This window comes from Rhodococcus sp. 27YEA6 (assembly GCF_044908235.1).
Taxonomy (GTDB): Bacteria; Actinomycetota; Actinomycetes; order Mycobacteriales; family Mycobacteriaceae; genus Rhodococcus_F; species Rhodococcus_F qingshengii.
The window spans coordinates 1,197,284-1,312,626 of the sequence record NZ_JBIYCY010000001.1 but is presented as its reverse complement, the minus strand read 5'-3'; the positions used below and the strand labels follow the sequence as shown (position 1 = coordinate 1,312,626).

101 protein-coding genes (2 of these 101 running past the window's edge) are annotated in these 115,343 nt (G+C 63.2%); 43 read left to right on the top strand and 58 right to left on the bottom strand.

Annotation, left to right across the window (positions count from 1 at the left end):
• A protein-coding gene (locus tag ABH939_RS06370; protein WP_003945124.1) for a GNAT family N-acetyltransferase crosses the window boundary here: on the bottom strand, window positions 1–35 show its 5' portion. It extends 697 nt beyond the left edge of the window; the window shows 35 of its 732 coding nt (coding positions 1–35); its start codon is at window positions 33–35; its stop codon lies off the left edge, out of view.
• 215 nt (window positions 36–250) lie between these two features.
• Here ABH939_RS06370 and ABH939_RS06365 point away from each other — a divergent pair, with 215 nt between their 5' ends.
• Window positions 251–1,024 carry a hypothetical protein gene (locus tag ABH939_RS06365; protein ID WP_257237616.1) on the top strand — a complete coding sequence of 258 codons (774 nt, stop codon included), beginning with the start codon at window positions 251–253 and terminating at the stop codon, window positions 1,022–1,024.
• A 542-nt stretch (window positions 1,025–1,566) separates the two neighbouring features.
• Window positions 1,567–7,050 (top strand): carboxyl transferase domain-containing protein, encoded by a 5,484-nt coding sequence (locus ABH939_RS06360; RefSeq protein ID WP_030536903.1) that lies wholly within the window; start codon window positions 1,567–1,569, stop codon window positions 7,048–7,050.
• An 86-nt stretch (window positions 7,051–7,136) separates the two neighbouring features.
• Here ABH939_RS06360 and ABH939_RS06355 read toward each other — a convergent pair whose 3' ends face one another.
• The 3 genes from ABH939_RS06355 to ABH939_RS06345 are packed head-to-tail and all read right to left on the bottom strand — an operon-like array spanning window position 7,137 to window position 11,958.
• Entirely contained in the window at window positions 7,137–7,418 is a 282-nt protein-coding gene (locus ABH939_RS06355) for a hypothetical protein (protein ID WP_030536904.1), read from the bottom strand.
• Window positions 7,419–7,429: 11 nt separating this feature from the next.
• A complete protein-coding gene (locus ABH939_RS06350) occupies window positions 7,430–11,533 on the bottom strand; it encodes a cation-translocating P-type ATPase (protein ID WP_404649464.1) in 4,104 nt (1,367 codons plus the stop codon).
• A complete protein-coding gene (locus ABH939_RS06345) occupies window positions 11,533–11,958 on the bottom strand; it encodes a hypothetical protein (protein WP_054825885.1) in 426 nt (141 codons plus the stop codon). Before ABH939_RS06345 ends, ABH939_RS06350 begins: the two co-directional genes overlap by 1 nt.
• A gap of 183 nt (window positions 11,959–12,141) precedes the next feature.
• On the opposite strand from ABH939_RS06345, the gene ABH939_RS06340 reads away from it, so the two are divergent.
• A complete protein-coding gene (locus ABH939_RS06340) occupies window positions 12,142–13,089 on the top strand; it encodes an aldo/keto reductase (protein WP_007732210.1) in 948 nt (315 codons plus the stop codon).
• A gap of 2 nt (window positions 13,090–13,091) precedes the next feature.
• On the opposite strand, the gene ABH939_RS06335 is transcribed toward ABH939_RS06340, so the two are convergent.
• The 10 genes from ABH939_RS06335 to ABH939_RS06290 all read right to left on the bottom strand — a co-directional run bounded on the left by ABH939_RS06335 (window position 13,092) and on the right by ABH939_RS06290 (window position 23,855).
• Window positions 13,092–13,862 carry a hypothetical protein gene (locus tag ABH939_RS06335; protein WP_404649463.1) on the bottom strand — a complete coding sequence of 257 codons (771 nt, stop codon included), beginning with the start codon at window positions 13,860–13,862 and terminating at the stop codon, window positions 13,092–13,094.
• 136 nt (window positions 13,863–13,998) lie between these two features.
• The gene (locus ABH939_RS06330) at window positions 13,999–15,210 is read right to left on the bottom strand and encodes a hypothetical protein (protein ID WP_218747554.1); all 1,212 of its coding nucleotides are present in this window, start codon (window positions 15,208–15,210) and stop codon (window positions 13,999–14,001) included.
• 68 nt (window positions 15,211–15,278) lie between these two features.
• A complete protein-coding gene (locus tag ABH939_RS06325) occupies window positions 15,279–16,628 on the bottom strand; it encodes an aspartate aminotransferase family protein (protein ID WP_054781664.1) in 1,350 nt (449 codons plus the stop codon).
• Between the two features lie 48 nt (window positions 16,629–16,676).
• Entirely contained in the window at window positions 16,677–17,663 is a 987-nt protein-coding gene (locus ABH939_RS06320; protein ID WP_404649462.1) for a phosphotransferase, read from the bottom strand.
• 13 nt (window positions 17,664–17,676) lie between these two features.
• On the bottom strand, window positions 17,677–18,633 hold the full coding sequence (locus tag ABH939_RS06315; protein ID WP_064075508.1) for a phosphotransferase: 957 nt from the start codon (window positions 18,631–18,633) through the stop codon (window positions 17,677–17,679).
• Window positions 18,630–20,039 carry an amidase gene (locus ABH939_RS06310; RefSeq protein WP_404649461.1) on the bottom strand — a complete coding sequence of 470 codons (1,410 nt, stop codon included), beginning with the start codon at window positions 20,037–20,039 and terminating at the stop codon, window positions 18,630–18,632. The genes ABH939_RS06315 and ABH939_RS06310 overlap by 4 nt, the downstream gene beginning before the upstream one ends.
• Window positions 20,036–21,280, bottom strand: a complete 1,245-nt coding sequence (locus ABH939_RS06305; RefSeq protein WP_042450326.1) for a M20 family metallo-hydrolase — start codon at window positions 21,278–21,280, stop codon at window positions 20,036–20,038. The genes ABH939_RS06310 and ABH939_RS06305 overlap by 4 nt, the downstream gene beginning before the upstream one ends.
• Window positions 21,273–22,814, bottom strand: a complete 1,542-nt coding sequence (locus tag ABH939_RS06300; protein ID WP_404649460.1) for a sodium:solute symporter — start codon at window positions 22,812–22,814, stop codon at window positions 21,273–21,275. Before ABH939_RS06300 ends, ABH939_RS06305 begins: the two co-directional genes overlap by 8 nt.
• A 1-nt stretch (window position 22,815) precedes the next feature.
• Window positions 22,816–23,094 (bottom strand): hypothetical protein, encoded by a 279-nt coding sequence (locus ABH939_RS06295; RefSeq protein WP_042450330.1) that lies wholly within the window; start codon window positions 23,092–23,094, stop codon window positions 22,816–22,818.
• An 11-nt stretch (window positions 23,095–23,105) separates the two neighbouring features.
• Complete coding sequence (locus tag ABH939_RS06290) at window positions 23,106–23,855, bottom strand: inositol monophosphatase family protein (protein WP_052416997.1); 750 nt, start codon at window positions 23,853–23,855, stop codon at window positions 23,106–23,108.
• A gap of 211 nt (window positions 23,856–24,066) precedes the next feature.
• On the opposite strand from ABH939_RS06290, the gene ABH939_RS06285 reads away from it, so the two are divergent.
• Together ABH939_RS06285 and ABH939_RS06280 are read left to right on the top strand one after the other, a co-directional pair.
• The gene (locus ABH939_RS06285; protein ID WP_172403418.1) at window positions 24,067–24,828 is read left to right on the top strand and encodes a GntR family transcriptional regulator; all 762 of its coding nucleotides are present in this window, start codon (window positions 24,067–24,069) and stop codon (window positions 24,826–24,828) included.
• Window positions 24,829–24,882: 54 nt separating this feature from the next.
• A complete protein-coding gene (locus ABH939_RS06280; RefSeq protein WP_064075506.1) occupies window positions 24,883–26,229 on the top strand; it encodes a DUF5691 domain-containing protein in 1,347 nt (448 codons plus the stop codon).
• A gap of 58 nt (window positions 26,230–26,287) precedes the next feature.
• Here the strand turns inward: ABH939_RS06280 and ABH939_RS06275 are convergent, their stop codons facing one another.
• The 5 genes from ABH939_RS06275 to ABH939_RS06255 form a co-directional block, all read right to left on the bottom strand.
• Complete coding sequence (locus ABH939_RS06275; protein WP_081558144.1) at window positions 26,288–27,418, bottom strand: acyl-CoA dehydrogenase family protein; 1,131 nt, start codon at window positions 27,416–27,418, stop codon at window positions 26,288–26,290.
• A gap of 8 nt (window positions 27,419–27,426) precedes the next feature.
• Complete coding sequence (locus ABH939_RS06270) at window positions 27,427–28,602, bottom strand: acyl-CoA dehydrogenase family protein (protein WP_404649459.1); 1,176 nt, start codon at window positions 28,600–28,602, stop codon at window positions 27,427–27,429.
• Window positions 28,603–28,709: 107 nt separating this feature from the next.
• Window positions 28,710–29,156 carry a hypothetical protein gene (locus tag ABH939_RS06265; RefSeq protein WP_007736175.1) on the bottom strand — a complete coding sequence of 149 codons (447 nt, stop codon included), beginning with the start codon at window positions 29,154–29,156 and terminating at the stop codon, window positions 28,710–28,712.
• A 67-nt stretch (window positions 29,157–29,223) separates the two neighbouring features.
• Window positions 29,224–31,758, bottom strand: coding sequence for an ABC transporter permease (locus tag ABH939_RS06260; protein WP_404649458.1), 2,535 nt, complete (start codon window positions 31,756–31,758; stop codon window positions 29,224–29,226).
• Window positions 31,759–31,762: 4 nt separating this feature from the next.
• Window positions 31,763–32,536 (bottom strand): ABC transporter ATP-binding protein, encoded by a 774-nt coding sequence (locus tag ABH939_RS06255; protein WP_003945134.1) that lies wholly within the window; start codon window positions 32,534–32,536, stop codon window positions 31,763–31,765.
• A gap of 262 nt (window positions 32,537–32,798) precedes the next feature.
• Between ABH939_RS06255 and ABH939_RS06250 the strand changes: the two genes are divergently transcribed.
• From ABH939_RS06250 to ABH939_RS06235, 4 genes are all read left to right on the top strand, one after another.
• On the top strand, window positions 32,799–34,361 hold the full coding sequence (locus ABH939_RS06250; RefSeq protein WP_030536912.1) for a long-chain-fatty-acid--CoA ligase: 1,563 nt from the start codon (window positions 32,799–32,801) through the stop codon (window positions 34,359–34,361).
• Between the two features lie 22 nt (window positions 34,362–34,383).
• On the top strand, window positions 34,384–34,794 hold the full coding sequence (locus ABH939_RS06245; RefSeq protein ID WP_007736170.1) for a YchJ family protein: 411 nt from the start codon (window positions 34,384–34,386) through the stop codon (window positions 34,792–34,794).
• Between the two features lie 56 nt (window positions 34,795–34,850).
• Entirely contained in the window at window positions 34,851–35,447 is a 597-nt protein-coding gene (locus tag ABH939_RS06240) for a hypothetical protein (RefSeq protein WP_007736169.1), read from the top strand.
• Between the two features lie 92 nt (window positions 35,448–35,539).
• Window positions 35,540–37,438: an ABC transporter ATP-binding protein gene (locus ABH939_RS06235; protein WP_064444252.1), complete on the top strand. Its 1,899-nt coding sequence runs from the start codon at window positions 35,540–35,542 to the stop codon at window positions 37,436–37,438.
• A 123-nt stretch (window positions 37,439–37,561) separates the two neighbouring features.
• Here the strand turns inward: ABH939_RS06235 and ABH939_RS06230 are convergent, their stop codons facing one another.
• Window positions 37,562–39,337: a DEAD/DEAH box helicase gene (locus ABH939_RS06230; RefSeq protein ID WP_003945121.1), complete on the bottom strand. Its 1,776-nt coding sequence runs from the start codon at window positions 39,335–39,337 to the stop codon at window positions 37,562–37,564.
• Between the two features lie 102 nt (window positions 39,338–39,439).
• Here ABH939_RS06230 and ABH939_RS06225 point away from each other — a divergent pair, with 102 nt between their 5' ends.
• From ABH939_RS06225 to ABH939_RS06210, 4 genes are all read left to right on the top strand, one after another.
• Window positions 39,440–40,267 carry a carbon-nitrogen hydrolase family protein gene (locus ABH939_RS06225; RefSeq protein WP_404649457.1) on the top strand — a complete coding sequence of 276 codons (828 nt, stop codon included), beginning with the start codon at window positions 39,440–39,442 and terminating at the stop codon, window positions 40,265–40,267.
• Window positions 40,268–40,322: 55 nt separating this feature from the next.
• A complete protein-coding gene (locus ABH939_RS06220; RefSeq protein WP_007736162.1) occupies window positions 40,323–40,949 on the top strand; it encodes a phosphoribosyltransferase in 627 nt (208 codons plus the stop codon).
• A 126-nt stretch (window positions 40,950–41,075) separates the two neighbouring features.
• On the top strand, window positions 41,076–41,774 hold the full coding sequence (locus tag ABH939_RS06215) for a hypothetical protein (protein ID WP_003945151.1): 699 nt from the start codon (window positions 41,076–41,078) through the stop codon (window positions 41,772–41,774).
• A 139-nt stretch (window positions 41,775–41,913) separates the two neighbouring features.
• Window positions 41,914–43,701, top strand: a complete 1,788-nt coding sequence (locus ABH939_RS06210) for a long-chain fatty acid--CoA ligase (protein WP_042450345.1) — start codon at window positions 41,914–41,916, stop codon at window positions 43,699–43,701.
• A gap of 56 nt (window positions 43,702–43,757) precedes the next feature.
• Here the strand turns inward: ABH939_RS06210 and ABH939_RS06205 are convergent, their stop codons facing one another.
• From ABH939_RS06205 to ABH939_RS06195, 3 genes are all read right to left on the bottom strand, one after another.
• On the bottom strand, window positions 43,758–44,744 hold the full coding sequence (locus tag ABH939_RS06205) for an NAD-dependent epimerase/dehydratase family protein (protein WP_404649456.1): 987 nt from the start codon (window positions 44,742–44,744) through the stop codon (window positions 43,758–43,760).
• Between the two features lie 87 nt (window positions 44,745–44,831).
• Window positions 44,832–46,202, bottom strand: a complete 1,371-nt coding sequence (locus ABH939_RS06200) for an FAD-binding oxidoreductase (protein ID WP_404649454.1) — start codon at window positions 46,200–46,202, stop codon at window positions 44,832–44,834.
• The gene (locus tag ABH939_RS06195) at window positions 46,199–46,900 is read right to left on the bottom strand and encodes a FadR/GntR family transcriptional regulator (RefSeq protein ID WP_073513009.1); all 702 of its coding nucleotides are present in this window, start codon (window positions 46,898–46,900) and stop codon (window positions 46,199–46,201) included. Before ABH939_RS06195 ends, ABH939_RS06200 begins: the two co-directional genes overlap by 4 nt.
• Window positions 46,901–46,992: 92 nt before the next feature.
• Between ABH939_RS06195 and ABH939_RS06190 the strand changes: the two genes are divergently transcribed.
• Complete coding sequence (locus ABH939_RS06190; protein WP_404649453.1) at window positions 46,993–47,610, top strand: cysteine hydrolase family protein; 618 nt, start codon at window positions 46,993–46,995, stop codon at window positions 47,608–47,610.
• A gap of 5 nt (window positions 47,611–47,615) precedes the next feature.
• On the opposite strand, the gene ABH939_RS06185 is transcribed toward ABH939_RS06190, so the two are convergent.
• The gene (locus tag ABH939_RS06185; RefSeq protein WP_404649452.1) at window positions 47,616–48,257 is read right to left on the bottom strand and encodes an alpha/beta hydrolase; all 642 of its coding nucleotides are present in this window, start codon (window positions 48,255–48,257) and stop codon (window positions 47,616–47,618) included.
• An 83-nt stretch (window positions 48,258–48,340) separates the two neighbouring features.
• Between ABH939_RS06185 and ABH939_RS06180 the strand changes: the two genes are divergently transcribed.
• The gene (locus ABH939_RS06180) at window positions 48,341–51,784 is read left to right on the top strand and encodes a TM0106 family RecB-like putative nuclease (RefSeq protein WP_404649451.1); all 3,444 of its coding nucleotides are present in this window, start codon (window positions 48,341–48,343) and stop codon (window positions 51,782–51,784) included.
• Window positions 51,785–51,812: 28 nt separating this feature from the next.
• On the opposite strand, the gene ABH939_RS06175 is transcribed toward ABH939_RS06180, so the two are convergent.
• Window positions 51,813–52,988: an amino acid deaminase/aldolase gene (locus tag ABH939_RS06175; RefSeq protein ID WP_003945107.1), complete on the bottom strand. Its 1,176-nt coding sequence runs from the start codon at window positions 52,986–52,988 to the stop codon at window positions 51,813–51,815.
• Window positions 52,989–53,058: 70 nt separating this feature from the next.
• Window positions 53,059–53,706 (bottom strand): TetR/AcrR family transcriptional regulator, encoded by a 648-nt coding sequence (locus tag ABH939_RS06170; RefSeq protein ID WP_020908434.1) that lies wholly within the window; start codon window positions 53,704–53,706, stop codon window positions 53,059–53,061.
• A gap of 78 nt (window positions 53,707–53,784) precedes the next feature.
• Between ABH939_RS06170 and ABH939_RS06165 the strand changes: the two genes are divergently transcribed.
• A complete protein-coding gene (locus ABH939_RS06165) occupies window positions 53,785–55,098 on the top strand; it encodes a D-arabinono-1,4-lactone oxidase (protein WP_042450351.1) in 1,314 nt (437 codons plus the stop codon).
• 3 nt (window positions 55,099–55,101) lie between these two features.
• Here ABH939_RS06165 and ABH939_RS06160 read toward each other — a convergent pair whose 3' ends face one another.
• The 4 genes from ABH939_RS06160 to ABH939_RS06145 form a co-directional block, all read right to left on the bottom strand.
• The gene (locus ABH939_RS06160; RefSeq protein WP_019749316.1) at window positions 55,102–56,067 is read right to left on the bottom strand and encodes an adenosine deaminase; all 966 of its coding nucleotides are present in this window, start codon (window positions 56,065–56,067) and stop codon (window positions 55,102–55,104) included.
• 7 nt (window positions 56,068–56,074) lie between these two features.
• Window positions 56,075–56,836, bottom strand: a complete 762-nt coding sequence (locus tag ABH939_RS06155) for a crotonase/enoyl-CoA hydratase family protein (protein ID WP_058037437.1) — start codon at window positions 56,834–56,836, stop codon at window positions 56,075–56,077.
• 35 nt (window positions 56,837–56,871) lie between these two features.
• Window positions 56,872–58,065, bottom strand: a complete 1,194-nt coding sequence (locus ABH939_RS06150; protein ID WP_058037452.1) for a class I adenylate-forming enzyme family protein — start codon at window positions 58,063–58,065, stop codon at window positions 56,872–56,874.
• Between the two features lie 93 nt (window positions 58,066–58,158).
• Window positions 58,159–58,959 (bottom strand): enoyl-CoA hydratase/isomerase family protein, encoded by an 801-nt coding sequence (locus tag ABH939_RS06145; protein WP_007736151.1) that lies wholly within the window; start codon window positions 58,957–58,959, stop codon window positions 58,159–58,161.
• Here ABH939_RS06145 and ABH939_RS06140 point away from each other — a divergent pair.
• Window positions 58,958–60,358 (top strand): FAD-binding oxidoreductase, encoded by a 1,401-nt coding sequence (locus tag ABH939_RS06140; protein WP_162114814.1) that lies wholly within the window; start codon window positions 58,958–58,960, stop codon window positions 60,356–60,358. The two genes, ABH939_RS06145 and ABH939_RS06140, sit on opposite strands and share 2 nt — an antisense overlap.
• On the opposite strand, the gene ABH939_RS06135 is transcribed toward ABH939_RS06140, so the two are convergent.
• Entirely contained in the window at window positions 60,318–61,802 is a 1,485-nt protein-coding gene (locus tag ABH939_RS06135) for a DHA2 family efflux MFS transporter permease subunit (protein ID WP_003945132.1), read from the bottom strand. The two genes, ABH939_RS06140 and ABH939_RS06135, sit on opposite strands and share 41 nt — an antisense overlap.
• Before the next feature lie 2 nt (window positions 61,803–61,804).
• Window positions 61,805–62,428 carry a PadR family transcriptional regulator gene (locus ABH939_RS06130; RefSeq protein WP_007736146.1) on the bottom strand — a complete coding sequence of 208 codons (624 nt, stop codon included), beginning with the start codon at window positions 62,426–62,428 and terminating at the stop codon, window positions 61,805–61,807.
• Window positions 62,429–62,554: 126 nt separating this feature from the next.
• Here ABH939_RS06130 and ABH939_RS06125 point away from each other — a divergent pair, with 126 nt between their 5' ends.
• Both ABH939_RS06125 and ABH939_RS06120 read left to right on the top strand, forming a co-directional pair.
• Entirely contained in the window at window positions 62,555–63,244 is a 690-nt protein-coding gene (locus ABH939_RS06125; RefSeq protein WP_007736143.1) for a hypothetical protein, read from the top strand.
• Window positions 63,245–63,267: 23 nt separating this feature from the next.
• The gene (locus ABH939_RS06120) at window positions 63,268–64,302 is read left to right on the top strand and encodes a glutathione S-transferase family protein (RefSeq protein ID WP_042450363.1); all 1,035 of its coding nucleotides are present in this window, start codon (window positions 63,268–63,270) and stop codon (window positions 64,300–64,302) included.
• An 11-nt stretch (window positions 64,303–64,313) separates the two neighbouring features.
• On the opposite strand, the gene ABH939_RS06115 is transcribed toward ABH939_RS06120, so the two are convergent.
• Complete coding sequence (locus tag ABH939_RS06115) at window positions 64,314–64,724, bottom strand: VOC family protein (RefSeq protein WP_003945129.1); 411 nt, start codon at window positions 64,722–64,724, stop codon at window positions 64,314–64,316.
• Between the two features lie 154 nt (window positions 64,725–64,878).
• Between ABH939_RS06115 and ABH939_RS06110 the strand changes: the two genes are divergently transcribed.
• The 5 genes from ABH939_RS06110 to ABH939_RS06090 all read left to right on the top strand — a co-directional run bounded on the left by ABH939_RS06110 (window position 64,879) and on the right by ABH939_RS06090 (window position 75,251).
• Entirely contained in the window at window positions 64,879–65,628 is a 750-nt protein-coding gene (locus tag ABH939_RS06110; protein ID WP_003945111.1) for a hypothetical protein, read from the top strand.
• Between the two features lie 68 nt (window positions 65,629–65,696).
• Window positions 65,697–66,698, top strand: a complete 1,002-nt coding sequence (locus ABH939_RS06105) for an ABC transporter ATP-binding protein (protein ID WP_083059895.1) — start codon at window positions 65,697–65,699, stop codon at window positions 66,696–66,698.
• On the top strand, window positions 66,695–67,468 hold the full coding sequence (locus ABH939_RS06100) for an ABC transporter permease (RefSeq protein ID WP_007736136.1): 774 nt from the start codon (window positions 66,695–66,697) through the stop codon (window positions 67,466–67,468). Before ABH939_RS06105 ends, ABH939_RS06100 begins: the two co-directional genes overlap by 4 nt.
• A 36-nt stretch (window positions 67,469–67,504) precedes the next feature.
• Window positions 67,505–71,314 carry an ABC transporter ATP-binding protein gene (locus tag ABH939_RS06095; protein WP_256519521.1) on the top strand — a complete coding sequence of 1,270 codons (3,810 nt, stop codon included), beginning with the start codon at window positions 67,505–67,507 and terminating at the stop codon, window positions 71,312–71,314.
• A gap of 175 nt (window positions 71,315–71,489) precedes the next feature.
• A complete protein-coding gene (locus ABH939_RS06090; protein ID WP_075833879.1) occupies window positions 71,490–75,251 on the top strand; it encodes a multifunctional oxoglutarate decarboxylase/oxoglutarate dehydrogenase thiamine pyrophosphate-binding subunit/dihydrolipoyllysine-residue succinyltransferase subunit in 3,762 nt (1,253 codons plus the stop codon).
• 72 nt (window positions 75,252–75,323) lie between these two features.
• Here the strand turns inward: ABH939_RS06090 and ABH939_RS06085 are convergent, their stop codons facing one another.
• Window positions 75,324–75,953 (bottom strand): TetR/AcrR family transcriptional regulator, encoded by a 630-nt coding sequence (locus tag ABH939_RS06085; protein WP_007736130.1) that lies wholly within the window; start codon window positions 75,951–75,953, stop codon window positions 75,324–75,326.
• 71 nt (window positions 75,954–76,024) lie between these two features.
• Between ABH939_RS06085 and ABH939_RS06080 the strand changes: the two genes are divergently transcribed.
• The 3 genes from ABH939_RS06080 (at window position 76,025) to ABH939_RS06070 (ending at window position 79,431) form a co-directional block, all read left to right on the top strand.
• Window positions 76,025–77,599: an NAD(P)/FAD-dependent oxidoreductase gene (locus ABH939_RS06080; RefSeq protein ID WP_003945071.1), complete on the top strand. Its 1,575-nt coding sequence runs from the start codon at window positions 76,025–76,027 to the stop codon at window positions 77,597–77,599.
• Window positions 77,596–78,426 (top strand): SDR family oxidoreductase, encoded by an 831-nt coding sequence (locus ABH939_RS06075; protein WP_007736128.1) that lies wholly within the window; start codon window positions 77,596–77,598, stop codon window positions 78,424–78,426. The genes ABH939_RS06080 and ABH939_RS06075 overlap by 4 nt, the downstream gene beginning before the upstream one ends.
• 63 nt (window positions 78,427–78,489) lie before the next feature.
• Entirely contained in the window at window positions 78,490–79,431 is a 942-nt protein-coding gene (locus ABH939_RS06070) for an alpha/beta hydrolase fold domain-containing protein (protein WP_070161761.1), read from the top strand.
• Window positions 79,432–79,452: 21 nt separating this feature from the next.
• Here the strand turns inward: ABH939_RS06070 and ABH939_RS06065 are convergent, their stop codons facing one another.
• On the bottom strand, window positions 79,453–80,337 hold the full coding sequence (locus ABH939_RS06065; RefSeq protein ID WP_099697878.1) for an ABC transporter substrate-binding protein: 885 nt from the start codon (window positions 80,335–80,337) through the stop codon (window positions 79,453–79,455).
• Window positions 80,338–80,540: 203 nt separating this feature from the next.
• Here ABH939_RS06065 and ABH939_RS06060 point away from each other — a divergent pair, with 203 nt between their 5' ends.
• Genes ABH939_RS06060 through ABH939_RS06045 form a run of 4 tightly spaced genes read left to right on the top strand, consistent with a single transcriptional unit; the run spans window position 80,541 to window position 84,003 of the window.
• Window positions 80,541–81,479, top strand: a complete 939-nt coding sequence (locus tag ABH939_RS06060) for an ABC transporter substrate-binding protein (RefSeq protein WP_003945094.1) — start codon at window positions 80,541–80,543, stop codon at window positions 81,477–81,479.
• A 4-nt stretch (window positions 81,480–81,483) separates the two neighbouring features.
• A complete protein-coding gene (locus tag ABH939_RS06055; protein ID WP_030536933.1) occupies window positions 81,484–82,629 on the top strand; it encodes an ABC transporter ATP-binding protein in 1,146 nt (381 codons plus the stop codon).
• A 4-nt stretch (window positions 82,630–82,633) separates the two neighbouring features.
• The gene (locus ABH939_RS06050) at window positions 82,634–83,317 is read left to right on the top strand and encodes an ABC transporter permease (protein WP_007736121.1); all 684 of its coding nucleotides are present in this window, start codon (window positions 82,634–82,636) and stop codon (window positions 83,315–83,317) included.
• Window positions 83,314–84,003, top strand: coding sequence for an ABC transporter permease (locus ABH939_RS06045; RefSeq protein ID WP_003945081.1), 690 nt, complete (start codon window positions 83,314–83,316; stop codon window positions 84,001–84,003). The genes ABH939_RS06050 and ABH939_RS06045 overlap by 4 nt, the downstream gene beginning before the upstream one ends.
• A 73-nt stretch (window positions 84,004–84,076) precedes the next feature.
• Here ABH939_RS06045 and ABH939_RS06040 read toward each other — a convergent pair whose 3' ends face one another.
• From ABH939_RS06040 to ABH939_RS06025, 4 genes are all read right to left on the bottom strand, one after another.
• The gene (locus ABH939_RS06040; protein ID WP_003945072.1) at window positions 84,077–85,270 is read right to left on the bottom strand and encodes an NADP-dependent malic enzyme; all 1,194 of its coding nucleotides are present in this window, start codon (window positions 85,268–85,270) and stop codon (window positions 84,077–84,079) included.
• A 448-nt stretch (window positions 85,271–85,718) separates the two neighbouring features.
• Window positions 85,719–86,111 (bottom strand): hypothetical protein, encoded by a 393-nt coding sequence (locus tag ABH939_RS06035; protein WP_007736120.1) that lies wholly within the window; start codon window positions 86,109–86,111, stop codon window positions 85,719–85,721.
• Between the two features lie 3 nt (window positions 86,112–86,114).
• Complete coding sequence (locus tag ABH939_RS06030) at window positions 86,115–86,729, bottom strand: MarC family protein (RefSeq protein ID WP_164490628.1); 615 nt, start codon at window positions 86,727–86,729, stop codon at window positions 86,115–86,117.
• The gene (locus ABH939_RS06025) at window positions 86,726–87,580 is read right to left on the bottom strand and encodes a PHP domain-containing protein (protein ID WP_042923377.1); all 855 of its coding nucleotides are present in this window, start codon (window positions 87,578–87,580) and stop codon (window positions 86,726–86,728) included. Before ABH939_RS06025 ends, ABH939_RS06030 begins: the two co-directional genes overlap by 4 nt.
• A 169-nt stretch (window positions 87,581–87,749) precedes the next feature.
• Here ABH939_RS06025 and ABH939_RS06020 point away from each other — a divergent pair, with 169 nt between their 5' ends.
• Entirely contained in the window at window positions 87,750–88,820 is a 1,071-nt protein-coding gene (locus ABH939_RS06020) for a magnesium and cobalt transport protein CorA (protein ID WP_007736118.1), read from the top strand.
• A gap of 134 nt (window positions 88,821–88,954) precedes the next feature.
• Window positions 88,955–89,401, top strand: a complete 447-nt coding sequence (locus tag ABH939_RS06015; protein ID WP_007736117.1) for an SRPBCC family protein — start codon at window positions 88,955–88,957, stop codon at window positions 89,399–89,401.
• 25 nt (window positions 89,402–89,426) lie between these two features.
• Here the strand turns inward: ABH939_RS06015 and ABH939_RS06010 are convergent, their stop codons facing one another.
• Complete coding sequence (locus ABH939_RS06010; RefSeq protein WP_007736116.1) at window positions 89,427–90,011, bottom strand: suppressor of fused domain protein; 585 nt, start codon at window positions 90,009–90,011, stop codon at window positions 89,427–89,429.
• A 71-nt stretch (window positions 90,012–90,082) separates the two neighbouring features.
• On the opposite strand from ABH939_RS06010, the gene ABH939_RS06005 reads away from it, so the two are divergent.
• Window positions 90,083–90,781: a metallophosphoesterase gene (locus ABH939_RS06005; protein WP_042450375.1), complete on the top strand. Its 699-nt coding sequence runs from the start codon at window positions 90,083–90,085 to the stop codon at window positions 90,779–90,781.
• Window positions 90,771–91,634: a chromosome partitioning protein ParB gene (locus ABH939_RS06000; RefSeq protein ID WP_404649448.1), complete on the top strand. Its 864-nt coding sequence runs from the start codon at window positions 90,771–90,773 to the stop codon at window positions 91,632–91,634. The genes ABH939_RS06005 and ABH939_RS06000 overlap by 11 nt, the downstream gene beginning before the upstream one ends.
• Here ABH939_RS06000 and ABH939_RS05995 read toward each other — a convergent pair.
• Window positions 91,627–92,730, bottom strand: a complete 1,104-nt coding sequence (locus tag ABH939_RS05995; protein ID WP_030536935.1) for a winged helix DNA-binding domain-containing protein — start codon at window positions 92,728–92,730, stop codon at window positions 91,627–91,629. The genes ABH939_RS06000 and ABH939_RS05995 overlap by 8 nt on opposite strands.
• A gap of 10 nt (window positions 92,731–92,740) precedes the next feature.
• Window positions 92,741–94,006: a sensor histidine kinase gene (locus tag ABH939_RS05990; RefSeq protein ID WP_099697877.1), complete on the bottom strand. Its 1,266-nt coding sequence runs from the start codon at window positions 94,004–94,006 to the stop codon at window positions 92,741–92,743.
• 126 nt (window positions 94,007–94,132) lie between these two features.
• On the opposite strand from ABH939_RS05990, the gene ABH939_RS05985 reads away from it, so the two are divergent.
• The gene (locus ABH939_RS05985) at window positions 94,133–94,369 is read left to right on the top strand and encodes a hypothetical protein (protein ID WP_230691567.1); all 237 of its coding nucleotides are present in this window, start codon (window positions 94,133–94,135) and stop codon (window positions 94,367–94,369) included.
• Between the two features lie 3 nt (window positions 94,370–94,372).
• On the opposite strand, the gene ABH939_RS05980 is transcribed toward ABH939_RS05985, so the two are convergent.
• From ABH939_RS05980 to ABH939_RS05955, 6 genes are all read right to left on the bottom strand, one after another.
• A complete protein-coding gene (locus tag ABH939_RS05980) occupies window positions 94,373–95,542 on the bottom strand; it encodes an ABC transporter ATP-binding protein (protein WP_099697857.1) in 1,170 nt (389 codons plus the stop codon).
• Window positions 95,543–95,546: 4 nt separating this feature from the next.
• Window positions 95,547–96,377 (bottom strand): carbohydrate ABC transporter permease, encoded by an 831-nt coding sequence (locus tag ABH939_RS05975; protein WP_003945075.1) that lies wholly within the window; start codon window positions 96,375–96,377, stop codon window positions 95,547–95,549.
• Window position 96,378: 1 nt separating this feature from the next.
• Window positions 96,379–97,260: a carbohydrate ABC transporter permease gene (locus tag ABH939_RS05970; protein WP_180279607.1), complete on the bottom strand. Its 882-nt coding sequence runs from the start codon at window positions 97,258–97,260 to the stop codon at window positions 96,379–96,381.
• 80 nt (window positions 97,261–97,340) lie between these two features.
• Window positions 97,341–98,678 (bottom strand): ABC transporter substrate-binding protein, encoded by a 1,338-nt coding sequence (locus ABH939_RS05965; RefSeq protein ID WP_099697876.1) that lies wholly within the window; start codon window positions 98,676–98,678, stop codon window positions 97,341–97,343.
• 251 nt (window positions 98,679–98,929) lie between these two features.
• Window positions 98,930–99,424 carry a general stress protein gene (locus ABH939_RS05960; RefSeq protein WP_003945065.1) on the bottom strand — a complete coding sequence of 165 codons (495 nt, stop codon included), beginning with the start codon at window positions 99,422–99,424 and terminating at the stop codon, window positions 98,930–98,932.
• 107 nt (window positions 99,425–99,531) lie between these two features.
• Window positions 99,532–100,494 (bottom strand): CoA ester lyase, encoded by a 963-nt coding sequence (locus tag ABH939_RS05955; RefSeq protein WP_054187358.1) that lies wholly within the window; start codon window positions 100,492–100,494, stop codon window positions 99,532–99,534.
• A 72-nt stretch (window positions 100,495–100,566) separates the two neighbouring features.
• On the opposite strand from ABH939_RS05955, the gene ABH939_RS05950 reads away from it, so the two are divergent.
• From ABH939_RS05950 to ABH939_RS05930, 5 genes are all read left to right on the top strand, one after another.
• On the top strand, window positions 100,567–101,853 hold the full coding sequence (locus tag ABH939_RS05950; protein WP_003945077.1) for a magnesium transporter MgtE N-terminal domain-containing protein: 1,287 nt from the start codon (window positions 100,567–100,569) through the stop codon (window positions 101,851–101,853).
• Entirely contained in the window at window positions 101,850–102,392 is a 543-nt protein-coding gene (locus tag ABH939_RS05945; protein ID WP_003945067.1) for a DUF1003 domain-containing protein, read from the top strand. The genes ABH939_RS05950 and ABH939_RS05945 overlap by 4 nt, the downstream gene beginning before the upstream one ends.
• A gap of 75 nt (window positions 102,393–102,467) precedes the next feature.
• Window positions 102,468–103,937 (top strand): lytic transglycosylase domain-containing protein, encoded by a 1,470-nt coding sequence (locus ABH939_RS05940; protein ID WP_223304678.1) that lies wholly within the window; start codon window positions 102,468–102,470, stop codon window positions 103,935–103,937.
• 145 nt (window positions 103,938–104,082) lie between these two features.
• Window positions 104,083–104,946 (top strand): lytic transglycosylase domain-containing protein, encoded by an 864-nt coding sequence (locus tag ABH939_RS05935; RefSeq protein WP_003945171.1) that lies wholly within the window; start codon window positions 104,083–104,085, stop codon window positions 104,944–104,946.
• A 24-nt stretch (window positions 104,947–104,970) separates the two neighbouring features.
• Window positions 104,971–106,107, top strand: a complete 1,137-nt coding sequence (locus ABH939_RS05930; RefSeq protein ID WP_003945178.1) for an Mrp/NBP35 family ATP-binding protein — start codon at window positions 104,971–104,973, stop codon at window positions 106,105–106,107.
• 64 nt (window positions 106,108–106,171) lie between these two features.
• Here ABH939_RS05930 and tatB read toward each other — a convergent pair whose 3' ends face one another.
• The 4 genes from tatB to sigE form a co-directional block, all read right to left on the bottom strand.
• Window positions 106,172–106,564, bottom strand: a complete 393-nt coding sequence (gene tatB, locus ABH939_RS05925; protein ID WP_003945177.1) for a Sec-independent protein translocase protein TatB — start codon at window positions 106,562–106,564, stop codon at window positions 106,172–106,174.
• Window positions 106,565–106,638: 74 nt separating this feature from the next.
• Complete coding sequence (locus ABH939_RS05920) at window positions 106,639–108,162, bottom strand: trypsin-like peptidase domain-containing protein (RefSeq protein ID WP_370852746.1); 1,524 nt, start codon at window positions 108,160–108,162, stop codon at window positions 106,639–106,641.
• A gap of 30 nt (window positions 108,163–108,192) precedes the next feature.
• Window positions 108,193–108,552: a hypothetical protein gene (locus ABH939_RS05915; RefSeq protein ID WP_003945180.1), complete on the bottom strand. Its 360-nt coding sequence runs from the start codon at window positions 108,550–108,552 to the stop codon at window positions 108,193–108,195.
• Window positions 108,553–108,604: 52 nt separating this feature from the next.
• On the bottom strand, window positions 108,605–109,201 hold the full coding sequence (gene sigE, locus ABH939_RS05910; RefSeq protein WP_029255812.1) for an RNA polymerase sigma factor SigE: 597 nt from the start codon (window positions 109,199–109,201) through the stop codon (window positions 108,605–108,607).
• A gap of 330 nt (window positions 109,202–109,531) precedes the next feature.
• On the opposite strand from sigE, the gene ABH939_RS05905 reads away from it, so the two are divergent.
• Entirely contained in the window at window positions 109,532–110,167 is a 636-nt protein-coding gene (locus ABH939_RS05905) for an O-methyltransferase (RefSeq protein WP_007736091.1), read from the top strand.
• Here the strand turns inward: ABH939_RS05905 and glgC are convergent.
• Entirely contained in the window at window positions 110,164–111,378 is a 1,215-nt protein-coding gene (gene glgC / locus ABH939_RS05900) for a glucose-1-phosphate adenylyltransferase (protein ID WP_003945185.1), read from the bottom strand. The genes ABH939_RS05905 and glgC overlap by 4 nt on opposite strands.
• Window positions 111,379–111,510: 132 nt before the next feature.
• On the opposite strand from glgC, the gene glgA reads away from it, so the two are divergent.
• A complete protein-coding gene (gene glgA, locus ABH939_RS05895) occupies window positions 111,511–112,683 on the top strand; it encodes a glycogen synthase (RefSeq protein WP_003945186.1) in 1,173 nt (390 codons plus the stop codon).
• 6 nt (window positions 112,684–112,689) lie between these two features.
• Here glgA and ABH939_RS05890 read toward each other — a convergent pair whose 3' ends face one another.
• From ABH939_RS05890 to ABH939_RS05870, 5 genes are all read right to left on the bottom strand, one after another.
• Window positions 112,690–113,529 carry a putative RNA methyltransferase gene (locus ABH939_RS05890; RefSeq protein WP_099697875.1) on the bottom strand — a complete coding sequence of 280 codons (840 nt, stop codon included), beginning with the start codon at window positions 113,527–113,529 and terminating at the stop codon, window positions 112,690–112,692.
• Between the two features lie 117 nt (window positions 113,530–113,646).
• The gene (locus ABH939_RS05885) at window positions 113,647–113,814 is read right to left on the bottom strand and encodes a DUF3117 domain-containing protein (protein WP_003945169.1); all 168 of its coding nucleotides are present in this window, start codon (window positions 113,812–113,814) and stop codon (window positions 113,647–113,649) included.
• Window positions 113,815–113,965: 151 nt separating this feature from the next.
• Window positions 113,966–114,535, bottom strand: a complete 570-nt coding sequence (locus tag ABH939_RS05880; protein WP_030536943.1) for a DNA-3-methyladenine glycosylase I — start codon at window positions 114,533–114,535, stop codon at window positions 113,966–113,968.
• Window positions 114,535–114,912: a DivIVA domain-containing protein gene (locus ABH939_RS05875; protein WP_099697855.1), complete on the bottom strand. Its 378-nt coding sequence runs from the start codon at window positions 114,910–114,912 to the stop codon at window positions 114,535–114,537. Before ABH939_RS05875 ends, ABH939_RS05880 begins: the two co-directional genes overlap by 1 nt.
• A gap of 32 nt (window positions 114,913–114,944) precedes the next feature.
• Window positions 114,945–115,343 carry the 3' portion of a glucosyl-3-phosphoglycerate synthase gene (locus ABH939_RS05870; RefSeq protein ID WP_003945188.1) on the bottom strand. It continues 543 nt past the right edge of the window, so only the last 399 of its 942 coding nucleotides appear in the window; its start codon lies off the right edge, out of view — the gene reads right to left on this strand; its stop codon occupies window positions 114,945–114,947.

Sequence of the window (115,343 nt, the reverse complement as noted above, 5' to 3'; positions counted from 1 at the left end):
TCGACAAACGACGCCAGGGTCGCCTCCGTGGTCATCGAACCTCTTCCTGCCCTATTTGCCTGTGATGGAGGCGAACGAACCTCCCCGCCCACCTCTATGACAACGCTAGGAACACTTGCTGTCGTAGTCGCCGGATAGAATCAAGATGATTCTGACCTCGACCTGTATTTCCGGCGTCAATCAGGGCTCGATTGCAGATCTGCACCAGGACATTCGTCGCGACGCCTCACCAACCGGAAGGCTATTTGGCATGAGCAACTCCGACCCGATCAGGTCTGCATTCGACCAGTTGCCCCTGAAGGAGATGGACGCTGCAACGCTGGTCTTCGCCATCGAGAGCGCCGTCGACGAGCTGGCGATCTCGGGTGAAACCCTACGGCTCGCCATGGAGGTCGCGACCCTTGCGCACCTCGATCAGTTCAGAAAGAACGGGATCAAGTCCGACGAGGATCCCTACATCGTTCATCCCCTACGAAATGTATTGCGGCTGCTTCGGTACGGGTGCTCCGATGTCGAGATCCTGAGCGCAACCGCGCTTCACGACACGGTCGAGGACCGACCACACGCCGTCATCGCGCTCCTCGGTGGCCAGACTGCAGACGACATGTCCGCATCCGAAGCGCAGGAACGTGCGTCCACACTCATCGCCTCGCGCTTCGGCCACAGAATCTCCGAACTTGTTGAGGCAGTGACCAATCCAATCGACTACCCACACGACAACACCACCGCCGGATATCAGGATCACGTCATCCGCGCGATAGCGGATCCCGCAGTGTTCCTCGTGAAGTTCAGCGACTTCGTCGACAACGCGGGAAGCGTGAAGTACCTGAACGGGACCGACAGACTGAGACTGGTCACGAAATACGAACCACTCGTGGAGCACTTCAAGCGGACTTCACTTGCTCTCGGCAACGCATTGCACCTCCCTCCCTCAGGACTCGACGCGATCGCAAAGCACATCGCAACCATCGAAGGCGATTTCTCGAATACGGTCCGACCGGACATAAAAAATACTCGCCAGTAGTACCGATCAGTAATAATCGAGCAACCCAGAGAATTCTCCGAATATGCGATTTTGTTACCAGTGAGTATTCACTTTCTTGCCGATTTCATTACCATCGTGATCCGTGTCACAAGTCCGAATTCCATTGCACCGCAATGATTTAACGCCATATGTGTAACCGTGGTTCACGTTGACTAATATTCTTCAATTCGCCCAGGTGACATGAGCGTCGACATACTGCATTCTTAGATAAACCAGGGATTCCCTGGAAGCAGACACAATATGTTGCTGATTCGTGATTGGAGCGGTTCTGAGTCCACGCCTGCAGGGTGGCGCACAAGGCACACAGTGTCTCAGCGCACACAGCGCTTCGGTGCACACAGTGCTTCAGCGCAGGGGACTCGACGAACCGGAAGGGCAATCACTTGCCGACGCGCAACCGGGGGAAACACAGCGCATCGCGGCGTAGTTCACGAACCGGGGAATCCGGGTATGTGGGACACGGTCGGCTCATATCGCAACGTACGTGACGAAGAATCTCATCAAGGACGGTGGCAGTGACAATGTTCAAACGAATCGCAGTGGTCAATCGAGGTGAGGCCGCGGTCCGGCTGATCAGGGCTGTACGCGAACTGAACGCCGAACACGACTACGGCATTCGCGTCATTGCACTGCACACCGAGGCCGAGCGCCGCGCCATGTTCGTCCGCCAGGCCGATGAGGGCGTGACCCTGCGCAGCACCGGCACCGGTAGCCCGTACCTCGACTACGCCGAACTCGAGCGAGCACTGCTCGCAGCCAAGGCCGACGCAGTCTGGGTCGGCTGGGGCTTCGTGGCCGAGGATCCCGCCTTCGCGGAGATCGTCGCGAAACTGGGCATCACGTTCATCGGCCCGAGCGCCGACGCGATGCGCCTGCTCGGCGACAAGGTTGCCGCCAAGATCCTGGCCGAGAAGGTCGGCGTACCGGTCGCCCCGTGGAGCGGCGGACCGGTCGAAACGCGCGCCGACGCTCGTCGTCATGCTCAGTCCATCGGATATCCCCTGATCATCAAGGCCCGAAGCGGCGGCGGCGGACGCGGTATCCGCAAGGTCTGGGCCGAAGACGAACTCGAAGTTGCACTCGAGCGCACGCAGGGCGAAGCAGAGCGGTCCTTCGGCGACCCCGTCGTCTTCCTCGAACGCCTTGTCACCGATGCACGCCACGTCGAGGTACAGGTAATCGCCGACAACCACGGCAATGTCTGGGCTCCGGGCGTTCGCGACTGCTCGATTCAGCGTCGCAACCAGAAGGTCATCGAAGAATCCGCCTCCCCCGTCCTGACCGAAGAACAGTCGGACCACCTCAAGAAGGTGTCCGCCGAACTGGTCAAGGCAGCCGGATACCAGGGCGCAGGCACGGTCGAATACCTCTACCAGCCCGAGAACAAGCTCTTCACGTTCCTCGAGGTCAACACCCGCCTGCAGGTCGAGCACCCGATCACCGAGGTCACCACCGGAATCGACCTCGTCAAACTGCAGATCCTGGTCGCCAGTGGTGACGAATTGGTCGGTGACTGCCCGCCCGCATTCGGCCACGCCGTCGAAGCCCGCCTCAACGCCGAAGACGCCGACAACGATTTCGCGCCGGCACCCGGCACCGTTCAGCTCCTCAAGTTCCCGCTCGGCTCCGGCATCCGGGTCGACACCGGCATCGCTGCCGGGGACGTCATTCCGCCCGACTACGACTCGATGGTCGCGAAGGTCATCGCGTGGGGCCGCAACCGCTCCGAGGCACTTGCGCGTCTGCGCACTGCCCTTCGTGAAACCACTGTCGTACTCGACGGCGGCACTACCACCAAGTCGTTCCTCCTCGATCTACTCGATCGCGACGAGGTCATCTCGGCATCCGCGGATACCGGCTGGCTCGACCGCACGGGCGCCCTCACCGGCACCACTCGCCGCGCGGACGTCGCGCTGATCGCCACCGCCATCGATGCTTACGACGCCGAGGAGTCACTCGAGCGTGCGGCCTTCCTCGCCTCGGCACGTGGCGGCCGCCCACGCGCCAATCACGCGATCGGCCGTACCGTCGAGCTCAACTACCAAGGTCAGGCATACAAACTGACCGTCGGGCGTATCGGCCCGCACCGCTACCGCGTCGACGGAGACGCCGGAGACATCGAGGTCGACGTCGATCGTCTCGGTGACTTCGAGTCACGGCTGGTGATCGGTGATCGCCGCTTCCACGTCGTTTCCGTCGTGAGCCCGGCTCGCTATCTCGTCGAGGTCGACGGCATCAGCCACCAGATCAGCCAGGACGACGCCGGCGTAGTCCGCGCGCCGGCTCCCGCCGTAGTGGTAGCAGTACCGGTCGCGGTCGGCGACGACGTCGAAGCCGGATCCACTCTGGTCGTGCTCGAATCCATGAAGATGGAGACCGCGGTTCGCGCTCCGTATGCGGGCAAAGTGCGTGAGGTTCTCGCTACCGTCAACTCCCAGGTCGATGCCGGCGCACCGCTCCTGCGCGTCGACCAGGTCAGTGAGGAAGCTGTCACGGAGAAGGCTCCGCGAGTCCAATTCGATCTTCCCGCAGCAACTTCCGGGTCCGATACCCGCGCAGATGCATTGGCACAGCTGGAAGCACTGACCGCGATGATCAGTGGCTACGACGTCAGCGGCAAGCACGCAAACGCTGTTCTGGCCGAATACGACGCACTTCGCAGCGCACTCGAATCCGAGGACCGCGAACTGGTCCAGGCAGAACTGGCTGTGCTGACCACCTTCGCCGACATCTGCGAACTCTCGCGCAACAAGCCCACCTCGGGCGAGTCCGCGAAGGACGAATCCGTCCACAGCCCCCGCGAGCACTTCCACACCTTCCTGCACTCACTCGACTCCGAGCGCGAAGGTTTGCCGGCGTCGTTCCGCACGAGACTCGAACGGGCACTTCGCCACTACGACGTCACCGATCTGGAAGATCGCCAGGCCGTCGAGGAAGCGGTGTACCGACTCTTCCTGGCTCTGCAGCGCATGGAAGCCCAGATCCCGGTCATTGCAGCACTTCTCGAAGGCTGGCTCGTCGGCGACAAGGCTCCCGGTTGCTCGGCGCAGGAGCTCAACGAGGTTCTCGATCGACTCATCGTCGCGACGCAGGTCCGCTACCCCGTCATCGGCGACGTCGCCCGCAACCTTCGCTTCCGGTTCTTCGACGAGCCGCGCATCCGCAAAGTTCGCGAAGACGTCTACGACGGAGTACGCGGCAACCTCGCCTACCTCGAAGAGCAGCCGGACGCTGCAGATTTCGACGAGCGAATCGCCAATCTCGTCGCCACTCCCGAACCACTCCTGGACCTGTTGGGTCGAAAGATCGGCCTCGGCAACCGCGATGGCGGCCCTCTGCTCGAGGTCATCACGCGTCGCTACTACAAGATTCACTCGTTCGAAGACGTCCGCGTTTTCGAGCACGTCGACCGCCGTTTCGTAACCGGTAACTTCGACCTCAAGGGCGACGGGCTGCATCTGGTCTCGACGGTGGCCGAATTCGACGCTCTCGGTACGGCTCTCGACGATGTCGCCACGATCGCGCAGGATGCTCCATCCGGTCGCGGGCTGGTAGTCGACATCTACCTCGACTGGCCTGATCAGCCCGCCGACGGCGACGCGCTCGTCGAGACGCTGCGCACCGAACTCTCGCGCAACGAGACGATCACACGGTCTCGCCGCGCGACGGTGATCATCTGCAACCCGAACGGGGATCCGGTCCGGTGGGTCACCTTCCGCCCCGTCGACGGCGAACTGGTCGAGGACCACATCATCCGCGACATGCATCCGCTCACGGGTCAGCGTCTGGACATGTGGCGTCTGAAGAACTTCAACGGCAAGCGTCTGCCGGCTCCGGAGAACACCTACCTGTTCCACCTGTCCGCCAAGGAGAACCCGAAGGACGAGCGCCTGATCGCTCTCGCGGAAATCCGTGACGTGACACCGCAGCTCGACGACGAAGGCCAGATGGTTGCGCTTCCGGCCATCGAGCGCACACTTGCCGCGTGCCTCGACGGCATCCGCCGTGCGCAGTCCCAGCGCGGAGACAAGCGTCGACTGGCAGCCAACCGCGTCGTGCTGTACGTGTGGCCGGTCGCCGACGTTCCCAGCGAACGCTTCTCCGTGATCGCTCAGAACGCAGCCCGACTGACCGTCGGCGCCGGGCTAGAAGAGATCACACTCATCACCCGCCTGAAGGACCGAAAGGGCGGCGCGCCCAAGGAAGTTGCGCTGCGATTCTCCTACCGCGCAGGTGCCGGTGTGGTCATCAACAAGACCACGCCTCCCACTGAACCGCTGCTCCCCCTCGACGCGTACGCCCAGAAGGTCCAGAGTTCGCGGGCACGCGGCACGGTGTACCCGTACGAGCTGATTCCGCTCCTGACCGGCACCAAGGGCACCTTCGTCGAGCACGACTTCGACGAAGCGGGCGTCCTCTCACCTGTCGAGCGTCCGTACGGGCTCAACAAGGCCGGCATCGTCGTCGGCCTCGTGAACACTCCGACGCCGCGCTATCCCGAGGGAATGACCCGTGTCGCGCTCTTCGGTGACCCCACCAAGGCGCTCGGTACCGTGGCCGAGGCCGAATGCTCACGCGTGGTCGCTGCCATCGACCTGGCCGAGAAGTTGAACGCCCCGGTCGAGTGGTTTGCACTGTCCTCGGGTGCCACCATCTCGATGGAGAGCGGCACCGAGAACATGGACTGGGTCTCCCGCGGCCTGCGCCGGATCATCACCTTCACCCAGAACGGCGGCGAGATCAACATCGTCGTCACGGGCATCAACGTCGGCGCTCAGCCCTACTGGAACGCCGAAGCCACCATGTTGATGCACACCAAGGGCATTCTGGTGATGACCCCGGACAGCGCGATGGTGCTGACCGGCAAGCAGTCTCTCGACTACTCCGGTGGTGTGTCGGCCGAGGACAACTTCGGTATCGGTGGTTACGACCGCGTCATGGGCCCCAACGGCCAGGCACAGTATTGGGCCCCCGACCTCACTGCGGCGTGCGAGATCCTGTTCCGTCACTACGCACACTCGTACCTCGCTCCCGGCGAACGGTTCCCGCGCCGCGCAGCGACGACGGACCCTGTCGATCGCGACGTGCGTAGCTTCCCGCACACCCACCCGTCGAGCGACTTCGAGACGGTCGGCGACATCTTCTCCTCGGCGAAGAACCCGGATCGCAAGAAGCCCTTCGACATTCGCACCGTAATGCGTTCGGTGGTCGACCAGGACCACTCTGTTCTCGAGCGTTGGGCCGACATGGCCGGCGCCGACACCTCGGTCGTTCTGGACGCGCACCTCGCCGGACATCCGGTCACAGTGGTGGGCATCGAATCCCGCGCGATCCCACGTAAGGGGCACTTCCCCGCCGACGGTCCCGACACCTGGACGTCGGGAACGCTGTTCCCGAACTCGTCGAAGAAGACTGCCCGCGCGATCAATGCTGCGAGCGGCAACCGTCCGATCGTGGTGCTGGCCAACCTGTCCGGCTTCGACGGTTCCCCGGAGTCGCTGCGCAACATCCAGCTCGAGTACGGCGCCGAGATCGGCCGCGCCATCGTCAACTTCGACGGACCGATCGTGTTCTGCGTCGTCTCCCGCTACCACGGCGGCGCGTTCGTCGTGTTCTCCGGTGCGCTCAACGACAACATGGAAGTTCTTGCTGTCGAAGGCTCGTTCGCGTCGGTACTCGGCGGCGCCCCCGCCGCCGCAGTGGTCTTCACCCGTGAGGTGAACACCCGCACCAACAACGACCCGAAGGTGCAGCAACTGGAGGCAGACTTGGCAGCAGCCAAGGATGACACGGAGAAAGCACATCTGCGCGTAGAACTGAACGCTCAGCGCATCGCCGTCCGCTCCGACAAGCTCGGCGAAGTGGCATCCGAATTCGAAGCGATCCACAACATCCAGCGGGCCCGAGAGGTCGGCTCGGTGGATGAGATCGTCCCTGCCGCAGAACTGCGTCCGCAGATCATCGCAGCAGTCGAACGCGGCATGAAGCGCGCACTCGCGCAGTAAGTTTCTCCGCACGTCGAGCGGTCCCGCGAAATGCGGGGCCGCTCGATTTGTGTCCAGGCCTCGATTTGTGTCCAGGCGCGCCTGCGTCAGACGCCCTCGAGCGCCTCTCCGATCTCTTCGAGGACGTGATTGTGCTGCTCTGTTGCGAGCAGATGCCCCGCTGCAATGGTGACTGCCACCGGCCACTCGATGATCTCGAAGGCGACCATCAGTCCCATCACCGCAAAGTAGGCGATCTGCTCGGGTCTCGGAACAGGGATGGCACCGACGATCGGTAGCTCCAACTCGAAGCTCCGTGCCGAACGGACGGATTCGACTACCGCGCGGTGATCGACGGGGTTCGTGTGGTCGACGGTGTTCTGGGACATGTCACGATTCCTCAGGATTCATCTCGGGTCGCCCGGGAGTTCGGCGACGTGTCACTTCCAGCAGCGACGCTCACAAGCGTGTCCGATTCACCGGTTTCCGCTTCTTTGATTTCCACGTCGCTGATTTCCACGCTGTCGCGGGCGCTGACTCCCCCGGTTCGGGAGGTGTACGCAGTGCTCGTTCGCGTCGGGATCTTGCGAATCGTCGACTGACCGTTCGCGTTCTCCTCAGTTGCGGCAATCCGCTCCAACGCCCGCGGGGCCAGCGCCGCGAGCAGCGTCGCCGCCGACGCGCAGCCCACCGCTTGGCCCCAGGCGATGGGACCGAGCGGCGTGCAACCGAGAAATTGGCTCACCACGGGTGTGCTGACGAGCGTCGCCAGCGCCGCAGCGGATCCGGCAACGGTTGCGACCACCAGCGGACTGCGTGATTCGAGCAGCGTCTGCCCAAGTTGGGTGCCCACCAGGGCAACCAACGCCACCGTCGACGCTCGCCGCCTCCTACCGCTCGCCCGGGCCAGAAGCCACGCTGCCAGCGCACCGATTGCCGTGGCACCGCCGCGGACAGCGATCGTCTGCCACAAGGCATGAGCGTCCATCTGTTCGGACTTCTCGGATCCGTTCTCGGACGGGGTGCTCACCGCAAGCGCGGCAGCGGGCAAGGCGTCCGTCATCAGATTGACCAGTAGCAACTGCCTTGCGTTGAGCGGTGATTCGCCGGACAACGCAGAACCGATCAGCGCGAATGCGACTTCACCCGCGTTGCCTCCGAGCAAAACCCCTACCGCTGATCTGACCCGCCGCCACAATTGACTGCCCTCGTCCAATGCGTCGGTCAGTCCGCCGACACGGCCGTCGAGGAGCACGATGTCTGCGGCGCCGCGCGCCGGATCACTGTCAGTCGACGCCACCCCGATTCCCACGCTGGAAACTCGGATCGCCGCAGCATCGTTCGCGCCGTCACCGACCATGGCGCACACCCGCCCGTCGGTCTCCAACGCTTGCACGATCTCGACCTTCTGCTCGGGTGTCACGCGCGCAAAGACGCTGCTGCCGCGGACCGCATCCCGTCTTTCGGCGCGAGAGAAGTTCTCCCAGTCAGGACCGGTGACAACATCCTCGCGTGCGACGTCCAACCCCAGTTCGGTGGCGACCGCGGCCGCTGTTGTCGGATGATCCCCGGTCAGCACGCGCACTTGCCGTCCGTCGCCTCGAAGTTCTCGAACAAGTTGCGTTGCTTCGGGTCTCAGCGTGTCCGAGAGTCCGAGAAGGCCGACCGCTTCCAACCCCTCGGAGCAACACTGTTCGAGAAATTGCGAGTCTTCGCCTGCGCGTCGCGCGTCGTGTTCCGACAACTCGCGCTGGGCGACGGCAACCACCCGCAGCCCGCGTCCGGCCATGCTTTGAACGTGCTTCGCCGACACAGCATTCGGATCTCGTCCTGCTTCGGTCACGAATTCCGGCGAACCTTTGAGTGCGATCCGCCTGCCGAGCAAAGCTGCCGAGTACGGCCGCCCCGACCTGAACGGAACGAGGTTGTTCGCCTCGACGTCACCGAAAACCGAAGCATCGTCCAGAGCTTGCTGGGCTGCATCGACGACGGCGGCATCCGTCGAATGAAACACGCGATCGTCGCGACTTCCCAAGGCACTGCGCGCCGCAACTTCCAGAATCTCGCTTTCGTCCCAGCCGTCGACGCGTTCGACCGCGGCCACCCGTAGCTTGTTCTCGCTGAGGGTTCCGGTCTTGTCGAAGCAGACCACGTCGACACGACCGAGCGCTTCTATCGATCGTGGCGCACGAACCAACACTCCTGCTGCAGTGAGCCTTCGCGCTGCGGCCTGCTGAGCCAGAGTGGCAACCAGAGGCAGCCCCTCCGGCACGGCAGCCACAGCTACGGCCACACCTCCGGTGACGGCGCGGCGCAGACCGGTACCACGAAGCAGACCCGCGACTGTCACCAACGCCCCACCGCCGATACTGGCCGGCAGAGTCGCCCTCGTGAGTTCGCGAAGTCTGTTGGTCAGGCCCACAGCAGGTCCGGATCGGGACACACCGACATCGGCACGCCTGGTCACCGTTCGGGCTCCGATGGCCGTGACCACGCCACGACCGGATCCGGCAAGCACTGTTGTCCCTGCGTAGGCCATGCACCGTCGCTCGGCCAGTGGCATCCCAGGGGTCGGGTCGGTCTGCTTGTCGACGGGCAGGGACTCTCCCGTCAACGACGACTCGTCGACTTCCAGCGATTCGACGCTCAACAGGCGACAATCTGCGGGCACGATGTCCCCGGACTCGATTGCCACGACGTCACCGAGTTCGAGCGCGTCGGCCGCTGTCTCGACCGTGCCGTCGTTGGTTACTCGCCGAGCTACCGGTTCCTGAGTCCGCAAGAGCCGCTGCACCGCCCGCTCCGAATGAAGCCGTTGAACAGCGGACATCGCGGCATTTCCGACCAAGACCGAGCCGACCAGGACGGCGTCTACCGGTGAACCGAGGACTGCACTGGCAGCGGAGCCGGTCGCCAACACAGGCGTCAGTGGATCCGCCAATTCTGTTCGCAACGCCGACAATCCGTCACGGATCAACCTGAACCGTGCGGGCGCTCGCACACGAGCTTCCGCACGGTGCGGTGTATGTCGGATGGATTCGGATAGTTCGCGAACGACAGCATCACCGTCCATCTCATGCCAGGTATCGCTCGGAGTACCGACAGGGACGGGCGCTTGAATCACAGATCGGGACAGGGTGTATCCGGTCCACAGTCCCGCGGCCGAACCAGCCGTGACCGGCCCCGGCCCTGCCCCTCGAACTCCCGGAAGCATGATCAAGGCACCCAATGCCGAAGAACCTGAGGAGAGTTCGACACCGCGCCTCGTCGCTGTTCGAGCAGCCGGGAGCGCATGGACAACCCGCCACGCCCCGGCCAAGTCGGTGTGGATGTCGACACTCACGTGCTCGCCACTCGGTGGTGAAATCCCGATGCGTAGCACTGCCTGCCCCGCTATCGCCCTACTCGACACGATCGCAACTGTCCGACCCTCGGCCACCAACGCCGAGAGAGCCTCGCGCAGGCCGGCTTCGGCAGTCGATTGCGCCGGATAGAGCTCGTCGAATCCACTTCGCAGTGATCCGAGCCCGTCGTCGTCGATCGTGACGGCTGCGACCCCGGCCGCACGTATTTCGCCTATCAGTTTTTCCGCCAGACCTTTTCGCGCGGGTCGCACGACCACTTCGGCGCCGCCGATGCGGTGCCTTCCCACTCCGACAGTTCCGTCGTTCAGAGCTTTCCTGGCTTGTTCCCACACTGCGACGCGATCCGACTCGGCCACCTCTCGTATGTCGGAAACCCGGAGCGAGTCGTCGAAGAGGACGCTCGGATCGACGAGGACGGTGTCAATACGATCGAGCATGCGTAGAGCCGCAGAGTCCGAAACGGCGGTGTGGTGCGTCCGACACAGACCGTATGACACACCAGCAGCGAATGATTCGCGCGACATCCGAAGCGGCCGCGGCGCCGAAACCTTGATACTCGTCGCGACGGTGTCACCGCCGGCGGACACGGTAGCCAGTGCAGCCCCGGCCGCCAGCTGAACCCCAGCGATCCTGTCGGCATAACGCTCCCCCGGACCACTCGGGTCAGGCCTCGTGGAAGCACCGCGACCGCCAGGTTCGAATGACCACACCCGCCGAGAGTTTCGCGCCGCCAGAGTTTCGCGCAGCAGCATCGTCCGCAGCCCGAAATCCACGCCCAATGACGCAGGCGCATAGGTCAGAACATCCGCGAACGACGTCGCCGACTCCAATGCGAAGTCGGTGAGCGAACGGCCAAGGCGCTGTTCGATTCGCCGACGCACCCGGGGTTGATAATTGATCGCCGACGCGGCCGCCGAGACATAGGCGGAACCTGGGATTCGCGGGGCACCGAATATCGATCCCGCTGCTGCAGGAATCATCCCCACACCCGCCAACGCGAGGGTGCCGGTCCGCAACGCCACGTCACTGACAGCGGTTCGCGGAATCGTCGAACCGCCCACCAACGCGAGTCCCGACAACGCCAGGCGCGGCGGCAAAGTTGCCACCGACACCGCACGCCGGGCCATCGCTGAGAACATCAGTGAGTGGATCGAGTGTGCGAAGAACTGTGAGTTCGATCCTGTGACCGGCCGGCCGCCTTGTGGGAGTTTCCGCTCGATTCCTTCTTTACCTGTTCCGGCTTGCTCGTGCGGCCAACCGCCTTGACCTCGCGATCCGGCCGACCGCTCTTGCGATCCCATTCGTGGAGTACCAGGGCCGTGCCGCCGACTGCCAAGAGCACCGGCCATTCCACCAATCCCGCCGCACCCACGGCCGCCATCGTGAGAACCGCCGTCGGCGTCGAGGAACTACCCGCACGAATTCCGTCTCGGACACCCTCCGCCGATCCGCGTATCCCGCCCGTCACTCCACCGATCACTCCACCACCGACGGCTCCGGCCACCGTCGTCGTTGCGTCTGCCACACCACGAACGACGCGGGTGGCTTCGTCCACAATCATCATCGGACGCTCCTATCAGCAGTCCATCGAAGAATTCAGTATTTGAGGCCATACCCAACACCGACGGCGGCAATCACGATCCGATACATTTTTCGGCGAACCTGGCGAGGGCGCGCCATCGCCAGCGCCGTGAGAGGGTACGGTGCGGGATGCAGCGACCACCTTCATCGACGGGAGTTCCACACAGTGGCGATCATCGGAAATTCGGACCTCGACATCTTCCGACTTAGCTTGGGCGGCAACCCTTTCGGATGGACAGCAGACGAGAAGACGTCCTTCGAGATCCTCGACTCGTTCGCCGAAGCCGGTGCAAACTTCATCGACACCTCCGACTCGTACACGGCGTCGGCTCCCGGCAATTCCGGCGGGGAATCCGAAACGATCATCGGGAAATGGATCACCGATCGGGGACTGCAGAACGACATCGTCGTCGCCACCAAGGTGGGTAGCCATCCCGATTTCAAGGGCCTGAAGGCCGACAACATCGCGGCCGCAGCTGAGGCGTCGCTGCAGCGACTGCAGACGGACTGCATCGATCTGTACTACGCACATTTCGACGACCCGCAGACTCCGCTCGAAGAAACGCTCGAAGCCTTCAACGCGTTGGTCGTCGCCGGCAAGGTTCGCTATCTCGGAATCTCCAACTACAGCCCCGACCGCGTCCGGGAGTGGCTGCGGATCACCGAGGAGAACGGTTACGCCGCGCCCATCGCGCTGCAACCGCACTACAACCTGGTTCACCGCAAGTCGTACGAACCCGAACTTGCCCAGATCGCCACCGACAACAACATCAGCGTCTTCCCGTACTTCGCTCTCGCTTCCGGCTTCCTGACCGGAAAATACAAGACCCGCGCGGACATCGAAGGCAGCTCCCGCGAACGACTGACCGCCGGATACTTCAGCGACGCCGGACTCGACGTCGTCGCGGAACTGGCGACAATCGCGCAGGCACACGACAGCGAGATCTCGACCGTCGCGCTGGCCTGGTTGCTGACTCGACCGGGCATCACCGCACCGATCGCGAGCGTCAGCCGGCCCGAGCAGCTCCCGGCGCTACTGGATGCCCCGAATCTGGTGCTCTCGTCGAATGAACTGGACACTCTCGAACGGGTGTCGGCGGCAGTCGGAGCCTGAGATCAGGCAGCTTTGAGATGAGCGCCGAGGGCCGTGTTGTTGATCGTCCAGAACGACCAACCGTCATGGCTCTCGGTGTCGCCTGAGATGTGACCGGTGACGGCATTTGCGGCCGCGGTCGGATCTGGGAATCGGCGGCCTTCCATCGGTCCGCGCATGATCTCGACGACCTCGGTGGTTTCGTCGAAGCGCCCGACCCAGCGATATCCGTGGCAATCGGCTGTCATCTCGAGGCGATTGTCGACGACTTCGATCTCCTCGATACCGCTGGCGCGACGCTTCTTCGCGGCGACCGGCGACGTCTTACGCTTGGTCGCAACCGGGGTCTCGACGTAAATGCTCGGATCCTTGACCGCGGCCAAGCCCAGCGCATCCCAACGATCGTGACCGTGCACGACGCGCCCACGCGGAATCGCGTGATGGCCGGTGCGATTACGTCCGGGGCTGTCCATGATCCACAGGTCGACCTCGGCACGGATGTCGTCGGCGACCTCGTTGGAGGGCAACATGTAGAACTCGTGCGGATCTGCTGCCAGATCGACGAACACCCAGAACTCGGAGCGGGTGTCGTCACTCTCGAGCGACTCGTCCTGACGCCTGGCCTGCCAGTCACCGTCGAGCTTGGAACGCACGCGGACGATTCGGCTGACACCGTCAGCGCCCGTCACCTCGACGGGATTACGACGTGAGTGCGTGAGACGGACAGCCTTGCCCCCACGCTGCGTAGCTTCGGAAATGAACGCATTGATGCCGCGGCTTGCGGTGTCTTCCATGATCGACCTGTCTCGAGCGGGTACGCCCGCATCACCGGATCGGCATCGGGGTCGAGCATTGAGCGAAATCCCGGCCTTTACTTCGATCGTGTGGCCGGTCAGTACCCCCGACCTTACAGCTCCGGCGACGGCCTGACTACGGCGCCCGACGCTCGTTCCCAGAGGTCAGCAGTGCAATGTCCCCGTAAAGCGCCGCCCGGTGAGCGAACATCAGCTCTTCCACACCGTCGAATTGATCCCCGACGTAGTGCGTGTTTGCAGCCGAAAGTTCACGTGAGCCGGAGCGCGCAAGTAGGTCGTCGATCCGGCTGTCGAGGCTCGCTGCATGCGCAACCGCGCGCTGCGAACTCAACTGATCCTCGGCCCGTGCGACCAGGTCACCGATCCGCGCGAGGGCCGCCACGCGCTCGACCAGCTGGTCCCAGACCGCGCCGAGCGCTTCCCTGCGCGAAGCGATTCCGGCTCGGGTTCCCTCGTCGCGTGCCAGTGCAGCCGCGTCGTCCAACTCCGCAAGAATCGAACGCAGCGCGACGGTGTCGACCGCGATCTGGGTGATCTCGTCGGCCAGGTCGAGTTGGTTGCGTTGAATGACGAAGTGGTCGGAATGCCACGCGCTGGAGCTTTCGATCCGGTCGAACAGATTCCCGGCGAGGTAAAGCAAGGCGTCGTACTCACCGGCGCGTCCCTCGGGTTCTGAATCGACCAGTCCGTCGAGGACTTCCGCGATGCGCCTTCCGGCATCGGCGATGACACCGGTTCCCTGGACCTTCCCGAACTGGGCGGCGAGTTTGTCGAGTGCTGCGTTTCCACTGCTGGCCACGACACCGAGCCCCACCGGCAGCTTGGCTGGAACCGGTGTACGGGTGAGCCCGGCAAAGAGAGCCTCGCGTTGCTCGACGTCGAGATGCAGGCCGTCGCGCCGGTCCTTGCGGATGGCACGGACACTGCTCGCGAAGTGACGATTGGAATGCACGATCGCCGACCGCATCGACTGAACGCGCTTCTCGAGCGCCTGCACCCGTCGTTCGAGGACAACCTGAACAGGGCCGATGCGAGTCGCGAGCAGTCGACGTCTGGTGCGGGCCAGCTCGTCGGTGAGATACCGCAACTCCGAGAAGCCGCCGATCTCCGGGAACGAACGTCCGACACTGCGCCGGTTCGCCAGGATCGACCGCGTCGACTCGTCCGCATAGCCGCCGGCGATCAGCAGCGCGACATCATCGGACAACTCCGGCCGGTTCGACTCGACGGTCCCCGCCTCACACCACTCCCTCACTCGGGTGGAGATGAGCGTTCGCCGTTCGGTCACCGACGCCACGACAAAGACGTCATCAGTTCCGTCTGTCATCTCACGCCTCCTTGTGGTCGCCGGATACCACTGTTCCAGAATCTGCCCGAACGCGCGTCGACCCTCCGTTACGCCACCAACACCATCTCGAACCGCGTGAGGAACTCGTCGACATCCGAGGCCGAAATCGGGAGCGGTGGCCGAATCTTCAGAACATTGCCGTGTCTGCCTGTCGCCGAGATCAACACACCGTGTGCACGCAATCCGTTGACAATGTCGAGCGCACCGGACGGATCTGGCTCGCCCGAATCCGCATCGACCACGTCTACCCCAACGAACAGCCCAGCTCCACGGATCGCACCCACGCGCGGGTCGCGGTGTGCAGACGTCCGCAACCCATCGGTCAAACGAGCCCCCATCACTGCTGCATTCTCGATCAGCTCTTCTCCCCGAATCACGTCGAGCACCGCCTGCGCCGCAGCAATCGACACGGCATTCCCACCGAACGTGTTGAAGTACCGAAGCTCGCCCGCCGTCAGCTCGACCAAATTGTCACCAAGCACCACCCCGGCGAGAGGTACGCCACCGGCCATCGGTTTTCCGAGGGTGGCGATATCTGCGACGACCCCATGCCTCGCGAACCCCCACATACCGGACCCCAGCCGACCGAAGCCCGGCTGCACCTCGTCCGCGATGAACAGACCACCCGCTTGGTGCACCTGATCGACAGCCGTTGTGAGGAACGAGTCGGTCAATACTCCGTCGGAAGCAAATATCGTGTCGACTAGTAGTGCGGCTACACCGATGCCGTCGCGGTTCAGTCCGTCGATGCACTCTCTGACACGGTCAGCGAACCAGGATTCTCGGTCGATGTCCGCTACGACACGAGGATCAGGCAAAGGCACGACACGGACCCATGGTTCATCGCCCGAATCAGCGGAACCCATCGACGGTGAGCACGCGGCAATGTTGATCGTGCCTCCGTGATAAGCATTTTCGGTGACGATGACACCGGTATTCCCGGTGGCTTCCCTCGCGATGCGCAGGGCAAGATCGTTTGCCTCCGATCCCGTACAGGTGAACATCACAGTGGAGAGCTGACTCGGAAACGTGGACACCAGATCTTCGGCGTACCGGACAATTTCCTCGTTCAGATATCTTGTGTGAGTGTTCAATTCAGCGATCTGTCTACGCACGGCGTCGACGACCTTGGGGTGCGAGTGTCCCACGCTCGCGACATTGTTGTACATGTCGAGGTACGACGTACCGTCACGATCGTAGAGCCGAAGTCCCTGTGCTCGAACGATTTCCACCGGATTTCGATACATCAACGGCGATGCCGGGCCGAGAACATCTGCTCTACGCCTGATGAGATCTCGTGTCCGCGCGTCGAGTCCTGCAGCGTTTTCGGGCACGTAACCGTTTGCGTCGAGTGGCGAGACACGTGATGTTCTCGCATCGCGAAAGTGAGCCGTCATCAATTCCTCCGAAGTGGGTATACGAAATAGGCTGGCCAACCGCGCCGTTCACACCGAGTCGAGCCACAAGGCCCATCTCGGATCGGACATCTTCGCGCGAGCACGCATCAGTTTCCACACTCCGTACTTGTGATAGTCGAAATCCCAACCCGAATTGAGTCGATTGTTGATGCATCCCCACAGGCCCCATTTGAAATCTGCCAACGCCCCGAACAAGTGAACACGCGACACGACGGACCACTCGCTGCTTCCGTAAAAGGCGTCTATCAGTTCCAACGTCCGGCGCTCGTCGAAGAACATTTCGGTGACGAAAATCGCCAGCTCATACGCTCTGTCGTTGTTGGCTGCGAATTCGTAGTCGACAAGTTTGAGCGGATGCCCTTCCGAATACAGGAAGTTTCCCGGCATCGGATCGTTATGGCACGGAACCAGATCCAGACCGGAAGCCAACAAGGCAGACTTTGCGGTGTAATACTCACGCTCGATCAGGGCGAAGTCCCCAGGAAGCATCACGCCGTGTTCGCGCGCTTGATCGAGATGCTCGTCGATCATGTCGAAAATCGTCTTCGTCAGGGACATCAGCGGGGCCGAGTGCAGTGTCCGATACAGGTCGACGATCTGCAACGCGATCTCCGGACGCTTGAGATCTCCGTTTGTGCAGCCGCGATACCCTTCCATGTACTCGATCACCTCGATTCCCGTCCGATGATCGAACAGGATCATCTCCGGAGCTATTCCCAGCGAACCCGCCAGCATCGCGGCCTCGTTCGCCGCAACGCGATCGACAAACGACTCGCTCCCGGCACCGGGAATCTTCAAGAAGTACCGGCGGTCGATGCCCTCGACAGTGATTCGCCAATTACTGTTCTGCAGGCCACCGTGCACCGGCGCGTATCGGATCTCTCGTCCGCGCCAGTCTGCGATCGAAGCCAAGGCCTCTTCGACGCCTCTCTCGAAATCCGTTCGAGCAGTACCACACACACGCTCGTCGGCCATGCAGTGCGTCAGGTCAGGTTGCTGAGTGTTCTCGGTCATGGTCATCCTTGCCTCACAGGTTTCGGACTCGGTCGTCGAAATGCTGATCGCGCAAACCGATTCGAGCACGTAGGAATTGCCAGTCTGCGAACTTCGAGTACTCCAATGTTCCCGGTCGAATCACATCGACAAAGGAGCCGATGAGACCCCACTTCAACGAATCCGCAATCCCGTATATGCGGCTACGATCGAACAGGCTTGAATCCCATTCTCCCCAGTACATTTCGAAGACAGGGCGCGCCTCGAGATCGGAAGGAGCCAACTCCGCGAGTAATACGCCGAGATCCTGCAGCGGATCCATCATCGCCGCGCAATCCCAATCGACCAATCTCAACGATGCGCCTTCTTCCACGACCAGCACATTCGACACATTGCCGTCGCCGTGACACGGAACAGCGTCGAATCCACTGCTCGCTATTCGTGTTCGGGCAGGATCCAAGGCCCGAAGCATCCAGTCGAGGTCAACTGGCAGTGACGAACCGGCGTGCTGCGCAATGAGCAAGGCAGCATCGAGATCTTCGAAGACCGTTGATGTTCGCGTGAACGGAGGCAGCGCGTGGACTGCCCGTCGCAGATGCACCAGACGTTCGATCGCCTCGACGTCATCGAAGAGATCAAGAGTCGCCGTCGATGCCATCTGCCCTAGATCGTCCATCACCAGCACTCCTGTTGCGGCATTCGAGTGGCGGACTCGAGGACCGATACCCGCTAGTCCCGCTGCGACCGCAGCGCGGAATGACGCTCCGACGTCGACGTACTCTAGCGAATGCTGCTGCATCACTTTGACGAAGACCCGGTCACTGCCAACCGAATTCGGCGTTGCGTCATCGACGATCCAATGATCGGAGTCGGCGCCCCACCAACTCGGGCTGGCCATGACCGGCGATCCAGCGTCCAGTCTTACTTCGGTATCGAGAAACAGCCCACCTGCCGACAATTCCTGTTGAACAAGCTGTTTGATGTCAGTCATCGGACACCTCCGGATACACGTAGCGTGACGTCAGGCCACGTCATGTCGAAAGGCCGCCTGTCCTCGAGCCATTTGGTCATCGCGAGAACATCAATGTCCGCAAAACGTGATCCGACGATCTGCACCCCGACTGGGCAACCGTCGACCATTCCGAAACACACCGTCGACGCCGGCTGCCCGGTCTGGTTGAACCACGCTGTGAAACTGCAATGCGCCAAGGGCCGTTCGGGGTCGAGACCGACCGTATCTGCGTCAAACCCCACCACCGGAATGACCGGGCTGATCACGAAGTCGTACGGCTCGAGATGCCGTTGGAGTCGTGCCTGTGCCGTGTTCACCGCGTCCAGATCGCGTGAATAGTCGGTAGCGCTCGCGAGCGACGCCGGTTCAGCCCACTCGGACACTGCAGCAATCACTTCCGCTCTCCGTTCCTCAGGTATCGACTCCCACTCCGCCCGGGCGCGAACCTGAAACAATCGATCCAGTGGTGCATAGGGATCGGACTCGAACGGCGGGGTCACCCTCGTCACCTTTGCCCCCGCCGCCGCGAGCACCTGCGCAGCAGCATCCACCACGGCAACGACCGCGGGTTCCGCTTCGTATCCGTAGCCCATTCCTGTCATCACGCCGATTCTCAGACCTCTCACCTCTGTCTCCCAGCGGGATTCGTCGATGGACTGCGCTGGGAGTGACCAGGCGTCACGGCTGTCAGGGCGCGCGATGGCCCGGTACATGTCGACCACCTCGTCCACCGTCCTGGCCATCGGACCCGGTGAGCGCATCATCGAAGACGGTAAGTGCGGAATCCTCCCCTGCGTTGGTTTGAGTGCGACCAACCCACAGTGTCCAGCCGGCAATCGCACCGAGCCGGCGATGTCCGTGCCCACCGCCGCATATCCGATGCCCGCCGCAAGGCTCGCACCTGCTCCGGCACTGGAGCCACCGGTGTTGCGTGAGAGATCCCAGGGATTGCGAACGATGCCGTACAGCGAACTGACGCCGGCGGCCATCATGCCGAAGTCCGGCATCGTCGTTTTGCCCACGATGACGGCGCCTGCCTCCTTCAATCGCGCCGCGGGCGGTGAATCACTCTCGGCATCAGGAACATCCGAGTGCGCTGCGCTCCCGTGACGCCACGGCATACCGACTGCATTGACGCTGTCCTTGATGGTGACCGGGACTCCGTCGAGACTGCTCAACGGGGTGCTGGTCGCCCATCGTGCCGCCGATTTTGCGGCCGCTGATCGGGCGCCGTCCACGTCGACCATCGCCATAGCGTTGATCGACGGATTCACAGCGTCGATCAACGCGAGAGTTGCACTCAATGAATCCACGGGCGTGAACTCACCGGTTCGGTACCCCTCAACGAGCGACGACATGTTCTGCGGAAGTACCTTGTCAATCACGATTGCTCCTGTTCCGACGACAATCCTTCTACTACAAGCCGTTCGAGCACACCCGTCAACATGTTCAGTCCAGCCAACAGATCTTCGGGTTTGGTGTATTCGTTCTCCGCGTGCGAGATGCCGCCGACGCTGGGCACGAATAGCATCACCGTCGGCACCAGGTCTTTGAGATTGATCGAATCGTGTCCTGCTCTGGTGAGCATTCTCCGGGCGCTCAGACCCAATCCGCCGGCAACCGACTCGGACAGCTCGATACCGGCGAGATCGTAGGAGGTGCTGGGGCGCAGCGAACCCGATTCGATGTCGACGGAGACTTCGCCCAGCGCCTCGATATCAGCTTTCGCCTGCAGGAACAGCTCATGAGCCTTGTCGAGAGCCGCTTCCTCACTTGACCGGATATCCACTGACATGACTACGTCGGACGCCACCACAACGGGTGAGTTCGGTTGGACGGTCAATCTTCCGATCGATGTGAGAACAGCCCCCGCAGGGAACGCCGACGCCACTTCACGAACCGCGACGATCATCTGTGCTGCGCCGAGGAGCGCATCCCTACGGTCTTCGATCAACGTCGCACCGGTGTGTGCCTGTTCGCCGCGAACTCGGACGAGATACTTGCGTACTGCCCAGTTGGCGGTGACCACGCCGATCGAGATCCCTTTCTCTTCCAGGACTCGCCCTTGCTCGATGTGGATTTCTGCGTACGCACTGCACTCCGGCGGCTCGTCCGAACCCAGGTAGCCGATATCACTGAGTGCGCCGCGGACCGTCCGACCGTCCGAATCGACGGTGTCGAGGACCTCACCCGCCGCGAACTTCCCGGTGAAAACCCCACTGCCCATCAAGCTGGGGCTGAATCTGCATCCCTCCTCGTTGAACCAGTCGACGACCGTGAGGTTGAAGGACGGTGTGATACTTCCGGCGGCGACTCGTTCGGCGACAGCGGCGGCAGCATGCGCCCCGGCAAGAACGCCGAAGGCTCCGTCGAAGCGACCTGCCTTCGGCTGACTGTCGAGGTGCGAGCCGACCAAGATGTGCGAAGCGCCTTCGATCCACTCGAGGGAGCCGAAAAGGTTGCCCACTGCGTCGACGCGGCAATTGAAACCATTCTCCGTCAACCAGATACGAAACCAGTCTCTGGTCTGCCCGTCCGCCGCGCTTGCGGCTTGACGTTCCACTCCACCTCCCTCGGTGGCGCCGAATCTCGACATCGCGTCGAAGTCTGCGAGGAAATCAGACATTCGTTACCCTCACCGAGGAATCCTCCACCTTGGAGACATGATTCGAAACAACCGAATGAGCGGCGATATCGAACATCTCTTCCACCCGAGTTCGCTCAGCCGCCGAGATGCCGGTCAAAGCGGAGACGACCAGGAACACGATGAGATTGACGGCCATTCCGACTACACCGCCGGTCAGTGAGCCAAGTCCGGCGATGTCATCCGGGTAGATGAAGGTCAACACCAATGCAATCCCGAAACCCGACAGCATGCCCGAAACTGCCCCGTACTTGTTGCCACCCCGCCAGAAGATTCCGAAGAAGAGCGGAACGGCCAACTGGACTACGCCCTGGTAGGAGATTTGTGCAAGGAGCTGCAACCGAGTCATGTCGTACGTTACGTAGGCCACCACTCCGGCCAATGCCATGAACCCCACCATGCTGACTTTTGCGACCACGGTAAGTGCCGAATCCGAAAGTTTGCGCTTGTCGGAGTTGACGAGATCGTTCGCAATTTGCAGACCACACACTTGGACACTTCCGTCGATGTGGCCCATCGACGCCGCGAACACCATTGTCACACCCAGACCGAGTAGCCAGGTTCCCCCGTACGACTCCATGATCGTGAACCATGCAGCCTGCGGGTTTGCGATGACCTCCGGCATCTGAGATGCGGCGATACCCAACAACATCAACAGCGTGTAGAACACACTCGAGATCAACACGGTACGTATAGTCCCCGCTTTTACTGCACGGACTCCCGACGCGGTGTAGATCCGTTGGAAACTCATCGGCCAGCACAACGATCCGACTACGCCGGTGAAGATCAGGCTGAAGAGGTAGAACGGACCGTAAGCGTCGCCGTCGCCGGGCACCCGCAGGAATTCGATCGGGACCTGCGCCAGCGCATTCATGCTGATCGGGCCGCCGGCGACGCCGGACAACAAGACCAGACATACAAGTGCTGCAATCACGTACGCGACGATCCCTTGGAACGCATCGGTCATGATCAACCCACGCATGCCCATCTTCACTGTCCAGTACTGACGGATCAGGATCAGCGCCAACCCGACAAGCAGGCAGGTGGTCACCGACCATCGACCCTCACTCGCGTATTGAAATACCTCCCCCAGTGCCTGCATTCCGAGAACCACCCACGGGAAGACCGAGACGATTCCGATGAGACTGGCGATCATCTTCACCGAACGTGAATTAAACCGCAAGCCAAGAAGATCCGGCTGTGATCGAAGGTTGTATCGGGCACCCCATCGCCACGCTCTTGTAGCCATGAAGTACATCATCGCGACACCGAGACTGGAGTAGGCGAGGCCGTAGAATCCGAAAACTCCTGCACCCGCAGCCATCCCGAAGAAAGCGATGAATACCGCGCCCGGCCACCAGGAGTTCACGTAGCACATGGCCACGTACCACGGGCCGTAGCTACGGCCGCCGACCGAGTACTCCTCGAACGTCGGCTTCGTCTTCTGCTGAGTCGCATAGAGAATGAAGAGCACTCCGGCGTAGAACAACGCCAGCATTCCGAGCATGATTGCCATGTCATTCTCCATTCGGACCGGCCGGCGTCAGCGCCAGCTCTTCGTCGAGTTCACCGCGAAGGTCTTCGACCCTGTACAAGCCCCACAGGCCCAACCCGAGAACCAACGCGTCGAGAATCCAGTACATGATGCTGAACGGGATTCCGAACACCAGCGTCGAAACCCCACTGCCCCAGAGATAAAGGGGCGGGAAAAGTGCAAACAGCAGCGCAATACCGTAAACGGACCCGAAGAACACCATGATCTTTCGGTGACTGAGCCCGCGGATGAAATCCTTCATCGGACCTTCCCTCAGTTGACGAGCTGGCGAATGGAGTCGTGCAGATGAGCGTTCGATGCAATTCCGTTGCCACAGTCGAAGTTCCGACGACCGTCGAGACTCGAGAAGCGACCACCCGCCTCTTCGATGATCACCGGCATCGGCGCGAGGTCGTATGCCTTGGTCGTATAATCGACGATCGCATCGGCGTGCCCGCAGGCGACCATCGCATAGCCGTACGCGTCACCCCACGTGCGGAGAATGACGCCCCGCGAGTTGAGATCGCGGATCGTATCCGGCTTCCAGTCCTCGAGCCACGTGGCCATCAGATACGCGCCGTCGAGATCCGTCCGGTCGGAGACAGCGGCGGGCTCGTCGTTTCTCCAGCATCCACCGCCCTTTTCTGCTGACACGAGCACACCGGCGCTGGGCAGATTGATCGCCCCGAATGTGATTTCACCCGCCTCTTCGTATGCGAGGAGGTTCGCATAGAGCGGCACCGAGTGGACAAACGACTTCGTTCCGTCGATCGGGTCGATGATCCACCGATTTCCGCTCGAACCCACGACGTCGTCGAACTCCTCGCCCATGATGCCGTCATCGGGGAAGTTCTCGGACAAAGCATCGCGAATCATCTGTTCGATCTCTTGATCAGCCTGGGTGACTGGCGATCCATCCGACTTCGTGTCGACCCGAAGCGTCGACTTGTCGAACCAGTGCCTGGCAAGATCTCCTGCTTCTCGAGTAATCGCCAACGCAATCTCGGCACGGGTCGAAAGCATTCGATTCACTGCTGGTGCCCTCCATTCCCTGAATAGGAGTCCGAAACCGACGACTTCGGACTCCCCAGAGATTCGGGCTAGACCATTTCTGGTTCTCTCACCAATTGTTAACGGCGTGTTACAGATCACACTTCGTGTTGTGGTGGATCGGGTGCCTCACTAGTTTTGGGGTTCAACGAACTGCCGTATTGCGAGGTCACGCCATATGTCGATGATGGAGCAGACTCGATCTGCGCTGTTACGGCTCGCTCAGGAACTCGAAGGACGCTCCGTGGGCAAATTCCCGCCCGAGCGCGAACTGGCAGCACGACTGGGGACATCTCGCACGACAGTGCGCAGCGCACTCGACGCGCTGGAACGTGAAGGATTGGTACATCGGGTCAAAGGCCGAGCAGGCGGCGCCTTTCTCACCAGCGTCCACGCAGACGCCCCCACTCCGGAGAACGCACGATCCCTGTGTGCCAGCCGACGACTGTCCCGAAATCTGAATACAGTCATGGGCGTACCGCAAATGCTCCAGGAACAAGGATTCCAGGATGGCACCAGAGTGCTGTCAGCACGTCTGGAGCGACCCAGCCCGCGAGCCGCCCAGATACTCGGAGTTTCCCCGGACCGCGATGTGATTTCCTTGTTGCGCTTACGATTTGCCGACGGTGACACGTTGTCGCTGGAACGGATGTATCTGGGCGACCCCGGATGCCGCGATCTGCTCAGAACGCACATGGATTCCGTCTACGAAGCCCTGCGTTGCAAATTCGGAATCGACATCTCGGCCACCGACGAATCCATCGAACTGGCAGAAGTCAGCTCCTCGGTGTCGACGCTTCTCGGACAACCGATGCCGGCCCCGGTGCTCAAGCTGGAACGAATCGGCTACGACCAGCATGAGCGTCCCGTCGAGTACTCGGTAGACCTCTTCCGTGCGGACCGAACACGACTGAGCGTGAGCACGCGGCCGGGACACCGTGTGTGAGCCCAGGCCGACCCTGCCCCCAAAGTCGACGTACCTCTGCCATACCGTAGGCGGGTGACCTCCCTGCGATCAGACGCGCACGCAGGTCACTCGCGCGCACCGAAGACTGATCCAGCAGTTCAACCGCTGCTTCCCGACCTCGCGATCGAACAACTTCAGTCCTTGTTGCAGGTTCGTTCCTGGACTCTCGCGGAATGGTTCGCGATGGCCGACCAACGCGGATTCCTCGCGCCCGCTGCCAGCGTTCCGCTCTTCATGGAAGCCGCGCTGAAGTATCCCGAGCACCGCGAGGCGCTACTTCGCCTCGCCGGTCGACGCGGGCAGTACCTGGCGGAGCAGAACCCGGATTGGGCCCAGCTACGACGAATCGGATCACGCCGGGACGAGCTGTGGCTTTCGCCCGATCCGGACGACCGTACGGCCTGGTTCGATTACATACGTACGGTCGACCCGGAACTGGCGAGCGAAGAGCTCGAGATCGCTTGGGACGACGAGGCCACGGCAAGCCGGCTGCACTTCCTCGATCATCTCGACGTCGGGCTGGGTGAACACGACTACGCGCTCCTCGAGCGTGCACTCGACGATCCAGCCGTGCGGGTCCGTGAGCGTGCAATTCAACTACTACGGCAACTCCCCCGATCTCCGTTTGCCTCTCGCATGGTCACTCGGGCTCGGTCCTGGGTGCGGCTCGAGACGAAGCCCTTGCGGCCGCGCCTTGCCGTCCGATTGCCCGGCTCGCTCGACGACCTCGCATTTCGTGACGGCATCGAAGACGTCCACTACAAGAACAAGGGCATCCGGCGCTGGTGGTTACGGCAAGTCGTGACCGCCACTCCGCTGACGCTGTGGGAATCGATGGCCGGTTCGCCACGCGAGGCCCTCACCATCCCCATCGAGAAGCAATGGCGCGCGGTGATGATCGAATCATGGACTGCTGCAACCGTTCTCCAGAAGAACACCGCGTGGGCGTCGGCATTTCTGGAGCGGGACGGGCGCACGACGGACCGGAGAATCGTCGCCATCGCGGACCCACGCGAGCGTGTCGAGTACATCGTCGCCGGACACGCAGACGAATACCTTCTGGGCGTCGACGGCAGCGCACTGCTCGACGGCATCGACCGCCCATGGCCCCTGGCCGTCGCCGAAAAGTTGTTGAATGCCTTGGAGAACGAAGCTCTGGATCATGCTGCGACGGGTGAGGACTTGGGCATCCACTCGCGTCACAGTCACTTTTCCACCCTGCGAAGCGTGCAGGCGCGCTTCCCTTTCGACGCCGTACCGCTTCTGCAGGACGCGGCGGCACGAACGAGCGACCCCGGGTGGCAACAAGCGTTCACCGACAGCGCCGTCAACATCGAGCAGCGCCGACTCCGCTTGGACGTCCTGCGCAATCACCGCTGAACGACGAAGGGGCCGCATCCTTGGAACGGAATGCGGCCCCTTCGTCGTTCGTGAAAGATCAGACCACGCTGACCATCTCGTGATCAGCCACACCGGCGGCCAACACCCGAAGGTGATCTTCGGTGCTGCCGAGGGTGTGCTCGATGGCGACGAGACGGCTCACGTAGTGCCCCACCGGGTACTCGGCGGTCATACCGATACCACCATGCATCTGGATCGCCTCCTGGCCGATGAGCCGAGCCGAACGCCCGATTTGCAACTTCACCCGCGAAGCGATCACTGGATCGACGACGCCGTCGGCAAGGGACATCGTTGCGTACAGGCTCATGCTGCGTGCCAACTCGAGCGAGACGTACAGGTCGGCGGCGCGGTGTGTCAGTGTCTGGAACTTTGCGAGGGGAACCCCGAATTGCTTACGCGTCTTGAGGTATTCGGTGGTCAGGCGTAGCGCCTCTTCCATCGCTCCGACAGCCTCGGCGCACAGCGCGGCCTGCTCACGGATCTGCGCGGTCTGGATCAGAGCAGTAGCGTCACCGCCCTCACCGAGTGCTTCGGCCGGCGTATCGGTGAACTCGATCTGCGCCCCGCGCAACCCGTCGTGAGTGGCGTAGGACTTGCGTACCAAACCGGAGGCATCGCTCTTGACGAGGAACAGTCCGACGCCACCGCTGGGGAGCGCAGCGCTCACGACCAAGATGTCCGCCGTCGCGCCGTGGCCGACGGGATTCTTGATACCGGTGATGGTCCAGCCGCCGTCGACCTGGGCCGCCGCGGTGGCCCGTTCGGTTGCCGGCCAACGGATTCCGGGTTCCTGGTCGGCGAACGCGAGGAACGTGGTGCCCTCGGCCACTCCGGGAAGAATCGACGAGCGCTGCTCTGCGCTGCCCCCTTCGGAGATGAGCCCGCCCGGCGTCACGACCGCGTCGAGTAGCGGCTCGGGTGCCAAGCGTCGACCGATCTCGGTCATGACCGCGCCGATTTCCACTGGGCCGGCGTCCATGCCGCCGTCGTCCTCCGAGAATGTCAGGCCGAGCAAGCCGACCTCGGCCAACTGCTTCCAGACCTGCGGGCTCCACCCGGGATCGGAGTCGATGATCGCGTTGCGCTTCTCGGCGTCGTAGCTACGCGCGAGGAGATCCTTGGTGGTGTCGCGGAGAAGTTTTTGTTCGTCGTTGAGTTCGAAGTCCATGCCACGCCTCACAATCCGAGGATCGAGGAGGCGATGATGCTGCGCTGCACTTCGCTCGATCCGCTGTAGATGGATACCTTGCGGTAGTTCAGGTACGTCGGGGCAGTGTGCTGCGCCCAGCTCGCGGAGGCGATGTCGCTGCCCGCGTCGTACGGCAGTGAGTCAGGGCCGGCCACGTCCATCAGCAGTTCGACGCTCGCCTGCTGCAATTCGGAGCCACGAAGCTTGAGCAGCGACGACGCCGGGTTCGGCTGGCCGTCAGCGGAACTGGCTACCACCCGGAGCTGAGTGAGCTCGAGGGCAAGCAATTCGTTTTCGAGTTCGGCGAGGCGAGCAGCGAAGAGCGGATCTTCGAGCAGTGTTCCGTTGCCGACCTTGACCTCGGCAGCGCGGGCCTTGGCCTGGGCCAGACGAACCTTCGAGAAACCGACGCGGGTGACACCGGTTCGCTCGTTGCCGAGCAGGAACTTGGCGTAGCCCCAGCCCTGGTTCTCTTCACCGACCAGGTTCTCTCCCGGAACGCGGACGTCCTCGAAGAACACTTCGTTGACCTCGTGGCCGCCGTCGATCAGCTTGATCGGGCGGACCGTGACGCCAGGCGTCTTCAGATCGACAAGGATGAACGAGATGCCGGCCTGACGCTTGGGCGCATCGGGATTGGTGCGCACCAGGCAGAAGATCCAGTCGGCGTACTGTCCCAGCGTCGTCCAGGTCTTCTGACCATTGATGACCCAGTCGTCGCCGTCGCGGACCGCACGGGTCTTGAGCGAAGCGAGATCGGAACCGGCCTCGGGTTCGGAGAATCCCTGGCACCACCAGATGTCGAGGTTCGCAGTCGCCGGAAGGAACTTCTCCTTCTGCTCCTGCGAGCCGAAGGCCGCGATGACCGGACCGACCATGTTGGCGTTGAACGCCAAAGGTTCGGGAACCGACGCAAGCTGCAGTTCGTCGAGCCAGATGTTGTGCTGGACCGGGGTCCAGTCCTTGCCGCCCCACTCGACCGGCCAGTGCGGTACCGCCAGACCGTGAGCGTTGAGGATCTGCTGCGCCTCGACCATACGGTCGCGCCCCAACTCCTCGCCGTGGGCGTACGCCTCCCTGATGTCCGCGGGGATTTGCGTACGGAAGAACGTCCGCATCTCGTCGCGGAACGCTAGTTCCTCGTCGGTCAATGCCAGGTTCATCGGGATTCCTTCGCACTCGAAACCGGATTCATGTTCGGTTCGACCGTACCTCGACAGCTATGGAGGCGGAACAGGTACCGCAAAAGACGGCACTCAGGGCCGACCCCCTACACGGTTTTCAGGACCAACAGGTAACCCCCGCCCGCGGCGTCGATACTTGTTTCGACATTCAACGCGGGAGCCAGACGCGACAACCGATCGATCAACCAATCCGACGCTTCCTGGGCGTCGTCCTTGCCGGGGCAGCGAGCGACGGCGACGCGGCCACCCTTTCGCTCGAGCTGCTCCACGACCCCGATGATCGGAGCGGGATCCACGACGAACAGCCGATCCGGCCATTCCACAACAGGTTTGACCGCACCCTTCTTGGTGTTGCATGCGCGGTGCGCCAAGCGTTCGACGCCGCCTTTGGTCTTGCCACCCTTTTTTGCGGTGTTGATGCTGTCGATACTCGGGCCGCGCGGATCATTGACGGACATGTCGGGATCGACCGGTTCGTCACACAGCCAGCAGCGCCAGGATTCACGTTCGCCGACTTCTTGAAGGGTGCTCATGTGGCAACGGTACCGTGCGCACTTTCGGCTGTTACCGCTACCAAAAGTGCGCACGGGGCCGAAGGCCCTACATGTCTGCAATCGCCTCGAGCGGCTTTGTCTTGGCCGCTCGGTTGGCCGGCCACAGCGCCGCCAAGACACCCACCACACCCGAGCCGATCAGCATTCCGACCACCTGACCCCACGGGATCGTGATCTTGTCGAGGCCCTGATCCGCGAGAGTGCTCACGAAGGCCCAACCGAACGCGATGCCGAGAACAACTCCGACCGCCGCGCCGTACACCGCGATGAGGACCGACTCGAGGTAGATCGTGCGTCGCATCTGTCCTCGCTGCATGCCGACAGCTCGCAGCATTCCGATTTCTCGTCGCCGCTCGACCACCGAGAGTGCCAGGGTGTTGATGATGCCCAGGATTGCGATCACGACCGCGAGTGCAAGCAGTCCGTAGAGGATCGCCAACAACGTGTTGATCTGCTGGCCCTGAGTTCCCTTGAACTCCTCACGATCCTGCACCTGGACGACGACGTACTTCTCCGTGGCCGTTTCGAGCTCGGATCGCAGCGTTGTCAGATCCGCGCCAGGCTTCGCCTTCACCAGCACCACGAAGTCCGGCAGACTCTCGGCCGGCATCAGCTTCCTGTACGCCTCGTCCGAGACGATCCACGAGCCGATCAGCTGGTTGTCCTCGAACACTCCCGCGACAACGGTCTGGTACTCGACGCCGCCAGGACCGGTCAACGTCTGGGTCGAGCCGACAGTCCAGCCCTTGTCATCCGCAGTCGACTTCGAGACGAGCATGTTGTTGCCGGTCAGATCGACCGTGCCCTCGAGGATCTTGTACTCGAGCACGCCTTCGATCGGGCCGTCGAACGAAGCGCCCTGCTCGTCCTCACCGTCGACCTTCGCACGCACTCCGTGCAACGACGTCGCGCTCTGCACGTCGGGCACCTGTCGGACCGCGTCGGCCGCACCTCGCGGCACGCCGATCGCGTTGGGACCGGTCAGGATGTAGTCGGCCGAAACACCCACGTCGACAAGAGCATTGATGCTCGCCTTGGCCGAAGAACCGAACACTCCGATGACCGTCACCAGCATCAGACCGAGAGTCAACGCGAATGCCGTTGCGGCCGTGCGACGGGGATTGCGCACCGCATTGGTACGAGCCAATCGCCCGATGGCACCGAACGGCTTGGCGAACACGGCACCGAGCGCGCCGACGATCGGCCGCGACAGCGCGGGAGCCCCGAGAAGCACCGCGATGATCAACGAGAACGCACCGAGCCCGACGATCAGCGCCGCGCCACCACCGGTACCGCGAGAGCCGAACACGAGCAGTGCCACACCGATCACGCCGAGAATCGCACCGATCAACGTCCGCACTCGCAGTGAGTCACCCGTAGAGGCGAACTCCTCACGCATGGCCGCCACCGGCGGGATCTTCGACGCACGACGAGCCGGGGCGTAAGCGCTGAGCGTCGTGACGACGACGCCGACTACCAACGCGACGATGATCGTGCGGGCACCCACCTGGAGCGGGCCTTCCGGCAGACCGACGTCGAATGTGTTGAGGAGACTGCGCAATCCGTAGGCGAGACCGATACCGCCGAGCAGACCGATGATGCTGCCGATGAGTCCGACCACGAGCGCCTCGGTGACCACCGAACGGCCGACCTGCGCTCGGCTCGCACCGATCGCACGCAGCAGCGCCAGCTCACGAAGACGCTGCGCCACGATCATCGAGAAGGTGTTGTAGATGATGAACGTTCCGACGAGCAGAGCAATCGCGCCGAACGCCAACAGGAAGTAGTTGATGAAGCTCAGCGCCGAGTCGACCTCGGCCTTGGTCTCCTCACGAACCTGGTCGCCGGTCTGCACCTTGAGATCGGGGAAAACCTGCTCGACGCGTTGCTGCAGTTCCGTCTGCGACGCCCCGTCGCCCGCGACGTCGATGTACTCGACGTGTTGGCCGTCGGTGAAGAGTCCACGGGCCTGCTCGTCGGTGAAGAGCGCGCCGATGAACCCGCCGGTGTCACTGCCCGCCCCCTCGTAGATACCGGACAACGTCACGTCCACGATTCCGCGGGCCGGTGCCAGAACCTTGGCGGAGTCCCCCACCTTCAGTCCGGCTCGCTCGGCGGCGCTGGTGTTCAGCGCGACCTGACCGGTCTGCGTCGGAGGCGCGCCCTCGACGAAGGTGTCGGGTTCGGCAATCGCCTGGCCCGGCGGTAGGTAGGACTGACCGATACTCGGCGCGCCGCCGGTCTGAACAGCGCCGCCGTCTGCGTTGATCAGGACGATCTGTCCACTGACGGCCGGGGCTACCGCTCGGACGCCGTCGACTGCGGCAAGTTTGTCGACATCCTCGACCGGAACGCCACTGGTGTTGCGCTCTTCCATCGATACCCGGACGTCGACGCCCTGGGCGGTGTTCTCGAAGATCGAATCGAAAGTCTTCTGGAGGGTGTCGGTGAAAACGAACGACCCCGCGACAAAAGCCGTGCCAAGCACCACGGAGAGAACCGTCAGCGCAAGTCGCACCTTGTGTGCCGCCAAGTTGCGCAGGGAAACCTTGCGCATCGGCGAGTTGCTTACCGAAGCCATGTGCTCAAGCCCCGGCTTCCACGTTCACGACCGCCTGCGGAGCGTCCAGACGCTTCATCCGGTCGAGGACCGAATCCGCCGTAGGCTCGCGCAATTCGTCGACGATCTTGCCGTCCGCGAGGAACACCACCCGGTCGGCATACGCCGCTGCCCGCGGATCGTGCGTCACGATCACCACGGTCTGGTTGAACTCGTCCACGGCCGCCCGCAGGATCGAGAGCACCTCACCGGAGGACTTCGAATCGAGGTTTCCGGTCGGCTCGTCGCCGAAGATGATCTCCGGCTGACCCGCCAGCGCACGCGCACACGCCACACGCTGCTGCTGACCACCCGAGAGCTCTCCCGGCCGATGATCGAGGCGATCCCCGAGACCCAGCTTGGTCAGGACGCTGTTCAACCAGGTCGGGTCCGCCTTGCGTCCCGCGATGTCGAGCGGCAACGTGATGTTCTCGAGCGCCGTCAGCGTCGGCACCAGGTTGAACGCCTGGAAAACGAAACCGATGCGATCGCGTCGCAATTGGGTCATCTGTTTGTCGGAAAGCGTCGTGAGTTCCGTGTCACCGATGAGAACAGAACCCGAACTGGCGGAATCCAGACCGGCGAGGCAATGCATCAGCGTCGACTTACCGGAACCGGACGGCCCCATGATCGCCGTGAACTCACCGCGGGCGAAATCTGCGGACACCGAACTGAGGGCGTGCACCTGGGTATCTCCGGTGCCGTAGGTCTTGGACAGGCCGACTGCGCGGGCCGCGACATCCTGGGCGTGCGAACTCATGATCGCCTTTCCTGTTCACTTCGGTGCTACTTTGCGGGCGTGACGGGCGCCCGTGAAAACACGGACGCCCGCAATGGTTGGTTCCATCCTGTCGGGTGGCGGGCGCGCCCGCCATCGGGGACCACCCTGATATCTGCGGCCGAGCCGGTCAGGGTCGGGGGAATGCGACCCCTCCTGCTTGTGCGCATTGATTGGAAACAGCGATACGAAGACCGGGCGCACATTAACCTTGTGACACCAATCACACGAGAGAGGCGGCCGAATGTCCGACGCCACCGCTGGAATCATTTTCGATCGGCTAGAGCACTGGGCGACGGTCAAGCCTGATCAAGCAGCGATGACCTTCCAAGGGACCGAATTCACGTGGGCTCAGTGGCGGGACCGCATCTTGCGTATCGCCGCCGCCCTCGCCGAATCAGGCATCGGTGCCGGCGACACTGTCGCGTTCGTCGACAAGAATCATCTGTCTTGTCTCGAAGTCACCTACGCCGCCTCACTACTCGGCGCCGCGAATGTCGTTCCCAACTGGCGACTTTCGAGTGAAGAGCTGGATTACGTTCTCGCGGACTGTGGCGCTCGCATTCTGTTCGTCGGCAGCGAACTACTCCCCCAGGTCGTCGCGATGCGAGACCGCTTGACGGCCGTCGAATCGATCTTCGCCGTCGGCGGTGAACACGACGAATTCGAGCCGTGGATCGACGAGGTCACACCGCTGCACTCCCGCCCCGAGGTGAGCCCCGATGCCACCGCTCTGGTTCTCTACAGTTCCGGGACGACCGGTCGCCCCAAGGGTGTCCAGCTCACGCATCGAAACCTGTTCGCGCACAGCAACAATGTCCTCGAAATCCTGCCGGCCCACGAGGATCACCGATTCTTGATCGCGATGCCGATGTTCCACGTCGGCGGAACGTGCTACGCCATCATGGCAATTCACACCGGTGGCCGCTGTTACTTCACGAGAGAAGCCGACGGACCGTCGATCTTCGCCGGTCTCGCCGCCGGAGCCAACATCGCCTTTCTCGTCCCACCGGTCATTGCCGGAGTCCTGGCCGCAGGCGAGCAGGCGGTCGCCGCCTTCAAAGCATTCAAACGCATCACCTACGGCGCCGCCCCCATGCCGCTCCCACTGTTGCGCGCGGCACTCGCAGCGTGGCCGGACACCGAATTCGTGCAGGTCTACGGCATGACCGAAATGGCAGGCGTCATTACCGCGTTGATGCCGGACGTTCACCGCGACGAGTCGCAGGTCGAGCGCATGGCATCAGCAGGTACGGCGATCCCCGGCGTCGAGATGCGCGTGGTGGACCCCGTCACGCTCGAGGACGTGCCCACCGGAACGACCGGTGAACTGTGGTGGCGATCCGAACAGTGCACACCCGGATACCTGGGCAAGCCTGAGGCGACGGCCGAAACGATTACCGCAGACGGGTGGCTACGTAGCGGCGACATGGGCCGCGCCGACTCCGGCGGCTTCGTCTTCATCGAGGACCGCCTCAAGGACATGATCATCACCGGCGGCGAGAACGTCTACTCCCCCGAGATCGAACGAGTACTGGTGGAGCATCCGGCAATCGCCGAGGTCGCGGTCATCGGCGTTCCCGACGACCGTTGGGGTGAAACCGTCAAGGCTGTCGTGGTTCTCACTGCCGAAGCGCAGATCGACGAAGCCGAACTGATCACCTATACACAGGAACGCCTCGCAAAGTTCAAGTGCCCGACCAGTATCGACGTCGTCGAGATTCTTCCCCGCAATCCCACCGGAAAGATCCTCAAACGCGACCTCCGCAAACCGTACTGGGAGAACCGCGAACACAAACTGGTCTGAGTTCGCGTGCTGTAATGGGGCGGTGACTTCGCGCCGCCCCACCACACCCAATCCGACCGATCCGTGCCCGTGCGGCAGCGGCAACGCGTTGGCCGAATGCTGCGGCAAGTACATCAGCGGAGTAGCGCACGCACCGACCGCCGAAACCCTGATGCGTTCGCGTTACACGGCTTTCGCTGTGATGGACGACGAATATCTCACGCAGACTTGGCATCCCGACCATCGCCCAGCCCAACTCGATCTCGACCCCGACCAGAAATGGCTCCGGTTGGAGATCCTGGACACCGAACGGGGCGGGCTGTTCGATTCCGACGGCGTCGTGGAATTTCGCGCTCACTACACATTCGGACGCGAGCGGGGAATGCTCCACGAACGCAGTCGATTTGCGCGAACAGAGGGTAAGTGGCTCTATGTCGACGGCGATATCGGTTAGGTAACTCCGGGCACCGCCGCCGCGGATCCCGATAACGCGAGCCCTACGATCGAGTCATGACAACGAACCGGACGAGATCATTTGCCGCTGTCGCTGCCATCGCAGTGGGCGTGAGCCTGACTGCCTGTTCGCAGGACGCGGAGACCACTCCCACGGCAGCCACCTCGGCCGTCACCTCGACCTCGACCTCGAGTGCAGCAGCGTCGACCACAGAACCAGTCCCGACGGACAGCTCCGACAAGACGTCGGCTGCGGGCACCGAATCCAAGCTCACCGTCGTCGACATCCGAGTGGGCGAGCACGACGGATTCGATCGTGTCGTCTACGAAATGGGCGGAACCGGCACACCCGGTTGGCGCGTCAAGTACGTCGACGCGGCGACGCAGGAAGGCAGCGGTAAGCCCGTGGACATCAAGGGTGCCGCAGTGATCCAGGTCCTGATCGACGGTTCCGCATATCCCTTCGACAGCGGAGTCGAGCAGTACTCCGGCCCCAACCCGGTCCCCGGCGTCGGCGGAGTCGTGACCGAGGTCAACGGGTCCAACGTCTTCGAGGGAGTCACGCAGTCGTTCATCGGCGTGACCGAGAAGCAGCCGTTCACGGTCACGACGCTCAGCGACCCTCCTCGCGTGGTGGTCGACGTGGCCCGCTGAGGCCGCACTTGACCTGAAGTTTGGTTGAGGTTCTACCTTCGTGTCGTACCGGCCACGTAATCTTCGTGGCCGGCGACCGGAGGGGCGAAGTCATGAGTATGGAAGTCACCGCGTGGAACGCGATGTACAACGCGATGCACGCGCAAGAAGATCGGCGCCCGTTCTCGAAGGCGACACTGAAGCGGATCGCGACGTTCGCAGTTCCACAGAAACGCAACCTCAGCTGGTACCTCGTACTGAGTGTCGTCACTGCTGCGCTTGCCGTGGCAACACCTGTCCTGGCCGGGCGCGTGGTCAACGCGATAGTCGGCGGCGACGCCGTCGACGTGGTCGTCAAACTTGCCGCCCTGATCGCACTGGTTGCACTTCTCGAAGCCGCTCTGGGCCTGTTGACCCGGTGGCTCTCGGCCAGCATCGGCGAAGACCTGATCCTGCATCTGCGCACCACCGTCTTCGATCACGTCCAGAAGATGCCCATCGCGTTCTTCACCAGAACTCGAACCGGAGCACTGGTCAGCCGTCTCAACAACGACGTCATCGGCGCTCAGCGCGCCTTCAGCGACACCTTGTCCGGAGTGGTCAGCAATCTGGTCACCCTGGTGATCACGCTGATCGTCATGCTCGGGATCTCCTGGCAGATCACCGTCCTCGCGCTGCTACTTCTCCCGATCTTCGTCATCCCCGCACGGCGCATGGGCGCAAAACTTGCAGCACTCAATCGTGAAGCAGCCAACCATAATTCACTCATGAGCACCCAGATGACGGAGCGGTTCTCCGCTCCCGGCGCGACTCTGGTCAAGCTGTTCGGCCGCCCGTCGCAAGAGTCGGCGGAGTTCGCGGTTCGCGCCCGGCGTGTGCGCAACATCGGAGTCCGGACCGCAATGCTGCAGTCCGTCTTCGTCACAGCGCTGACACTGGTCTCGGCCCTTGCTCTTGCCCTCGTCTACGGACTCGGCGGCTTCTACGCGCTGCGCGGACAATTGGACGCAGGCGCCGTCGTGGCGATGGCACTGTTGTTGACGCGGCTGTACTCACCGTTGACCGCACTGGCCAGCGCCCGGGTCGATGTCATGAGCGCCCTGGTCAGCTTCGAGCGGGTATTCGAGATTCTCGATCTGGCACCGCTCATCACCGAGAAGCCCGATGCACGCACGGTGCCGCAGGGACCGGTGTCCGTCGAGTTCAAGAACGTCACTTTTGCATACCCATCCGCGGACAAGGTGTCTCTCGCGTCCCTGGAGGAAGTCGCGATCCTCGACACCCGCGGCGGCGAGGACGTGTTGCACGACCTGTCGTTCCGCACCGAAGCAGGACAGATGGTCGCCCTGGTCGGCACGTCCGGTGCCGGAAAGTCGACCGTGGCGCAGATGATTCCGCGCCTCTACGACATCGACTCCGGATCGGTCGAACTGGGCGGTGTCGACGTCCGAGACCTCAGTACCGATTCCATCCGGGAGACCGTCGGCATGGTCACGCAGGACGGGCACCTGTTCCACGAGAGCCTTCGATCCAACCTGCTCCTTGCGCGACCGGATGCCACCGAAGAAGATCTGCGTGAGGTTCTGGAGCGAGCACGGCTCACCGACCTGGTTGCGTCGCTACCCGACGGATTGGAGACAGTGGTGGGTGAACGCGGATACCGCCTCTCGGGCGGCGAGCGTCAACGCCTGACCATCGCACGACTGCTCCTGGCCCAGCCTCGCGTCGTCATCTTGGACGAGGCCACCGCGCATCTCGACTCGACGTCGGAAGCTGCGGTTCAGGAAGCACTCGGCGAAGCACTCGCCGGGCGGACTGCGGTGGTGATCGCTCACCGATTGTCGACGATCCGTTCCGCGGACCTGATCCTTGTCGTCGAGGCAGGCCAGATCGTCGAGCGCGGCAACCATGAGGAACTGCTCGCGCGCGGCGGCCGCTACGCCGAGTTGTACCGCACGCAGTTCGACACCAACGCCCGGAAGAACGGCGCCCTCGCACCGACGCCGATCTGATACCGCGCAGCGCCTTCCCCCCCACACAGAAAAGCCTTGCCCCCCACACAGAAAACAGGCGCTGTCCTCCTCGCGGAGGGCAGCGCCTGTTTCAGTCTTCATGACAGTCGTTGAAGCTGTATGTCAGTCGTTGTAGCGATCGCGTCCGCCACCGCGGCGGTCGTCACGTCCACCACGATCGTCCCGGCCACCACGGTCGCCACGGCCACTCGGACGTCCCTGCGGCGGCCCGAAATCAGGCTGCAGCTGGATCAGGACGCCGGAGATGCGTGTGCGACGCAAAGCTTCGAGAGTCTCGTTGGAGAGGTCGGCCGGCAGCTCGACGATGCTGTGATCCGGGCGAATGCTGATGTGCCCGAAGTCGCTTCGACGAAGCCCACCCTCGTTGGCGATGGCACCGACGATGGCACCCGGAACGACGCGGTGACGCTTGCCGACTGCAATGCGGTACGCGGCCAGCTCCTGGCCCTCGGGCCCACGCGAGCGCGGGGCCGGGCCATCGTCGAAACGACGGGGAGGACGTGGTTCACGAGGCTCGCGCTCACGACGCGGCGGTGCCGGCGGCTCGGGAGAAAGCAAGAATGCTTCGCCGTCGCGCGACTGCAACGCCAGAGCGGCAGCGATGTCGATGAGCGGAACGTCGTGTTCCTGGTCGTAGTCCTCGATCATCTTGCGGAACATCGCGAGATTCTCCGAGGCCAGGCTCTCGGTGATGGAGTCACCGAACTTGGCCACGCGCTGGGCGTTGACGTCGTCGACACTGGGAAGCTGCATCTCCGCAAGCGGCTGACGGGTCGCCTTCTCGATGGACTTGAGCAGATGACGCTCACGCGGGGCGACGAACAGCAACGCGTCACCCTGACGACCGGCGCGGCCGGTACGACCGATGCGGTGGACGTACGACTCCGTGTCATGAGGGATGTCGTAGTTGACGACGTGGGAGATTCGATCCACGTCGAGGCCTCGAGCAGCAACGTCGGTCGCGACGAGGATGTCGAGGGCGCCGTTCTTGAGCTGACCGATGGTCCGCTCACGCTGGGCCTGGACGATGTCACCGTTGATCGCGGCAGCCGAGTGCCCGCGGGCGCGCAGCTTCTCCGCCAGGTCTTCGGTGGCCTGCTTGGTACGGACGAAGATGATCATCGCCTCGAATGCCTCGACCTCGAGGACTCGGGTCAGTGCATCGAGCTTGCGCTGATGAGCAACCTGAATGTAGCGCTGCGTGATGTTCGAGGCGGTCGACGTCTTGGACTTGACGGTGATCTCGACCGGATTGTTCAGGTACTGCTTCGAGATCCGGCGAATCGAGCCGGGCATCGTTGCGGAGAACAGGGCGACCTGCTTGTCGCCGGGGGTGTCGCGGAGGATGCGCTCGACGTCCTCCTGGAACCCCATCTTGAGCATCTCGTCGGCCTCGTCGAGAACGAGGTACTTGAGATTGGTCAGATCCAGGGTGCCCTTTTCGAGATGGTCGATGACACGACCCGGGGTACCGACGACGACGTGTGCGCCGCGGCGCAGGCCCGACAGCTGGACGCCGTAGCTCTGGCCACCGTAGATCGGCAGGACGTTGAGTCCGGGGATGTGCGCGGAGTACTTGCCGAAGGCCTCGGCAACCTGAAGCGCCAGCTCACGCGTGGGAGCAAGCACCAGCGCCTGGGTCTGCTTGATCGACGTGTCGATCCGCGACAGAACGGGAACTGCGAAGGCTGCGGTCTTGCCGGTACCGGTCTGTGCGAGACCGACGACGTCCTTGCCTTCGAGCAGTGGCGGAATGGTGGCAGCCTGAATGGGCGAGGGCGACTCGTAGCCCACGTCTGACAGTGCCTTCAATACCCGATCATCGATGTCGAGGTCGGCAAATGTTGGGGGTTCGGGGTCACGCTCAATATCACTCATTTGACCAGCAGTTTAGCGGATAGAGTATAGACACGACGACATACCGGGGGTGCTTTTACGACAGATCCACCCTCCCAGCGGGTTTCGCCTAGCGTAGGAAGCATGACCGAAGCCACCGCAGCCACCCCCTCCCAGACCGTTGTCGCGATTGCCCAATTCGCCCCGGGGACGGACAAGAAAGCCAACCTCGAATCACTGCGATCACTGGCTTCCGATGCAGCAGCACGCGGCGCGAAAGTTGTCGTGGCGCCGGAATACTCGATGTTCACCGCACCGAAGACGGATGAGCGTTTGATCGAGTCCGCGGAGGACCTGGACGGCGAATTCGGTTCGGCGCTGGCGTCGGCCGCCGCGGAGTTCGGAATCTTCCTCGTGGCAGGAATGAACGAGCGGATCGACGACGTGAGCAGAATCTCCAACACCCTCGTCGCGATGGACCCGAACGGCGAACTGGTGGCGACCTACCGGAAACTGCATCTTTACGACGCTTTCGGTTACCAGGAGTCGGCCGTGATCCGCGCGGGCGAGATCACCGAACCGCAGACTTTCGGGTGCGACGGCCTGACCTTCGGCCTCCAGACCTGCTACGACCTGCGCTTCCCGGAAGTCACCCGGCGCATCGTCGACGTCGGCGCAGACATCTTGCTCCTGCCCGCCCAGTGGGTGCCGGGGCCGCTCAAGGAAGACCACTGGACCACTCTCGTGCGCGCCCGGGCCATCGAGAACACGATGTACATCGCAGCGGCAGATCAGAGCGCGCGCGGCGGCGCGGGTGCCAGCATGATCGTCGACCCGATGGGCGTCGTGATGTGTTCACTTGGCGAGCAGGTCGGGGTCGCCACCGCACTCGTTTCGGCTGCTCGCATCGCCGAGGTACGCGAGAAGAATCCCGCTCTCGCGCTGCGGAGGTTCACAGTCTCGTCGCGGTGACCTGCAGCGAGTAGCGTCGAACTGGTCGGGGTTCGAGCTTCTCGAGGACAACGCAGTGACCCAGTATCGGGATCGATCTTCCGCCGGCAAATTTCTGGCCGGGCGGCTCGAGACCTTGCGTATCGACAAGCCCGTCGTTCTCGGACTCCCGCGCGGCGGAGTTCCGGTCGCAGCCGAGGTGGCTGCGGCACTGAACGCTCCGCTCGACATCGTGGTGGTGCGCAAGCTCGGCAGTCCGTACAACCCGGAACTGGCGATGGGCGCTATCGGTGAGGGCGGCGTGCGGGTCCTCAACCACGACGTCATCGCAGCGGTTCGCGTCTCGAAAAGAGAACTCGTCGCCGTCGAACGCGATGAGCGAACCGAATTGGAACGGCGGGCGCATCTCCTGCGCGAGGGGCGGACCCCGGTTTCCCTCCACGGACGCACTGCGGTGATCGTCGACGACGGAATGGCTACGGGCGCGAGTGCCGCGGTTGCCTGCCGATGCGCGCGCACCGCGGGTGCTGCCGCCGTGATCGTCGCGGTCCCAGTAGCCTCCCCCGAAGCCATGAGAGTGATCGCGTGCTCCGCCGATCGGGTCGTCTGCCCCTTCGTTCCTGCCCTGTTAGGCGGCGTCGGTGCTGCATTCGAGGACTTTCATCAACTCAGCGACGACGAAGTGCTGTCCTTCCTCGCCTGAGTGCACACCTCTCCAGCCTGAGCACAGTCCAAGAGATCTCTGAGAATTTGTGATGTGTGCAACATTTCGCTCCTCGGTGCCGATAGCCCAAATGGAACAAAAAGAATTCGGCTTTCTGGAGGAACCGTGACCATCTCGACCGATACCGTCGACGCCGTCGCAGCTGCGTGCCGTGACCGCCTGGGCGACCCTTCCGCCTGGGTTGCGTCAGACGCTTATCGACAGAGCCTCGCCCTGTGCATCATCGAATCCGTTCAGTCCACGTCGGGCCACAGCGAAGTGACCGTCGTCGATCGCTACCTGGCGTACCGGAAAGCCCGCGAGGACAAACCCGTCACGGATGGCGCACGCGAACTACTCCGCACCTTCGAGGAAGCCGGCAGTTCGGACCAGTGGGCAGGCAAGATCGGCTCGTACAAGCGTCGCTACACGGCGACGGGTGTCCCGATCGAGGCACGGCACATCCAACAGGTCGCCGAGAAACTCCATCACTTGCGGATCAACAGCGTCGAGGACCTGCTGTCGGCCGCCGATTCCGACAACGCTCTCGAAGCCGTTCACCATGCCTGGGTGGACGCGTGCGGAGACGGTTCCGAAGTGACCTGGGCCCACCTGTTGATGTTGGCCGGAATTCCGCACACCGATCTGGGGACCGCTGCCGACACCTTCATCAGCGCGACACTCGGCACCACCGAGTTGCCGGGAGACACCTCGGAGATCCTTGCAGCTACTGCAGAGCAACTCGGAGTGGATCCGGACCGATTGGACTACGCAATTCGGCGGTGGCTGTCCGTGCACGGTCGCACGCTCCAACACGTCGCCTGAGTACCTGTAAACAGGCGGTCACACTAAACTGCAGGTCAGCGCCCGACCAGTTCTACCGAATAGTAACGACAGTGCAAAATGACGACTAATGTGATGCAATGCACATCAGAAATGTCAGTAGTCACTGGAGGGGTCAATAGTGCGCGAGTTCTCAGTTCCACAGTCGTTCTCAATTCCGGAGAACGTATCCATGGCCGACTCCGTGTTCCGTCACGCCGAAGAAGACCCCACATTCGTGCCGTTCAAGAGGCCGTCGAACGGTGGATGGGTCGACGTCACTGCAGCTGAATTCGCGAAGCAGGTCTCCGCAGTTGCCAAGGGCCTGATCGCTTCGGGCGTCGAGCTCGGCGACCGCGTCGCTATCCTGTCAGCGACTCGCTACGAGTGGGTCGTTCTCGACTACGCCATCTGGACTGCCGGCGGATGCACCGTCGCGATCTACGAGACCTCCTCCCCTGATCAGGCGCAGTGGATCCTCGAGGATTCAGCGACAACACTTCTGGTCGTCGAAACGGCCAAGCACGCGGAGACTCACAAGGAAGTCACCGACGGCGCAGAAGCCCTCCGCGAGGTTCTTGTCATCGAGTCGGGTGCGATCGACGAGCTGTCCAGTCGCGGTTCGGCAATCACCGACGAAGAACTGCACACTCGTCGTCACCAGGTCACCGCTGCCTCGCCCGCGACCCTGATCTACACCTCCGGAACCACCGGACGCCCCAAGGGTGTCCAGCTGACGCACTCCAACTTCTACGCCGAGTCCAACGCCTGCCGCCTGGCGATGCCGGAGTCCATGGTCCCCGGCAAGAAGACTCTGATGTTCCTGCCGCTTGCCCACGTATTCGCGCGGGCGATCTCCTTCGGCGCTTTCGACGCCAAGGTCACCGTCGCCCACACGTCGGACCTGACGACGCTGCTCGAGCAGTTCGCCGGCTTCAAGCCCAACTTCATCCTCTCGGTGCCCCGCGTGTTCGAGAAGGTGTACAACTCGGCTCGCCAGAAGGCAGTCGACGGCGGTAAGGGCAGCATCTTCGACAAGGCTGCTGCCACCGCCATCGAATACAGCGAATCCCTCGAAAAGGGTGGCCCCGGACTGGCACTCAAACTCAAGCACGCGGTATTCGACAAGCTCGTCTACTCGAAGTTGCGCGCAGCTCTGGGTGGCGAGTGCGAGCGTGCAGTCTCCGGTGGCGCAGCCCTCGGCGCGCGCCTCGGCCACTACTTCCGCGGCGTCGGCATCCCGATCTACGAGGGCTACGGACTCACGGAGACCAGCGCCGCAATCACCGTCAACACCTCGAGCGCGCAGCGCGTCGGCACCGTCGGCAAGCCGATCAACGGCCATGCAGCACGGATCGCCGAGGACGGCGAACTCCTCCTGCAGGGCCCGGTCGTGTTCGCCGGCTACTGGCACAACGAGAAGGCCACCGCCGAATCCATCGTCGACGGCTGGTTCCACACCGGCGACCTCGGCTCGATCGACAACGAGGGCTACGTCTCCATCACCGGACGCAAGAAGGAAATCATCGTCACCGCGGGCGGCAAGAACGTCGCACCGGCAGGCCTCGAAGATTCCCTGCGCGCGCACGCTCTGATCAGCCAGTGCCTCGTCGTCGGCGACGGTCAGCCGTTCATCGGTGCACTGATCACCCTCGATCCGGAGACACTGCCCGGTTGGGTCGAGCGCAACGGTCTGCCCGCCGGCACCCCGATTGCCGATCTGGTGAAGAACGCCGACCTGATCGCCGAGATCGACTCGGCCGTTGCCGACGCGAACAAGAAGGTCTCCAACCCCGAGCAGATCAAGAAGTACACGATCCTCGAGGTCGACTTCACCCAGGAGACCGGTGAATTGACGCCGACGCTCAAGCTCAAGCGCAACATCATTCACGAAGCTCACAAGACCAAGATCAGCGACCTGTACGCCTGATCGATCGTCTTTCACGAGTCTGGCCCGGTTCGAATGCGAACCGGGCCAGACTCGTTTCACTGTCCGGCGGAGAGTAGTTCCTCTTCGATCTCGGATGGAAGGCCGTGCACCGCACGATCCTCCCGCTGAGTCGGCAGAGTTTCTCGCTGCATCCACTCCCAGGTATCGCGCACGGTGTCTTCGACGGGCCGGCACCGCAGCCCTGCTTGCCCCGCCTTGGCGGTGTCGGCTTCGAGGAAGCCCGCGAACTCGCCCTCTTGCGGAACCCAACACGGAAGTTGTGTCCACGGCTGCACTCCCGCAGCGGCCAGCCTGTCCTCGTCGATCCACACGAGTTCAGCGTCCGAACCGGTGGCAACCACGCACGCCTGGAGGAGTCCGGAGGTAGTGGTGTGGCCGGACGGGCTGATGACGTCGTATGCCCCGCTGATCCCGGCGGCCAGTCCGGCCAGGACAAAGGTTGCGATGTCGCGGGCATCGACGTACTGCAACGGTCTGGTCGGCACTCCGGGAGCAACGACACGTCCGCCCGCCGCGATACGCTGCAGCCACCACGGCAACCGCCCGATGTCCTCGCGCGGGCCGAGGATCAACCCTGCCCTCGCGAGTAACGCGTCCGGGAAGGATTCCAGGACAGCGAGTTCGGCCCCGCGTTTGGCGGACGCGTAATCGCTGTAGTCATCGGAGGTTGCAGATGCGGCCACCACTGGTGAGGTCTCGTCTACGTGCAAGCCCCATTGGTAGACGGATCCACTGGAGATGTATGCGTACCGGTCGACGTGACCGAGTAAGACGCGCGCATTTTCCCCGATCACTCGGGGGCTACCCGACCAGGTGTCGACGACAAGATCCCATCGACGATCACCGAGCGCATCAACCATCGCACGCTGATCGGTGCGATCCGCGAACAGGACCTCCGCTGTAGGTGGTGGCGCTCCGGTGAGCCCACGATGGAGCACTGTCACCTCCCAGCCCCGGACCAAAGCGTCATCGACGAGAGCGTGGCCGAGGAACCGTGTTCCTCCGAGCATCAACAGCTTCATGAGGGCCATCGTCACTTGAAAAGCGTCGTGCGGCAACACGTTCGTCTGGTAGCGCAATTTCCGGCGACTGAGGCACGAACGAACCGCTCAGATACCTCGTCCGGGATTGAGAATGTTCTTCGGATCGAATGCGGCCTTGACTGCAAGCATCATTTCGCGTTCGGTCTGGCCGACCATGTCCGCCATGTACGGCGCTTTGAGAACCCCGATACCGTGTTCACCGCTGATCGTTCCGCCCAACGCCAGTGCGCCGGCAACGATGTCGTCGAAAGCTCCGCGCGCACGATCCTGCGCACCCGATTCGGCAGCGTCGAACACGATGGTCGGGTGGAGATTGCCGTCGGCGGCGTGACCGAAGGTTCCGATCGTGACGCCGTGGCGATCGGCCGCTTCACGAATGCATTCCAACATGGACGGCAACGCCGGCACCGGCACCGCGACGTCGTCGAGAAGTACCGTGCCCAACGCCTCGAGAGCCGGCAAGGCCATGCGGCGCGCGGCGGTGAACTCTTCACCTTCCACCGGATCGTCGGTGTGGAAAACCTCTCGGGCCCCGGCACTTTCGCACGCCGCGGCGCAGTCCGCTGCCTCGGCGGCCGCCGACCTACCGTCGCACTGGATGAGCAGCATCGCCCCGGCCGATTCGTCCAGCCCCATCTTGGTCAGCCGATTGACGGCGCCGATGGTGACGTCGTCCATCAACTCCATCTGACACGGTTCGGCCACTGCCGACACGGCGAGGACGGCATCGATCGCGGACTCCGCGGAATCGAAGAAGGCGACCACAGTGGTCGCGGCAGTGGGCGCCGTACGCAACCGCATCGTGGCTTCGACGATGACCGCGAGAGTGCCCTCCGACCCGACGAGCAGATGTGTCAAGTCCAGCCCCGCAACGTTTTTGCGCGTCCGTGCACCGGTACGGATCACACGCCCGTCGGCGAGTACCGCCGTCAGGGCCGCAACGTGATCACCGGTGACGCCGTACTTGGCGCAACAGATGCCGCCTGCATTTGTCGCCAGATTGCCGCCGATACTCGAGATGGACCGGCTTCCCGGATCCGGTACGTACCAAAGACCCTGCTGTGCAGCAGCTTCCGCCAGGTCACCGTTGATCACTCCGGGCTCCACCGTGGCGGTGCGCGCGGCAGGATCGATCTCGAGAATTCGATCCATGCCCGCGACGCTCAAGACGATGCATCCGTCGAGTGCGTTGGCGGCGCCGGCCAACCCGGTACCTGCCCCTCGTGTCACCACCGGAACGGCGAGTTCGTGGGCCACCGTCATGACCGCAACGACGTCGTCGGCCGTCTTCGCCTTGACCAGCGCGGCGGGCCTTCCGGCTGCGGTGAGCAGTGATTGATCCCGGACGTACGCACCCATTCGGTCGGGATCGGTTGTCGCCCTGTCCCCCACCGCTTTCTGCAGACGCTCGCCCAACAGATCGATACTCGTGGTCATTGTGTTCGTCCTTCGTAGAATCCGCGCACATGGCGCTCGACCAAAACGGCAGCCTCGTCAACTGCACCGCGCTCGATCGCGTCGGCGATACCCTCGTGCTCTGCCAGCAGTGCGCCGAGCGTGGCCGCCGAGTTCTCGCGCGAGTCGAGTTCACTCAGCAGGTAGCCGGCGATGCTGTCGCGGAGAACCGTCATGACCAACCCGAACGCCTTGTTCCCGCCGGCTCCGGCCAGCGCAACGTGAAAGTCGACATCGGCGTCGTGGAATGCGACCGAGTCGTCGGCAAGGGTTGCGACGCGCATCCGCTCGATCGCAGCCCGGGCGCCGTTCGGCACCGCGACGACAGTGCGCAGCGCAGCAGCTTCGAGCAGCACGCGCAATTCGACAAGATCGCCCAATGGAACTGCACCCACCTGCAACGCCGTGCTGAGAGCTGTGGCTGCGGAATCGGCCGTATGCTCGTGCGTCACCCGAGGCCTGGCAGTAGAAGTGGTGTCCGCGCCGGTCAACAATCCCTGCGCTTGCAGGACCCGAAGGGCCTCACGGACCGTCGATCGCCCCACCGAGAACGTCTGCGCGAGTTCCTGTTCGGTCGGCAATGCCTCGCCGACGGGAAGCGAGCCGTCGAGTATGGCAGCACGGATTCTTCCCGACACGGCAAGGCTGAGCGGCATGCGCGACAACGGAGTCGTATCCATGCCGCGACGCTACCACCCCTTGCCTGCTTGTCTGACAAACTGTTTAATTGAGGAAATTCGTGACCCGGACCACAACAGAGAAGGTGCCGACCATGACCGACAAGCTCGAATTGGATCCCGCGACCACCGCCGTCGTGCTCATCGAGTACCAGAACGACTTCACCACCGAGGGCGGTGTCCTCCACGAGGCCGTCGCACCAGTCATGGAATCGAACGGACTCCTCGCGAACACCGCCGCGCTGGTCGATGCGGCCCGGGCGGCGGGTGTCACCGTGATGCACGCACCGATCACCTTCGCCGAGGGGTACAACGAAATCACCTCGCATCCGTACGGAATCCTCAAGGGCGTCGTCGACGGAAAGGCTTTCGTGAAAGGTTCGTGGGGCGCCGCTATCGTCGACGACCTCACTCCGAAAGACGGCGACATCGTCATCGAGGGCAAGCGTAGACTCGACACTTTTGCCAGCACCAACCTCGATTTCATTCTGCGCAGCAAAGGAATTCGCACGATCCTTCTCGGCGGCTTCCTGACCAACTGCTGCGTCGAATCGACCATGCGCACCGGATACGAGAACGGTTACCGGGTCATCACACTCACCGATTGCGTGGCAGGCACTTCGGTCGCCGAACACGAGAACGCAATCACCTACGACTACCCGATGTTCTCGCATCCCGTCACGTCGAAAGAGGTGCTCGGCGCGCTCTCCTGAGAGGACTACCTGGAATGCGCGAGAAGGAATTCACGGCTGACGTTGGTGACACTGGCGTGAACCTTCTCGTGCAGCAGGTCGTGACCGGCGTCCTCGAACTCACGCATCTCGACGTTGCGCAGCGTCCGCGCCCAGTCCCGGACGGGATCGACCGGGGCGATCCGGTCGTCGGTACCGTGAACGACCAAAACCGGGATGCCCGCGTCGGAGAGTTCCGCCCACCCGTGTTGCTCGACCGCGCTGCGCGGGATGCCGCACAGCACTGCGGAGGCAAAATCGTGATCGCGATGAGCCAGCATCGTCAGCGCCGTCACGGCACCTAACGAATGACCCATCACCGCCTGCGGAACTTCGGGCAGTTCCGCCAAGGCGATGCCAGCCAGCGCGGCTGCATCGGCAGCAAGATCGGAGAGCGGAGCCCCGACTCCCGGATCACCCTCCGACAAACCGTGCCCGGTGTGATCGATCGCCCACACGTCGATCCCCGACGCCGTCATTGCGCCCGCGAAGCGGTGATACTGGCCGCTGTGCTGGCCGAGACCGTGCAGAAAGACCAGTGACACCGTGGGCACCGCACCCCCTGCCGCCGGCCAATGCCGAAAGTGCACCTGACCGGTTCGTCCGTCGAAGAAAGGCATGATCGTCATTCTGCACGCCGCTACCGGTATCCGCGGCTCGTGAGCGATTACTGGTGGGTTGCCTTGTCGGTGAGCGATGGCACAATCGCCCTGTGTTCCTACTCGATGATCAGATCGTCTACAGCGCCAGCGACCTCTCGGCTGCGGCCTCGTGCGAGTTCGCACTGCTGCGGCAACTCGACGCCCGTACCGGTCTGATCGCGGCCGAGGCCGCCGAGGCGGATCCGATGCTCGAACGGACGTCGAGCCTCGGCGACTCGCACGAGCGCGAACAGCTTCAGAAGTTCATCGATCAGCACGGAGACGGCGTCGTCGTCATGCCGCGACCGGAACACTCACGCGCAGGCCTGACCGCTGCCACGTTGGCCACCGTCGAGGCAGCACGATCGGGCGCGCCGGTCATTTATCAGGGAACCTTTTTCGACGGCCGATTCCTAGGGTTCTGCGATTTCCTCGTCCGCGAAGGCGACACCTACGCGGTCTACGACAGCAAGCTCTCCCGGCACGCCAAGGTGTCGGCACTTCTACAACTCTCCGCATACGCGGATGCGTTGGAGCGCAATGCAATTGCCGCCTCCGATCAAGTTCATCTACTGCTAGGCGACGGCAGCACGTCGTCGCACGACATCGGAGACATCGCGCCGGTATTCGCGGCACGTAGAGCTGAACTCGAACGAGTCCTCGACGAGCACCGCGCCGAGGGGAAACCGACACAGTGGCTCGACGATCGGTACCTGCGTTGTGGTCGATGCGACACCTGCAGCGTCGAGGTCGAAAGCCATCGAGACCTGCTGCTGGTTGCGGGTGTCCGCGGCAATCAGCGTGAACAGCTGATCGTCTCGGGGATCACGACAATCGACGAACTCGCCGCGAGCACCGGCCCTGTCGAGGGAATCCGCCGGGAAACACTCGACAAGCTCCGTGCACAGGCAGCGGTTCAACTACGCCAGGAACTGTCCGGCGACGCCGAATTCGAGGTCTACGAACCCTCGGCGCTCGGCGGACTCCCCATCCCCGACGACGGCGACATCTTCTTCGACTTCGAGGGCGATCCGCTCTGGGCCGAGGACGGGTCCACCGATTGGGGGTTGGAGTATCTGTTCGGTGTGGTCGAAGGGCCTGCGGACGACTACGTGTTCAAGCCGTTCTGGGCACACGATCGCGAGGGTGAGCGCCAGGCGCTCCTCGACTTCCTCGATTACGTCACCGCGCGTCGAGAAGCTCATCCAGGCATGCACATCTACCACTACGCCGCGTACGAGAAATCGGCGCTGTTGCGCTTGGCCGCACGTCACGGTGTCGGCGAGCAGACCGTGGACACCCTGCTCAGCGAGAACGTGCTCGTCGACCTGTACCCGATCGTCCGCGCGTGCCTGCGGATCGGACAACGCTCGTACAGCATCAAGAAACTCGAGCCGCTCTACATGGGTGAGCACGGCCGTGACGGTGACGTGACCAACGCCGCCGCCTCGGTCGTCGCCTATGCCGACTACTGCGAATTGCGCGACGGCGGACAAGCCGACCAGGCCCGGGAACTTCTTCAGGGCATCTCCGACTACAACGAGTACGACTGCGAATCCACTCTCCGCCTGCGCGATTGGCTCGCCGAGCGCGCCGCAGAACATGGTGTCGAACTTCGAGAGCCGACCGGACAGATCAAGATTCCACTCGAAGAACTCACCGAATCGGAAATCGCACTCCGCGACTTCGCCGGCCACAAGGCCGGTTCGACACGCACCCCCGATCAGCAGGCTGCTGCTCTATTGGCCGCAGCAGTCGGTTACCACAATCGCGAGCGGAAGCCGTACTGGTGGGCCCACTTCGACCGATTGGTCACACCGATCGAAGACCTCGTGGACATCCGCGACGTCATGGTGGTCGAGCAGTCCGAAATCGAAACGGACTGGCACAAGAGCACCGCGCGGCAGAAGAAGTTTCGTCGCCACATCCAGTTGACCGGAAGTTTCGGCACCGGAACGTCTTTGAGCCCGGGCAGTGATCTTTTCGCGCTCTACGCAACCCCCTCCCCCGATGCCGTTGCAAGCGAGAACCCCACCCAACGCGGCACCAGCAGCGTCAAGGTCACCGCCGTGGTCAAGTCCGAAGGGCTCGACGTGGTCACCGTGGAAGAACTGCTCGACGGTGACGAATACCTCGATACCCCAGTCGCATTGGCACCTGGTCGTCCGATTCCCACGGGACGTATGGAGAAGTCGATCGCCGCTGCCGCATCCGACGCCAGCGAGAGCCTGCCCGAACTGCCACACATCGCGGCAGTCGACATTCTCAGGCGCAGCACCCCGAGAACCCTCTCGGGTTCACCGCTGCCACCTGTCGGCACCGACAACAACTACGCCGACGCCATCACTGCCGCACTTCTCGACCTCGATGATTCCTACGTGGCAGTACAGGGTCCCCCTGGTACGGGCAAGACCTACACGGGCGCTCGTGTCGTCAAGACACTGATCGAACAACATCAGTGGCGAATCGGCGTGGTGGCACAATCACATTCGGTGGTCGAGAACATGCTCGGCGGCATTCTGAAAGCCGGCGTGGACCCTGCACTGGTCGCGAAGAAGGGCAGCCGGAGCAAGACCGCAGAATGGCAGGACATCGCATCCGAAGAATATGCGGGATTCATCGCCGAGGCCGAAGGCGTCGGCTGTGTCATCGGCGGCACTGCGTGGGACTTCTCGAACACCGATCGTGTTCCAGCGGGCAGCTTGGACTTGCTCGTCGTGGACGAAGCAGGCCAATTCGCGCTGGCGAACACCATTGCCGTCGCGATTTCCGCGCGAAACCTGTTGCTGCTGGGCGATCCGCAGCAGTTGCCGCAGGTGAGCCAAGGTACTCACCCCGAACCTGTCGACGAATCGGCGCTCGGTTGGCTCGCCGAGGGACACGGCGCACTGCCACCCGAACTCGGCTACTTCCTCGAGAAAACGTGGCGGATGCACCCGGATCTGTGTGCGCCCGTGTCCGCACTGTCGTACGAGGGCAAGCTCCATTCTCAGGAAACCGTGAGTGCGGCAAGGAAACTCGACGGACTCGCTGCCGGAGTGCACACAGTGTTCGTCGATCACCGCGGCAATTCCACGTACTCCCCGGAAGAGTCCCAGGAAATCGTTCGCCAGATCCAGGGCCTTCTCGGTACGCCATGGACCGATCCGAGCGAGTTCGAGGGAACCCGGCCCCTGGAGCAGTCGGACATCCTCGTGGTCGCGGCATACAACGCCCAGGTCGGTACCGTCGAGCGCGATCTCACCGAAGCCGGTCTCACGGAGGTCGAGGTCGGGACCGTCGACAAGTTCCAGGGCCGCGAGGCCGCGGTGGCAATCGTGTCGATGGCCGCATCTGCCGTCGAGGACGTCCCGCGAGGAATGTCGTTCCTCCTGTCGCGGAACCGCCTCAATGTTGCTGTCTCCCGCGGCAAGTGGTGCGCGATCATCGTCCGATCACACGCGTTGACGCAGTACATGCCGAGCACGCCCGCAGGATTGGTGGAGCTGGGCGCGTTCATGAGGTTGACGAGCTAGCCAAATATTTTCACACCCAAAGCCTGTCCTACCCGAAACACTGCCCTTCGCCGCGGTAGGTGGGAACCGAGGTTCGGGTGCCGTCGGCTTCGACCACATACACGCGGTCGAAGCGCTCGCACAGCTCGCCGGCCTTGGCGTGACGGAACCATACGCGGTCGCCGATCGCGATGTTTCCGGCTTCCTTCCCGGTGACCGGCGTCTGGACTTCGCCGGCACCTTCGTTGCGGAGCAGTTTGAGACCGGCGGGCCAGACCGGTGACGGAACGCGGGTGGCTCCGGCAGGTCCCGACGCGATGTATCCGCCGCCGAACAGGGTCGTGACGGACGGCGTCGGTTTGCGCACTGCCGACAGTGCGAAGAACAGCGCCGGATCGGGACGGAAGGCACGGTAGCGGTCGAACAGGGTCGGTACGTACAGTCCGGAGCCTGCTGTTACCTCGGTCACCACAGGATCGGCCGAGCTGACCTCCAGCGACCCCGTACCGCCGCTGTTGACGATCTCGAGTGCACCCACGGCATCGGTGACGGCCGCGACCACAGCGCCTCTTCTGGACGCCAGTTCGCGGGCGGAGGCCTTCTTGACCCAACCGATCGGAGCGCTGGTGTCCGGGAGGCCGGCGATCTGGGCTTCGTAGAACATCACTCCGACGACGGAGAATCCGCGCTGACGAGCACGCGCCGCGAGTGCGGCGACCGCGGCAGGTTCGCGCAGCGGCGAGCGTCGTACGCCTAGATGAATCGGACCGATCCGAAGTGACGCATCGACGTCGAGACACACCCGGACAGGCGCATCCCCCGTCGACGCCGAACGAATGAGGTCCAACTGCGCATCGTCGTCGACCATCAAGGTGATCGATGCGAGAGCGGTGTCGTCGGCAGCGAGATCCGCGATGGCGCCACGATCGGCGGTCGGGTACCCCATCAGGATGTCCCGTGCGCCGAGCCCGACCAGCCACAGAGCCTCGCGCAGTGAGTACGCCATGATTCCGCGGAATCCGCCGGACGCGGTCAGTGTGTCGCCGAGAGTTTCAGCCAGAACCGTCCGACAACGAACCGATTTGCTCGCCACTCGCACCGGGGTTCCACCGGCGCGGCGCACCAGGTCGGCTGCATTACTGCGCAGTGTGGTCAGATCCAGAGCAGCCAGAGGCGGGTCGAGTTCTCGCGTGGCAGCAGTGAGTCGATCAAGGGTCCTGGTCACAGATGATCCAATCGTCGCGGCGTGCGACCAGTCAATCACCAATCCTGGACGTATGTCCAGGATGGCGGTTCTACTGAGGCGCGACCACGGCTTTGTTGGCGATTACCTGAACCATTTCTCCGAACTCGGCAATAGTCGCGTCGGAGTCACGATCGACCAGCCATCGCAGAACAAGGCCGTCGATCATCGCAAGACTCAGTCGCGCAATCGAACTCAACGGCTCCGTCCACACCGTGCCCGATATCTTGGCGCACTCTTCGAGAAACGACACCGCGAGCTCATCCATGATTCGGTACTGCTCAAATGCAACCGCCCCAGCACGTTCGGCTCCGAGATTGCGACTACGCAGTGCCTGCGCAGTAATTTCGTAGGTCAACAACTGGCGATCCGGGGTTGCCTCGATGGTCGGCCACATTCCGGTCAGGCCGATGTGCAGCAATTCCCTGAGCCCCTGCACGCCACTGAGATCCGGCGCATGGCGGACCTGCGCGAACGCATACTGCATCGACGCACTGAGCTGCAGAATGAGCGTTTCACCCATTGCCGCGATCAGCGCTTCCTTGCTCTCGAAGCAGTAATGAACGACGCCGAGCGATACCCCGGCCTCCTCTGCCACCGCCCTTACCGTCACAGAACTGACACCGCGCTGTTCCGCAATAGACAAGGCGGACTCGACCAATTGTGTGCGGCGTTCGTCCGCCGGGAGCCTGTTCAGCATCCAATGATCGTAGAACGCAAATGACAAAATCTTCGCGCAATACTTGCCTGGACGACCGTCCAAGTACATTATTGCGTAATGGCTTCGGACACTTGGCAGAACTGGGCGGGCACTCAAAGCGCCGCGCCGCGTCGCTTTGCGACGCCGACAAATACCCGTGAACTTTCGTCGTTGGTCGCCGAGGCCGCCTCGCGTGGCCAACGTGTGAAGGCCGTCGGCGCCGGCCACTCGTTCACCGGTGTCGCGGTCACTGACGGTGTCCTCGTCAGCCTGGACAACTTGAGCGGAATCGACTCGATCACACCGACCGACGACGGTGCGCTGGTCACTGTTTTTGCAGGCACTCGCCTTCATGCTCTCAACGACGCCTTGTGGCAACGCGGATATGCGATGGCAAATCTCGGTGACATAGACGTCCAGTCACTGGCCGGCGCGACGTCCACCGGCACGCACGGCACCGGCGCACGATTCGGCGGTATCGCCACACAGATTCGCGGAATCGAGATCGTTCTCGCCGACGGATCCGTCGTTACCGCAAGCGCCGACGAAAACGTCGAGCTGTTCGAAGCGGGCCGCCTCGGATTGGGCGCAATCGGCATCATTTCGAAGATCACTCTCGCCTGCGTTCCGCGATTCACACTTCGCGCAATCGAGGAACCCGACACGCTGTCTCACATACTGGACACCCTCGAGGGCGATCGCCTGGGCCTGGATCACTTCGAGTTCTACTGGTTCCCGCACACCGATCGTGTCCTGACGAAGAGCAATACGCGACTCCCCGGAGATACCGAACCCGATCCGGTGGGCAAGGTCCGCGCGTTCGTCGACGACGAACTCCTCTCGAACACACTCTTCGAAGGTGTCAACCGCGTTGCCACCCTGGCACCGGCCGCGATCCCGAGAATCAACAACGTGTCGTCCCGATTGCTCGGCGCCCGCGAGTTCACAGATCGCAGCTACCGGGTATTCGCGTCTTCGCGCCGGGTGAAGTTCAAGGAGATGGAATACGCGATTCCCCGCGAACACGTCACCGAGACACTTCACGAAATCGATCGCTGGATGAAGAAGTCCGGAACCAACGTCGCTTTCCCCGTCGAAGTACGTTTCGCTGCCGCCGACGACCTCTGGCTCTCCACTGCTCACGGACGCGACACCGCATACATCGCGGTACACCAGTACCACCGCCGACCCGAAACGGAGTACTTCGCCGCGGTGGAAGCCATCGCGCGCGCCGTCGACGGCCGGCCGCATTGGGGAAAAATGCACAACCGGACCGTCGACGACCTGCGTCCTACGTACGACCGACTCGACGACTTTGTCGCCGTTCGAGACAAGTACGACGCGAATCGTGTGTTCGACAACGAATACTTGCGTCAGGTGCTGGGCGACTGACGGTCAGCGCCGCAGCAGTTCCGCTTTTCGCGCATCGCTCGCAAACGAGGCTTTGATCGAGTTCCGGGCGAGGGTGTCTCGCTCGGCCTCGGTCAGACCCAGGGCTCGGCCCAGTTCGGTGAAATTGTCGTCGACGTATCCCCCGAAGTAGGCCGGGTCGTCGGAGTTGACCGTGACGATCAAACCCATCTCGAGCATCGATCGAAGCGGATGATCCGACAGCGAATCGAACACCCGCAGACGAACGTTCGACAACGGGCAGACCGTCAGTGGAATCTCCTCGTCGACCAGACGCTCGATCAGGGCAGGATCCTCGAGTGCCCGGACTCCGTGGTCGATCCGCTCGGCGCCGAGAATGTCGAGCGCCTGCCAGATGTACTCGGGCGGTCCCTCTTCACCGGCGTGAGCCACAACGTGCAAACCCTCGGCACGCGCGCGGGCGAACACGTCCTCGAACAGTGACGGCGGGTTGCCGACCTCCGCGGAGTCGAGTCCGAGCCCGACGATTGGAGCCTGCAGGCGAATTATCTCGGAGAAGATCTCCTCGGCGTCTTTGACGGGCTGATCTCGGAGGATGGCGGCGATTGCCGCGCTGCTGAGCCCGAACTCGCGCTCACTCGATGCCACCGCATCCATGATCCCGTCCAGGACCTCGGTCAGCGGAACACCACGGACCACGTGCGCCTGTGGATTGAAGAAGAACTCGGCATGCGCGACGCCGGCGGCAGCCGCGCGGCGGAAGTACGCTCGCGTCAGGTCGGCAAAATCCTCCGCGGTGCGCAGGACGGCCATGTTGGCGAAGTAGAGATCGAGGAACGACTGCAGATCGGTGAACTCGTACCTCGACTTCAGATCGTCGATATCCTTGTACGGCAAGTCCATTCGATTGCGCTCGGCAAGTCGGTAAATCTGTTCGGGTTCCAGAGAACCCTCGATGTGCATGTGCAGCTCTGCGACAGGTGTAGCCATGTCGGTGTTACCGCCCCTTCCAGACCGGGGCGCGCTTCTCGGCGAACGCCGTCGCGCCCTCGCGTGCATCTTCGGACGCGAACACCGGCGCCATGACCTGCAACTGCTTCGCGAAAGCTTCGTCGTCGGACCAACCGCCGGCCTTGACGATGATCTCCTTGGTGACCGCAACCGCGAGCGGTCCGTTGCGGGTGATGCGCTCAGCCAGCTCCAGCGCGCCTTCGAGCGCCTTACCTGGCTCGGTCAACGTGTTCACGAAGCCGTAGCGGTAGGCCTCCTCGGCTGTGAAACTGTCACCGGTCAGGGCCAGTTCCAATGCCTTCTGGTACGGAATCCGCTTGGGCAGGCGCAACAATCCGCCTCCACCTGCGACCAGCCCTCGCTTGACCTCCGGGATACCGAACTTCGCTTCGGACGACGCGACCACCAGGTCGGTGGCAAGCACGAGTTCCGTGCCGCCTGCCAACGCGAAGCCCTCGACCGCCGAAATGATCGGCTTACGCGGCGGCCCTTCCGTGAATCCGAGACCGCGTCCCGGCACGAGTACGTTCTCGCCGGCCACGAATGCCTTCAGATCCATACCGGCACAGAAGTTTCCGCCGGCTCCTGTCAGCACCGCCAAGGACAGATCGTCGTCCGCATCGAGCTCTTCGACCGCAGCGGCCAATGCGTGACTGACCGCCGAGTTGATGGCGTTACGCGCCTCGGGCCGGTTGATGGTGATGATCAGTGTCCGCCCGCGCCGCTCGGTGAGAACCTCGTCCGCCATGATGTCCCTCTCGTTTGTCGACCACGCTCGCGTGACTACGCGACGTTGCGTTCGACAATACGGACGAAGCCATCGGGGTCGATCTGCGCGGTGTCGTGAGTGCAGAACCACCCCTGGGTGAACCTCGTCGAGGTCGCTTGCGGCGAGTTCCAATACCGACGCGTGACACTCGGTCCACGGCACAGCAACTCACCGAAACCACCTGGAGCATCCGGGCCGTACAACGCCACTTCCATTCCACCGAAAGCGATTCCGACGCTTCCGAGGTGGGTGGGTGCCGACTCGGTTGGCAGAATGAGACCAGCCCCACAGGTCTCGGTTTTGCCCCACCCGATCACATGCCGAGCAGCCGGGAACAGGGTCAGCAGCTTGGCTTCCTGTTCGGCCGTGATCGGCGACCCGCTGCAATCGATCCACTGCACCGACCTCGAACCGGCACGCGCCGCCGGCCCGAGGGTGAGCAACCGAGGCTCGAGCAGGTCCTCGGGCCGCCCGGTCACGATGTCGACGGTATGCACACTCTCACGCCAGAAGTCGCCGGCGAGGACCACCGTTCCACCGACCACCAACGTCGCGAGCACGTGCACGAATTGCCGTACCGACTTGAAGTCATTGTCCACCAATAGATTGCGCACACCTTCGACGCCGTAATCGCGCGAGTGCAGAATGCCGACGATGGCGGAGAGCACGTTCTCGTTGCTCAACTCGACGCCCAGCATTTCGCCCGAAGAATCGGCGGTGTACGCGAGGATCGCCATCTCCTCCGGGGCGGCACCGTCGTCGATGAACGGAACACCGTGTGGGAGTTCCCCGTCGAGCACCAACACCGAGCCACTGTCCGCGATGACGAAGTCCGCCGCGTCGTCGCTCAGATGAACACCCACGGAGACTGGAACACCGCCGGCGAGAATGACGCCGAGGCACGCCTCCATCCACCTCACCCCGGCGGCGACGCGAATGGCCACACGGTCACCGATCTCGACGCCTCGCGACTTCAGCCCGCCTGCGACCCGCGACGCCTCGGCCCACAACTCCGCGAAGGTGACCTGCTCGCCGTCGACCTCCTCCACCGCGATGCGTGAGGAGAATCGATGAACGGCGATATCGAGGAGTTCGGACAGCGACGGGTCGAGTTGGCTGTACCGAAGCACCCCGTCACCCGCACGGGTGACACGGGCGTCGGCGAGGAGCTGAGTCGAACACGGGTATTCCACAAGCGTCGACCGCATCGATACCTCCACGTCACTGACAACCCACCGGCCATTCGACTATATGACGTGGATCACAGTTCGTGGAGGTCTCTGGCGATAATCGTCGCAAACTTACTTTCCGGAGTAGACCGCTTTGCCCGGTCCGACCTCGAGGAAACTGCGGACAGCGCCGCGTAGGTCATCGGTGGCGAACAGCGCACCGGACACCCCGGGAGTCACCGAATCAGCGTGGGCGATCCCGCCGGAACGCCAGGCCGCCACGATCTGCTTGGTGGCGTCGTGGGCTCGCGTGGGCCCGTCCGCCAACCGGGCCGCCAGGGCACGCGCCGCAGCATCGACATCGTCGTGAACGGCATTGACGACGCCCCACGAGTGCAGAGTTGCGGCGTCGTAGAGATCGCCGGTCATGACCAACTCCCGAGCCCGTCCGGAACCGGCGCGCTCGGCCAAACGCTGCGGTCCACCCATGGACGGCGTCAGACCGACCACTGTCTCGACCAGTCCGAACTTCGCCTTCGGCGCCGCGAGGATGATGTCGCAGGCCAAAGAGATCTCGAAGGCAGCAGTCAGCGTCAGCCCGTGCGCCGCGTAGATGACCGGGCACGGCAACGCCTCGAGCGGATGGCAGATCTGGGCGAACAGTTCGCGCCACAATTCCGCTCCCTGCTCCGGGTTCAGTCCGTCGAACACATGGACGTCGACGCCGGCCGAGTTGACCTTGCCCTCGGCGCGCAGAAGCACAGCGCGCGGTGGGTTTTCGGTCAGCGCTGCAACATCGGCGATGACGGCGTCGAACATGGCCTGATCGAACAGATTGAGTGGTCCGTGCGCGAACGTCAGGACAGCCACCTCGGCACCACCATCGGTGGTGAAGCGCTCGAGGCGGGTGGGATGCGATTCGGGAGCAGTCATGCCGCCACACTGCCACATCGAACCGGCCTACGATCGTCGGGTGGACGGTCTGAGAAATGCACTCGCGGACGTTGTGGGACACCGGTTCGTCGTCGACGACGCCGACGTATTGGCGACCCGTTCCACCGACCAGACAGGGCGCTACAGCGGGCGCGCCAGCGCTCTGGTCCGACCCGGAAATACCGCCGAAGTCTCGGCAGTGCTGAACGTGTGCCGCTCGCGCGGCGTACCGGTCACCGTTCAGGGCGGGCGAACCGGTCTGGTCGCCGGGACGGTGCCCGAGCACGACGACGTCCTGCTCTCCACCGAACGCCTCGAGGCGATTGGCGAAGTCGATGTTGCCGCCGGTCGGATCGCCGTCGGTGCGGGAGCGACACTCGCGCAGGTACATTCGGCGGCCGCCGCCGCCCGCCTGAAATTCGGGGTGGACATAGCTTCTCGGGATACAGCGACGATCGGCGGCATGGTCTCCACCAATGCCGGTGGGCTGCACACGGTTCGATACGGGAACATGGCCGAACAGGTGCTCGGCCTCGAGGTGGTGCTCCCCGACGGGACCACGGTGCGCCGGTCACCGAAAGTGTTGTCCGACAATTCCGGATACAACCTGCCCGCACTGTGGGTGGGCAGCGAGGGAACTCTTGGTGTAGTCACGGCGGTCGATCTGAAACTACGTCGGGTACCGACTCACCGGGTCACGACGCTGACCGGTTTCGACAGACTGCAAGACGTCGTGGACGCGGGGCGCACGTTGCGCACTCTCGACGGGGTCGACGCACTCGAATTGTTGGACGGGCGCGGTCTCGAACTGGCCGCACGCCATTTGAACGCCGCGGTGCCGACGGGGCGGGCGTGGTACCTGCTCGCCGAGGTGTCCGCGGCCCACGATCCGCTGGAAGACCTGGCCGAGCTGCTCGAACGCATCGACCCACCGGAGAACCCGGCAGTGGCGGTCGACGATCCCGGCTCGACGCGTTTGTGGGCGGCGCGGGAGTGTTTCGCCGAAGTGGTCGGACTGTTCGGTCCCCCACTGAAATTCGACGCGGCGCTGCCGCTGGACTCGCTTGCCACCTTCGCCGAGGACGCCGCGGCGGTGATCGCGAGTCGTGCCCCCGAGGCAATTCCGATCCTCTTCGGACATGTCGCCGAGGGAAATATCCACCTCAACGTCCTGAACTGCCCGAACGCCGACACCGTGTACCGCAGCGTCCTCGAACTGGTTCGCGATCACGGCGGAAACGTCAGTTCCGAGCACGGGGTGGGCTCGCTCAAACGCAACTATCTGGACCTGGCCCTCTCTGCGGAGGACATAGCCACGATGTGGGCGATCAAGCGAGCCCTGGACCCGAGCGACTATCTCAATCGTGCAGTGATGTTTCCCGACGCGCTTCGGCACTGACGGCCATCGCGTCGTCGTGTGCGTCGCCGCGCAGAGGCCGAGCGAAGCACACCGAAGCGACGAAGCCGATGAGCAGCACGCCTGCGGGCAGCCAAATCGACTCCGACATCGCCGTGCTGAACGGTTCACGGACGAACTCGGGTAGGTGACCCACTCCGGCTTCGGAACTGCCGCCGGTCAGACCCTGAGCCGCCAATCGTGCGGTGATCAGCGCTCCGATCGCGGCACTGCCGAGAACCGCACCCACCTGCCGGGTGGTGTTGTAGACGCCGGCGCCGGCGCCGGCCTGCATCGGAGGCAGGTTGTGTGTGGCGGTGGCCGCGAGCGGTGACCAGATGCATGCGTTGGCGAAGCCGATCAGGCCGATCGGCAGGAGCAGTTCCCAGATCGCGACGTCGGGAGACATCACCAATGCCAGCCAGCCCAGGGCGATCGCGAACAGCAGGAAGCCGGTGCCCGCAATGTAGCGCGGATGCGTCTTGTCGACGAGCTTGCCGATGATCGGCGCAAAAATGCCGGTCAGCACGGCCATCGGAACGAGGAGGAGCGCCGACTGCGTCGGGGAGAGTCCGCGAACTGCCTGGGTGTAGAACATCAGCGGAAGGACCATCGACGTGATCGCGAAGCCCATCGCGGTGATGGCGACGTTGGCGAGCGAGAAGTTGCGGTCCTTGAAGAGTTCGAGTGGGAGCAAGGGCTCGTTCTTGTTGCGCGACTGGTAGAACACGAACACCGCGAGCAACACCACACCGGCGCCGATCAGGCTCCAGACGAATCCGTTCCAGTCGTACGAACTGCCTTCCTGGATTCCGAACACGAGCAGGAACATGCCTGCGGCGCTGAGAATCACGCCGGGGATGTCGAACTTGTGCTCGCTGGTCGGCAACGACGGAACAAGCTTCCACGCGAGGAGGAATGCGATGACACCGACCGGGACGTTGACGATGAAGATCCATTCCCAGCCGAGATTGTCGACCAACACACCACCGGCAAGCGGACCGACCAGCGTCGCAACACCGGCAACCGCGCCCCACAGGCCCATTGCGGCGCCACGCTTGTTCGGCGCGAACGTGCGTGTGATGACGGCCATCGTCTGAGGCGTCATCATTGCGGCGCCCAGACCCTGGAAAGCTCTTGCCACGATGAGCATCTCGACGCTGCCGGACAGACCACACCACAGTGAAGCGCCGGTGAACAGTACGAGGCCGATCATGTACAGGTTCTTCGGTCCGAACCTGTCACCGAGCCGGCCGGTGACGAGCAGCGGCACCGCGTACGCCAGCAGGTACGCGCTGGTGACCCAGACGACCTTGTTGATGTCGGTGCCGAGGTCCTCCATGATCGCAGGGTTGGCGACAGCGACGATGGTGCTGTCCACCAGAATCATGAAGAACCCGATACACAGCGCCCACAGCGCGTGCCAGGGATTGACCTGCTTTTCCATCTTCAGTCCTTAGGTAGTGCGGACGAGCCTGCGGAGCCGGCCAGCCGGTCGAGAAGTTCTTGTGAGAGCCAGGGCATTTCGCCGCTCTCGATGTCTGTCACCAACGCGCCGATCCACTCTCTTTCGGCGACGGTCAGTGCGTGGGCGTAGTCCGCGCCCACCGTGAAGATTCGTGGTTTTTCCGCCGCCTTCAGCGCTTCGTAGTCGGCCTCGAATTTCGCGATCGTCTTGTCGAGGTGCGCGAGACGAATTCGAAGCATCTGACACGCGGTGGACGCGGAGAGGTTGTGCATTTCGGCGAGCGCGAGCGGCAACCGCGGATACTCCCGCACCGGAACCGCCAACATCTCACGTAGTTGATGCTCGAGGGCCTCACGGCCCCGGGCGGTGATCTCGTACGTCGTCCGTTCGGGCCGGTTGCCCTCACGATCGGTCCCGATCGAAGCCAGAAGTTCCTGCTTCTCCAACCGGGAAACCGTGTGATAGAGCGATCCCGGCTTGATCTTCACCAACTGATCGCCCCGGCGAACCGAGGCCAGTTGATACATCTCGTACGGATGCATCGAACGCTCGGACAGCAGGCCCAGAACGGTGATTCCCAGAGGCGTCAAAGACACGTCACCCATGAGTCCCCCTCCCTGACAAGCCGCAATTGACTATTTCTTGACTATTCCACCTGAAATAGTCCACATGGAATATACGACCTCTGTCCATCTCGATCAACCCGTTCGAATCGGACTAGCCTGTAGCGAGTGGACGAACATCACCTCGACATCATCCGACTCGCTTGGGCACGTGAACTGGGCCTCGGCGACTCGGCACTTCGGCCGGCACACACGGCCCGCGTCGTCGGCGACGACATCCACGTTCTCGATCTGGCAGGCTCAGGTGCGATCGTCGGGCCGCAGTGGTTCATCGAGCGCACCGAGGACATCTCCGTCGACGCCCTGCTGCAACCGGCGCGTCTGCTCGAGATCGCCGGCGATCACGGCGGCCGAATCACCGGCCCCGTCGATCTCGCTTTCCTCGGCGACTACACGGACGCGCCACCCGACGAGCAACTACTGATTTCCCACGACATCGACGATGCCCTCGCCGTCGCTGCGCTGTGCCCACCCGACGACAGCACCACAGCCGACCTCGGGAACCGGACGCGGTGGTTCACCGCCCTCACCGATTCCGCCGAGGTGCTCGGATGCGCGGCATACTCCGAATTTCAGGGATTCGTGGCAGATCTCACGACCCTGACTGCTCCAGCGCATCGCCGTCACGGAATCGGCTGCGCAGTAACGCTTCTCGCTGCGGAGGACGCTCTCGATTCCGGATTGATCCCGCAGCTACGCACAAGTCGCGGCAGTGCGATCGGAGCGACGCTTCCACGTAAAGCCAAATTCGACGTTCTGGGGGCATACGCTCGGGTACACGTGCACCTGCCCAGTTGACACTCGAACGAGAGGGACCGCGGATGAGTACGGAAGACGGCGCGAGCGAACCGACATTCGTCGAAGAGGGTCGTGAATTCAAACGCGACACCAACTACATCCCGACCCGGATCACCGAGGACGGCCGCGACGGTTACCCCGTCGAACCCGGGCGATACCGGTTGATCGTGGCACGTGCCTGCCCGTGGGCAAACCGCGCCATCATCGTCCGCCGCCTACTCGGCCTCGAAGACGTACTGTCGATGGGCATCTGCGGTCCGGTTCACGACAAGCGAAGCTGGACTTTCGATCTCGACCCGGGCGGCGTCGATCCCGTACTGAAGATCCCGCGACTGCAGGACGCATACTTCGCCCGAGATCCCCACTACCCCAGGGGAATCACGGTGCCCGCCATGGTGGAGATCGCCACGGGCAAGGTGATCACGAACGACTACCCACAGATCACCCTCGACTTCTCGACGCAATGGAAGAAGTACCACCGCGAAGGCGCACCGGATCTGTACCCGGAGCCTCTGCGAAACGAAATCGACGAAGTGGCCGAGTACGTTTTTCGCGACGTCAACAACGGCGTCTACCGCTGCGGTTTCGCCGGTTCACAGCAGGCGTACGACGAGGCATACGACACGCTGTTCGCCCGCCTCGACTGGCTCACCGAACGTCTTGCCCGGCAACGTTTCCTGGTGGGCGACACCATCACCGAAGCCGATGTGCGCCTGTTCACCACGCTGGCGCGGTTCGATCCCGTCTATCACGGCCACTTCAAGTGCAACAGAAGCAAACTCAGCGAGATGCCGGTGCTGTGGGACTACGCGCGCGATCTGTTCCAAACCCCCGGATTCGGTGACACCATCGACTTCACACAGATCAAAGCGCACTACTACATCGTGCATTCCGAGATCAATCCCTCCGGAATCGTGCCCAAGGGACCGGAATTGACACACTGGCTCGAACCGCACGGACGCGAACAGTTGGGTGGCCGACCGTTCGGGGACGGCACACCACCTCATCCGCCCATCCCGTCGGAAGTGGTTCCGGCAGAGCACTGGGCCACCAGGTAGGTCGCGGGGGGCTACTCCCCTGCGTACGTGCCGAAACTCCAGTACACACCTTCGGGATCACGGCAGGTGAACCCCCGCGAACCGTAGTCCTCGTCGCGCAATCCCTGCGTGATCGTGGCGCCCGCCGCGACAGCGCGTTCGTGGAGTGCATCGGCGGCGTCCGCGTCGTCCACGACGATGTACACCGAACCGATTCCAGGCGGCAGGCCGGCGATCGCCGAATCGGTGCGCGGCGAACCCAACATGATGCCGCCACCGCCCGGCCAGTCGAGTTGGGCGTGGTCCACCACGTCTCCCTCTCCGTAGACGGCCTTCTCCACGAAACCGAAGGTGCTCACCAGAAAGTGGATTGCCGCACGGGCGTCGAGGTAGCGCAGCGTCGGCCAGATGGTCGTCGAACGAGATTCCGAAGTGGCGGTCATAACACTCGAACTCCTGCCTGGGAAAACTCACGAAGAAAACCGAGTCTCGTACGAGCCTATGGCCCCGGTGATCACCGCCGCCAGCGAAAACTTCACCTATTCTCGAGATACGGTCCACCTCGCTTCAGAGGAGGACAACTGTGGAGGGGCAGCAATGAGCAAGTCGACGAACAACGACAGCGGGCGTATCGAGAAGGTCCTCGTTTCCGTTCTCGACAACGGAAGCCGCCTGCAAGCGCCCGCAGTGGCCAAATACGTCAACCATGTCCGTAAGGCCCACCCCGACGAGTCACCTGCTCAGATCGTCGAGCGGATGGAGAAGATGTTCATTCTCGCCGTGACCGGAAGCGGCAGTGCCGTCGGCGCCACCGCCGCCGTGCCGGGCGTCGGAACGGTCGCGTCCATCGCTGCCGTCGGTGCGGAATCGGCTTTCTTCCTCGAGGCGTCAGCGCTGCTGACGTTGGCAATTGCGTCAGTGCATGGAATCTCCGTACAGGATCACCAGCAACGACGTGCCCTGGTCCTGGCAGTCGCCCTCGGCGAATCCGGTATGGAGATCGTGCAGAAGGCCACCGGAATCACAGCCAAGAATTGGGGAACGGCAATCACGAGCAAGATTCCCGGACCCACGATGAGGGGAATGAACAGCACCCTCGTGCGGAAATTCGTGACCAAGTACGCCGCGAAGCGCAGCGCACTGATCCTCGGCAAGCTCGTTCCGGCCGGAATCGGTGCGGTCATCGGCGGTGCGGGCAACCGTGCAATCGGCAAGGGCGTCGTCAAGAATGCGCGCGAAGCCTTCGGACCGGCACCGGCCAGGTGGACCGACCACCTGATCGTGATGCCTGCCGACGATGCCGCAGTGCTTCCCCAGACGGAGACACGCCGGGCCATCCGCAGATAGCTGTCCGGGCCGTAGGCTCGCATCACGTATTCGCCGCCGACCCGGGAGCAGCATTGACGAACACCGCAATGGGATCCTTCTCTGCCCCCATCGAGATTCGTGGGTTGACGAAGACGTTCAAGGCGGCGCGCGCGGTCAACGACCTGAGCTTCGACGTTCAGGCGGGCTCGATCACCGGGTTTCTCGGTCCGAACGGTTCGGGCAAGACGACCACGTTGCGGATGCTCCTCGGACTGGTGTCACCGACGTCGGGATCGGCCACGATCAACGGCACCCCGATGCGTTTGCTGCCCAACCCGGCTCGGACCGTCGGCGCAGTACTCGACGTCGGCAGTCTCCATCCGAAACGAACGGCCCTCGGACACCTCGAGATCTACGCGGCCGCTATCGGCATGCCGACTCAGCGCGCGGCGCAGGTGCTGGACATGGTCGGTCTGAGATCGGTCGGAGCCCACAAGACCGGCACCTTCTCGCTCGGAATGCGCCAACGCCTGATCCTTGCCACCGCGATGCTCGGTGATCCCGAGATCCTCGTGCTCGACGAACCCGCGAACGGACTCGACCCCGAGGGCATGGCGTGGCTTCGTCAGTTCCTGCAGACCTTCGCCGGTTCCGGCCGAACGGTTCTGATCTCGAGTCACGCGCTTCGTGAAGTGGAAGCGACCGTCGACAGCGTGGTCATCGTCAGCGCCGGCTCACTCGTCTACCAAGGGACCATGGACGAACTTCGCCGCTCGCAGCGCAGTCGACTGCTCGTCTCGTGTTCCAACCCAGCGCTCCTCGCCACGGCATTGGCCGCTCGCGGAATCATCGACGCCCAGATCACGCAGGACGGACGGCTCGCCGTGGGCGGCACCGACACGTCGGTGCTCCCACCGGTGGCATCCGCCGCCGGTGTCACGATCTTCGGCGTCGCAACCGAAGGCGCAGATCTCGAGCAACTGTTCCTCGCGATGACAACACCGCAGTACGCGGTTCCCCAGGTCGGATACCACCGCCCACCCGGTCCCGGTTCCGGACCGGGCTATTACGGCCCTGCCGCATACGGACCTACCGGAGGACACCGATGACCACGCTCGTGCGCGCGGAGACACTCAAAGTTCTCACCCTGCGCTACTGGTGGGCACTGGCCATCGCACCGGTCGTCGTGGCCGTGCTGATTGCTGCCTCCACCAGGACGTTCGTCGAAGCCGTGGCCGATTCGGCAGACACCACCTTCGACGTCGATGTCGTGTCCACCGGCGTCAGCCTCGGTGTCTCCAACACGCTTGTCCTGGTGTTCGCGGCTGTCTTCGGAGCACTCACCGCCGGATCCGAATTCGGCTACAAAACTCTCACCACGACGTTCCTCACAGCTCGCGGCCGTGACGGAGTTCTCGGCGCAAAACTTGCCGTCGTCGCGGTATTCGCCGTCGGCTACGCGTTGGCGGTCGAAGTAGTCAGCATCGGCGCGATGTTGCTCTTCGGCCGGGACTTCAGCTTCACCACCGATCTCTTCGCCATCTGCGCCGCAGGCATTCTGGCGTGCGCTCTGTGGGCACTGCTCGGCGCCGGGGTGGCACTGCTCACCGGTTCGTCGATGGCCGGTGCCCTCTCGGTCATCCTGTGGTTCGTCTTCGGTGAATGGATCGTCCGCGCAGTGCTGCTCGCGATGGATCTCGGCGGGGTCGGGGCCGCGCTTCCGGTGTCGGCCACGATCGGCACGATCATCAATGCGGCCCCGTCGATCGACGTCGACGCGTTTGCGTCCTGGCCGAGCGGCCCGATGATGCTGGCAGCTTGGGTGGTTCTGTTCTGCGGGCTCGGTTGGCTGCGGACCAGGACCCGCGACATCACCTGAAAAGGCTGTCTGGGGCCGGGTCTACCGTGGATCTCGATGAACACGATCAACACGGACAGTCCGGTAGCTGGAGAGGTCGATCGAGCTCCGGGCTGGATCCGCCGCTTGGCGCACGCATGCTGGTTGCACCGAAGAGTTGCCATCGGCGCGCTTCTGGTGACCGTCATCGCTTCGGCGATCGACATCTCGTTTCCTCTTCTGACCCGCTATGCGCTCGACGCCGCAAGCCAGGAGAACCCAGGCAAGGTGATCGGGTTCGTCGCGCTGGCGATCGCGCTGCTCGCGGTCGTGCGCTTCGCGTGCCAGTACGGCCGACGGATGCTTGCCGGCCGACTCTCGCTCGATGTTCAACACGACTTGCGGCTCGCCCTGCTCGGCTCGCTGCAACGCCTCGACGGACGCGGGCAGGATCAGATCCGCACAGGCCAGGTGGTATCCCGGTCCATCACCGATCTACAACTCGTCCAGGGTTTGCTCGCGATGGTGCCCATGTCCGCGGGTGCGCTCCTGCAATTCGTGCTCGCGATCGGCATCATGGCGTGGCTCTCGCCGCTGTTGACTCTCGTCGCTGTCGCCGTCATCCCCGCAGTCGGGCTGGTGGTGTTCCTGATGCGACCGATGCTCTTCGCCGCAACATGGTCCGCGCAGCAGCGGGCCGCCGACCTCGCCCAACATGTCGAGGAAACCGTCACGGGCGTGCGCGTCGTCAAGGGATTCGGGCAGGAACAACGAGCCGTCGACCAACTCGAAAAGCACAGCCGCACGCTGTATTCGGAGCGTCTTCGCGCCGCGTGGTTGAACGCGAAATTCGCGCCGACCATGGCCGCCTTGCCCCAGCTGGGGCAGGTGGGAGTGATCGCCCTCGGCGGGTATCTCGCACTGCACGACAAGATCACCGTGGGAACGTTTCTCGCGTTCGCCACCTACATCGTGACGATGACCGGCGTCACCCGAACTCTGTCGTCGGTCATCGTCATGGCGCAGCTTGCGCGCGCCGCTGTCGAGCGTGTCTACGACGTCATCAACGCTCAGCCGGACATCGCCGATCCTGACCATCCGGTGGACCTGCCCGACGGTCCGCTCGGCGTCACTTTCGAAGACGTCGCATTCGGGTTCGACACCGAACGCGACGTCCTGACCGGGCTGAACCTCCGCATAGAACCGGGCGAGACCGTCGCCGTCGTGGGGCCGGCCGCGTCGGGCAAGACCGCGTTGTCCTTGCTTCTCCCCCGGTTCTACGCCCCGACTTCGGGTGTAGTCACCGTCGATACCGCGGGCGAGACGTTCCCCATCGGCGAACTGCGCAGTGAGCAGCTTCGTGCCGCCGTCAGCCTGGTCTTCGACGAACCTTTCCTGTTCTCGGACACCATTGCCGCCAACATCGCACTGGGTCGCGAGGACGCCTCCGACGAGGACATCCGCGACGCAGCAGCACTGGCACAGGCAGATTCGTTCATCGAGGCACTCCCGGACGGATACGACACCGTTGTCGGTGAACGAGGTCTGACGCTGTCGGGCGGCCAGCGTCAGCGCATCGCACTTGCCAGGGCACTGCTCGTCGACCCACGGATCCTGGTCCTCGACGACGCGACCTCCGCAGTCGATGCGGCTACCGAAGCCGCGATCTTCGACGCGTTCCGGGCCAGACGGCGCCAGACCACGCTCATCCTCGCGCACCGGCGATCCACCTTGACGCTGGCAGATCGCGTCGCGGTTCTCGACGGCGGACGGATCATCGACTCCGGAACCGTGGACGAGCTGGAAGCGCGATGTCCGCTCTTTCGCGCCCTGTTCTCCTCGCCGCCGGAACTATCCGCCGAAATCGACGAGGCCGGCCCTGACGCTTTCGGACATCAACGCCGCGAGCCCACAGCCGAGCAGCTGTGGCCGCAGGCTCCGGAATCCGAAGCCGACAGCACTACCGCTTCGGCGCAGAGTGCCGGCGGACCGATGGCCGGAGCGCTCAGCGGAATCGCGGTGACTCCGTCTCTGCGGGCAGCAGTCGACGCTCTCCCACCCGCACGCGAAGACCCCGGAATTGCTCCTGAGAGCCTGCGCGAATCGAATCCACAGTTCTCACTCCGACAGATCTTGAGGCCGGTCCGCTGGGTTCTACTGGCGGTTGTCGTGTGCCTTGCCCTGGACTCCGCCGCGGCGATCGCATTTCCCTCCCTCGTCAGATATGCGATCGACCACGGAGTCGTGACCGCAGACAGCACCACACTCTGGATCGCGACGGCATTCGGCGCGCTCCTGGTCGCCGCAGACTGGGTCATCGTGGCGGTCATGACGGTGCTCACGGCCCGAGCCGGTGAACGCGTGTTGTTCGGGCTCCGCGTACGCAGCTATGCACACCTGCAGCGCCTGGGTCTGGACTACTACGAACGGGAATTGTCCGGCCGCATCATGACGCGTATGACCACCGACGTCGACGCGCTCTCGTCGTTCATCCAAACCGGTATGTCGACGGCGATCGTGAGCGTCCTGACCGTCGGCGGAATTTCGATCGCCCTCCTGGCGACCGACGTGACGCTCGGCCTGGTGGCGCTGGCCGTCATCCCACCGCTCGTGGTTGCGACCGTGATCTTCCGCAAGATCTCCTCGGTTGCCTACAGCCAGTCCCGCGAACGGATCTCGCTCGTCAATGCCGACTTCCAGGAGAACATCGCCGGTCTGCGAGCAGCTCAGGCCTACCGCCGCGAAGAAGGTGCGGCGCGTAGGTTCGCAGAACGCTCCGAGAGCTACCGCCGATCGCGGATGCGGTCGCAGCGAGCCATTTCGATCTACTTCCCTTTCATTTCGTTCCTGTCCGACCTCGCGTTGGCCGCGGTCGTGTTCGTCGGTGCGCACCAGATCGCCAACGGATCGACTTCGCCCGGCGTACTGATCGCTTTCGTGCTCTACCTCGGTCTGCTGTTCGGACCGATTCAGCAACTCTCACAAGTGTTCGATGGTTACCAACAGGCAAACGTCGGATTGCAACGAATCGGCGACCTGCTGCGCACTCGCAGTTCGATCGAGACTGCCGACAGCGAGGATTTGATCGCGATCTCCGGACGACTCGACGGCGCCGTCCATCTCGACGGGGTCGGGTTCCGGTACTCGGGTGCGGACGTCGACGCCCTCTCCGATTTCGATCTGCAAATCCCGCCGGGCACGACCGTCGCTCTGGTCGGCCGAACCGGTGCCGGGAAGTCGACGGTCGTGAAGTTGCTCGCCCGCTTCTACGACCCGACGTCCGGATCGGTCGACGTGGACGGAACCGACATCCGGAACTTCCACCTCTCGCAGTACCGACGTCGCCTCGGCGTGGTCCCACAAGAAGCCCATCTGTTCACCGGCACGGTCGCCGACAACATCGCGTACGGCAGGCCGTCGGCGTCGCACGCGGAGATCGAGGAAGCGGCACGTTCCGTCGGCGCACTGAATTCGATAGCCGACATGCGTGGAGGCATGAATCATCCCGTCGGCGAGCGCGGCCAGGGGCTCTCGGCGGGCCAACGCCAACTGATCGCATTGGCCCGTGCCGAACTCGTCGACCCGGACCTTCTGCTCCTCGACGAGGCGACCGCGACGCTCGATCCCGCGACCGAACGAATGGTGCTCGAAGCAAGTCGGTCGGTCACCCGGAAACGGACTTCCGTCGTCGTAGCTCACCGCCTCGCGACAGCTGCCCGAGCGGACCTCGTTGTCGTAGTTGACCGGGGACGTATCGTTGAATACGGCCCGCACGATGTTCTGCGGTATGCCGGTGGTCACTACTCGGGACTCTGGGATGCATCGCAGGCGCGTGAGGGGAATAATCTGACGTCGAGAACTGTCATCGAAGGCAACCCCGTCGCGTGACAGTCGGCACGGATTTGTACCGCCGAGAGGTAGTGCGCGATCGCAAGATCACGGACTTCCGTGAGACAGCTCACAAATTGTGTGCCGCACAATTGCTCGTCACACGCTCGGGCTAATCTCATGTATATAGGCGCTCTGATCGGGTACCGAAATAGAAACGAGGCGAACACCTGCCGTGAGCAGCAGTTCTACATCCCAATTCGGACAGAACCAGTGGCTGGTTGACGAGATGTACCAACGCTTCCAGGACGATCCGTCGTCCGTGGATCCCAGTTGGCACGAATTCTTGACCGATTACTCGCCGGACTCGGCGAACACGGGAGGTGGAAACGGGACTGCCTCGAACGGCAACGCGGCTGCACCCGCCGCTGTTGTAGCTCCGCCTGCTGCTCCCAAGGCCACGCCTCCCGCCCCCAAGACCGCACCTCCTGCGCCGGCTGCCAAGGCTGCCGCTCCGGCCCCCGCGAAGACGGCAGCGCCCGCCGCCAAGGCCGCCCCGGCCCAGCCCGCAGCAGCCAAGCCCGCGGCCTCTACTGCGAAGCCTGCCCCTGCCGGCGGAGCCGAGGAAACCAAGGTTCTCCGCGGCGCCGCAGCCGCAGTCGTCAAGAACATGTCGCTCTCGCTCGAGATCCCGACTGCAACCAGCGTGCGTGCCATCCCCGCGAAGCTGATGTTCGACAACCGCATCGTCATCAACAACCACCTCGCGCGTACCCGCGGCGGCAAGATCTCGTTCACCCACCTCTTGGGTTACGCGATCGTCCAGGCAGTCAACGCGTTCCCCAACATGAACCGGCACTTCGCCGAAATCGACGGCAAGCCGAACGCGGTCACGCCCGAGCACACCAATCTCGGACTCGCGATCGACCTTCCCGGAAAGGACGGCAACCGCTCACTGGTAGTTGCCGCCATCCGGAACACCGAGTCGATGAACTTCGTCCAGTTCCACGCGGCATACGAGGACATCGTCCGACGCGCCCGTGAAGGCAAGCTCACCGGCGAAGACTTCACCGGCGTCACCATTTCGCTGACCAACCCGGGCGGTATCGGCACGGTTCACTCCGTTCCTCGCCTGATGAAGGGCCAGGGCGCCATCATCGGTGCCGGCGCGATGGAATACCCCGCCGAGTTCCAGGGCGCCAGCGACGAGAAGCTGGCCGAGATGGGCGTCGGCAAGTTGATGACTCTCACCTCGACCTACGATCACCGCATCATCCAGGGTGCCGAGTCGGGCGATTTCCTGCGCACGATCCACAACCTGCTGATCAGCGACGAGTTCTACGACGAGATCTTCCACGCGCTCGGCAACCCGTACGAGCCGGTGCGGTGGCGCAAGGACGTGCCGGAAGGCGCTGTCGACAAGAACACCCGCGTTCTCGAACTGATCGCTGCATACCGTGACCGCGGCCACCTCATGGCCGACACGGACCCGTTGCAGTTCGTCAAGGACAAGTTCCACAGCCACCCCGACCTCGACGTCATCAGTCACGGCCTGACGCTGTGGGATCTGGACCGTGAGTTCAAGGTCGGCGGCTTCCACGGTCAAGAGAAGATGAAGCTGCGCGACGTGTTGAGCGTGCTGCGCGACGCGTACTGCCGCCACGTCGGCGTCGAGTACACGCACATCCTCGAGACGGATCAGCGTCAGTGGATCCAGGACCGCGTCGAGGGCCATCACGCCAAGCCTTCGGTCGCTCAGCAGAAGTACATCCTGAGCAAGCTCAACGCCGCCGAGGCCTTCGAGACGTTCCTGCAGACCAAGTACGTCGGCCAGAAGCGCTTCTCGCTCGAAGGCGCCGAAGCCGTCATCCCGATGATGGACGCCGTGATCGACCAGGCCGCCGAGCACCAGCTCGACGAGGTCGTCATCGGCATGCCGCACCGCGGCCGTCTCAACGTGCTTGCCAACATCGTCGGCAAGCCGTACTCCAAGATCTTCACGGAGTTCGAGGGCAACATGAACCCGGCAGCCGCTCACGGCTCCGGCGACGTGAAGTACCACTTGGGTGCCAGCGGAACGTACATCCAGATGTTCGGTGACAACGACATCGCTGTCTCACTGACCGCAAACCCGTCGCACCTCGAGGCCGTCGACCCGGTTCTCGAAGGCCTGGTCCGCGCCAAGCAGGACATCCTCGACAAGGGTGAAGAAGGCTTCACCGTCCTGCCGCTCATGCTGCACGGTGACGCTGCATTCGCCGGTCAGGGCGTTGTCGCCGAGACGCTCAACCTCTCGCTGCTTCGCGGTTACCGCACCGGTGGCACCGTGCACATCGTCGTGAACAACCAGGTCGGCTTCACCACCGCTCCGGAACATTCACGCTCGTCCGAGTACTGCACCGACGTCGCGAAGATGATCGCCGCACCGGTCTTCCACGTCAACGGCGACGACCCCGAGGCTTGCGTCTGGGTTGCTCAGCTGGCCGTCGACTTCCGTGAGAAGTTCGGCAAGGACGTTGTCATCGACCTCATCTGCTACCGCCGTCGCGGTCACAACGAGGGCGACGACCCGTCGATGACCCAGCCGGCCATGTACGACGTCATCGACACCAAGCGCAGCGTTCGTAAGAGCTACACCGAGTCCCTCATCGGCCGCGGTGACATCTCGCTCAAGGAAGCCGAAGACGCACTTCGCGACTACCAGGGCCAGCTCGAACGGGTCTTCAACGAGGTCCGTGAACTCGAGAAGTTCCAGCCCGAACCGTCCGAGTCCGTCGAACTCGACCAGACTCCCCCGGCTCGCCTGACCACGGCTGTCGCTCCCGAGGTCCTCGAGCGCATCGGTGATGCGTTCGTCAACGTCCCCGACGGCTTCACCGTTCACCCGCGCGTCAAGCCGGTTGCCGAGAAGCGCCGCGAGATGGCCCGTGAGGGACATGTCGACTGGGCGTTCGCAGAATTGCTCGCGTTCGGCTCGTTGGCCGAGCAGGGTGCCTTGATCCGCCTCGCGGGTCAGGACTCCAAGCGAGGAACGTTCACGCAGCGTCACTCGGTCCTCATCGACCGCAAGACCGGCAACGAGTACAGCCCGATCGCCAAGATCGCTGCCGACGCCGAAAACGGCGGCAAGTTCATGGTCTACGACTCCGCACTCACCGAGTACGCAGGTCTGGGCTTCGAGTACGGCTACTCGGTCGGTAACCCCGACGCTCTGGTCCTGTGGGAAGCGCAGTTCGGTGACTTCGTCAACGGCGCGCAGACCATCATCGACGAGTTCATCTCTTCGGGTGAGGCCAAGTGGGGTCAGCTCTCCGACGTCGTGCTGCTCCTGCCGCACGGTCACGAGGGTCAGGGTCCGGACCACACCTCCGGTCGCATCGAGCGTTTCCTTCAGCTGTGTGCAGAAGGCTCGATGACCGTTGCGGTTCCGTCGACTCCGGCCAGCTACTTCCACCTGCTGCGTCGCCATCACCTCGACGGCATCCGCCGTCCGCTGGTGGTTTTCACGCCCAAGTCGATGCTGCGTAACAAGGCTGCCGTCAGCAACGTCGAGGACTTCACGACGGGCAAGTTCCGTTCGGTCTTCGAGGAGCCGGCATACGAGAGCGGCGAAAGCGCACGCGAATCGGTCAAGCGGGTTCTGCTGGTCAGCGGCAAGCTGTACTGGGAACTCCTGGCGAAGAAGCACAAGGACGAGCGTGACGACATCGCCATCGTGCGCATGGAGCAGCTCTACCCCGTGCCGAAGCGTCGCCTCAAGGAGACCCTGGACCGTTACCCGAATGCGGATCAGTTCCGTTGGGTCCAGGAAGAGCCCGCAAACCAGGGTGCGTGGCCGTTCCTCGGGCTGGCTCTGCCGGACCTTCTGCCGGAGACCTTGACCGGTATCAAGCGCATCTCGCGTCGTCCGATGTCCGCTCCCTCTTCGGGATCGAGCAAGGTCCACGCGGTGGAGCAGCAGGAGATCTTGGACGAGGCGTTCCTGCCGACCAACTGATCTCAGTAATTTGACAAGGGCCGGGCCCCACATTCCGCAAGGAGTGTGGGGCCCGGCCTTTCTGCGTTCACGTCAATTCGATTGCAGCAGACCCAGATCCGGCCCGGCATCGAAGCCGACGGCGGCCAGTGCCAACGCAGGTAACGACTGAACCGTCAGGTCGATCAGTTCCTCGCGGGTGATGGCGGGCGCTCGGAGCCAACTGATGGTGGCTTCCTCGACAAACGCGATCCAACCGCGAACGGCCAACTCCACCTGAGGTGTTCGAGTAAGGCCGATCTTCGGGAGCTGATCGAGGGTTCTCTTGGCCATGATGTCGCGAGTCTGCTCGAACACCTCACGCATCTGCGGATCCCCGCTGGCGGTCCCCCGGAGCAGCGAGACGTAGGTATTGCGGTTCTCGGTCACGTAGTCGACGTACGACGCCAGCACCGAGCGGAGGGTGAGCATCGGATCGTCCGACTCGCTCGGCTCGGTGCGCTGGAGCATCTGTTCACTGCTGTGTCGGACGATCGCCAGATGGAACTCGCTTTTCGACGCGAAGTAGTGGAACAGAAGCCCCCGCGAGACACCAGCCTGATCGGCGATGTCCTCGACGGAAATCTGTTCGAGCGGCCGTTCGGCCAGCATCCGCGCCCCGAGGTCGATGAGTTGCGCTCGGCGTTGCGCAGGGTCGAGCCGTGTTCGCTTTACTGCGTCCATGCCCAATAGACTACTGAATATTCGTCAATAAGCTATTGACCGTGACTCAATAAAGGCATATCGTTCCCTACATGAGTCTTCCAGTTACAGATACCTCAGCACCTGCCGCGGATACTCGCCACGTCGGCACACTGATCATCGGCAGTGGCTTCGCCGGTCTCGGTGCGGCGATCAAACTGGCACAGGCCGGCATCACCGACTACGTCGTTCTCGAGCGCGGCAACGACGTCGGCGGGACCTGGCGTGACAACAGCTACCCGGGCGCCGCGTGTGACGTGCCGTCGCATTTGTACTCGTACTCTTTTGCACTCAATCCGGAGTGGACGCGCTCCTTCTCCACTCAGCCCGAGATCTACAAGTACATCCAGTCGGTGGCCAACCGCCACAAGGTGCTCGACAAGCACATCTTCGACTGCGACGTTCTCTCCGCACGCTGGGACGAGGCGTCTGCTCGGTGGCACGTCAGCACCAACAAGGGCGAATTCGTCGCAAAGATCGTCGTCTCGGCCGTCGGCGCATTGTGTGAGCCTTCACTTCCGGACATCAAGGGCATCGACGGCTTCAAGGGCGAGATCTTCCACTCCTCGCGTTGGAACCACGACGCCGATCTGACCGGCAAGCGTGTGGCCGTCATCGGAACCGGCGCCTCGGCCATCCAGATCGTGCCGGCCATCGGCAAGAAGGTCTCGCATCTCGACGTGTACCAGCGCACGGCGCCGTGGATCCTGCCCCGCGCAGACCGCGAGTACACCAAGATCGAGCACCTCGCGTTCAAGTACCTCCCCGGCTTCCAGAAGTTGTGCCGCACCGGTATCTACTGGATGCGAGAGACGCAGGTCGTCGGCCTGGCCAAGGCGCCGGTCTTCATGAAGCCGTTGCAGTTCGCCGCCGAGCGTCACCTGAAGGCCCAGATCAAGGACAAGGATCTTCGCAAGAAGGTCATGCCCAACTTCCAGATCGGCTGCAAGCGCATGCTGATCTCGAACAACTACTTCCCCACCCTCGCCCAGGACAATGTCGACCTGGTGACCGAAGGCATCGAGGAGGTCACCGCCAACGGGATCGTCTCGAAGACCGGCACCACCCGTGAGATCGATGCCATCGTCGTGGCGACCGGATTCCACGTCACCGACTCCCCCACCTTCGCGGGAATCTTCGGCAAGGACGGACGCTCGCTCGCCGAGGTCTTCGAAGAGACCGGCATGCAGGGATACAAGGGCGCGGCAGTTGCCAACTTCCCCAACATGTTCTTCCTCGTCGGACCCAACACCGGCCTCGGACATTCGTCGATGGTCTTCATGATCGAGTCGCAGATCAACTACCTGGTCGACGCGATCGCCACCATCGACAAGTACGACATCGGCACCATCGAGGTGCGCAAGGACAAGCAGGACAAGTACAACAAGGACCTGCAGGCAGCTATGTCCAAGAGCGTGTGGAACAACGGCGGTTGCGCCAGCTGGTACATGGACAAGCACGGAAACAACACCACCCTGTGGCCTGGCTTCACCTTCCAGTTCCGCAACGCCACCAAGCATTTCGACCTCGCGGCATACCGCAGCGTCGCCACCTCGGATCTCGGCGCCGTCGGCACCGCGACCACTTCACAGATCGACCTCGACGACGAGAAGGCAGTAGCACAATGAGTGATTTTGCAGGCAAGGTCGTAGTCATCACCGGAGCGGGATCGGGCATCGGTCGCGCACTAGCGCTGAACCTGGCCGGCCAGGGCGCCAAGTTGGCAATCTCCGACGTGGACACCATCGGGCTCGCCGAGACAACGCGTCTGGTGGAAGCCATCGGCGCCGAGGTGAAGTCGGACCATCTCGACGTCACCCAGCGCGAAGCGGTTCTCGAGTACGCCGACGCGGTTGTCGCCCATTTCGGCAAGGTCAACCAGATCTACAACAACGCCGGAATCGCCTACCACGGCACTTTCGAGAAGTCCGAATTCAAGGACTTCGAACGTGTCATGGACGTCGACTTCTGGGGAGTTGTCAACGGCACCAAGGCATTCCTCCCCCACGTCATCGCCTCCGGCGACGGGCACATCGTGAACGTGTCGAGCCTCTTCGGTCTGCTGTCGATGCCGGGTCAGAGCGCATACAACTCGGCCAAGTTCGCCGTTCGCGGTTTCACCGAGTCGCTTCGCCAGGAAATGCTGATCGCCAAGCACCCGGTGAAGGTGACCTGTGTGCACCCGGGCGGAATCAAGACCGCCATCGCACGCAACGCCACCGCAGGCCCGGGTGAAGATCTTGCGGTCTTCTCCGAGTTCTTCGACCGCAAGCTCGCGCGCACCACTCCGGAAGATGCCGCCAAGACGATCGTCAACGGCGTTCGCAAGAGCAAGCCGCGAGTTCTCATCGGGATGGACGCAATCGCACTCGACGCCTGGGTTCGCCTCGTAGGATCGGGCTACCAGCGCATCGTCGCGATCGTCGCCGGCCGAATGATGCCCAAGTCCAGCTGAGTTCGTTTCACAGCGCAGTTCGTTTCACAGCGCAGTTCGCACAAAGAGTCAGGAGCCCTGCCGGTGAGCACGTTCACCCTTCCGCTGCCCGTGGTCGCATTCTTGTTGAAGCCGTACTTCCGTCTGGCTTTCAACTCGCGGCTGCCGTATCGGATTCAACGTCTGTTGCTCGAGGCCGGGGCACCGCTACAGCAGGTTCCAGCGGGCGCCGTCGTGCGCCCGCTGGAGCTGGCTTGCCGACCGGCAGAGAAGATCACCGTCGGCGCAACCGAGCGCCCCACCGCAGTTCTCTACCTGCATGGCGGGGCGTACACGCTGGGTTCGCTGTCCACACACCGTTCTCTCGCAGCTCATCTCGCCCGTGAGTCGTCCAGTGCGGTCTTCACCTTGGACTACCGTCTCGCGCCGGAGAATCCGTATCCCGCCGCTCTCGACGACGCGGTCTCAGCCTTCATGCAGTTGGTCACCGAGTTCGACTATTCGGAAGACCGCGTTGCCATCGCCGGCGATTCAGCCGGTGGCGGCCTGGCCGCGGCGACCGCTATCCGTCTGATCGAGCGTCACGGCGTGACCCCCGGCGCGCTTGCCCTGATCTCACCGTGGGTCGATCCCGGCGATCGGGGTGCTACCAAAAAGGCCGACCTGGTGGTCAACACAGCGTGGTCCTTCGACGCCGCCGACGCCTACCTTGCCGGAGGCGACCGTACTGATCCCGGCTACGCACCGATGCACGGCAAGCTCGACGGGTTGCCACCCACCAGGATTCACGTCGGTTCCGAGGAAGTCCTCTACCCGCAGATCATGACGTTCACCGACAAGCTCGCCGCTGCCGGCGTCGATGTGTCCCTGGTCGAGTACGCAAGACTCTGGCACGTGGCTCACGCACAGGCGTCACTGGTGAAGGAAGCAGCAGACGCCGTTTCCGACCTCGGCCAGTTCATCGCATCGAAACTGATTCGTGCCAAGGATGATTCGAGTTCAGCAGTGGGCTCGAACAGTCACTGACGGCTGGGACACCCGTCCATGTCACTGACGGGTGTCCCACCAGGTGCGGGCGACTTCCGAGGCTGACGCCTTGCCGGTCCGCACCTGCTCGATCATTGCGGCGAGATCGGTGGTGGACAGTTCACCGGCAACGACGCTGAGCGCCTTGACAGCCGAATCTCCCAGTGCGCCCGCTCGAAAGAGCGGAACGACATTCTGCGCAGCCAGAACGTGATTCGAATCAGCGAGCACTGTGACGGCATCGGATTGTGCCAACGCCGACAGCGTCGTGGTTCCGAATACTTGTGCACCGGGTACGTCTGCCGGCGTTGCCTGATCGACACCGGCGAAGACACACTCGGCGCCCTCGGCCAACTGTTCCACTGCCCCGTCCTCGACGAATCTCGCGGAGACGAGCGGCGTCGCCGCGGCACACGAAGGAGCAAAGGCTTCTATCGTCTTCGCTCCCAACGACTGTGCGTATCCGGTGTCGAGTGCGAGGACCGCACGATCTTCGGCCATCGCATAGTCGGAGACCGAAAGACCCTCCGGCAGAGAGCGACTCAAGGCTTCGAAGACGTCGTCGGCCTTGCGGGCCGGGGATGACGGGTCGTAGTGATCGAGCAGCGCGCCGATGAACTCGGGCACCAAAGTGACTCGCGCTGCGTCCAGAGCCTCGAGTGATTGGTTTCGGCCACCACCCACCGATTCGACGCGAGCCGACAGGCCGGAGGAGGAGAGCACCGTCGAATACACCTCGGCCAACACCGAACTCTCCACCGATGCGTCAGCAGCCACCACGATCTGGTCACGAGACTCCGCTTCGACACCCTCTACCACCGAATCACCGTTTGCGCATCCGCTGAGAATCGGCAGGACCATCAGTGCTGCAACAACAGTCGAATACTTCGTGCGTGTGCTCTTCACTGAAATCCTCACATCCAATCCCATGGATCGAAAACCGTGCCATGTCGGTACCTATCGTTACACTTGTCGGGCGATGCGCGGTAACCAGTCCTGACGCAGCCACTCGGTGGCGGCGCCGTCGAAGTCACTCGGGTGGCTTCGCCACAAGGGAATGGTTTCCGACGCCCGAAACACGGGACGCCCGAAAAACCGGAAGGACGCTCATGCGCACCTCACGATTTCGTTCCAACCGTTGGCTCGTAGCCGCGGCAACCGTTGTCTCTCTGACTGCACTGACAGCGTGCGGTAGCAGCGACGGTGACTCCAACAGCGATCCCAACGCGATCGTCGTCGGCTCCGCCAACTTCACCGAATCCGAGACGATCGCCAACATCTACGCCGAAGCACTGCGTGTCAACGGGTTCGATGTGTCCACGTCGTTCAACGTCGGCAGCCGCGAGGCGTACATTCCGGCACTCAAGGACGGGTCCATCAGTGTCATTCCGGATTACACGGGAAATCTCCTGCAGTACTTGGATCCCGACAGCACGGCCACCAGCTCCGCTGACGTCCTCGCTGCTCTTCCCGCAGCTCTCGGGTCGGAATTGGCAATTGCGACGCCTGCATCCGCCGAGGACAAGGACGCCGTCGTTGTCACGAAGGAAACCGCTGACAAGTGGAACCTGAAGACGATCGCCGATCTGGCTCCGCATTCCGCCGAGGTCAAGTTCGGTGCTCCGGCCGAGTTCCAGGAACGTCCAGCCGGATTGCCCGGTTTGAAGTCCAATTACGGCCTCGACATCTCGGCAGCCAACTTCGTTCCGATCGCCGACGGCGGTGGACCGGCAACCGTGAAGGCTCTCTCCTCCGGTGACATCACCGCGGCAAACATCTTCACGACGTCGGCCTCCATCCCGGAGAACAACTTCGTGGTTCTCGAAGACCCGAAGAACAATTTCCCGGCTCAGAACGTGGTGCCGGTGCTGCGCGCGTCGAAGTCTTCCGACAAGTTGAAGACAGTCCTCGACGCGGTGTCCGCCAAGCTCACCACCGAAGAGTTGTTGGCACTCAACGTCCAGGTGTCCGGCGACACCAAGACGGAGCCGGCAGCGGCGGCCAAGGCGTGGGTGACGGCGCAGGGCCTCGACAAGCCGGTCTCGTAGTCACGTGATCACCTTCGAGGGCGTCACCAAGCAGTATCCGGACGGCACCACCGCCGTCGACCGTCTCGATCTCACCATCGAGGCCGAGTCGTTCACGGTGTTCGTGGGGCCGTCCGGGTGCGGCAAGACGACGTCGATGCGCATGATCAACCGGATGATCACACCGACGTCGGGCAAGATCTTCGTCGACGGTCGTGACATCGCCCAGACCGACGCGGTGAAGCTCCGTCTCGGCATCGGGTACGTCATCCAGAACGCCGGCTTGCTTCCGCATCGCACCGTGATCGACAACGTCGCAACAGTTCCGGTACTGCGCGGTGAGTCCCGCCGCGCAGCGCGCAAAGCCGCGTTGGGGGTACTCGAACGAGTCGGTCTGGACATCTCCCTTGCCACCCGCTATCCCGGGCAACTCTCGGGTGGGCAGCAACAACGTGTGGGAGTTGCGCGAGCATTGGCTGCCGATCCGCCGATCCTGTTGATGGACGAGCCCTTCAGCGCCGTCGACCCGGTGGTGCGTGAGGATCTGCAGACCGAAATGCTCCGTCTTCAAAGCGAACTGAAGAAGACGATCGTCTTTGTCACCCACGACATCGACGAGGCAGTCAAACTCGGTGATCACATTGCCGTCTTCGGTCCCGGCGGGCGGCTTCAGCAGGTGGCGGCACCTCGCGACGTGTTGGCCGCTCCGGCAACGGATTTTGTCGCCGGATTCGTCGGACGCGATCGCGGCTATCGGGGATTGTCGTTCCGCGCTGCCGACGAGGTTCCGTTGCACCCCATACGCACGGCCGTCGAGAACGAATTGAAGGCTCTACGTCTCGAATTGGGCGAATGGGTTCTCGTGGTCACGGACAACGGAACTCCGCAGGGATGGATCGACGTGACCGGCGTCGAAGGCCTGCGCTCGGGACGAACCCTTGCTCAGTCGACGTCGGCCGGTGGTTCGCTGTTCTCCCCCGGCGGCGATCTCCGCCAAGCACTCGATGCGGCAATCTCGTCGCCTTCCGGTATCGGCGTTGCCGTCGACGGCGAGGGCGCGGTCATCGGCGGGATCCTCGGTTCCGAAGTCGTGGCGAAATTGGCAGATCAGCGTCGACGCGAGGACGAGGAACGCAACCGCGTCGCCTTCACCGAGGGATTCGGGTCGTAGCGGCATGCGCTGGCTCATCGACAATTTCTCGACGGTCGTGGATTACTCGAAGACCCATCTGTATCTGGCACTGCTTCCTTTGCTGATCGGTCTCCTGATTGCCGTTCCGGTCGGAACAGCGATCCGCAACGTCAGATGGCTGCGCCGAATCACGTTGACCCTGGCGAGCATTGCGTTCACGATTCCGTCGCTCGCGCTGTTCGTCACCATCCCCCAGTTGTTCGGACTCAAGACCCTTGATCCTCTCAACGTCGTGATCGCACTCAGCGTGTATGCGACGGCACTGCTCATCCGGGCAGTACCCGAAGCACTCGACTCGGTGCCGGACAACGTCATCGACGCCTCCACCGCCGTCGGTTTCACACCACTACGACGCGCTCTGACGGTCGAGTTGCCATTGGCGCTGCCGGTGATGATCGCGAACATCAGAGTTATTGCCGTTACCAATATTTCGCTGGTGTCAGTCGGATCTCTGATCGGAATCGGCGGGCTTGGAGTCCTGTTCAAACAAGGCTACGACCGCGACTATCCCGACCAGATCGTTGCGGGCATCATCGCGATCGTCGTGCTGGCACTGGCGCTCGATCTGATCCTGTATCTGATCGGCCGATTCCTGACCCCGTGGACCAGAACGTCGACCTCGTCGAAGGTTCCCGCCGTCCTGTCAGCCGAGGGGGAACCCGTATGAGCATCTTCACCGGGGCCTGGGACTTCATCGTCGATCCCGGAAATTGGAGCGGCGACACCGGAATCGGCACCCGCATCCTCCAGCACCTCTGGTACAGCGTTCTGGCCGTGGCACTTTCGGCTGTGATCGCGGTGCCCATCGGATTACTCATCGGCCATCTGCGTCGCGGTGAGATCGTGGTCGTCAGTCTGGTCAACGCACTGCGGTCACTGCCCACTCTCGGCCTGCTGACCTTCCTCGTTCTTCTCATGGGTCTGGGAGTGATGCCGCCGATTCTCGCCCTCGTCATTCTTGGTATTCCCCCACTACTCGCCGGCACGTACGCCGGAATCGCCAGCGTCGACCGCGGCGTCGTCGAGGCCGCACGGGCGATGGGTATGACCGAACTCCAAGTGCTCTTCCGCGTCGAGATACCCAATGCGCTGCCATTGATTCTCGGCGGACTGCGTAACGCAACACTGCAGGTGATTGCCACGGCAACGGTCGCCGCCTACGTCAACCTCGGCGGCCTCGGCCGGTACATCTTCGACGGTCTCGCACTCTACAAGTACGACCGAGTCGTCGTCGGCGCAATCCTGGTCGCGGTTGTGGCTCTCGTCGTGGACGGCTTACTGGCGCTGGTGGTCTGGGCATCGGTTCCCGGGACCGGCAGGCTGCGCCGAACACCCGACCTCACTCGTCTGTAGCTCTCGGTACACACGAAAAAGCCCCGATCGGAACCTTGTGTGCGGGTTCCGATCGGGGCTTTCGTAGTCCCTCTTAGCTGGTCACGCCCTCAGCATGCGCTGCGGCCGCGACGGCTTCCGCTACTGCGGGTGCCACGCGAGGGTCGAGTGGGCTGGGGACGATTTTGTCCGCCGCCAACTCGTCGCCGACCACCGACAGGATTGCCTCGGCGGCAGCGAGCTTCATACCTTCGGTGATGCGACGGGCGCCGGCGTCGAGCGCGCCCTTGAAGACACCGGGGAAGGCAAGAACGTTGTTGATCTGGTTCGGGAAATCACTACGGCCCGTCGCCACGATCGCCGCGTACTTCGACGCGGTTTCGGGGTGAATCTCCGGGTCCGGGTTGGAGAGTGCGAACACGATCGACTCGGGAGCCATCGAAGCGATGAGCTCCTCGGGGATCTTGCCCGCCGAGACACCGAGGAACACGTCAGCACCTTCGAGAGCCTCGATGGCACCACCATGCAGGTCACGGGGATTGGTGCGGGCCGCGAGTTCTGCCTTCACGTCGTTGAGGTCGCTGCGCTCACCCGAGATGATGCCCTTCGAGTCCAGCACGATGACGTCGCTGATTCCGGCGGCAAGCAGGATGTTCGCGCAGGCAACACCCGCAGCGCCGGCGCCGGAGATGACGACCTTGAGTGTGGTGATGTCGCGGCTCTGGACCTTCACGGCGCCCTTGAGTGCCGCGAGGACCACGATGGCGGTTCCGTGCTGATCGTCGTGCATGACGGGGCAGTCGAGAGCTTCGATGACGCGCTTCTCGATCTCGAAGCAACGCGGCGCCGAGATGTCCTCGAGGTTGACCGCGCCGAAGCTCGGACGCAGTCGGATGAGCGTCTCGACGATCTCGTCGGGATCCTTGGTGTCGAGAACCAGCGGAATGGAGTTCAGTCCGGCAAAGTTCTTGAACAGTGCCGACTTGCCCTCCATGACGGGCAGCGACGCGCGGGGGCCGATGTCGCCGAGTCCGAGAACCGCGGTGCCGTCGCTGACCACGACGACGAGTCGGTTGGTCCACGTGTATCGATCGGCAAGGGTTTCGTCTGCAGCGATGGCGCGGCTCACCTGAGCAACACCCGGCGTGTAGGCGATCGAGAGGGCCCGCTGCGTATCGAGCGGTGCTGTGGTCTCGACCGAGAGCTTGCCACCGACGTGAGCGGCAAAGATTTCTTCGTCGGTCAACTCGACCTTGGGTACGTTGATGGCTTCAGTCACGAGGGACACGATGACACTCCTGATTAGTCCAGCCTCAAGCGGGGCTGGGTTACTGGGAAGTAATCCTTCGGACCGCTGCGAAACCACGTTCACAACGGTCAGAGATCATTTCTTCCGCGAACGACTACTGAGAAGAAGAGCATTCGGCGTGCGCGAGAAAGTGGGCCGCAATACATCCGAAGCGTCATGGTGTGGGGCGGGTGAGCCCTGGCGTATCCATGCAATCTAGGTTTCGGGAGAAATTCTGACGAAACCTGCACTTCGGGGCCGGGCTGTGGCGCCGCCTCGAAGTAACTCCAGTTTGCCACCAGAGTCGGATCACAATCAAATCCTCCAAGCGGTCGGATTCCTCATCACACTCGAACCCGAACCGTCATCCCCACCGTGTCATCCCCACCCAGTCATCCCCACCGTGTCATCCCCACCCAGTCATCCCCACCGTGTCATCCCCACCCAGTCATCCCCACCACTGCGTCACCAACAACAGCCCCGCCACCACGAGCACGACCACCGATCCGGCAACCGCCGCGATACCCCGCCTGCGGTCGCACCAGATCTGCGCGGCGAGAGCAACCACCGAGGCCGCAATGTGCGCGGTGATCGACGTTGTTCCCGGACCCGGGAATCCGCGGTTGCCGCCCAGATATGCCGAACCGATGATCACGAGTGTCAAGACCACGATTCCGGCCGCCACGGTGCCACTCAGGGCGCGTAGAGCGCGGACCAGCAGCCATTGTCGTTTGTCGGCGGGATAGTCGTAATCGTCTTCGTACTGATAGTCCTGATATTCCTGGTACTGGTAGTCGTCCTCGTACCTGTCGTTCCGGTCGTACCTGTCGTCGTATGTCATCTCTTACGCTCCCGCGACGAATCCGCGGACTGATTCCGCAATGAGTTGAACCGCGATGGCGGCGAGCAGAAGACCGGCGATGCGTGCCAGCAGACTGATGCCACCCTCGCCCAGTATCCGGATCAGTGCGGTCGAGAAGCGCAGGACCACGAACAGCACGAGGTGGATGGACAGAATCGCCAACGCGATCGCCAGATACGACGCCGCTTCACCGTCGGCCTGGGCGACAAAGACGATGACGGCCGCTATCGCACCGGGACCGGCCATCATCGGCGTTCCCAGAGGAACGAGTGCGACGTTGACGTCGTCGGCTCCCTGCGGACGGTTGGAGGCCTTGCCGGTCAGCAGTTCGAGTGCGATGAGAAGCAGCAGCAATCCGCCGGCGCCCTGCAACGCCGGAATGCCGATGTGGAGGTAGTTGAGGATCGCCTGACCGCCGATGGCAAAGACCGAGATGACCGCCAGGGAGACGGCGGGGGCCTGCCATGCCGCTCGATTGCGATCTTCACGGCTTTTACGTCCGACGAGTGACAAAAACACCGGGATGACTCCGGGCGGGTCCATGATCACGAACAGCGTGATGAACACGGTGAGGTAGAGCGTGGTGTCGAGCATCAGCGCCCCAGTACCTCCACGCCGGTGGCGGCCGAGACGAGTTTGTCGAACTCGGCTTCGTCCGTGAGCTCGTCGCCGAGTCCGATCGTCTTGTTCTCGCCGTGGTAGTCAGAGGATCCGGTGACTGCCAAACCGAGGTCGACAGCCAGGCGGCGCAGGACGTCACGATCGTCGCTGCGATGGTCCGGGTGATCGACTTCGAGACCCCCGAGACCCAGATCGGCCAGATCGCGGATGTGGTCGAGCGCAAGCAATCCGCCGCGCGAACGGGCCCGTCCATGCGCCAGGACGGTCACTCCCCCGGCGGCTGCCACCAGTTCGACGGCGTACTCGAGCGGAGTGTCGTACTTGGGAACGTCGTATCGTCCTCGACTGGACAACAGGTCGGAGAAGGCCTCGCTGATGCTCGACACCACACCGGCCCGCATCAGGGCCGCTGCGACGTGCGGGCGTCCGACGGACGGACCGGCGTCGGCGAGGATCTGATCGGGATCGACGGGCAGACCGTCACGCGCCATCATGGTCGTCATCACCCGGATACGTTCGACGCGTTCGGCGCGCAGTCGCTCACGTTCTTTTGCGAATTCGGGGTGCGTCGGATCGAACAGGTACGCAAGCAGATGTACAGCGACCGGCCAACCACGCTCACCTCGACCTTCGCACGACATCTCCATCCCACGAACCAGGCTGACGCCGGCCGGCAAGGCCTGCGCCGCCTCGGCCCAGCCCGAAGTCGTGTCGTGATCGGTGATGGCGACGACGTCGAGTCCGGCGTCGGCTGCGGCGCGCATGAGGGCAGCCGGGGTGTCGGTGCCGTCCGATGCGTTGGAGTGGGTGTGAAGATCTATTCGCACTGTTCCAGTGTGTCAGCAATCGGCAACTTCATCGCGCTCCGGTGGGCGAGCCGGAAGCTGACGTACGATTACGCCGCAGCGGCAGCGCAATTCGATCAGGTGTCGCTGTAGTGCCGTTCCCCTGCCGTTCCACTGCATTACAGACCGAGAAGGAGCGAGCGTGCCAACCATGCCGTCACTGCCGAATTGGTCGAACGGCAAATCGACGCAAGCCGATGCGCCCAAGATCCCCGTTCCGGCAGCCCGCGCGATCGTCGACTGCGCGGTCTACGTGGACGGCGTGCGGTTGCCGGGCAAGTACACGCACCGCGCTGCGTTGGCCGAGGTTCGTAGTCGCGACAACGCGTTCGTCTGGGTGGGCATGCACGCTCCCGACGAAGGTCAGATGCAAGATGTCGCAGCAACTTTCGGACTCCACGAGCTGATGGTCGAGGATGCCGTCCATGCACACGAGCGCCCGAAACTCGAACGCTACGACGACGTCATGTTCCTGGTGCTGCGCACGGTCGTCTACGTACCGCACGAGTCCGTCGCGACGGCGAGCGAGATCGTCGAAACCGGCGAGATCATGGTGTTCGTCGGCCCCGACTTCGTAGTGACCGTCCGGCACGGGGATCACTCCGAACTGGCAAGCGTGCGCAAGTCACTCGAGCAGAACCCCGAGCGCCTCACCATGGGCCCGTTCGCGGTGTTGCACGCGATCACCGACCACGTCGTCGACAGCTATCTCTCCGTCATCCAACTCGTCGAACAGGACGTCGACAGCATGGAAGAGTTGGTGTTCAACCCGCGGAACACCGTTGCCGTCGAGCACATCTACCTGCTCAAACGTGAAATCGTCGAACTACGACGCTCGGTCACTCCACTCGGATTGCCACTGCTCCAGCTGACCCAGCCCGCGGGCGGCCTCGTCCCGAAGGAGATCCGGCGATACTTCCGTGACGTACGAGATCACCACACGATCGTGGCCGAACGTATCTCGGAATACGACGAGGTGTTGAGTTCGCTGGTCGACGCCGCACTCGCGAAGATCGCGGTGCAGCAAAACACCGACATGCGCAAGATCTCCGCGTGGGTCGCTATCGCCGCCGTGCCGACCGGCGTTGCCGGTATCTACGGGATGAACTTCGAGAACATGCCGGAACTCGGTTACAAGTACGGCTATCAGTCCATCCTGTTCCTCATCGCGTCGGTGTGTGTCGGCTTGTTCTTTCTCTTCCGTCGCAACAACTGGCTGTGAACCTCGCACGCTGACTCCCTGTACTTGCCACCGTCGCAGGCGGACAATGGATATGGGTACGCATTTTCATTCCGTTCCCGAAATCCATTTTGCGACAAGCAAATTCAGATCCAAAGAGAAGTGGAGGAGCAACCATGCCTACAGTCGAGCAATCCGTGGAGATCGCGTTGCCACCCAAGGACGTCTGGGAGTACATCGCCGTCGCCGAGAACTGGCCCAACTGGGAGAATTCGATGGTCGAGTGCAAACAGATCACCGACGGCCCGATGGGCGTGGGAAGCCGCTGGCACGGTGTCTCGCGAATCCTGGGCAAGCGTCTCGAGTGGACATCCGAATTCACCGAGTACGACCCACCGAGATCGTCGAAATCGACGTCCGTCGAAAGTCCGGTCAGCTTCTCGCAGACCACGACCTGCGAAGAAGTCGGTGACGGCACTCGGGTCACCTACCGACTCGACAGCGAAAGCGGCCTGGGAGGAGTATTCGGCAAGATGGCCGACCCGATCGTCACGAAAGCATTTTCACGGACGGTTCGGGTAAGTCTCGAGAACTTGGCGGACATCCTCGTGCACGCCGAATGATCTGACGGACAAAGCGCCAGCGCAGCTAGAGCGAGGCAGCGGAACGGTGCGGATCGCGGATGTCGATCCCCGCCTCGGTCCACGCTTCCCTCAGTGCCTCCGCGCCGCGCAGACGCACCCAGGCGGCTTCGGTACCGGTCAGGGGGACCACACCAAGGAAGCGCACCGGGTCGAACGGCTCCGGCAGCGTCAGGTCTTCGATCCCGCTGTCACCGAGAAGCACCGCCGTGAACGCAGTGTCCTTCCACAGCGGCTCGCCCAGGTCCAACAGTGCGTCCTCGAGCAGCACGACGCCTTCGACGGACGGCGCCGCGGCCAGCACCGCGAGCGTCCTGGCCACACCTGACGCCACACCGGTGCCACCGCGCAGCGTGAGTACCAACTCGGCGCGGGGTCCGCGTGTGGGGTCTGCGACCAGTTCGTTGGGGTCGCCCATCGGATGACGCGAGCACCCCAGTGTGACGTAGCGGACCAGGCCGTCGGGTGATTCGAAACGCAGCACGTCCAGCGGTTCGACACCGAGGAACGTCACCGAGGCCGCGGTGGGGTCCGGCCCCTCGATGCTGCTGACGAGATGGGCCCGGACGGAAGATACGACGCTGTCTGACACTCGTCCATCTAAACACCGTGCCCGCGAGGTTCGCAGCGCAGATACCTCGCGGTGGCGGTAGCGTCGTCGAAATGGTCTCCGTTCTCGCTGTCAGCGACGAGACCGTCGAATTCCTGTGGAGCAGTCAAGTTCGTTCACTCGGAGTCGACGTGATCCTGGGCGCGGGCGATCTGCCGTTTGCGTATCTGGAGTACCTGTCTGACCAACTGAATGCGCCTTGCGTGTTCGTTCCCGGAAACCACGACGCCGATCTGTCCGGATATTCGAACAAGAGATCGGGTTGGACGCGGGCCGGGATGCCGGCGCAGTGGCCGGGGCCTACCGGCGCAGTCAACGCCGACGGACGCATCGTGACCGTCGCCGGTCTGCGGATCGCGGGCCTCGGTGGTTCCATCCGATACAACACGGGTCCCAATCAATGGTCCGAGCGCCAGCAGAGCCGACGCGCTCGCTCGCTCGCCTGGCGAAACGCCTGGCAATCGCGGCTTCCCGGCGGCCGGGCGGGCGTGGATGTGCTGCTCACCCACAGTCCCGCCCGCGGTGTCGGCGACGCCGAGGATCGGCCACATCGAGGGTTCGAATGCTTCACGCCTTTGATTCACAACCTCGATCCGACGGTGATGGTCCACGGACACATCCACCCGCACGGGCGAACCCCTCTCGATCTGGAGGTAGGCCGGACTATCGTGCTCAATACCGTCGGCTTCACGCTGATGGAGATTTCCCCAGGTACTCCGCCGACGATCGTGAGGCGCCGACATGGCTCGTGACACCGGATTTCCCACAGCCGACGCGGAAAACGACTTCGCTCGTCAGCGTCGACGTGCCGACGTTGCCCGTCTGGTCAGTTGGCTACGACGCGAACCCGACGACGTCAACGCGATCCTGCCGTTCGACGAGGTTGTCGCAGCTCTGGGCAAGGTCGGCGAGAAGTCTCTGGGGCTGCAGGTCGTCACCATCGAATCAATAGTCGGAAGTGTCGACCGCACAGGTGATTTCGACAGGTACTTCCGTCCGACGTCCACTCACTCGCGCGCTCGTTGGGAGCGACTTGCGGTGGCGCAACGACGCGGCGAATCGGTACCACCTGTTCAGTTGTATCGCGTCGGCTCCATGCATTTCGTGATCGACGGGCACCACCGAGTGTCCATTGCGTGTGCGATGCACCAGAAGACAATCGACGCGTACGTCACCGAGATCATCACGCGTATCTCGCCGGAAGGCATCACTCAGCGCGCTGATCTGCTCATCAAGGATCATCGTCGACTCTTCCTCACCCGCGTTCCGCTGCAGGGTTCACAACGCGAAGCCGTCCAGGTCACCGACCCGTGGGAGTACGCCGAACTCAGTGAGTGTGCGGAGGCGTGGGGTTTTCGGCTCATGCAGGAGAAGGGTGAGTTCCTCGGCCGAGACACCGTCGCCCGCCGCTGGTTCGGCGAGGAGTTTCTGCCCGTCGTGCGAATGCTGCGGGGTGCTGACATGTTGCCCGAGCACACCGACGCCGAGGCCTACTTGTGGATCGCCCGGGAGCGGTACCGACTGGTGCGGCGTCACATGTGGAACGACGAGATCGTGGCCGAACTACGCGATCGAGCACCGCGAAAGCACAAGCCCGCTACGTAGCGACAGCGAACCGCACCTCTCGGTTCGGGATCTTCGGGTGCATGAATTTCAGCAACGCACGCGCTTCCTTCTCGATGGATGCGAGCGCCGTCTTCGGTTGCTGCGCAAACAGAGTCGCGCCCAATTCGACCGTCTCCTTGTCCGGCGTCACCGTCGCGAATCCCACCACCTTTCCGCGCACCAGGATGGCGGGCTTGACGATGCCGTTGACGGTGAAGACGCGAGTTCGGTACTGCTCGTCCATGATTCGCGAGCGGTCGGCGTGCGAGAGCAGGATGTTGTCGAACGGAGCAAGGATTCTGACCGGCGGTGTTCCGGAGGTCGGTCGTGGCGCGTCCGGCAGGTCGAACACCTCGGCCCCTTTCGCGTTGACAAAGGTGATCAAGCCGGGACGTAGCCTCTCGAAGACTTCGGCGAGTCTCGTGAGCCCTGACCACGCTTGCGCATCTTTCACACTGGCGGGCCCGAAGGCCGCCAGATAACGAAGCACCATCGCATCCGGATCCGGCGATGAACTCACTTCCGTGCCAAGCCAATTCTCCAAGGTCGTCAGTGCCGGTACTCCGGATCGTCCCCACAGGCCTCGCGGTGGGACCTGCACCATCGGCAGAAGTCCTCGAACTCCGTGCGCCAGTCCCTCGGCCGCGTGACCGGGAAAGCGCTCTGCCAGTATCGGTCTCATCTGCATCTGGGTGAGCGGCCCGTCCGCTACGAGGTCCCGTCCCGCCCGCGCCAGAGCGTCGAGATCCAACCCGGTGAGCGCCGCACGCTGTGTGCTGTTGGTGTGGAGATCGCGTTCCATGATCGTCTGAACCGTGGCCCGGAAGGGGCCCGCATCCGCGGCCGAGAGAGCAAAAACCGTGCCCCGCATGGCAACCAGCCGCACCACCTGGCGCTTCTCCACAAGGGTGGAGAGGTCTTCTGCTGCAAAGTTCTTCAGCCGCGCCCACAGTGCCAGATAGGGAGGCGTCGGCGCCTGGGCTTGCAGACCCGCCAGGTGCTCGATCGCATCCAACGCGCTGACCTCGGCCCTCCGCAGCAGGAACTGCCTCGCCAGTGTCGCCAGGTTGAGCTCGCGATCGGTGATCAGTGTCATCGACAACTCCTCAGCGCTCGTGGTCGGATTCGGTGACGATCTGGAACGGTATCTCGACTCGCGCGAGGGTTCCGGACGATTCACCCGGCCCGACCGAGAACGAGCCACCCGCAGCAACCACCCGCAACTCGTGCGAGAGCAGCCCTATGTGGCCGGCGGCACGTCGTTCGGCAATCCGATCGGCGCTGATCCCCCGGCCGTCGTCCGAGACCACCAGCACCGCACGGTGGTCCAGCCGTGCGAGCTCGATCCGAACATTGTCCGCGCCGGCATGTTTGACGACGTTGCCAAGGAGCTCTCGGGCGGCACCGAACAAGACTTCGTCCGCGGACGTGCGCAGATCGTCGTTCCAGCCCGAAGTGTCGACGTCGACCACTACTCCGCCGCGTCCCTGCGCCGATCGCGCGAGGTCCCCGATTGCGCGGGCAAGACCCACGTGAACAAGGACAGTGGGATGCAACTCCGAGACGGAGGATCTCAACAGCGTTGTCGCTTCACCGAGCGCTTTCGCGGCTCGCGCCAGGGCGACAGGCTCCGCGCTGTCTGCCAATTCGTCGAGATCCATCCGCGCCGCGAGGACGTACTGGAGCGCCCCGTCGTGCAATTGCTCGGATAGTTCCGTGCGCTCACGCTGCTCCAGCCCCATGAGTTCGGCCAGAAGGCTGGTTCGATGCCCGACGAGGTGCCCGATGGTCAACACGCGCGATCTTTGAATCCGAGTCAGTCCGATTGCGCCTGCGCCCACTCCGGCCAAGGCCATGGTGCTCAGCAGGATCGACGGCCACGGCTCGGAGTTCGAAGTCATCGTTGCCCAGCTGGAAACGAAGAACACCCCGATCGTGCAGGCAACGACGCCGACACACACGTCCGTCCGCAGTTGCGTACACGCAAGAACCGGAATGACGAAGAGCCCGTTGCTCAAGATGTCGGCGGTCCAACTCTGCTCGGCTGCGAGACCGGTCAGCAATGTCAGAGTTGCGAGCACGGCGAGGTCGACGAACAAGCCGAGCCAGATCATCGTCACCGGGCCGGTGCCGCCCTTGCGGATCCACAGCGCCACGGCTGCCGACCAGAGGGCATAGGTGCCCAGAATCGCGAAACACCATCCCGCGTCGTTCATCGGCGGGACGAAAATCAGTGTCAGGGCGATGAACAGCACCAGAGCGCCGCGCACCGTCAGTTGGAGGTACGCACCGCGGTAGGCGTGTTCGCGCATGATCCGCTCGAGGTCCGGGCCACCGGGCAGGTGCTCGGTTCGTACCGAGGATTCGTTCATCTGTCCTCCTGTGCCGCCCATCCCAGTTCCCTGTGAATGAGCTTCGCACACGAGATTTCACAATCAACCCGCAATACCGTGAATGGCACAGCATTCACCGAACCTCGAAACCACGCAGGAGTGCTCATGATCTCGACCCGAGCAAGCAAGCGCCGCATCGCCACTCGATTTGCCGTCGCCGGCGCCCTGGCAGCGGCGCCGATCGCCGTGGTCGCCGGGACAGCGCAAGCCGCCCCGGCCTCCACCCATCACGAACAATTCGGCCGCCTGGTCCCCCTACCCGAGCCGGCCGACGCAGCGCCCGGCCCCGAACAGGTACCGCTCACCTGGGGCGCGACGTATTCGGTCACCTTGCCCGGGTAAAGGTCACAGCAGCAGATTGGCTCCCGTACCGCCGTCGAACACTGCGATCTTGGCGGGATCGAACCACAGATCGACAGACCTGCCCTGGGCCACCGTGGACTCGGACGAGAGCCTGGCAACCAGTTGACCGCCACCAGCGACGGCCGTTCCCGAATCGGCGGCGAGTTCCTCGAGTTCACGAGAATTGACGGCGGGGCCACCAGCGAGGAAATACGCGTACTTGTCCGAACCCATCGATTCCAGCACGTCGACGTCGACGGTGAACGTCCCGCCGTGCGGCTTCTGCGCTGCATCGACCAGCGCCACGTCCTCGAAATGTTCCGGCCTGATACCGACCACGACGTCCTTGCCCGAGCCGCTGCCCGAGGTCTTCGACTGCGCCGCCGCGGGCAGGCGAACATCGCCGATCGGCGTGCTCACACCGTCGGCCGTCAACTGTCCGGGGAAGAAGTTCATGGACGGGGACCCGATGAACCCCGCCACGAACAGATTGTTCGGTCGATCGTAGAGTTCCTGCGGCGCACCGATCTGTTGCACGATTCCGCCGCGCAGCACGACTACCCGATCGCCGAGCGTCATCGCCTCGGTCTGGTCGTGGGTCACGTAAATCGTTGTCGTACCGAGTCGCTGCTGCAGACGGGCGATCTCCGTCCTCATCTGCACGCGCAGTTTGGCGTCCAGGTTCGATAGCGGCTCGTCCATGAGAAACGCCTTCGGGCTGCGCACGATTGCGCGTCCCATCGCGACACGCTGACGCTGACCGCCCGACAGGTTCGCCGGTTTGCGATCGAGATGCTGGGTGAGGTCGAGGACCCGCGCCGCGTCGTCGACCTTGGCGTTGATCTCGTCCTTGGACATCTTCGCCAAGGTCAACGGGAACGCGATGTTCTGGCGCACCGTCATGTGCGGATACAGCGCATACGACTGGAAGACCATCGCGATGTCGCGGTCCTTGGGGGCGCGTTCGTTGACGCGTTCACCCGCGATCCGCAACTCACCGGTCGAAATGTCTTCCAGCCCGGCAATCATGTTGAGAGTCGTGGATTTTCCACAACCGGACGGGCCCACGAGAATGATGAATTCTCCGTCGGCGATGGTGATGTCGACATCACTGACCGCCTTGGCTCCGTCCGGGTACAGCTTGGTCACCTTGTCCAGCACGATCTCGGCCACAGGCTTATCCCTTCACTGCGCCGGAAGTAAGCCCGGCCACGATACGACGTTGGAAGAACAGAACAAAGATGATGATCGGAATGGTGATGACCATGGCGGCCGCGGCGATCGACCCGGTGGGCTCCTCGAATTGTGAAGCGCCGGTGAAGTTTGCGATGGCCGCAGGGGCGGTGATGGAGCGTTCGGTCGACGTCAGCGAAATCGCGAACAACAGGTCGTTCCAGCAGAAGATGAACACCAGGATTCCCGCAGTGACGATGCCGGGCGCGGCCAGTGGAGCCACCACCTTCCGGAACGCCTGCCCCGGCGTCGCGCCGTCCATCTGCGCCGCCTTTTCGAGTTCCCAAGGAATCTCTTTGAAGAACGCCGAGAGCGTGTAGATCGCCAACGGCAACGCAAAGGTGATGTACGGCAGGATGAGTCCGGCCCAGGTGTCGAAGAGCCCGAGCCGTCGTTCGATGTCGAACAGCGGGCTCACCAATGAAATCTGCGGGAACATCGCGATCAGCAGGGCAACAGCCACCAGCAGCTTCTTGCCCGGAAAATCCAGGCGCGCAATCGCGTAAGCAGCCATGGTTCCGATCACCACGGCGATGACCGTCGAGATGAGTCCGATGCCGATGGAGTTGATCAGAGCACTGGTGAAGGCGCTGGTGTCGAAGATTCCTCGGTAGTTGTCCAGGGTCCACTTCTCCGGAATGAACTTGCCGTCCTTGATGGTTCCGGCGGGCTTGAAGGACAGGCTCGCAATCCACAGGACGGGAACCAACGCGTACAGCAAGACCAGAAGGTTGACGACGGACCAGCTGATCTTGAGTCTGGGAGTCACGGTCATGTCAGCGTCCTTCCGTATCGGATCCGGGAGCCGAAGCACCGAAAAGTTTGATGAAGATGAACGCGATCACTGCCACACACACGAAGATCAGCACGCTGATCGCGGATCCGATACCCAAGTTGAATGCCTTGAACAGATTGTCGTAACCCAGAATCGACACCGACCCGGTGTCGTTCGCTCCCTTCGTGAGCACGTAGATGTTGTCGAAGATGCGGAATGCGTCGAGTGTGCGGAACAGCAGAGCGACGAGGATGGCGGGCTTCATCAGCGGAAGGATGATGCGTACCAACCGGGTCCACGCGCCGGCGCCGTCCACCTGAGCCGCCTTGAGAAGGTCATCGGGCACGAGCGCCAAGCCGGCGAGCAGGAGCAGCGCCATGAACGGCGTCGTCTTCCAGACCTCGGCAAGGACGATGATCGCGAGCGACGGGATCTGGTCGGTGAGCGGCGCACTGCCGTCGGGCAGGAGATTGGCGAGGTAGCCGGTCCCCGGCGTCCACGCGTAGTACCAGCTGTATGCCGCCGCGACGGTGACGATGCCGTACGGGATGAGCACAACGGTGCGGACGAGCCCTTTACCCACGATCGTTCGGTGCATCACCAGTGCGATGGTCAGTCCGAGAACGAACTCGATGACGACCGAGACAACCGTGATCGACGTCGTCACCGCGAACGCTTGCCACCAGTAACCGTCGGTCAGCACCGACACGTAGTTGTCGAACCACACGAACTTTCGTTGATCCGGGAAGCGCAGGTCGTAGCGCTGCAAACTCAGCCAAACGGCGTAGAACACCGGATATGCGGTCACCGCGATCATGAGAATCGCGGCCGGGGCCACCAGCCAGAGACCGAGGCGACGCTCGGCCGCCTTTCCGTCGGACATCTTCGTTTTCGCGGAGTGCTTCGGCTCCGGCGATGCCGTCGCGACTGTTGGTGCAGCTCCCGAATTTTCGCTGTCGGTCGTCACGGAATCAGCCCCTCGGAATTGACTGCCTTGCGTACCTGCTCGGCAAGATCGTTCACGGTCGATTCCGGGTCGATGTTTCCCACAGGGTTCAGCGTGGCAGTGATGAGCGTCGAAATACTCTGATAGGCAGGAGAAACCGGACGAACCGAAGCGGTGTCCAGGCTGTCGCGAACCTCACGCCACGCCGGGTACGCCTCCTGGAACGCCGGGTCGTCGTACAGGCTCTCGAGAGTCGGCGGAACGCCACCGGCTACCGCGTTGTTGCGCTGATTCTCCTCGTTACGCAGACAGGTGAGCGCCTCGAACGCGAGGTCCGGATGCTGGCTGGTCTTGGCCACCGCCACGTTGAAGCCGCCGATCGTGACCTCGGCCGGCTTACCCTCGATCACCGAGGGATACGGAGCGGCAAGGAAATTCCGTTCTCCGTTCACCGTGAGCACCGTGTTTCCGGTGTTCTCACTGGTGACGTTGCCCTTGTCGTCGATGTACGGCAGATCGCCCTTCTCGGCGTTCTCCATGATGCCGGGCAGCACGAACGGCCAGTTGACCTGGAAGGCAGATTTGCCGCTCTCCATACCCAGTCGCGACGACGCTTCATCCCCCTGCGAGATCGAGGGATCCGCACCCTTGGCGGTAGCGACGCGCTCCATGACGGTCAGCGCCTGCTGGGCAGCATCACCGTCGGCCACCGTCACGGTTGTTCCGTCCGGCCCCACCACCGATCCGCCGGCACTGGCGAGAAGGGTGTTGAACCAGACCATCAATCCTTCGTACTGCTTGCCCTGCACACCGATCCAGCTGGGGCGCCCCTCCGCGGCCAGGCCTTCGGAGATGTCGATCATCTGATCCCAGGTTTGGGGTGGTTGCCCGTCCGGCATCAAATCCTTTCGATACCAGAGCAATTGGGTGTTGGTGTTCAATGGTGCCGCATAGAGCTGGTCCTGCCACTTCGCCGACTCCAGCGGACCCTCGAGCGTCCCGTTGCTGACCTCGGCCGCCACGTCGTCAGGAAGCGGCAATGCCCATCCCGCTTCGGCGAATTCGGCAGTCCACACCACATCGAGCGTCATCAGATCGAGTGACTTGTCATTGCCGGTCAGACGCCGGGCCAACTGAAGTCGCTGGTCGTCGGCACCCTTGGGCAGAGTTTTCTGCTCGACCCGGTACGCGCCGTTCGACGCCGCCGAACAATTGGCGGCGGCCTCCGCATACTGCTCGGCGCCGTCGGCAGCGGTGTAGAAGGACAGCACCACGCCGTCGTCATTGTCCGATCCGCACGCACTGAGCAAGGGCGCCAACAACAATGTTGCCGCGCCCAGCAGCCCCGCCCGCAATTTCTTCTTCTGTCCCGCCCGCGATCTCTCGTTCTGCCCCGCCCGCGATCTCTTGTTCTGCACAGCCGTCCTCCTCGGGCGGCGAGACGGCGCAGTCGTTACGGCTGGCCGACGCACCACACATCGGCACTTTTGCCGGAGAAGGGACCTATTTCCTTGTCCGGCAAACGGTCACGGGAAGCGAGTACTACCTCGCCCGCGTGTACATAACGTAACCGAGATCACACAAGTTGGCAGCCCGAGCGAGAATGTCAGATGGCGAGCTTGGCGAGCAGGTCGCGCGCCGACTCCGCCGTCTTGGGCTCACACAGTACGTCGTAACGTCCGGCGACCAACTGCATCGTCGAGGCGAAGTCCCGCTGCCCACGCGTCGCGGCGTACGGAATCGTCGTGGAGATGACACCGAAGATGATGCCGCCCACGATGCCCGCGATCAGCGGAGCGAGGAAACCACCGGTGACGATTCCGAGCACCAGGCCGAAGAAGACACCGAGCCAAGCACCGGAGACGATGCCGCCACCGATCACCTTGGCCCACGTCAACCGACCGAGAACTCGCTCGACCTGCATCAGGTTCACGCCGACGATCGTGACGTCCTGAACCGGGAATTCCTGATCGGAGAGGTAATCGACTGCGCGCTGCGCCTCGGCGTAGGTGGGGTACGACCCGATGGGCCATCCCGAAGGCGGTGTCGGCAACGCTCCACGGCGCGACCCATTCGACGATTGACCGAGCGGATTGGACATGGCTGGCTGCGCTCCTCTTTTCGGGCACGTCATCCACGCGGATGACGCAAGTACATCTACCCCCTATTGTGCCCTTTACAGACCTGATTCGTTCGGCTATGCGAGCGTCAGGCGTGTTCGGGCGGCGTGAATTCCGACGTGCGCGCCATCCCCGCGGCGCGACCCTTGGCCGAAATCACCAGTGCCATCTTGCGACTCGCCTCGTCGATCATCTCGTCGCCGAGCATGACCGCGCCCCGCCCTCCCCCGGCAGCCGAGGTGTGGAACGCGTACGCGTCCAAGATGAGTTCCGCACGGTCGTAATCGGATTGGCGCGGACTGAACACCTCGTTGGCCGCCTCGATCTGCGTGGGGTGCAGAACCCACTTGCCGTCGAAACCGAGCGCTGCCGTTCGCGCAGCCGACCGAGTGAAAGCCTCGACGTCGCGGATCTGCAGGTACGGCCCGTCGATGGCCTGGACGCCGTGCGCCCGCGCGGCCATCAAGATGGTCATCAGGATGTGGTGATACGCGTCACCGCGGTCGTAGCCGTCCGGTTGCTCACCGACGACCAGAGTTCGCATGTTCAAGCTCGCCATGAAGTCGGCCGGGCCGAACACGAGCGCCTCGACGCGGGGACTCGCGGTGGCGATCGCGTCGATGTTGGTCAAGCCGATCGCGTTCTCGATCTGCGGTTCGATCCCGATCCTGCCGACCTCGAGACCGTTGGCCTTCTCGACCTGCGTCAACAACAAATCGAGCGCCTGGACGTGACTCGCATCGGGAACCTTGGGCAGCAGAATGGCGTCCAGATGCGCTCCGGCGCGGCCCACCACCTCCACGACGTCGGCATACGTCCATTCGGTGGTCCAGTCGTTGACCCGGACGACCTTGACCTGTTTGCCCCACCCGTCCTCGGCCAACGCGTCGCCGATCGACTCCCTGGCCGCCTGCTTCGCCAGCGGCGCCACCGCATCTTCGAGGTCGAGAAAGATCTCGTCGGCGGGCAATCCCTTCGCCTTGTCGATCATCTTCCGACTGCTGCCGGGAACTGCCAATACCGATCGACGGGAACGGTTGCGTGAAGTCATTGCGGACTGCCCTTCTCGATTTTCGGTGGCGCCGTTGCAGATTTTGACGCTGGACGAATTAGCCTTGCAATCATGGCAGCAGCAGGCAAGGTATTTGCAGCCAGGCTTGCCGGCCTGGTTGTACTCGGCCCAGACGGCGAATCGATCGGTCGTGTGCGCGACGTCGTCATCACGGTCCGCATCGGACGCCAGCAACCCCGCGTTCTCGGTCTGGTGATCGAAATGTTCACGCGCAAACGCATTTTCGTTCCGATGTTGCGTGTGACAGCAATCGAACCGAGTGCAGTCACCCTCACCACCGGTAACGTCAGTCTGCGGCGCTTCAACCAGCGCCCGGGCGAAGTGCTCGCTCTGGCGCAGGTACTCGATTCGCATGTGCGCGTGGACGACCCGGAACTCGAGGAGCTTCACGGCGTCGACACGATAGTCGTCGATCTCGGAATCGAATCGACGCGGACGCGAGACTGGGTGGTCTCCAAGGTCGCGGTTCGCGGCCATCGCGGACGCCTCGGTCGACGCGCGGCGATTCACATCGTCGACTGGCAGCACGTCGCCGGCCTCACCCAGAGCGATCTCTCACTCCCCGGCCAGGGCGTAGCTCACCTGCTTCTCCAGTACGAAGGCATGCGACCCGCCGATGTGGCCAACGCCATGCGCGAACTGCCGGAGAAGCGCCGCCACGAACTGGCCGTGGCGCTCGACGACGAACGCCTCGCCGACGTCGTGCAGGAACTGCCGGCGGACGACCAGACCGATCTGCTGATGCACCTGGAAGTCGAACGCGCCGCCGATCTACTCGAAGCGATGGATCCCGACGACGCCGCCGACCTGTTGGGCGAGCTGCCCGAAACCGAGGCCGAGTCACTGCTTCAGTTGATGGACCCGCAGGATTCCGAACCTGTTCGACGCCTGCTCGAGCATTCCCCGGACACTGCCGGTGGTCTGATGACGCCCGAACCGGTGGTACTGACGGCCTCGACGACGGTCGCGGAGGCCCTTGCCCGCGCCCGCAACTACGACGTGACCCCGGCGCTGTCGAGCATGGTCTTCGTCGTACGTCCGCCGACGGCGACTCCCACCGGGCGGTATCTCGGCTGCGTCCACTTGCAGAAGCTTCTCCGCGAGCCTCCCGCCAGCCTGGTAGGCGGACTACTCGACACCGACATGCCCCGGTTGGCCCCGGACGACTCGTTGGCGTCGGTCACCCGATATTTCGCGACGTACAACTTGGTATGCGGGCCGGTCGTGGACGACGAGAACCACCTGATCGGGGCCGTGACGGTCGACGACGTGCTCGATCACCTCCTGCCGGAAGACTGGCGTGAGGATTACTCCGACGACGAGGAACTACTCCGATGAGCGAACGGGCGTCGAGCACGACCGCACGGCAACGACTGGAAACGCCCCGCGGAAGCCGCCGGTTCAATCTCGATTTCGACGTCGAAGCTGTCGGGCGCGTCAGTGAACGCATCGCCCGCTTCCTCGGCACCGGGCGTTATCTCGCAATCCAGACGATCATCGTGATCGTCTGGATCCTGATCAACGTGTTCGCGGTGGCCCTGCAGTGGGACCCGTACCCGTTCATCCTGCTCAACCTGGCCTTCTCCACCCAGGCCGCCTACGCGGCGCCGCTGATCCTGCTGGCCCAGAACCGTCAGGAGAACCGCGACCGGGTCTCGCTCGAGGAGGACCGCTCACGCGCCGAGCAAACCAAGGCGGATACCGAATTCCTCGCCCGAGAACTCGCAGCTCTGCGTATCGCCGTCGGCGAGGTTGCCACCCGCGACTACCTGCGACGGGAGCTCGAGGAGATCAAGTCGATCCTTGCTGCCGACGGCGAACCGACCCCGAAGAAGAAGCACCGTGACTCGAATACTGCGAAACAAAGTCACAACTAGCTGAGCGTTCGCTGAGTTTTGCTGCACGCACCGTGACCGATATGTAACGTAAGTCACAGCAATATGGATATCACGGTGGGTACTCCGGAGCGGGAGCGCCAGCAAAGGGGAATCGTGCGAGTACGCGGAATGATTGCAGCATCCACACTGGTGGGGGGACTGCTCGTCGTCACAGGTCCAGCGGCCCTCACTGCCGGAAGCGCACCGACCGGAGGGTCACAGGTTCCGATCGCACTGGCGGGCTCCGCCTCGATTGCGCAGCCGGACTCTGTCGACTTCCTCCCGACGCCCCGCACGGTCCGAACGCAAAGATCGGCCCCGCCCAGCGATACGGTCGCCGGCGCCCCGGCAGCGCCCAACGCTGCGGCCGTCGTCCTCACCTCTCTGGGCATCCCCGAGATCGTCCTGAACGCGTACCGCTCCGCGGAGCTGGTGATGATGACCGAGGCACCGGGATGCGGAATCCCCTGGCATCTTCTGGCCGGCATCGGACGCATCGAATCCGGTCACGCCAACGGCGGCAAGACGACCTCGGTGGGTACGACGGTCACCCCGATCCTCGGCCCCGTCCTCGATGGACGGCTGGCAGGCAACGAAGTCATTCGGGACACCGACAAGGGCGCAATCGACGGCGACCCCACTCACGACCGCGCCGTCGGGCCGATGCAGTTCATTCCGGCCACCTGGGCCGGATATGCCAGCGACGGCAACGGGGACGGAATCAAGGACCCCAACAACGTCTTCGATGCGGCGCTCTCGGCAGCGAAGTACCTCTGCAGCGGCGGACTCAACCTGCGCGATGTCGCCCAGGAGACCAAAGCTGTTCTGCGATACAACAACTCGGCCGCTTACGCAGCAAACGTGATCATGTGGTCGACGGCATACAAGAACGGTGTCATTCCTTCCGGTCAGCTGCCGTACACCTCGGGCATCAACACCGGCAGCTCCGCGATCAACGCCGCCGCCTCGGCAGACTCCGCCGCTTCGGCCGTACTCGCAGCGGCTGCGGCTACCGATCCGGCGGCCGGCGACAAGGAATCAGCGTCGACGACGCCGACCCCGACCACCACTCCCCTCTTCCCGGGTCTGCCGGACATGCCTGCACTCTCACCCGAGATCCAGGCACTGATCCCGCCGGGCGTCATGCCGACCAGCCCCGCTCCGGGACCCAACGCCGCCCGGAACGCAGCTCCCGGTCCGATCATCCCGCTCCCCGTCCTCACCTCACGGGGTCTCGTGTGGCCGATTCTGACGGCCGAGGGATGGCGCTGGCCCGACGATATGTGTGTGATCCTTCCGGACCCCGCAGCCCTCGACGCCTTGCAGGACGGCATCCTTCTGCCGTGCACGATCCCGGGCATGGCAGTGGCCGCCACGGCACCCGCCACCACCGACGCGGCTCCCGCGGAATCCTCTCCACCCGCCGCCCCCTCTCCGGAGCCCGCACCGGCACCGGCACCCGCACCCGCACCGGAGCCCGCTCCGGCCCCGGCTCCGGCATTCGTGCCGTTCTTCCCGGGCCTGCCCGGCATGCCCGCTCTGTAACCGAAAAATCACGAAAGAACAGTGCATATGCCCCAAACTGCCCTTCTAGATCACGGTTGAATAACGGAAACGCAACAAATCAGGTAGCCTCGACTCCGTCAGTTGAACGGAAAACCTCCTCGCGGAGGTTCAGGAGGCATAAACAGTGGGTCGGCACAGCAAGAAGACAGATTCGCACATCCGTCGAAATTCGGTCATCGCGCTCACCGGACTCATCCCTATCGGACTCGTCACCGCAGCCAACACGGCCGGCGCCGCTCCCAAGGTCCCGTTCTTCAACACCAGCTCCGCCGAAACGGTGGACACCGCCGCACAAGCCACGCAGGAACCGCAGGCGCAGATTCTGCCCGCCGTCGAAGCAATCGCCGAGCCGGCTCCCGCCCCCGCGCCGGAACCCGCGCCGCTGGCTCCCGTGCAGGCAACTCCCCCGCTCCCCGCCTCGATGGCCGAGGGCGCACTCGGAATCCCGAGCGTGAGCGTCGCCGCCTACCAGAACGCCGAGCGAATCCTCGCTGTCGAGAAGCCCAACTGCAACATGCACTGGACGCTCCTCGCCGGTATCGGCCGCGTCGAATCCGGCCACGCCAACGACGGCAAGGACGCCGACGCGAACGGCAACCTCTACAAGCCCGTGATCGGCCTGCCACTCAACGGCAGCCTCCCCGGCCAGGCCGTCATCATGGACACCGACGGCGGCGCCCTCGACGGCGACACCGTCTACGACCGCGCAGTCGGCCCGATGCAGTTCATCCCGTCCACGTGGAACCAATACGCCGGTGACGGCAACGGTGACGGAATCGCCGACCCGCAGAACCTTTTCGACTCCGCACTGACCACCGGCAAGTACCTGTGCGACGGCGGACTCAACATGCAGGACGTCACGCAGGTTGCCTCCGCGATCCACCGCTACAACAACTCGGCCGCCTACGTCGCCAACGTTCTGGCCTGGTCGCTCGGGTACTCCACCGGCATCGTGCCCGCCGCATCGGACCTGCCGCGCATCCACTGACCTACCTGGACTTACCATGGAGTCATGTCTGTACTGACCGAGTCCGACGTTCGCTCCGCGCTCGCGCGAGTTCTGGACCCAGAGATCCGCAAACCCATCACCGAACTGGGGATGGTCAAGGGGATCTCCCTCTCCAGTGACAACAGCGTCGACATCGGCATCTATCTCACGACCGCCGGCTGCCCGATGCGCACCGAGATCACCGAACGCGTCACCAAGGCCGTCGCCGACGTCGCCGGGGTCGGTGCGATTCGCGTCGAACTCGACGTCATGGACGACGCTCAGCGAACCGAGCTCCGCAAGTCGCTTCGCGGCGATTCCGCCGAGCCCGTCATCCCGTTCGCCCAGCCAGGTTCACTCACCCGCGTCTACGCCGTGGCCTCCGGCAAGGGCGGAGTCGGAAAGTCCAGTGTGACAGTCAATCTCGCGGCAGCAATGGCCGCGCGCGGACTGTCCGTGGGTGTACTCGACGCGGATATCTACGGCCACTCGATCCCCCGCATGCTCGGCACCGACGCCAAGCCCACTCAGGTCGAGCGCATGATCATGCCGCCCGTCGCCCACGACGTGAAGATGATCTCCATCGCGCAGTTCACCCAGGGCAACACACCTGTCGTCTGGCGCGGACCGATGCTGCACCGCGCGCTCCAGCAGTTCCTCGCCGACGTGTTCTGGGGCGATCTGGACGTGCTGCTGCTCGATCTGCCGCCCGGCACCGGTGACATCGCCATCTCTGTGGCTCAGCTCATCCCGAGCGCCGAGATCCTGGTCGTCACCACACCGCAGCAGGCTGCTGCCGAGGTCGCAGAGCGCGCGGGCGCGATCGCCCTGCAGACCCGCCAGCGCGTCGCCGGCGTCGTCGAGAACATGTCCTGGCTCGAACTTCCCGACGGCACCCGTATGGACGTCTTCGGCGAAGGCGGCGGGCAGACCGTCTCCGATCGCCTCACGAAGGCCGTCGGCGCCAAGGTTCCGCTTCTCGGACAGATCCCGCTGGATCCGTCCGTCCGCGAGGCAGGCGACGCCGGGACGCCGATCGTCCTCAGCGCTCCCGATTCACCCGCAGCCATCGCACTCAAGGACATCGCCGACAAGTTGGCCGTCCGTCAGCGCGGGCTGGCCGGAATGTCGCTCGGTATCAACACGGTTCGCAACCTGTAGAACCCCCTCATACGGAAGGGCGCCTGTCACCGATCGGTGACAGGCGCCCTTGCGTATGTCGAATCTAGGTGGCGTCGAAGTCCACAGGAGGACGTTCGCCGGCGGTGAGTGGCTTGTCCTTCGACAGCGTCTTCGGCTCCTGCACTCCGCTCTGCGGCTTCTTGTCGAAGTTGCCCGTGAAGATGGAGTCGTCGCCGTCGAGGAGGTGCTGGGTGATCACAGCGCGCGGCGTCATTCCGCGCAGCTTGTTCAGATCTGCGAGCGGTTTACGCAGATCCTCGAAATCGGTGCCCAGTTCTTCCTTGAGCTGATTGGAAGCGCCCGAAGCATATTCGCGCACCTGCCTCAGGGATTTCGTGACCCAGGAGACCGCACCAGGAAGCCGCTCAGGTCCCAAGATGACCAGAGCCGCTACGAGGAGGATCATGAACTCGCCCCAACCGATGTTGCCAAACACAGGGTCAGCCTACTGTGTGCTCGCTCGGTGCGCGCATGTCCGGATCAACCTCACAGGAAGATCGCAGGGGCCGATCAGTCCGACACCGGCGTGACCGAAATGTCGACCTGCCGTCCGTCGCGGATCAACTGAACGTTGACGGGTTGGTCGACGGTCGTCGCGTTGACCGCAACCACCAATTCGTCGGCGCTTGTCACCGGTCGGTCACCGACCTTGACGATGACGTCCCCCTCGACGATCCCCGCACGTTGAGCGGGGCTGCCGTCGCGGACATTGGCCACTGCCGCACCACTGGTCGCGTCGTTGACCGCGGTGCGGGCATTCACGCCGATGTCGGGGTGATGAACCTTGCCGTCGCGGATGATGGTCTGCGCCACCTCGGTCACCGTGTCGATCGGAATCGCGAAGCCGAGCCCGACCGAACCGCCGGACTCACTGAGCATTGCGGTGTTGATGCCGATGACGCGGGCTTCGTCGTCGACGAGCGCACCACCGGAGTTGCCGTGGTTGATCGCCGCGTCGGTCTGGACGGCGTCGATGACGGCGTTGGTGTCGGTGCCTTCACCCGACAACCGCAGAGGCCGGTTCAGTGCACTGACGATTCCGCGGGTGACGGTCTTGCTCAATCCGAGCGGTGAGCCGACGGCGACGACGTCGTCGCCCACCTGAACATCCTCGGATTTTCCGAGCTGAGCGACCGTCAGATTGTTCGCCGACACCTTGAGCACTGCGAGGTCTGTCTTGACGTCACGTCCGACGATCTGGGCGTCGGTCTTGGTTCCGTCGGAGAAGATCACCTGGATCTTCGCGTCCTGAGCGGGCGGAACGGCCGAGGAGATCACGTGGTTGTTGGTGACGATGTATCCGGCGCCGTCGATGACCACACCGGAACCCGTGCTGCCCTGGTCGCCGACGGCGACCTGAATCGACACCACTGATGGCAGTACCGCGTCGGCGACCTTCGCCACCTGAGACTCCGGCTGTTCCCCACCGCCGGATTGAACGAGCGTGACACGTGAGCTGGTGAGTGAACTGCGATCGGCAGTGATGACAGTGGCAAGCAACCCACCGACGAGAGCGATGACAAGCGCCATGCCCGCAAGCGCGGCCAGTGCCGAGGGGGCGACCTTCCGACCGAACAACAGCTCACGCACGTCGAGTTTCTGGGCGGGAGGCAACTGCACCGGCGCCTCGGACTCTGCGGGCTTGCCGAGCGAGACGGCGGATTCAGGATCACGCCACGGATCACGCGGCGGTTCTTCGTCGGGCGTGTTGTTCGCCGTCGCATCGGGATCGCGACCGATGGACTCGGTGGCGTCTGCGGGTCGACCGAACGCTTCGGCCAGAACCGGGTCCGGAGTCCCGATCACGACATCGGAGGACGGAGTCGATCGCGCGGCCACCGGAGTGAACGAGCCCTCGACTCCACTCGGCCGACCGAACACCTGGCGCGAGGCCGGATCGATCTGGGGTCGATAGACCGGACGGGGGTCGAGAACCGGCGCATCTGCCGGTCTGTCCACCGAACCGTTTGCCGAAGAATCCGAACTCACTCCGGAGTGCCCCCTTTTTCCGTCAGTCACATGGTCCAGTATCACTGATCCGCGCCGGGAAGCTGGCGCGCGGCGTCATTTGCGCCAGCGACGGGACAACCTCTTGCTGATGGTGGAGAAGCCGGCGGGTTGATTACCGACGGAACTGTCGGCGTTTTCCGAATTCGGCCCGGTAGTCGGACTGTTGCACGAAGGAATCTGGCTGAGAAGTCCCACCAGGGACAACGGCATCGTCATCTCGCCGCTTCGACGCAGCGCACCACGTGCCTGCTGCTGAGCATCGACGGCCGCAGCGCACTCGGCACAGATCGAGATGTGATGCGAGGCCCGCAAGTAGGCCTGCATTCGGAGTTCTCCGTCGACGTAGGCAGCGATTGCCTCGCTGGCCAGATGTTCGGTCGAACCGAACTGGCGATGTGCCCGCGCCTCCGTCATTCGTCCCTCCAGGTGATTGACCACGTCCCGCTCTGTAGCTCGAACCCGACCGTCAGAAACCGACGAGTTCGGATTCGGCTGCGCGCTGCGCTGCCAGATGATCACGAATCGCCTGTCGCCCACGATGGATACGGCTACGAACCGTTCCGAGCTTCACTCCCAGTGTGGCACCGATTTCCTCGTACGACAGACCTTCGATGTCACAGAGCACGACAGCGGCACGAAATTCAGGTGCGAGTGAGTCCAGTGCGGCCTGCAGACCTGCGTCGAGGCGCGCGTCGTGGTAGATCTGCTCGGGGTCCGGACCGGGCGAGGGAACGCGGTCGTAGTCCTCGGGCAGCGCTTCCATACGGATGCGATTGCGTCGGCGAACCATGTCGAGGAACAGGTTTGTGGTGATGCGGTGCAACCAGCCCTCGAAAGTTCCGGGCTGATAATCGGAGAGCGAGCGGAACACCCGGATGAAGGTGTCCTGCGTCAAGTCCTCGGCGTCCTGGGCATCGCCTGACAACCGGTAGGCCAGGCGGTACACCCGGTCACCGTGCTGACGCACGAGTTCGTCCCAAGACGGCATGGAGGACTTCTCACCAGTTGCATCGAACACAGCAGTGCCGATCAATTCGGAATCCACAGCCGATTCCGTCGTCAAAACTTCCGACTCTCGAGGGCGAGGCTCGTCGTTGACCTGGTAAATAAGTTGATCCTCCTGCTCGGGATCGCGTAGTTCGATCACCGCGTTGTCCGAATCACGTGATGCGCGATATTCGGGAGAACCAGCCGTTGCTGTGATTTGTTCCCGATCACCGAGCTGCGAAAGACCAACTTGGTAGAAATCGATACCGCCGTGCGATCTTCGATCCGGCGATGTATACACCTTTTCTCATCGCGGTGTGCACGCCATATGAGGAGCCTGAGGGATTCCTGAGAATCCTGGTGACTGCGCGCCTTGCAGCGACAATCCGAACCGCCCGATAACCTCATGAGCGTGACCCACGCCGAACAGATACTCCGCCACGTCGAGGACGTAGTTTCCGAGGACGAGATTTTGACCGCGGCGCGAGATCGAGCGCTGGATCTCGGAGCCCATCCGGTGACGCCCGCCGTCGGCGCGACCCTCGCGATGTTCGCGAGGATGCTCGACGCGAAGACGGCCGTCGAGGTAGGTACCGGAGCCGGCGTGAGCAGCCTGTGGCTTCTGCACGGCATGCGCGACGACGGCGTCCTGACCACGATCGACAGCGAACCCGAACATCAACGAGCAGCCAAGCTGACCTTCCGCGAAAGCGGAATCGCTCCGGCACGCACTCGCCTCATCAACGGACGGGCTCTCGACGTGCTTCCCCGGCTCGCGGACGGCGGCTACGACCTGGTGTTCGTCGACTGCGCCGCGATCGACCACCCGCACTACGTCCGCGAAGGTGTCCGCCTGCTGCGCTCCGGCGGTGTCATCGTTCTGCACAACGCCCTGGCCGACGGCCGCGTTGCCGACAGCTCCGCACGCGACGCGACAACGGTTGCGGTCCGAGAAGCGGCAAAGGCCGTGACCGAGGACGAGCGACTCATTCGAGTCCTCCTCCCCCTCGGTGACGGCCTCCTCTGCGCGAGCAAGCTCTAGATCCAGACGCCCTTACCGATGGCGACGACGCCACCCTGACTGACGGCAAATCGTTCGCGGTCACGTTCGAGATCGACGCCGATGATTTCGCCGTCACCGACGACGACGTTCTTGTCGAGGATCGCTCGCCGTACGACGGCACCCTTGCCGATGCGCACACCCGGCATCAGCACGCTGCCCTCGACGGTCGCACCGTCCTCGATCATCACGTTGGAACTGAGTACCGAATTGCGCACGGTCGCAGCGGACAGGATCGACCCCGCACCGACGACCGATTCCTGCGCGAGTCCGCCCTTCACGAACTTTGCGGGCGCGAGATTCTCGGTGGCGCCGCGGATGGGCCAGCGACGGTTGTAGAGATTGAAGATCGGGTGCACCGACACCAGGTCCATGTGAGCGTCGTAGAAGGCGTCGAGGGTACCGACGTCACGCCAGTAGCCGCGGTCTCGATCGGTGGCGCCGGGAACGACGTTGTCCTTGAAGTCGTAGACCGACGCCTCACCCGCGGCGACCAAGGCGGGAATGATGTCTCCGCCCATGTCGTGATCGGAATCGGAATTCTCTGAATCAGCGCGGATGGCGTCCACGAGTACCTTGGTGGTGAACACATAGTTACCCATGGACGCGAACGTCGAATTGGGGTCGTCCGGTGTCCCGGGAGGATGGGCGGGCTTTTCCAGGAACTGGGTGATGCGTCCGGACTCGTCACTGTCGATGCAGCCGAAAGCAAAAGCCTCACTTCGCGGTACACGAATACCCGCGACCGTCACGCCTGCCCCGGATTCGATGTGGTGCTGAACCATCTGTTCCGGATCCATCCGGTACACGTGGTCGGCACCGAAAACCACGATGTACTCGGGGTCCTCGTCGTAAACGAGATTGAGCGACTGCAGGATTGCGTCGGCACTGCCGGTGTACCAGCGCGGCCCGAGCCGCTGCTGGGCCGGGACCGGGGTGATGTACTCACCCGCGAACCCGGACAATCGCCACGTCTGCGAAATGTGGCGGTCGAGTGAATGTGACTTGTATTGCGTCAACACACAAATACGCAGATATCCCGCGTTGACAAGGTTGCTCAACACGAAGTCGATAAGTCGATATGCACCTCCGAAGGGCACTGCGGGCTTCGCTCTGTCCGCGGTCAGCGGATACAAGCGTTTGCCCTCGCCCCCGGCGAGCACGATTCCAAGCACATGCGGCTGGCTTCTCACACCGCTAACCTATCCGCACTGGTGAACTCCCGCTAGCGAAGCAGTCCGAGAGGTCCGATCGTGTCCCCCTCCGAACGGCCGGGGATAACGTGATCGGTAGCCGGATCGACCACGGGCGGTTAGGTTTAGCGCGTGCGAGTCGCGATGATGACCAAGGAATACCCGCCGGAGATCTACGGCGGCGCAGGAGTACACGTAACCGAGCTCGTCGCTCAGATGAAACGGCTGTGCGAGGTCGACGTGCACTGCATGGGCGCCCCGCGCGAAGGCGCGATCGTCCACTCTCCCGACCCCGCTCTCGCCGGATCCAACCCGGCCCTGACGACGCTCTCCACCGAACTGCGCATGGCGGACGCCGCGGCCGGTGTCGACATCGTCCACTCCCACACCTGGTACACCGGACTGGCCGGGCATCTCGCGTCGGCTCTCTACGACGTGCCGCACATCCTCACCGCGCACTCACTCGAGCCCAGACGCCCGTGGAAGGCCGAACAGCTAGGCGGCGGCTATCGGATCTCGTCGTGGTCCGAACGCAACGCCGTCGAGCACGCAGACGCGATCATCGCCGTCAGTTCCGGTATGCGACTCGACGTCCTCGACGCGTATCCCGCTGTCGATCCGAGTCGCGTTCACGTAGTGCGCAACGGAATCGACACCGAGGTATGGCATCCCGGGGGATCTGCGCCGGGAGCACAGTCCGCACTCGCGTCGATCGGCGTCGACCCGGCGAAACCCATCGTGGCCTTTGTCGGACGCATCACGAGGCAGAAGGGCGTCGGGCACCTCGTCGCGGCAGCCCACCACTTCGACCCGGAGATTCAGCTCGTGCTGTGCGCCGGCGCTCCCGATACGCCGGAGATCGCCGCCGAGACGGAGAAGGCGGTGGCCGAACTCGCCCGGCACCGGGGCAATGTCTACTGGGTGCGCGAGATGCTCCCGACCGAGCAGATCAGGGAAATACTTTCGGCAGCAACGGTATTCGTCTGCCCTTCGGTGTACGAACCCCTCGGGATCGTCAATCTCGAAGCCATGGCGTGTGAGACCGCCGTGGTCGCTTCCGACGTCGGCGGCATCCCCGAGGTGGTCGCCGACGGCGTCACCGGTCGACTCGTGCACTACAACGCCTACGAGCCGAACGCATTCGAGGAATCGCTCGCGGCCACCGTCAATGCCGTTGTCGCCGACCGAGAAGGCGCCGACGCGATGGGTCGTGCGGGCAGGATCCGTGCGATCGACGAGTTCTCCTGGGCCGAAATCGCCAAGCAGACGCTCGAGGTCTACGCGGACGCCGTCACGAGACGCTGATCCGCGTCAGATCTTGCGATAGGTCGAGACCGTCGCCGACGCGGTGACGGTGCTCGGCTGCGGCAGCTTCGCCACGGCGGCAGCCAGATCGGCGGGCGTCAGGTGTCTCGCCGACGGTCCCATCCCCACCAAGTCGAGGACGTCCTGGTGTGAGAGTGACATCGTGAACTCGACCTCGTCGCTACTCACACGCTCGAAGTATCCGGCCATCGACGATTCGAGACGTTCCACTTTGCGGTCGTCGACCCGGACCATCGCGAGAATGTCGATCAGCTCGCGCAGATGCCTGTCGGTGGGCGTCAGGACCACCAGAGCGCCGCCTTCGGCGAGAACTCGATGGGACTGCGGACCGTTACGAGGAGCGAACACACAGAGCACGTGAGAGAGCGCTCCGTCGCGAATGGGTAGTGGTTGCCAGACGTCTGCGACGATCGAACCGATTCTTTCGTGGACCTTCGCGGCACGCCGGGCCGCGAACTTGGACACGTCCAACGCTATCGCCCGAGAATCAGGCAGCGAATCCACGACGTGTGCGAGGTATTGTCCTGTGCCTGCGCCGATTTCGACGATCCGCGCGGGATCCGACCTCGCCGTCGTCGCGCAGGCCCGGGTGACGGCATCCATCAGCGGGCCGAAGTGGCCGGCGCCGAGCAATCGTGCACGCGCGGCAATCATCTCGGCACTGTCGCCGGTGAACTTCGTGGCACCGCCTGAGATCAGGCTCACGTAACCCTGGCGAGCGACGTCGAATCGATGTCCGCGGTCGCACTCTGCGGCGCCGTCCACCAATTCCAGATCAGCAGCACACTGCGGGCAGGACAGAAGATCGATCACGGCGGCAAGCATTGATCCGTCCTTTCGGCTACCGGCGGTGCGCACACACTTCAGGCCCCGTACCGAAACGGATACGGAGCCTGCGTGCAATCACGTGCTGTTGTTCGTACTGCTACAACCTGGACCCGACTAGCTGGTGACGTTCGTGAGTTCCACACCGAGCGCTGCAGCTTCATCCGGGGTCAGCTCGACGACGAGGCGTCCGCCACCCTCGAGTGGAACCCGCATGACGATTCCTCGTCCCTCTTTGGTTGCTTCGAGGGGACCGTCCCCGGTCCGGGGCTTCATGGCCGCCATCCTCTGCTCCCTCCAGATCTGCGCTGCATTGCTCTGCGCCTCGACTAACGGTGCGCCCCGCCAACAATCAGCGAGGCTCGTACCCTCCATTGTTCCCTATGGATGCGGGAACCGGGAATCTGAGTCACATTTAGGGGTGTTCAGTCGACCGTCACACCTGCACCGGAACCCAGCAATCAGCCACGTGATCATCGACCATTCCGGTGGCCTGCATGAGCGCATACGCCGTGGTAGGACCCACAAACTTGAACCCGCGCCGCTTGAGTTCCTTAGCCATGGCAGTCGACTCGGGAGTGACCGCGGGAACCTCTGCAATTGATGTCAGTCTTCTGGTGCGTCGAGGCGGCGAGAACGACCAGAGTAACGAATCGAGGTCCAGATCGGGCGAATTCACGAGCACTCGGGCGTTGGAAATCGTCGCCTCGATCTTCGCGCGATTGCGGACGATCGCGGCATCGGAGAGCAATCTCTCGACATCCGCAACTCCGTACGCTGCGACCTTGTCCGGATCGAACCCGTCGAAGGCTTCGCGGAACGCCTCGCGTTTGCGCAGAATCGTGATCCACGAAAGTCCCGATTGGAATGCTTCGAGGGCGAGTCGTTCGAACAGTTCGTCGCGCCCGTGCAGCGGACGCCCCCACTCCTCGTCGTGATAGTCGCGGTAGAGCGTGTCGCCGGGCGTCTCGACCACCCAGCCGCACCGAACCAGTCCGTCGGCCATCAGCCCTGGGAATCCTTCGATTCCGATACGGTCTCAGGCTCCTCCTGCGATGCTTCTGCCTTGGCCGGAGCATCCGCTTTCACCAGGATCTCAGACCGCTCGTCACGGCCCAGTTGTGCACGCAGAGAATCGATTTCCAACCCGAGGCGATGCAGGGCCCAATCCACTTCACTCGCCTTGTAGCCACGCAGCACCTGCTGAAAACGCAGCGCGTCGACATCCGCCCCGGTGACGTCCTCTGCCGGGAGTACGGTCGCCGTCGTGCCAGGAGGCAGCGGCGGCAGCTCTTCCGAGCGCCCGAACACAGCGCTGGCGGCGAGGAAGATCATCGCGCCGACCAGAGCCATGACAATCAGGTACAGGAGGATCGTCATCATGGACCGATACTCCCATACCCGAGTGTGAGCGGTCAGACCCCCGCGGTGCGCACTATCGAATTCATCGGGGGGCGATCGAGTAGCGAAACCTCGGTGGTCTCGGGCACGAAAGAATCGCCGTCGACCAGGAATTGGGTCAACCCGGCACCCGAATCCTCGATCCCGCACCGCCTGAGCATCGTTCCGATGATCTGCCGGCTCATCACGCCGAGGTCGGCGAGCGGCCGGTTGCGATGCTTGCGCACGCCGAGATTGACCTGACCGATCGCCGCCAGCCCCAACGTGTCGTACGTGTCGAGCAGCAAACCGATCTCGACGCCGTAGCCGGGCGCGAACGGGACAGCGGACAGCAGCTCACGGGTGCCCGCGTATTCACCGCCAAGCGGTTGCAGTACCGACGTGAGTTCCGGCCGCAGCGCGGCCAACATGGG

Excerpts from the sequence above, each read along its gene's own strand:
- ABH939_RS06050 (WP_007736121.1), top strand. The coding sequence starts at position 82,634 with ATGCGCTGGCTCATCGACAATTTCTCGACGGTCGTGGATTACTCGAAG.
- ABH939_RS06190 (WP_404649453.1), top strand. The coding sequence starts at position 46,993 with ATGACCGACAAGCTCGAATTGGATCCCGCGACCACCGCCGTCGTGCTC.
- ABH939_RS06360 (WP_030536903.1), top strand. The coding sequence starts at position 1,567 with ATGTTCAAACGAATCGCAGTGGTCAATCGAGGTGAGGCCGCGGTCCGG.
- ABH939_RS05950 (WP_003945077.1), top strand. The coding sequence starts at position 100,567 with ATGGCAGCAGCAGGCAAGGTATTTGCAGCCAGGCTTGCCGGCCTGGTT.
- ABH939_RS06170 (WP_020908434.1), bottom strand. The coding sequence starts at position 53,706 with ATGCTGAACAGGCTCCCGGCGGACGAACGCCGCACACAATTGGTCGAG.
- ABH939_RS06330 (WP_218747554.1), bottom strand. The coding sequence starts at position 15,210 with ATGACAGACGGAACTGATGACGTCTTTGTCGTGGCGTCGGTGACCGAA.
- ABH939_RS06260 (WP_404649458.1), bottom strand. The coding sequence starts at position 31,758 with ATGGCTTCGGTAAGCAACTCGCCGATGCGCAAGGTTTCCCTGCGCAAC.
- ABH939_RS06235 (WP_064444252.1), top strand. The coding sequence starts at position 35,540 with ATGAGTATGGAAGTCACCGCGTGGAACGCGATGTACAACGCGATGCAC.
- ABH939_RS06045 (WP_003945081.1), top strand. The coding sequence starts at position 83,314 with ATGAGCATCTTCACCGGGGCCTGGGACTTCATCGTCGATCCCGGAAAT.
- ABH939_RS06160 (WP_019749316.1), bottom strand. The coding sequence starts at position 56,067 with ATGGCTACACCTGTCGCAGAGCTGCACATGCACATCGAGGGTTCTCTG.
- ABH939_RS05930 (WP_003945178.1), top strand. The coding sequence starts at position 104,971 with ATGTCTGTACTGACCGAGTCCGACGTTCGCTCCGCGCTCGCGCGAGTT.
- ABH939_RS06275 (WP_081558144.1), bottom strand. The coding sequence starts at position 27,418 with ATGGACTTCGAACTCAACGACGAACAAAAACTTCTCCGCGACACCACC.
- ABH939_RS05955 (WP_054187358.1), bottom strand. The coding sequence starts at position 100,494 with ATGACTTCACGCAACCGTTCCCGTCGATCGGTATTGGCAGTTCCCGGC.
- ABH939_RS06350 (WP_404649464.1), bottom strand. The coding sequence starts at position 11,533 with ATGTTCTCAGCGATGGCCCGGCGTGCGGTGTCGGTGGCAACTTTGCCG.
- ABH939_RS06155 (WP_058037437.1), bottom strand. The coding sequence starts at position 56,836 with ATGGCGGACGAGGTTCTCACCGAGCGGCGCGGGCGGACACTGATCATC.
- ABH939_RS05960 (WP_003945065.1), bottom strand. The coding sequence starts at position 99,424 with ATGTCCAATCCGCTCGGTCAATCGTCGAATGGGTCGCGCCGTGGAGCG.
- ABH939_RS06325 (WP_054781664.1), bottom strand. The coding sequence starts at position 16,628 with ATGACGGCTCACTTTCGCGATGCGAGAACATCACGTGTCTCGCCACTC.
- ABH939_RS06365 (WP_257237616.1), top strand. The coding sequence starts at position 251 with ATGAGCAACTCCGACCCGATCAGGTCTGCATTCGACCAGTTGCCCCTG.
- ABH939_RS05985 (WP_230691567.1), top strand. The coding sequence starts at position 94,133 with ATGATCTCGACCCGAGCAAGCAAGCGCCGCATCGCCACTCGATTTGCC.
- ABH939_RS06020 (WP_007736118.1), top strand. The coding sequence starts at position 87,750 with ATGCCGTCACTGCCGAATTGGTCGAACGGCAAATCGACGCAAGCCGAT.
- ABH939_RS06250 (WP_030536912.1), top strand. The coding sequence starts at position 32,799 with ATGTCCGACGCCACCGCTGGAATCATTTTCGATCGGCTAGAGCACTGG.
- ABH939_RS06230 (WP_003945121.1), bottom strand. The coding sequence starts at position 39,337 with ATGAGTGATATTGAGCGTGACCCCGAACCCCCAACATTTGCCGACCTC.
- ABH939_RS06165 (WP_042450351.1), top strand. The coding sequence starts at position 53,785 with ATGGCTTCGGACACTTGGCAGAACTGGGCGGGCACTCAAAGCGCCGCG.
- ABH939_RS05915 (WP_003945180.1), bottom strand. The coding sequence starts at position 108,552 with ATGACGGAGGCGCGGGCACATCGCCAGTTCGGTTCGACCGAACATCTG.
- ABH939_RS05970 (WP_180279607.1), bottom strand. The coding sequence starts at position 97,260 with ATGTCCGACGGAAAGGCGGCCGAGCGTCGCCTCGGTCTCTGGCTGGTG.
- ABH939_RS06205 (WP_404649456.1), bottom strand. The coding sequence starts at position 44,744 with ATGAAGCTGTTGATGCTCGGAGGAACACGGTTCCTCGGCCACGCTCTC.
- ABH939_RS06005 (WP_042450375.1), top strand. The coding sequence starts at position 90,083 with ATGGTCTCCGTTCTCGCTGTCAGCGACGAGACCGTCGAATTCCTGTGG.
- ABH939_RS05905 (WP_007736091.1), top strand. The coding sequence starts at position 109,532 with ATGAGCGTGACCCACGCCGAACAGATACTCCGCCACGTCGAGGACGTA.
- ABH939_RS05995 (WP_030536935.1), bottom strand. The coding sequence starts at position 92,730 with ATGACACTGATCACCGATCGCGAGCTCAACCTGGCGACACTGGCGAGG.
- ABH939_RS06300 (WP_404649460.1), bottom strand. The coding sequence starts at position 22,814 with ATGGCAATCATGCTCGGAATGCTGGCGTTGTTCTACGCCGGAGTGCTC.
- ABH939_RS06200 (WP_404649454.1), bottom strand. The coding sequence starts at position 46,202 with ATGACCACGAGTATCGATCTGTTGGGCGAGCGTCTGCAGAAAGCGGTG.
- ABH939_RS06290 (WP_052416997.1), bottom strand. The coding sequence starts at position 23,855 with ATGCTTTCGACCCGTGCCGAGATTGCGTTGGCGATTACTCGAGAAGCA.
- ABH939_RS06315 (WP_064075508.1), bottom strand. The coding sequence starts at position 18,633 with ATGACTGACATCAAACAGCTTGTTCAACAGGAATTGTCGGCAGGTGGG.
- ABH939_RS06085 (WP_007736130.1), bottom strand. The coding sequence starts at position 75,953 with ATGGACGCAGTAAAGCGAACACGGCTCGACCCTGCGCAACGCCGAGCG.
- ABH939_RS05880 (WP_030536943.1), bottom strand. The coding sequence starts at position 114,535 with ATGGCCGACGGACTGGTTCGGTGCGGCTGGGTGGTCGAGACGCCCGGC.
- ABH939_RS05975 (WP_003945075.1), bottom strand. The coding sequence starts at position 96,377 with ATGACCGTGACTCCCAGACTCAAGATCAGCTGGTCCGTCGTCAACCTT.
- ABH939_RS06240 (WP_007736169.1), top strand. The coding sequence starts at position 34,851 with ATGACAACGAACCGGACGAGATCATTTGCCGCTGTCGCTGCCATCGCA.
- ABH939_RS06255 (WP_003945134.1), bottom strand. The coding sequence starts at position 32,536 with ATGAGTTCGCACGCCCAGGATGTCGCGGCCCGCGCAGTCGGCCTGTCC.
- ABH939_RS06110 (WP_003945111.1), top strand. The coding sequence starts at position 64,879 with ATGAGCAAGTCGACGAACAACGACAGCGGGCGTATCGAGAAGGTCCTC.
- ABH939_RS06095 (WP_256519521.1), top strand. The coding sequence starts at position 67,505 with ATGAACACGATCAACACGGACAGTCCGGTAGCTGGAGAGGTCGATCGA.
- ABH939_RS06130 (WP_007736146.1), bottom strand. The coding sequence starts at position 62,428 with ATGGGTGACGTGTCTTTGACGCCTCTGGGAATCACCGTTCTGGGCCTG.
- ABH939_RS06015 (WP_007736117.1), top strand. The coding sequence starts at position 88,955 with ATGCCTACAGTCGAGCAATCCGTGGAGATCGCGTTGCCACCCAAGGAC.
- ABH939_RS06355 (WP_030536904.1), bottom strand. The coding sequence starts at position 7,418 with ATGTCCCAGAACACCGTCGACCACACGAACCCCGTCGATCACCGCGCG.
- ABH939_RS06140 (WP_162114814.1), top strand. The coding sequence starts at position 58,958 with ATGCCGCCACACTGCCACATCGAACCGGCCTACGATCGTCGGGTGGAC.
- ABH939_RS06265 (WP_007736175.1), bottom strand. The coding sequence starts at position 29,156 with ATGAGCACCCTTCAAGAAGTCGGCGAACGTGAATCCTGGCGCTGCTGG.
- ABH939_RS06120 (WP_042450363.1), top strand. The coding sequence starts at position 63,268 with ATGAGTACGGAAGACGGCGCGAGCGAACCGACATTCGTCGAAGAGGGT.
- ABH939_RS06225 (WP_404649457.1), top strand. The coding sequence starts at position 39,440 with ATGACCGAAGCCACCGCAGCCACCCCCTCCCAGACCGTTGTCGCGATT.
- ABH939_RS06320 (WP_404649462.1), bottom strand. The coding sequence starts at position 17,663 with ATGACCGAGAACACTCAGCAACCTGACCTGACGCACTGCATGGCCGAC.
- ABH939_RS06080 (WP_003945071.1), top strand. The coding sequence starts at position 76,025 with ATGAGTCTTCCAGTTACAGATACCTCAGCACCTGCCGCGGATACTCGC.
- ABH939_RS06115 (WP_003945129.1), bottom strand. The coding sequence starts at position 64,724 with ATGACCGCCACTTCGGAATCTCGTTCGACGACCATCTGGCCGACGCTG.
- ABH939_RS05885 (WP_003945169.1), bottom strand. The coding sequence starts at position 113,814 with ATGGCGGCCATGAAGCCCCGGACCGGGGACGGTCCCCTCGAAGCAACC.
- ABH939_RS06035 (WP_007736120.1), bottom strand. The coding sequence starts at position 86,111 with ATGACATACGACGACAGGTACGACCGGAACGACAGGTACGAGGACGAC.
- ABH939_RS06270 (WP_404649459.1), bottom strand. The coding sequence starts at position 28,602 with ATGAACCTGGCATTGACCGACGAGGAACTAGCGTTCCGCGACGAGATG.
- ABH939_RS05945 (WP_003945067.1), top strand. The coding sequence starts at position 101,850 with ATGAGCGAACGGGCGTCGAGCACGACCGCACGGCAACGACTGGAAACG.
- ABH939_RS06105 (WP_083059895.1), top strand. The coding sequence starts at position 65,697 with ATGGGATCCTTCTCTGCCCCCATCGAGATTCGTGGGTTGACGAAGACG.
- ABH939_RS06100 (WP_007736136.1), top strand. The coding sequence starts at position 66,695 with ATGACCACGCTCGTGCGCGCGGAGACACTCAAAGTTCTCACCCTGCGC.
- ABH939_RS06345 (WP_054825885.1), bottom strand. The coding sequence starts at position 11,958 with ATGATGATTGTGGACGAAGCCACCCGCGTCGTTCGTGGTGTGGCAGAC.
- ABH939_RS06335 (WP_404649463.1), bottom strand. The coding sequence starts at position 13,862 with ATGGAAGACACCGCAAGCCGCGGCATCAATGCGTTCATTTCCGAAGCT.
- ABH939_RS06305 (WP_042450326.1), bottom strand. The coding sequence starts at position 21,280 with ATGTCTGATTTCCTCGCAGACTTCGACGCGATGTCGAGATTCGGCGCC.
- ABH939_RS05990 (WP_099697877.1), bottom strand. The coding sequence starts at position 94,006 with ATGAACGAATCCTCGGTACGAACCGAGCACCTGCCCGGTGGCCCGGAC.
- ABH939_RS05890 (WP_099697875.1), bottom strand. The coding sequence starts at position 113,529 with ATGCTTGCCGCCGTGATCGATCTTCTGTCCTGCCCGCAGTGTGCTGCT.
- ABH939_RS06145 (WP_007736151.1), bottom strand. The coding sequence starts at position 58,959 with ATGACTGCTCCCGAATCGCATCCCACCCGCCTCGAGCGCTTCACCACC.
- ABH939_RS06295 (WP_042450330.1), bottom strand. The coding sequence starts at position 23,094 with ATGAAGGATTTCATCCGCGGGCTCAGTCACCGAAAGATCATGGTGTTC.
- ABH939_RS06135 (WP_003945132.1), bottom strand. The coding sequence starts at position 61,802 with ATGGAAAAGCAGGTCAATCCCTGGCACGCGCTGTGGGCGCTGTGTATC.
- ABH939_RS05875 (WP_099697855.1), bottom strand. The coding sequence starts at position 114,912 with ATGATGACGATCCTCCTGTACCTGATTGTCATGGCTCTGGTCGGCGCG.
- ABH939_RS06195 (WP_073513009.1), bottom strand. The coding sequence starts at position 46,900 with ATGGATACGACTCCGTTGTCGCGCATGCCGCTCAGCCTTGCCGTGTCG.
- ABH939_RS06150 (WP_058037452.1), bottom strand. The coding sequence starts at position 58,065 with ATGCGGTCGACGCTTGTGGAATACCCGTGTTCGACTCAGCTCCTCGCC.
- ABH939_RS06285 (WP_172403418.1), top strand. The coding sequence starts at position 24,067 with ATGATGGAGCAGACTCGATCTGCGCTGTTACGGCTCGCTCAGGAACTC.
- ABH939_RS06060 (WP_003945094.1), top strand. The coding sequence starts at position 80,541 with ATGCGCACCTCACGATTTCGTTCCAACCGTTGGCTCGTAGCCGCGGCA.
- ABH939_RS06000 (WP_404649448.1), top strand. The coding sequence starts at position 90,771 with ATGGCTCGTGACACCGGATTTCCCACAGCCGACGCGGAAAACGACTTC.
- ABH939_RS06075 (WP_007736128.1), top strand. The coding sequence starts at position 77,596 with ATGAGTGATTTTGCAGGCAAGGTCGTAGTCATCACCGGAGCGGGATCG.
- ABH939_RS06185 (WP_404649452.1), bottom strand. The coding sequence starts at position 48,257 with ATGACGATCATGCCTTTCTTCGACGGACGAACCGGTCAGGTGCACTTT.